The organism is Comamonas sp. FG99 (assembly GCF_057808605.1).
In genome coordinates, this window is sequence record NZ_JBMDII010000015.1 from 1 (window position 1) to 111646 (window position 111646).

Genomic DNA, 111646 nt, shown 5'->3' on the forward strand with positions numbered 1-111646 from the left:
AGCGCGGCCAGCTGCGACCAGGCGGCATCGGAGCGGTAGTTGAGCCAGATGCGCAGCCCCAGCCAGGCCAGCGCCAGCAGCAGCGCCAGCGCCGAGGCGATCACCCACAGCGGCAGCGCCGCGCGGCTGCGCGCCGCGCCGGTGCCCGCGCCGCGCCAGTGCAGCGCAAGCTGCGGATCGGGCGCCGGGCGATGCTTGCGGATCATCTCCGCGAGGCGCTCGCGCACGCTGTCGAGCTGCGCCCGGCCGTTGTCCACCACGCGGTAGCGCCCCTCGAAGCCCAGCGCCATCACCGCATAGATCAGCTCCAGCAGGTCGAGGTGGCGCGGCGCGTCCTGCGCCAGGCGGGCCAGCAGCTGGAACACGCGCTCGCCGCCCCAGGTCTCGTTGTGCAGCTGCACCAGCAGGCTTTGTTTGTTCCAGCCGGATTGCGCGCCCCAGGGCGTGTTGGCGACTGCCTCGTCGAGCGCGGTGCACAGCACATAGCGCGCGGCGAGCACGGTTTCGTTGCTGGCGCCGGCGGCGCGCGCATCGCTGTCGAAGCGCTGCAGCGCCGCCACCGCCGAGGCGCGCAGCGTGGCCACGTCCGGCTGCGTGGCCTGGCCGCGCACGCGGCCGATCAGCACCAGCAGGCGGCCCGCGGCCGAGACCAGCGGGTTGAGCAGGCCGAGCGCGGCCGCGTCCGGTGGCGCGGCATCGGCCATGGGCGGCGGCGCGAAGGGTGGCGGCCCGCCCGCAGGCGCGCGCGGCCGCGGCTTGATCACCGTGCGCTCGGACTCGAAAGCGGCGAAGGGATCGGGCGTGCTCATGAGCGTATCGCCCAGAAGGCCAGCTCCAGCCCGGGGAAGTCGCCGGCGATGTGCATGGCCATGCCGCCCGACTGCTCCAGCTGCCGCCACAGCTCGCTGCCGCGGGTCTTGAGCTCGAAGTAGTTGGCGCCGGCATGGAAGGGAATCTGGCGCGGCGCCACCGGCAGCGGCGCCAGCGCCACGCCGGGCAGCTGCAGGTGCACCAGGTCGCGGATGCGCTCCACCGGCCCGATCTTGACCTGCGTGGGAAAGCGCGCGCGCAGCGCCTCGGACTCCATCTGCGCCTGCACCGCCAGCACGAAGGTGGCGTTGCGCTGCAGCTCCACGTCGGGGATCAGCGCCACGCGCACGCCGTGCTTGCGGTCGTGCAGCTCGATGCGCAGCGCCGACTGCTCCAGCACCATCGACAGGCTGCGCCGCAACTCCTCCATCAGCGGCGTGAACGTGGCCTCCAGGTCGTCGTGCACATAGGGGGGAAAGCGCAGCGCGCGCCGGCTGTCGCTGAAGGTGCCCAGCTCGCCGGCGAGCTGCAGCGCCAGCTCGAACAGGCGCAGCGGGTGCAGCGGCCGGCAGCGCGCGAAATGCTCGAACACCGGCAGGTTGCGGTTGACCGCCTGCAGCAGCAGAAAGTCGGCGATCTCGGCCACGCCGCCCGAGCCGCCCTGCGTGAGGCGGCCGGACAGCGCCTCGGCACGGTGGCGCAGCAGCCCCTGCAGCTCGTCGATCCAGCCGTGGACCGAGGCCTGCGCCGCCACGTCGAGCAGCGGCGGGATATGGCCACGGCGCAGCAGCACCTGGTTGTCGGCGCGCCGCTCCAGCACGCGCGCCACGTCGAGCGTGGTCCAGGCGTCGGTCGCGTCGCGCCGGTGCATCAGGCGGCTGTGCAGCGCGCCGAGCTGCACGGTGACGCCGCGCTCGCCGGCGGTGTTCGAGTCCGGCACCTCGGCCTCGCTCACCCGGTGGCGCACCAGCTCGTCGAAAGCTTCCGCATCGGCCTCGCGCGCGCCTGCGCGGCGCAGCGGCAGCGCCAGCACCACCGGCTGGTCGCGCAGGTCGGCGGGCACTTCCAGCGGCGGCGGCAAGGGGTCGGTCGCCGGCATGTCGAAACAGGTGCCGTCGCCGAAGATGCCCACGGCCCGCACCAGCGCGATCCGGCCCAGCGCCAGCGCGGCGCTGTCCAGCTCCAGCTCGGCGAAGCCCCAGGCATAGGCGGTGGTCGCATGCGCCAGCAGATAGCGTGCATGGTCCGCATGGCGCTCGGCCTGCTGCAGGTGCTGGGGGGCGAGCAGCATGCCCTCGCTCCATACCACTTTGGATCGCCAGTTCATCAGCGGGTGCTCCGGGTCGATGTCAACATGGCTACCGCCGCCAGCGCGGGCAGCCATGAAGAAGTGTCCCGGCGCAGGCGCCGGGCGCAAATCCCACATATGGCCTAGCTCAATAGCGCGAAGGGCCTAGTACCTGCGGGCGCCGCGGCTGCGAGAATGGAGGCCTGGCCGGAGGAGAGCGCTTGACGACCACGCCCCCATCTTCCTCGGAGCATGCCGGCGATGCCCCGCCGCGCCGAGGTCTGCGCATCACGCTGAACCAGCGCATGATGCTGCTGGCCGTGCTGCCCGCGTTGCTGGCCGTGTTGCTGCTGCTGGCGGTGGCCGCCATCGCCTGGCGCCATGGGCAGGCGCGACTCGCCACGCTGGCCGCGGCCTCCGCGGCCGCCATGGCCGGCGTGCTGCTGGCGGGCCTGTGCGCGGCGCGGCGCATCATGCAGGCGGGCGTCAGCAAGGCCTCGCGGGCGCTGGCGCAGAGCCAGCGGCTGATGCAAAGCCGCATCGACCAGGCCACCGCGGAGCTGGCGCGCAAGAATCGCCAGCTGGAGCTGGCCAGCCAGGCCAAGACCCGGCTGCTGGCCGCGGCCAGCCACGACCTGCGCCAGCCGCTGCATGCGCTCACGCTGTTTTCCGACAGCCTGGCGGATGGCGAGAGCGATCCGTCGCGGCTCACGCGCATCAGCCATATCCGCGCCTGCGTGGAGTCGCTGGACCGGCTGTTCTCCGAGCTGCTGAACCTGTCGCAGCTCGACGCCGGCGTGCTGCGCCCGCAGTGGACCGACTTTCCGCTCGACCGGCTGTTCGACGACGTGAGCCGCAATTTCCGCCCGGTGGCCGAGCAAAAAGAGCTGCGCCTGGTGGTGCGCAAGGCCGATGCCTGGGTGCGCAGCGACTACATCATGCTCACGCGCATACTCGCCAACCTGATCTCCAACTCCATCCGCCACACGCGCAGCGGCGGCGTGCTGGTGGCCGTGCGGGGGCGCGGGCGCACGCTGCGCGTCGAGGTCTGGGACAGCGGCGAGGGCATTCCCCCCGAGCACCAGGCGCGGGTGTTCGAGGAGTTCTACCAGGTCGAGTCGCCGGGCAACCGGAGCACGCAGGGCATGGGGTTGGGGCTGTCGACGGTGCGCCGGCTGGCCGCGCTGCTGAACATGCACCTGGAGCTGCATTCGCGCCCCGGGCACGGAACCCTGGTGCGCGCCACGGTGCGCGCCGCCGCGCCCCGCGAGCATGCCGGCCCGCTGGCGCCGCCGCCCGACGACATGCGGCTGGACGGCCTGGCGGTGCTGATCGTGGACGACGAGCGCACCATCCTCGAAGGCATGCAGCTGGTGCTCTCGCGCTGGGGCGCGCGCGTGCTGACCGCGGACGGCCGCGACGAGCTGATGGCGCTGGCGGCCCAGTGGGGCTCGGCGCCCGACGTGGTCATCAGCGACCTGCTGCTGCAGGGCGCGGACAATGGCATCGACCTGCTGGCCGCGCTGCAGCGCCACCCGCGCGGCATCGGCCCCCAGACCGCGGTGCTGCTGGTCACCGGCGAGACCAATGTGCAGGAGCTGGGCAGCGCGCTGGCGCTGGGCATTCCGGTACTGCACAAACCGGTGCCGCCCGAGAAGCTGCGCCAGGCCATCCTGGCCCAGCTGCAGCATGTGCGGGGCCAGGGCTGGCATCTGCCCTGAATGCTTTACTATAAAAAAAGGAGCTGCCAGCGCCCGTCACTCCAGCATTTCAAATATCCATCGTTTTGAATCTTTTATGGATAAAGCGCTGGCAGCTCCTATCTTTGAAATCAGAAATCCCCGCAGCCATTGCGCCGCCCGGTGTCTATGCAGCTGGTGATGCTGGGGCGGCTGCGCACGCGCGGCCATTCGAGCGCCAGGAAATCGTCGCCCGGCGCGGCCTGCACGCCCGCGCTGAGCACGCTGGGCGCAAAGCAGACCGGCGGGTTGCCGAGATTGCTGGCGAAGGTGTAGGTGTCGGGCGTATCGCGCGCGAATTCGGGCAGCGGCAGCGCCGTCTGCCAGGGCAGGATCTGCACGCTCAGCGTGCCCGGCAGCAGGTTCACGCGGTAGCCGGATGCGGAGCTGAGGCTGCCGCCGATCGGGTAGCTGCCGGGCGGGCTCGACACGCTGGCCGAACTGGCGATGGGCCCGGAGAGCGCGGCCCCCGTGTCGCCATTGCCCAGCCCCGCGGTGACCGTGTAGCCGAACGGCGGATCGGGCTGGCCCACGCCGCGGCTGGCATCGTTGACCTGTACCGTGACGGTGGGCTGCCGGGTGTAGATGAAATGGCTGGCCTCGGGCGTCACCGCCACGCCGCAGCTGCCGCCGTAGCTGCAGCCATAGAGGTTGGGCATGCCGCCCGAGCCGCCAAGCCCGCCGCGCGCCTCGCCCTCCCAGGTGGCGGCCCAGACGCGCCACGGCGCGCCGCCGAGCGCATGGCCGTCCGGGTTCTGCAGGCGGGCCGCGGCCACCAGGTCGATGCCCGAGCGGCTGCTCAGATCGGTGGCCAGCGCGAGGTCCTGCGACAGCGTGCGCACGAACACGCTGTCCGCCCCCAGCGGCCCCGAGCGCACGGAGTACGGCGCGCCGCCGGCGGCATCCGCCAGGCCGCTGGCGGTGGCCGCGCCCAGCCGCAGCGCATCCACGTCCTGGTAGCGGAAGGCGCCGCCCGCGCCTCCGCCCACGGTGTCCACTGCATTGGCCGCGCGGTCGAGCAGCACGCTGCCGCCGGCCGATCCCGCCAGCAGGCTGGCGGCATGCAGCGCCGCGCCCGCGGTCTGCGAAATGTCGCCGGCGGCCAGCAGGCCCAGCTGCCGGGCATCGAGCGGCGCCGCCAGCACGATGGCGCCGCCCGCGCCCTCGGCCTGCAGGTTCAGGCTGCCCGGCGTGGCCAGAGCGCCGGCCACGGTGATGGGCGCGCCATGCCGGTTGCTGCCCACGGTGATCGCCGGCGCCGACAGCAGCGCCCATTCGTCGCCCGAGACCGCGAAGCCCGCGGCGGACGCGCCGCCCAGCGTGACCGGCATGGCCGTGGCATCGGCCACCGTGCCATCGGGCTGGAGCACGCCGGGCCTGAGGTTGAGCACGCCGCCCGCCTGCAGCGCGCGGCCGATCGCGATCGCATCGGTGCTGCCGTCGTTGGCGGCGCGCAGCAGCATATTGCCCTGGGTCGAAAGCGCCGGCCCGGCGGCGCCGGCACTGGTGCTGGTACCGGTGCTGGTACCGCTGTCCAGTGGCGCCTCGATGCGGATGCCCGCCTGCGGCCCGGCGTGGCTGCCGCTGAGCTCGACCGCGCCGCTGGCGCTGGCGATCTGCGCCAGCCCGTCCAGCCGCACGCCCGCATATCCACTGCCGTAGCTGTGGCCGCGCACGGTGATGTTGCCGCTGGTGGTGTGGATGCCCGAGGGCGCCCTGCCCTCGCCATAGGCCTGCAGCGCCACGCCGTCGGCCGGCGACTGGGTGCCGGCCAGGCTGGTGTCCGCGCTGGAGCTGTACAGCTGCGAAGCCTGCAGCAGCACCGCGTTGCCCGCCAGGCGCACTGCGCCGCCCGCGCCGCTGTCGCTGCGCCCGGCCCGGCTGTCGATGGTGGCATTGCGCAGCCACACGCCGCCCTCGACCTGGCTTGGCTGCGGCGCGCCCTGGGCCTGCATGGCCACGCTGCCGCCCTGCGTGTACACCAGGCCGGCGAAGTACACATTGCCCGAGCCGCCCTGCGCGCCGGCCTGCAGCGCCACGTCCATGGGGCCGGTGGCCGAGCCGATCGTGGCGCTGTCGGTGGTGAGAATATCGCCCTGCGCCGACAGCTGCAGCGCCAGCGGCGCGTTGCCCGTGCCGCGCTCCAGCGCCACGCCGCGCCCGAGCGTGAGCCGGCCCTTGTCGCCGCCGCCCACCGCCGCCACGCCGACGCTGGTGCCCCGGTCGAGCGCATAGCGGATATCGCTGTCCTGGATCGCGCTGGCGCTCGGCGCCGTGAACGGGTCGGTGCCCATGTCGGCCGGGCTGGCGCCATGCACGATGGTGGCGGCCGGCGCCTCGATGTTCCAGCTGCCCGCGCGGCCCGAGGCCGCGCCGGCGTCGACCCGCAGGCCGGCCAGGTCCATCGCCGCCGGCGCGGCGCTGCCGCTGGTGGCCGCGTCCTCGTACACCCGGGTCTCCACCAGCCCGCCATCGCCGCCATTGGCGCCGCCGCGGGCCGAAACCGTGCCGTAGGCGCGCAGGCTGCCGGGCGCGCCTATGCGCACCGCGCCGCCCGGGCCGGACGCCAGCGCATCCGCATGCAAGGCGCTGTTCTGGCTGATGGCCACGCCGCCCGCCAGCGTGGCGCCGGCGGCGGCGCTCGCCTCAACGCCTATGCTGCCGCCGCCGGCCTGGCCGCTGGCATCGAGCAGCGTGCCGGAGCCGTGGCCGACGCTCAGCGAGCTGTCGTAGTACAAGGCATCGCCCGGCGCCTGCGAGCCCAGCAGCACCCGGTGGCCGCGCACGTCGATGTTTCCGCCCCGCGCGCCCGCGGCATCGCCGCGCGCCTGCAGCGCGCTGTCGATGATGGCCACGCCGCTGGCGGATGCGCCGCTGTCGAGCACGATCTCGCCGTTGCGCTGGAACATGGTGTCGGCCACCAGGGTGGCGCCGCGCACGACGATGCCGTCGGCGGGATAGTCGCTGGTGCTGACCGACGAGCCCGAGACCGCCATCGCGATGCGTCCGCCGCTGGCGTTGATGTCGCCGCTATTGCCTATGAAGCTCGCCACCCGGCTGGAGCGGGCGCCGCCGACGATCAGGCGGGTGAGCCCGTCGCCGCCCACATCCAGCTCCACCCGCTCGCCGGCGCCCAGCGCCACGGTGCCGCCCGGCGCCTGGATGGTGCCGGTATTGACCACCTGCGGCGCCACCAGCGCCACCAGGCCGCCCTGGCGGGCGTTCAGCGTGCCCGCGTTGCTGACCAGCGCCGAGGCCGTGCCGGCGGTGCTGAAGACGAAGTTCTCCCCGCCGGCCATGAAGGCGGCATCGCTGCCGGCCAGCTCGAGCGCCGAGGCCACCAGCCCGCCCACGTTCACCTGCGAGCCGGCGCCGAACAGCACGCCCGACGGATTGATGATGAACACCCGGCCCGGCGCGTTGATGATGCCGTCGATGTTCGAGGCCGACGAGCCCCCGACCCGGTTGAGCGTGATGCTGGCCGCGCCGGGCTGCTGGAAGCTCAAGGTATTGCCCGAGCCCAGCGAGAACGAGCCCCAGTGGATGATGGCCCGGTCCGAGCCCTGGGAAACCGTCATCGTGCCGCCGGTGGGCGTGCCGATGGTCACGTTCGTGCCCTGGACCGCCACGCCCCCGCTCGGAAAAGGCTGCGCATGCGCGGCCCCGATGCCCGCGCACAGCAGCGTCCACGCCAGCGGTGTCAGCTGCAGGGCCCGGCGTGCGGCAGTAGGACGGTATCTCATGTTCTGTCTCCTGACCGGATCGCTCAGAAAGTCTTCTGGGCCAACACAAAGAGGCGCACGCCGCGCTTGCCGCCATCGGCAGTGGGCTCGGCCGAGCCGGCGCGCCACGCCAGCGTCGCGTTGATCGCGAAGTTGCCCGGGCGCGACCAGCTCAGGCCCACGCCGGCGCCGCGCAGGCTGCGCGAGGAGGCACCCATGTCCAGCACCGAGGGGCTCTTCACCGGGCGGCCACGCGCCGCGTCGTAGAACAGGAAGGGCGTGAGCTCGGTGGTCGCCGACCAGCGCCATTCGATGGTGCCTATCACGCCCTGGTCCACCAGCAGCTCGCTCGATGCATAGGCCCGCACCGCCCGGGCGCCGCCCAGCGCCAGCTTTTCCGAGGCGTCGAGGTTGCGGCTGGCCCATTGGCCGCCGAGCGACAGGTACAGCGAGTGCTGCGGCAGCAGCGCCTGCAGGCGCGAGAGCTGGAACGACAGCTTGCTGAAGCCGCCGGCGGTGTGGCGCCCGTAGCTGGCCTGGTCGGCCTCGCGCAGGTCGTCGCTGCCGATGGACAGGTGGCCGAAATACAGCGTGCCGGCGCTGGCCCAGTAGCCGCCGCCGAGCCAGTCGTCGCGCCGCTCCCAGGCCCAGCCCAGGCCCAGGCCGTTCACGCGCTTGTGCCCGCGCCAGTCCAGCGCGCGGTATTCGTCGGTCAGCCGCTTGCTGTCGGCCGACAGGCGCAGGAACAGGTTCTGCCGGCGCTGGCGGATCAGCGGGTAGCTCAGCGAGGCATCGATCACATCGGCCCGGCCCTGGGCGCCCAGGGCCGCGAAATCGCCGCCCAGCTCGTAGCGCACGCGCGCCAGCCCGATGCCGGCGCGCAGGCCGCTGCTGCCCAGCGGCGCCTCGTAGGCGGCGCGGCCGAACTGCATGCCGCCGCCATTGGAGAGCATGGCGCGCAAATCGAGGTTGTCGCCGATGCCCAGCGGGCTGGCCCAGCGCGCGGTGCCGCCGAAGCGATAGCGCCCGGATTCCTTGGTGCCGTGGTTGTCGGCCTCGGCCACGAAGGTCCAGCGCCGCGCGGCATTGACATCGACGCCGAGGTCGGTGGTGCCGACCTGCGCGCCCTCCTGCAGCGACGAGCCCACCTGGATGCCGGGCTGGTCGGACAGCAGCAGCATCGCGCGCTCATAGTCCGGGCCGCTGACCACCTGGCCCGCGCGCATGCCCGAGAGAAAGCCCAGCACGCGCGCCTCGCTGATCGGCGCCTGCGGGTCGAGGTTGAGCGTCACCTGGCCCACGCGGCCCTCGATCACGCTGATCTCCACCACGCCGCTCTGCACCGTCTGCACCGGCACGATCGCCTGCGCCAGCATGAAGCCGCGCTCCTGGTAGGCGGCGGTCACCGCCCGCGCGATGGCCTGCAGCTCGGCCAGCGTCACCTCGCGGCCGATGTAGGGCTGGGCAATGGCCTGCAGCTCGGCATCGGGCAGCGCCTGCGCGCCGGCGAAGCGCACCCCCGCCAGCACGAAGCTCGGCGCCGCGGCCGCGCTGGCGGCACTATCAGCGCCATCGGGGGCGGCCTGCTGAGGCGGCGCATCTGGCGCGCCGCAGGCGGCGCAGCCGCCGGGTGCGGGCAGCAGTGGCAGCTGCTGCGAGGGCGCCTGGGCCTGCGCCGCGGCGGCCAGGGCCAGCGCCAGCGCACCGAAGGGAATGGTGATTGCCTTGGACATGCTCATGCTCCCGCCGCGCCGAGCTTCAGCCGCCAGTCGCCGATCAGGTTGAACGGCGCCCAGAAGAAAGGATGCGCGAAGCGCGGCTGGCGCAGCACCGCGAGCTGCGCCGCCTGCATGGCCTGCTGCAGGTCGCGGCCGCGCGTGAGCTCGCCGTACAGCGTGGCCATCAGCAGCTCGGTGGCATCGTCGGACACCGGCCACAGCGACACGATCAGGCTGGAGCTGCCCGCCGCCAGAAACACCCGCGTGAAGCCCAGTACCTCGTCGCCGTCGGCGATGCGGCCCAGGCCCGACTCGCAGGCCGACAGCGTGACCAGCGCGGTATTGCCCAGCGGCATGTCCAGGATCTCGTGGGCCTCCAGAAAGCGCTGCTCGCCGCCCTCGTTGGCCAGCAGGATGCGCGAGTACAGCGGGTCCACCTGGTCGGCCTCGGCATGGGCGGCCACATGCACGATGGGCGCGCGCGCCGCCGCCTCGCGGAACTGGGTCTTGGTGGCCTGCGTGCCGAGGAACAGCCGGTTGCGCGGAAACAGCCGCGCCAGCTGCCTGACCTCGGCCTCCGAGCCCGGCAGGTCGTAGCGGTCTTCGATGCGCGGATTGCCGAACGCCGCCAGATCCGCCGGCACGCCCGGCGAGCGCTGCGCCAGCTGCACCGCGACGCTGGCCGACGGCACCACGGCCAGCGGATGGGCCTCGATCACATAGCGGCCATGGAGCCGCAGCGCCTGGAACGGAAGGTAGTGCAGCGCGCCGTGCGGCACGAAGGTCAGGCGCTGGCCATCCTGCAGGCCCAGCGGAGCGAGCAGCGCGGCGCCGAGCTTGTCCGCATTGGCGACGGCCGAGCGCTGGCCGCGCACCACCGAGTTGCGGAAGGTGTCGACCAGGTCGTTCAGCGCGTCGCGCGACACCGCGATGCTGCGGCTGTCGATGCTCTGCGGCCCGACCACCCAGACCTGCAGGCGCGAAGGCAGCGAGTGGAACTCCACCAGCCGCTCGTCGGGCGCCAGCGCCCGCTGCACCGCGGGCAGGTCCAGCGTGGTGCTCAGCGTGGTATTCAGCGCCATGCCGCCCTTGCCGCGGCCGCGAATCGCGTCTAGCAGCGAGCGCGAGCGGCTGTGCTCGCTGATGTCGAAGGCGCGGGCGGCATCGCCCGCATCCGCCGCCATCTCCACGCCGCGCTCGAACACCGCCTGCAGGTCGGAGAACAAGCCCATCTTGATTTCTTCGCTGCGAAAGCGCGCGCGCACCTGGTCGATGCCCTGGATCGCCCGGTCTATCGCCTGCGCCGCCGCCTGCCGGTGGCCGAGCGCGGCTTCGCTGCGCGCCACGCCCTCCCAGGCCCAGACCTGGTAGTAGGCGGCGTCGCTGCCCATGGGCCGCGCGGCGAGCGCGGCGAAGGCGTCGCGGGCCTGCCCGGGCCGGTTTTGGGCGAGCAGCAGATTCGCGCGCGTGCGCTCCAGCTGCGCCGCCAGCGCCGGCTGGCGCCGCAGGTCGGCCCGGCCCAGTTGCTCCAGCAGCTCGCCCGAGCGGGCCAGGTCTTCGGGCTGGCCACGGGCCAGCAGCGCATTCGCCATCGACGCCCGCACCAGCGGCGCATAGCGCTCGGAGCTGGTCTGCAGTGCATCCTCGTAGTTGCGCAGCGCGCCGGCAAAGTCCTGCCGCCGCATCGATACATCGCCCAGCACCTTGTTGGCCGGCCCCGCGACCAGCTGGGGCTCGCGCAGCTGGCCCTGGTAGCGCAGCGCCTCGCGGGCGAACTGCTCGGCCTTTTCCAGCTGCCCCGAATAGCTGTAGACGATGGCCAGGTCGCGGTAGGCCACCGCGCGCAGGTTCGGGTCCTGGGTGGCGCCGGCCAAGTGCAGCGCCTTGCTGGCGGCGCGCACGCTCTGGCGGAACTCGCCCGCCTCGGCCAGCGCCACCGCCTGGCTGCAGTACTGGTAGCCGCCGAGCTTGACCGGGTCACGCGCATAGAGCACGGCGCCGTCGTTGCTCAGCGCCAGCAGCGTGTCCATGTCCGCCAGCCGCGCCTGCTCCTGCCGCGCGGCCTCCGCTTCCACGTTCGCCTGGGCCGGGGCGGGACGGGGGGACAGGCACAGCGCCGCCGCCAGGATCACCACGGAGCCGAGCCCGTGGTGCATGCGTGTGTGAAAGCCATGGGTCATTGCGACATCCGCCTACCCCCGGCACCACGCCGGGCAGGATGGCCACAGTCTAGGGACCGGCGCCGCCGCCACCAATTCGCTCAATGGCCTACCACGAACGGGCTATGGCTGGCTTTTGAAAAAGGGCCCCCACGCTTGCTCACTGCGTGTAGCCGCTGCCCCCCGAGGGGGCCGCTTTTTGCCTTGGGGCGGCCCGGCAGAAAAAAAGGAGCTGCCTGCGTAGGCCAGGCAACAGTTTCCAATATAAAAATATTGGAAACCTGCATGAATCAAACGCAGGCAGCTCTCTTTTTTACAGGGCTTATTCGAATTCCAGGATCACATCGTCCACCGCCAGCGAATCGCCCTTGCCGGCGCTGATCTTGCTGACCACGCCGTCCTGCGCGGCAAAGAGGATGTTCTCCATCTTCATGGCCTCGATCACCGCCAGCTTCTCGCCGGCCTGCACCTTCTGGCCTTGCTCCACCGCCACCTGCACCAGCAGGCCGGGCATCGGCGACAGCAGGAACTTGGACAGGTCCGGCGGCGCCTTGAAGGGCATCAGCTCGTGCAGGCGCGCGCCCAGCGGCGACAGCACCAGCGCATCGATCTGCGTGCCGTTGTGGATCACGCGCAGCGCCAGCGGGTTCTTGGCCGTGCCGCGCTCGACCTGCGCGGTGAAGGGCTTGCCGTTGACCGTGCCCTGCACCCGCAGCTCGCGCAGCACGGTGCTGCTCTGGAAGTCATATGGCTTGCCGCCGACCTCGACCTTGGCGGAGCGGGTGTCGCGCTCGAAATCGGTCACATGCGCCAGCACATGGCGGTTGCGGCCCTCGGCGCCCAGCATCACCACGGTGTAGTCGACGCCGACCTTGACCTCGTGGCCCTGCACCTGGCCGCTGATGGAGGCGGCGCGGCTGCGGTAGCGGCGGTTCATGAAGGCGGCCAGCGCGACGAGGAAGTCGGGATCGTCGTGCGGCACATCCTCGGCATGGAAGCCCTGGCCGTAGTGCTCGGCGATGAAGCCGGTGTTGAACTGGCCCGACACGAACTTGGGATGCGCCAGCAGCGCGGCCTGAAAGGGGATGTTGCTGCTGATGCCGCGAATCACGAAGCCGTTGAGCGCCTCGCGCATCTTGGCGATGGCGTCGTTGCGGTCCTTGCCGTGCACGATGAGCTTGGCGATCATCGAGTCGTAGTACATCGGGATCTCACCGCCCTCGTACACGCCGGTATCCACGCGCACGCCCTGCAGGTGCTCGGTATCGGCCTGCCACATGCTCTGCTCGGGCGGAGCAAAGCGCACCAGCCGGCCGGTGGAGGGCAGGAAGTTGCGGAACGGGTCCTCGGCGTTGATGCGGCACTCGATGGCCCAGCCGTTGCGCTGCACCTCGGCCTGCGCGAACGACAGCTTCTCGCCGGCGGCCACGCGGATCATCTGCTCCACCAGGTCCAGGCCGGTGATGCACTCGGTCACCGGGTGCTCCACCTGCAGGCGGGTGTTCATCTCCAGGAAGTAGAAGTCCTGGTCCTTGCCGACCACGAACTCCACCGTGCCCGCGCTCTGGTAGCCCACCGCCTTGGCCAGGGCCACCGCCTGCTCGCCCATGGCCTTGCGGGTGGCGGCGCTGATGAAGGGCGAAGGCGCCTCTTCGATCACCTTCTGGTGGCGGCGCTGGATGGAGCATTCGCGCTCGTTGAGGTAGACCACGTTGCCGTGCGCATCGCCCAGCACCTGGATCTCGATATGGCGCGGCTCCTGCACGAACTTCTCGATGAACACGCGGTCGTCGCCGAAGCTGTTGCGCGCCTCGTTCTGGCAGCTGGCAAAGCCCTCGAAGGCTTCCTTGTCGTTGTAGGCCACGCGCAGGCCCTTGCCGCCGCCGCCGGCACTGGCCTTGATCATCACCGGATAGCCTATGCCCTGGGCGATCTCCACCGCCTGCTCGGGGCCGGAGATCGGGTCGTTGTAGCCGGGGATGGTGTTGACCTGGGCCGCATTGGCCAGCTTCTTCGATGCGATCTTGTCGCCCATGGCCGCGATCGCCTCGTGCTTGGGGCCGATGAAGGCGATGCCCTCTTCTTCCACCCGCTTGGCGAAGGCCTCGTTCTCGCTCAGAAAGCCGTAGCCCGGATGCACCGCCTGCGCGCCGGTCTGCTTGCAGGCGGCGATGATGCGGTCGGCCTGCAGGTAGGACTCGCGCGAAGGCGCGGCACCGATGTGCACCGCCTCGTCGGCCAGCTTGACATGGCGCGCATCCTTGTCGGCGTCGGAGTACACGGCCACGGTCTGGATGCCCATCTTGCGGGCGGTGGCGATCACCCGGCAGGCGATTTCTCCGCGGTTGGCAACGAGGATCTTTTTAAACATGGGTTAGCTCCTGTTTTCGGTATCTATCAATCAAATGGTTGTGGTTGGCGCCTCAGCGCAGCTCGCGCTGGGTGATCCACTGCCCGCCGGGCATGAGTAAAAAATCTTCGCAATCGCGGAAGCGGCAGGCCTGGCTGCCCAGCAGGGTCAGCACCCAGCGGTCCGGCGTGCGCACGTCGGTGGAGCGCGCCTTCACGCGCACGGCCACCATGCGGCTGTCGTCGTTCCACTTGGCGACCTCGGCACCCTCCACCACGGCCGAGCTGGCATCCCAGCCCTCGTGCCGCGCGCCATGCACCACGCGCTTGTTGCGCCCGACCAGCGCGCCGGGCTGCACCGCCATCAGCAGCACCTTCTCCACCGGCCGCGAGCGCAGCCGGTCCAGGCCCTGCACCTCCATCAGTCGGCCGGCCTGGTAGCGCTGCGCCAGCTGGTGCAGGCGCTGGGCATTGGCCTGGTACTCGCGCTCCTGCCCGGCTGCTTCGCCCGCCGATGCCATCGCCTGGGTGGCGCCGTTCTGGTACTGCTGGAACGACAGGTTGCCGCCCTGAAAGGCGGCCAGCGCATTCACCAGGCCGCGCGGCATGTGGCCCGAGGCGTCCGGCGCGAGCTCGAAACCCTGGTGGATCTGGATGCGCACCATCATCGGCGCGGCGGAGTGCCGGTCGGCGGCGCAGGCCTTGACCCAGCGCTGGTGCACCAGCTGCATCCACTCGCGGGCCACGCCCTCGCGCGCCAGCGGCATGTGCACATCGACGAGTACATGCAGCGTGCGCGGCCTGCAGGGGCCGGCATCCGGCCCGGCCGACTCGACCCACCAGCGCGCGCCTCGGCCGCTGGCATCGGCGATCGTGCCCATCTCGAACAGCTGGGCGCCATCGTCCAGCGGCTGCGGCAGGCGCTCCTGCGCCAGCGCGCCGCTGGCGAGCAGCAGCGCGCAGGCGCCCGCCTGCGCCAGGCGCGCAGCGGCTTGCAGCATTGGTGCGATGGCGATCAGCATGGGGGCTTGGGCACTCTTACAGCGGGATATTGCCGTGCTTGCGCCAGGGGTTGTCCAGCTTCTTGTTCTGCAGCATGACCAGGCTGCGGCAGATGCGCTTGCGCGTCTCGTGCGGCAGGATCACGTCGTCGATGAAGCCGCGCGCGCCGGCCACGAAGGGGTTGGCGAAGCGGGCCTTGTACTCGGCCTCTTTCGCGGCGAGCTTGGCGGGGTCGTTCTTGTCCTCGCGGAAGATGATCTCCACCGCGCCCTTGGCGCCCATCACCGCGATCTCGGCATGCGGCCAGGCCAGGTTCACGTCGCCGCGCAGGTGCTTGGAGGCCATCACGTCGTAGGCGCCGCCATAGGCCTTGCGCGTAATGACGGTGATCTTGGGCACGGTGGCCTCGGCGTAGGCATAGAGCAGCTTGGCGCCGTGCTTGATGATGCCGCCGTACTCCTGGCTGGTGCCGGGCATGAAGCCGGGCACGTCGACGAAGGTGACCACCGGGATGTTGAACGCATCGCAAAAGCGCACGAAGCGCGCCGCCTTGATGGAGCTCTTGATGTCCAGGCAGCCGGCCAGCACCAGCGGCTGGTTGGCGACGATGCCCACGGTCTGGCCCGCCATGCGGGCAAAGCCGATGATGATGTTCCTGGCGTAGTCCGGCTGCAGCTCGAAGAAGTCGCCATCGTCCACCGTCTTGACGATCAGCTCCTTCATGTCGTAGGGCTTGTTCGCGTTGTCGGGCACCAGGGTGTCGAGCGACAGGTCGGCGCGCTCGCTCGGGTCGGTGGTGCGGCGCAGCGGCGCCTTTTCCTTGTTGGACAGCGGCAGGTAGTTGTACAGGCGGCGCAGCATCATCAGCGCCTCGACGTCGTTCTCGAAGGCCAGGTCGGCCACGCCGCTCTTGGTGGTATGGGTGATGGCGCCGCCCAGCTCCTCGGCGCTGACCTCCTCGTGCGTCACGGTCTTCACCACCTCGGGGCCGGTGACGAACATGTAGCTGCTGTCCTTGACCATGAAGATGAAGTCGGTCATCGCGGGCGAGTACACCGCGCCGCCGGCCGAGGGACCCATGATCATGCTGATCTGCGGGATCACGCCCGAGGCCATCACGTTGCGCTGGAACACGTCGGCATAGCCGCCGAGCGAGGCCACGCCCTCCTGGATGCGCGCGCCGCCCGAGTCGTTGAGGCCGATCACCGGCGCGCCGACCTTCATCGCCTGGTCCATGATCTTGCAGATTTTCTCGGCATGTGTCTCGGACAGCGCGCCGCCGAAGACGGTGAAGTCCTGGCTGAAGACGAACACCAGGCGCCCGTTGATCATGCCGTAGCCGGTGACCACGCCGTCGCCGGGGACCTTCTGATCCTGCATGCCGAAGTCGGTGCAGCGGTGCTCGACGAACATGTCCCATTCCTCGAAGGTGCCGTCGTCCAGCAACAGCTCGATGCGCTCGCGCGCGGTGAGCTTGCCCTTCTTGTGCTGCGCGGCTATGCGCTTTTCGCCGCCGCCCAGGCGGGCCTGCTCGCGCTTGTTCTCCAATTGCTTGAGGATGTCTTGCATGATCGCTCTTTCGTAGAAACTGCTATTTACTCGGTCGCCTGCCGCGCGGTCATGGATTGCGCGGCAAGCAGGTTGCGTGCTGCGGTCGAGGCCGCGATGCGCCCGGCCGCCACATCGGCCTGCAGCTGCGGCAACAGGGCCCGCACCTGCGGGTGCGCCCGGAAGGCCTGCTTGAGCCCGTGGTCGATGCGCTCCCACATCCAGGCCAGCGCCTGCCTTTCGCGCCGCGCCGCCTGCCGCCCGTTGGCGGCCTGCAGCTCGCGAAAGCTGGCCACCGCCTGCCAGAAGCCTTCGACGCCCTGCCCCAGCAAGGCGCTGAGCTGCAGCACGCGCGGCTGCCACAGTGCGCCGCTGCTGGCGTGATCGGGATTGCCATGCATGCCCAGCAGGCGCAGGCTGGAGGTGATCTGCGCCTGCGCGCGGGTGGCGGCGTTGGGATCGATGTCGGCCTTGTTGATGACCACCAGGTCGGCGATCTCCATCACGCCCTTCTTGATGGCCTGCAGGTCGTCGCCGGCATTGGGCAGCTGCAGCAGCACGAACATGTCGGTCATGCCGTGCACCGCGATCTCGCTCTGGCCCACGCCCACGGTTTCGACGATCACCACGTCGTAGCCCGCGGCCTCGCACACCAGCATGGCCTCGCGCGTCTTCTCGGCCACGCCGCCCAGCGTGCCGCTGCTGGGGCTGGGGCGGATATAGGCGCTCTCGTGGACCGACAGCTGCTCCATGCGCGTCTTATCGCCAAGAATGGAGCCGCCCGACACGGTGGACGACGGATCAATGGCCAGCACCGCCACCTTCAGCCCCTGGGCGATCAGGTACAGGCCCAGCGCTTCGATGAAGGTGCTCTTGCCCACGCCGGGCACGCCGCTGATGCCCAGGCGAAACGCCCGGCCGGTGTGCGGCAGCAACGCGGTCAGCATCGCATCGGCCTGGGCGCGGTGGTCGGCGCGGGTGGATTCCAGCAAGGTGATGGCCTTGGCCATGGCGCGCCGCCGCTGGGCCGCGCCGCCGTGCAGGATGCCCTCCAGCCATGGCAGGCCTGCCGCTTGGTCTTCAGTGATGGTGCTCATCGTCATGGGCTGGTAAAAATCAGGTCGATGGGGGCGGCGGGCGTCACCGCGCCGGCTCCATCCAGTCCTCGATGCGCAGGCCTTCGATGCGTTCGAACTCCCGCACGTTGTGCGTGACCAGGATGCCCTCGGGGTCGGCCAAGGCCTGGCAGCCGATCATCAGGTCGATTGCGCCTATGGGCGTGCCCGCCTTGCGCAGCCGCGCAGAGTGCTCACCGTACAGCCAGACCGCCTCGCCACCCCAGGGCATGACGGCATGCAGCGACAGCGCCTCCCGCATCAGGGCACGGTTGCGCTCCACCTGGGCGCTGCGCATGACACCACTGGCCAGCTCCGCCGCGACCGGCGCGGGAATGAGCAGGCTGCCGTGCTCAACGGCGCGCATGCGCGCCAGCACGGCCGGATGCCTGCGGTGCCAAGCGTAGATGCAGATGTTGGTGTCGAGGTAGTAACGCGGCATGGATCAATCGAAGTCGACATCGCGCGGCGGGGTCTTGTCGCGCTCGATCTCGTCGGGCATGCCCTCGAATTGGCCCAGGATCTTTTCCATCCTGGCCCACCACTGCGCATGCGTATGGCTGAGCGGCCGCAGCACCACGGCGCCGTCCGCCTGCCGCTCCACCGTCACCTCATCGGTGTCGAAGCGGAATTCCTTGGGCAGGCGCACCGCCTGGCTGCGGCCGTTCATGAACACTTTGGCAATCGCGAGATCGGACATGGCTGGCTCCTGGTAATGGTATATATCAATGATATATACCAACCATCAGGCCGTCAAATGGCTGGCCTTGATCTGCTCCAGCACATCCTTGGCGCTGGCCGGGATCGGCGTGCCCGGGCCGTAGACGCCCTTGACGCCGGCGCCGTAGAGGAAGTCGTAGTCCTGCGCCGGGATCACGCCGCCCACGAAGACGATGATGTCATCCGCGCCCTGCTGCTTCAGCGCCTCGATGATGGCGGGCACCAGCGTCTTGTGGCCGGCGGCCAGCGTGGACACGCCCACCGCATGCACGTCGTTCTCGATGGCCTGGCGCGCGCATTCCTCGGGGGTCTGGAACAGCGGACCCATGTCCACGTCGAAGCCCAGGTCGGCAAAGGCCGTGGCCACCACCTTGGCGCCGCGATCGTGCCCGTCCTGGCCGAGCTTGGCGATCATCACGCGCGGGCGGCGGCCCAGCTCCTCGGCCGTGGCGGCGATCTCGCCCTTGAGCTTTTCCCAGCCCTCGGCCGAGTCGTAGGCGGCCGCGTACACGCCGGTCACCTTCTGCGTATCGGCGCGGTGGCGGCCGAAGGCCTTTTCCAGCGCGTCGGAGACTTCGCCCACCGTGGCGCGCAGGCGCACCGCGTTGATGGCGAGATGCAGCAGGTTGCCCTCGCCGGATTCCGCCGCCTGGCCGAGCGCGGCCAGGGCCTGCTCCACCTGGGCCGGATCGCGCTTGGCCTTGATCGCGTTGAGGCGGGCGATCTGGCTGTCGCGCACCTTGACGTTGTCCACCTCGAGAATGTCGACCGGGTCTTCCTTGGCCAGCCGGTACTTGTTGACGCCGACGATGACTTCCTTGCCCGAATCGATGCGCGCCTGTTTCTCGGCGGCGGCGGCCTCGATCTTGAGCTTGGCCCAGCCGCTGTCCACCGCCTGGGTCATGCCGCCCATGGCATCCACTTCCTCGATGATCTTCCAGGCGGCGTCGGCCATGTCCTGCGTCAATTTTTCCATCAGGTAGCTGCCGGCCCAGGGGTCGATCACATTGGTGATGTGGGTCTCTTCCTGGATGATGAGCTGGGTGTTGCGCGCGATGCGGGCCGAGAACTCGGTGGGCAGCGCGATCGCTTCGTCGAGCGCATTGGTGTGCAGGCTCTGGGTGCCGCCGAACACGGCCGCCATGGCCTCGATGGTGGTGCGCACCACGTTGTTGTACGGGTCCTGCTCGGTCAGGCTCCAACCGCTGGTCTGGCTGTGGGTGCGCAGCATCAGGCTCTTGGGGTTCTTGGCGTTGAAGCCCTTCATGATGCGGCACCACAGCAGGCGGGCAGCGCGCATCTTGGCGATTTCGAGGTAGAAGTTCATGCCCACCGCCCAGAAGAACGAGAGGCGGCCGGCGAACGCGTCCACGTCCATGCCCTTGGCGATCGCGGTCTTGACATACTCCTTGCCGTCGGCCAGCGTGAAGGCCAGCTCCAGCGCCTGGTTCGCGCCCGCCTCCTGCATGTGGTAGCCCGAGATCGAGATCGAGTTGAACTTGGGCATGTTCTGGCTCGTGTACTCGATGATGTCGCCGATGATCCTCATCGACGGCTTGGGCGGGTAGATATAGGTGTTGCGGACCATGAACTCCTTGAGGATGTCGTTCTGGATGGTGCCGCTGAGCTGGTTCTGCGCCACGCCCTGCTCCTCGGCCGCAACCACGTAGCCGGCCAGCACCGGCAGCACCGCGCCGTTCATCGTCATCGAGACCGACACCTTGTCGAGCGGAATGCCGTCGAACAGGATCTTCATGTCTTCCACGCTGTCGATCGCCACGCCGGCCTTGCCCACGTCGCCGGTCACGCGCGGATGGTCGCTGTCGTAGCCGCGGTGCGTGGCCAGGTCGAACGCCACCGACACGCCCTGCCCGCCCGCGGCCAGCGCCTTGCGGTAGAAGGCGTTCGACTCCTCGGCGGTGGAAAAGCCCGCGTACTGGCGGATCGTCCAGGGGCGCACCGCATACATGGTGGCCTGCGGGCCCCGGATGTAGGGCTCGAACCCGGGCAGGGTATCGGTGTACTGCAGACCTTGCAAATCGGCTGCGGTGTACAGCGGTTTGACGGTGATGCCGTCCGGCGTGGTCCAGTTCAAGGCGTCCAGCTTGCCCTCGGGGGCGGACTTGCCGGCCGCGAGGCTCCAGCGCCGCAGATCTCCAAAATCGTAAGCCATGGTGGTTATCCAGTCATATCCATGTTTACAATCTTCGCAAAAATAGCGAGTATTCGCAACGTCAAGAAGTGAATTTTTTGCGAATTGACCATGTAAATTTGCGAGGTTTGCAAACATGAGCAAGGCATTCATGGGCACCCACCTCAAGACCCTGCGCGAGCAGCGCGGCCTCACGCAGGCGGCGCTGGCGCAGGCGCTGAAGGTGTCGTCCAGCTATCTCAACCAGATCGAGAACAACCAGCGCCCGCTCACGGTGAATGTGCTGCTGCGCTTGCAGGCGGCGTTTGGCATCGATCTGCAGCAATTCTCCGAGGACACCCAGGCACGGCAATTGGGGCAATTGCGCAGTGTGCTGGCCGAGATGCCCGAAGGCGACCAGGTGCCGCTGTCGGAAACCAAGATCCTCGCCCAGCAGTTGCCGGCCGCCACCCGCGCCATCGTCGGCATGCACAAGCGCCTGCGCGCGGCCGAAGAGCGCCTGGCGCTGATTGCCGAAAACACCTACGGCGACGGGCTTGCGCATGCCGCGGCGGCGCCGGTGCAGCCCTACGAGGAAGTGCGCGAGTTCTTCTACGCCGGCCACCAGCACCTGGCCTTGCTGGACGAGCATGCCGAGCAGCTGTACCAGCAGCTGCAGCCGCGCCAATCCGACCCCCACGCGCAGCATGCGGCGCAGCTGGTGGCGGCGCTGGAGTCGCGCCTGCAGTCGCGCCACGGCATAGCCGTCAGGCGCGAGCCGGGCTCGGCGGCCAGCGAGCAGCCGCTGCGCTGGCTTGAGCCCAAGACCCACCAGCTGCGCCTGGCCACCGGCCTGAGCGCCGGGCAGCAGGCATTCCAGCTGGGCATCCAGCTGGCGCTGCTGGAGGCGGGGCCCACGATAGACGGCTTCATCGACGCGGCCCGCTTCGGCAGCGGCGAGGCGCGCGCGCTCGCGCGCATCGGCTTCGCCAACCACTTTGCCGGGGCGCTGCTTTTGCCCAACCGGCTGTTCCAGAGCACCGCCGACGAGCTGCGCTACGACATCGACCTGCTTGGCGAACGCTTCGGGGTGGGGTTCGAGACGGTGGGGCACCGATTGTCGACCATGCGGCATGCGCACCCGCACAGCATTCCGTTCTTCTTCGTGCGCGTGGACTGCGCCGGCAACATGTCCAAGCGCCAGTCCTCGGTGGACTTTCACTTCTCGCGCACCGGCGGCACCTGCCCGCTGTGGAATGTGTACGACGCATTCTCGCAGCCCGGCAAGATCCTGACGCAGCTGGCCCGCATGCCCGACGAGCGCAGCTACCTGTGGATTGCCCGCACGGTGGAGCACCGGCGCGGCGGCTACGGCACCCCGCGCCGGGTCTTTTCGGTGGCCCTGGGCTGCGACGCGCGCCATGCCCACCGGCTGGTCTATGCCGATGGCCTGGGGCTGGAGATTGCGGAGCGGGCGGTGCCCATTGGCGCGGGCTGCAAGGTCTGCGACCGGGAAAACTGCGTGCAGCGGGCCTTTCCCGCGCTCGGCCGCCCGCTCAGCATCGATCCGAACGCGCGCCGCTTCGCGCCCTACGCGCCAGCTTGAAGCCAACTCCGGGGCGCCCGCCCCTATCTGCGCAGCTTCATCGCCAGCGGCAAGGCAAAGGCCGCGAAGCGGATCAGCTTGCGCGGCCCCAGCACCAGCGACAGGCCAAGGGCCGCGGCGCAGGCCACCGGATGCTGGCGGCCAAAGGCAATGGCTCTTTCCACCAGCGGGCCATAGCCGGTGTCGCGCGCCGCCGAATGGGCATGCTGCAGGGCCGCGGCCTGGCGCTGCGCCGACGCGCGGGCGCGCAGACGCTCGCGCTGGCTCCGGATGCGCGCCAGCACCTCCTGGGTCTCGGGGCTTACCGGCCCGGCAGCGGTATCGTGGCGCGGCTCGTCGTAGGAACGCTGTTCGGTCATGCGGATATCTCTCCTCCCGGCGGGACTACAGCCGGCCCTTGAAGCTGCGCCAGTCCTGGCGCAGCTCGCGGCGGGTAAGCGCGAATGCCTGCGATGCCTTGCGCACCGTACCGATCAGCGACAGCAGCACCGCCACCCAGGCCACCACCCACACCAGCGCAACGCACCAAGCGGCGAGCACGCGGTTGGGCGTATCCCAGAAATGCACCACGATGGCGGTCGACAGCGCCACCAGCGCCACCACCGTCAGGCCCGCGGCCACCAGCCCGATGACCAGCAGGTATTGCAGATGCTGCTTTTGCTGGCGCCATTCCAGCGCCGCGAGGTCCATGCGGTCTTCGACCGCGATCGCCCCTTCTTGCAGGCTCGTGCGCCAGCGCTCGACCCACGCGTCCAGCCCCAGCAAAGACAACCAATTCATGAATCTCCCCAAGATGCGGCCTGCGCATACCCGTTCTCCACGGTGTTGCGCAGGCGCCGGTTATGCACGGCTGGCGGGGGCCTAGCGGCGCGAGAACAGGAAGCCGACCAGGGCGCCCACGGCCAGCGCGGCACCGGCCACGCGCCAGGGCTCATCGTGTGCATAGCGGTCGGCGGCCAGCGCGGCCTCCTTGGCCTGGCGGGCTGCATCCTGCGCGGCGCGCACCGCGCCGTCGCGGGCGTTGCCGACGGTGTCGTCCAGGCGCTGGCGCAACTGGCGGATCTCGGGCAGGTTGTCCAGGTCGCGGCTGGAGAGCACGCCGCGCAGGTCGCTGACCAGCTTCTCCAGATCGGCCTGGGCGCTGGAGACGGTGTCGCTCAGATTCGAGGAAATACGCATATGCATCCTTTTCTTTGATTCCAATGGTGAAAGTTCCGCCGCATCACCGATCGATAATGCGGCGCCCTGGTCCGATAGTAACGGAATATGCAGCCCCGCCAGCGCATGGTAAGTACGCACGGGGCTGTGGGAGCAGGCCTACTTGGCCTGGTGCGCCAGCCTGCCGGCAACTTCCTCGGCAATCGCCAGACAGCTGGTCAGCCCCGGCGACTCGATGCCGAACAGGTTCACCAGCCCGGGCACGCGGTGCACGCCGGCATCCTGGATGCAGAAATCGGCCGAAGGCTCGCCCGGGCCGCTGATCTTGGGGCGGATGCCGGCATAGCCCGCCTGCAGCTGCCCCTCCTGCAGGGCCGGCCAGTAGCGCCGCACCGCGGCATAGAAGGCGGCGCCGCGGGCCGGGTCCACCAGCAGGTCCTGCGGGCCATCCACCCACTGCACATCGGGCCCGAACTTGGCCTGGCCGCCCAGGTCCAGCGTCAGGTGCACGCCCAGGCCCGCCGCCTCGGGCACCGGGTAGATCAGGCGCGCAAACGGCGCCCTGCCCGCGAGTACGAAATAGTTGCCCTTGGCGTAGTAGGCCCTGGGCAGGTGCCGATGCTCCAGCCCCTCGAAGCTGCGCGCCAGGCCGGGCGCCCACAGGCCCGCGGCATTGACCACGCTGCGCGCCAGCAGCCCGGTGCCGTCGGCGGTGCGCAGCAAGATGCCGCCGCCGTCAACCCCGCACCGGGCATGCTCCAGCGCCGCGTTACAGACCACCATGCCGCCGGCATGCTCCAGATCGCCCTGCAGCGCCAGCATCAGCCCGTGGCTGTCGACAATGCCGGTGCTGGGCGAATGCAGCGCCGCCACGCACTCCAGCGCGGGCTCCATGGCCAGCGCCTGCGCCCGATCGAGCAGCGCCAGGTCGTCCACGCCGTTCGCGGCTGCGTGCCGGGCGATGCGCTGCAGCTCGCCGCGCTGGGCTTCGGCGGTGGCCACGATCAGCTTGCCGCAGCGGCGGTGCTCGATGCCGCGCTCGGCGCAATAGGCATAGAGCAGTTCCTTGCCCTGCACGCACAGGCGCGCCTTCAGCGATCCCCGGGGATAGTAGATGCCGGCGTGGATCACTTCGCTGTTGCGCGAGCTGGTGCCGGTGCCTATCGCATCCTGGGCTTCGAGCACCATTACCTCGCGCCCGGCCAGGGCCAGCCGCCGGGCCACCGCCAGTCCCACCACGCCGCCGCCGATCACCACGCAGTCCACCCTATCCACCATTGCAAACTCCTTCGGCCCGGCGGCAAAAAAGGCCCCCGCGCTTGCTCACTGCGTGTAGCCGCTGCCCCCCAAGGGGGTGCTTTTTTTGCCTTGGGGCGGCCCGGCGGCAAAAGGGCCCCCACGCTTGCTCACTGCGTGTAGCCGCTGCCCCCGTGGGGGCGCTTTTTGCCTTGGGGCGGCCCGGCGGCAAAAAAACCGGGACGCGGCCCGGTTTCGGTCGGCACGCCGGCGCGCGGCCGGCGCATGCCTTACTTCTTGTAGTTGGCGATGCCGTCGAGCACTTCCTTCTTGGCCGCATCCACGCCCTGCCAGCCGGTCACCTTGACCCACTTGCCCGGCTCCAGGTCCTTGTAGTGCTCGAAGAAATGCGCGATCTGCTTGAGCGTGATCTCGGGGATGTCGTCGATCGATTCGATCTTGGCGTACTGGGGCAGGATCTTCTGCGTGGGCACGGCCAGCACCTTGCCGTCGACACCGGCCTCGTCTTCCATCATCAGGATGCCGAGCGCGCGGCAAGGCACCACCACGCCGGTCGGCAGCGGGAAGGGGGTCATCACCAGCACGTCCACCGGGTCGCCGTCGCCCGACAGGGTCTGGGGCACATAGCCGTAGTTGGTGGGATAGTGCATCGCGGTGGTCATGAAGCGGTCGACGAAGACGGCATCCGCCTCCTTGTCCACTTCGTACTTGATCGGCGCGGCATTGGCCGGGATCTCGATCACCACGTTGAACACTTCCGGGGCTTTGCTGCCCGCAGGCACTTTTTCGAACGACATAGGCTTCCTAGGTAGAGAAAGAGAAAACTTCCCGGCTCGCACCCGCCTGGGTGACAGCCAAACCGCGTGATTTTAGGCGTTTCGCATGCCGTATGGCGTAGACTTGCCCGGCGCAATCACTCGCCCATCGCTTGCGGGCCGCTGCCGGCCCCGGTATACCGCTTTGCCATCAGGGGAAAACCATGCAGTTCCACCATATCGCCAATGCAGCCGTGCCCTCGCTATCGGGCAAGACGATCCCGGTGATCGACCCTTCCGACGGCCAGCCCTACGACGAGATCCAGCGCGGCAACGCCGAAGACCTGGACCATGCGGTGCAGGCGGCGCGCCTGTGCTATGACAACGTCTGGAGCAAGCTGGCGCCGCTGGAGCGCTCGCGCCTGCTGATGAAGCTCTCGCAGGCCGTGCTGGCCCATGCCGACGAGCTGGCCGCGATCGAGCAGCGCGACTGCGGCAAGCCCACCAAGCAGGCCCGCGCCGACGCGCAGGCGCTGGCGCGCTATTTCGAGTTCTATGCCGGCGCCTGCGACAAGCTGCACGGCGACACCATTCCCTACAGCCCGGGCTTCAGCGTGCTCACCTGGCGCGAGCCGCACGGCGTGACCGGCCATATCGTGCCCTGGAACTATCCGATGCAGATCTTCGGCCGCTGCGTGGGCGGCGCGCTGGCGGCGGGCAATGTCTGCGTGGTCAAGCCCTCGGAGGATGCCTGCCTGAGCATTCTGCGCGTGGCGCAGCTGGCCGCGGACGCGGGCTTTCCGGCCGGCGCGATCAATGTGGTGACCGGCTACGGCCATGAAGTCGGCGAGGCGCTGGCGCGCAACCCCGGCATCCAGCACATCAGCTTCACCGGCAGCCCCCGGGTGGGCACGCTGATCCAGCAGGCCGCGGCCGAGCGCCACTGCCCCTGCACGCTGGAGCTGGGCGGCAAGAGCCCGCAGATCGTGTTCGCCGACGCCGACCTGGACGCGGCGATCCCGGTCATCATCAACGCGATCACGCAGAACTCGGGCCAGACCTGCTCGGCCGGCTCGCGCCTGCTGGTGGAGCGCTCCATCTACGAAACCCTGCTCGCCCGCCTGGCCTCGGCCTTCGAGGCGCTGCGCGTGGGCCCCGCCAGCCTGGATCTGGACCTGGGCCCGCTGATCCGCCAGAGCCAGCAGCAGCGGGTCTGGGATTTCCTGTCGGATGCACACAACGACGGCATCGCCATCGTGGCGCAGGGCAGCATCGTCGACGAGGCGCCCGACACCGGCTACTACCAGGCCCCCACCCTGCTGCGCGACGTGCCGGTGGACCACCGCCTGGCGCAGGAGGAAGTCTTCGGCCCGGTGCTCAGCAGCATGGCCTTCGACTCCGAGGAGGAAGCCATCGCCATGGCCAACGCCACGGATTTCGGCTTGGTCGCGGGCATCTGGACGCGCGACGGCGGCCGCCAGTTCCGCCTGGCCAAGGCGGTGCACAGCGGCCAGGTCTTCATCAACAACTACGGCGCGGGCGGCGGCGTGGAGCTGCCGTTCGGCGGCGTCAAGTCCAGCGGCTACGGCCGCGAAAAGGGCTTCGAGGCGCTGCACGGCTTCACCGTGCTCAAGACCGTGGCCATCCGCCACGGCTGAGCCGGCGCTGTCACCTGCTGCACTGACAGGCGGCTCGATTTCAGCGATAGTTGCCGGCATCCGTTAGCCTGTTCGCCGATCATGCCGCTGTCCCCGCCCGCTCCACGCACCCCTGGCCACCTGCGCGAGGTGCGCTACCGCGGCTTCAAGCGCGAGGACGGGCTGTGGGACATCGAGGGCGAGCTGATCGACACCAAGGCCTACGACGCCATCTTGTCCGGCCCCCGCGTCATCAAGGCCGGCCAGGCCATCCACCACATGCTGATCCGCACCACGGTGGACGGGCAGCTGGTGGTGCAGGCCATCGAGGCCGCCATGGATAGCCACCCGCACGAAACCTGCCCGCCGGCGCTCGCGGCGATGCAGCGCATGGTCGGCTGCAGCATGGCCCGCGGCTGGCGCAAGGCGATAGCGCAGCACCTGGGCAATGTGCAGGGCTGCACCCATATGCGGGAGCTGCTCTTCAACATGGCCACCGCGGCCTTCCAGTCGGTACAGGGCTCGTTCGCCCCCAGCGACCCCAGCCAGCCGCCGCGCCACCTGGGCCAGTGCAGCGGCTGGGATTTCAACGGCGTCGCGGTTGCCCGCATCTATCCGCAATTTGCCGGCTGGAAGCGCCAGTGAGCCAGCAAAAGCGATAGCAACTCTGCCCACGCAAGCATGCCGGCTCGGGTACCATTGCTGCCATGCCCCACCCTGTGATTCCGCTTGTCGACCTGCGCGCGCCAGACGCAGGCGCGGCGCCTCTGTTTCCGGCGCCGCCGGTCGGCCCAGGCGACGCCTGGCCGGCCGAGCTCGTGGCCGACCAGCGCCAGCGCCTGCTGCACGATCTGCGCATCAGCGTCACCGACCGCTGCAATTTCCGCTGCAGCTACTGCATGCCCAAGGACGTGTTCAACAAGGACTATGCCTACCTGCCGCATGCGGCGCTGCTGAGCTTCGAGGAGATCACGCGGCTGTCGCGCATCTTCCTGCGCCTGGGCGTGGGCAAGCTGCGCATCACCGGCGGCGAGCCGCTGCTGCGCAAGAACCTCGAAGTGCTGATCGCCCAGCTGGCCGAGCTGCGCACCCTGGAGGGCACTGCGCCCGATCTGACGCTCACCACCAATGGCTCGCTGCTGGCGCGCAAGGCGCGGGCCCTGAAGGACGCCGGGCTGCAGCGCCTGACCGTGAGCCTGGACAGCCTGGACGATGCGCTGTTTCGCCGCATGAACGACATGGATTTCCCGGTGTCCGCGGTGTTGCACGGTATCGAGGCCGCGCAGGCGGTGGGGTTCGCCAACATCAAGGTCAACATGGTGGTGCAGCGCGGTGTGAACGACCACGAGGTGCTCGCCATGGCGCGGCATTTCCGCGGCAGCGGCGTCACGCTGCGCTTCATCGAATATATGGACGTGGGCGCCAGCAACGGCTGGCGCATGCAGGACGTGCTGCCCTCCGACGAACTGCTCGCCCGCCTGCGCCAGCACTATGCGCTGGTGCCGCTGGCCGCCACCGCCAGCGGCGAGACCGCCACCCGCTGGGGCTATGCCGGCGCCGACGGCCGGCACGACCGCAGCCTGGGCGAGATCGGCCTGATCAGCAGCGTATCGCACGCCTTCTGCGGCGACTGCAACCGGGCGCGCCTGTCCACTGAGGGGCGGCTGTTCCTGTGCCTGTTCGCCAGCAAGGGCTGGGACCTGCGCAGCCTGCTGCGCGGCGACTACAGCGATGCCCAGATCGCCCAGGCCCTGGCCGGCGTCTGGCGCCAGCGCGACGACAACTACTCCGAGCGCCGCAGCCAGCAAGGCGAAGGCGAGATCGCCAGCCGCCAGCGCATAGAGATGAGCTACATCGGCGGCTGACCCATGCACTCCTATGACATCACCGGCCTGGTGCTGGCGGGCGGCGAAGGCTCGCGCATGGGCCATGTGGACAAGGGCTTGCTGCCACTGCGGGGCCGGCCGCTCGCCGCCTGGGCCGCCGGGCGCCTCGCGCCCCAGGTCGGGCCGCTGCTGCTCAATGCCAATCGGCATCTGGCGCAATACCAGGCCCTGGGCTGGCCGGTGGTCAGCGATGCCGGGTTTGAGCACCCGGCCACTGCCCGCCACGGCGGGCCGCTGGCCGGCTTTCTGGCCGGGCTCGAGCACTGCAGCACACCCTGGCTGGCCACCGTGCCCTGCGACACGCCCTGCTTTCCCGGCGATCTGGTGGCGCGCCTGGCCGCGGCTGCGCAGGCCGCGCAAGCCGACATCGCGATGGTGTGCACGCCGGCAGACGATGGCAAGCCCGTGCTGCAGCCGGTGTTCTGCCTGATGAAAACCTCGCTGCAAGGCAGCCTGCGCGGCTTTCTCGCGCAAGGCGGCCAGCGCGTGCGGCAGTGGCTGCAGCAGCACGCCTGCGTGCAGGTACTGTTCGAGCCCGGCGACGCCGCCAGCTTCTTCAATGCCAATACCCCCGGGGACCTGCTCTGGCTGGAGCAAACGCTTGCGCCCCCGGGGCAACCACACCCATCCGCGCCATGAGCTACCTCGCCCAACACCTTGCCCAGGAACCCGCCCGCGAAGCCGTCGACCGGCTTGCCGGCCTCACCGTGCTGGAGTTCGGCACGCCCTGGTGCCCGCACTGCGTGGGCGCACAGCCGCTGATCGAGCAGGCCCTGGCGCCGCGCGCCGACATCGCCTACCTCAAGGTCGAAGACGGGCCCGGCAGGCCGCTGGGGCGCAGCTACCGCGTCAAGCTCTGGCCCACGCTGATCGCATTGCGCGACGGCCAGGAAGTGGCCCGCGTGGTGCGCCCCACCGGCCCGGCGGCCATGGGCGAGCTGCTGGCGGCGCTGGCGCCCTAGCCGCGGGCCAGTGCTTCAGGCGTGGCCCCAGTAGATCAGCGCATCGCGGCCTTCCACGCTCAGCGACACCTTGGCCCCCACCGGCAGCAGCACCTTGGTGGGCACATGGCCGAAGGGCAGATTGGTGAATACCGGCACCTGCGCCTGCTCGCGCACCCACTGCACCACGCTCGCCAGCTTGAAGCCCTTGTCGTGCGGCGTGAGCTTGTACTGCGAGAACTGCCCCAGCACGATGGCCTTTTGCCGCTGCAGCACGCCGGCATGCAGCAGCGAAGTCAGCATGCGCTCGGTGCGGTAGGGCGGCTCGGCCACGTCTTCGAGGAAGAGGATGCCGCCGTCGACCGCCGGCAGGTACGGCGTGCCCAGCAGCGCAGCCAGCATCGCCAGGTTGCCGCCCCACAGCCGGGCCTCGGGGATATAGATCTCGCCCGACGCCGGCTCGTCGCCCTTGGCAAGCCGCCAGCCCACGCCCTCGCCGCTGCCGGCGAGCAGGTCCTGGAAGCAATCGAGCATGATGTCGTCCGGCTCGTCCTCGCCGCCGAAATCCTCCACCAGCGCCGGGCCGCTCCAGCTGAGCGCGCCGGTTTTGGCCAGCAGCGCCTGCTGCAGCGCGGTGAAATCGCTGTAGCCTACCCAGCGCATGCCGCCGGCAACCGTCCGGGCAATCGCCTCGTAGTCGATGCGGTGCAGCAGCCGGGTCAGGCCGTAGCCGCCGCGCGAGATCAGCGCCACATCGGCGCCGCTGGCGCCGGCCCGGGCGATGGCGGCCAGCCGGGTGGCGTCGTCGCCCGCGAAGCGCTGGTGCGAGGCCAGCGCGTCGGGGTCGACCTCGACCTCGTGTCCCAGCGCCTTCAGGCGTGACACCGCGCGGCGAAAGGCCTTCTTGTCGCGCACCGCGCCCGCGGGGGAATAGATGTAGATGCGCCTCGCGCCGTGGTCGTGATGGTGATCGCAGTGCTCGTGGCCGCAATCGTGATGGTGGTGCTTGGACATGGCTGCGATTATCCATCCGCGGGCGCTCCCGGCCCGGCGCAATGCAGCGACAATCCAGCCCATGAAACTTGGCCTTCCTCCACCTTCTTCCGTGCTGCAGGCCCTGCGCCTGGCGATGCAGCGGCTGTTCGGCGTAGAGCATTGGCAGTCGATGCTGCTGTGGTCCATCGTGGCCGGCATGCTGGGCATGCTGGCGACCGAGCTGTTCCGCCTGGCGCTGCAGGGTTTCAGCCAGCTGGTGCTGGGAAAGAGCGGCAGCCTGGTGGCGATTGCCCGCAGCCTGCCGTGGTGGGCGCGCATCGCGGTGCCGACGCTGGGCGGGCTGCTCGCCGGGCTGCTGCTGGTGTGGGCGCGCCGCATGGCCGTGCAAAAGGCAACCTCCGACTACATGGAGGCCATCGTGCTCGGCGACGGCCGCATCCCGGTAGGCCAGACGCTGGTGCGCAGCGCCTCGTCGCTGCTGAGCATCGCCAGCGGCGGCTCGATCGGCCGCGAGGGCTCGATGGTGCAGCTGGCGGCGCTCAGCAGCTCGCTGCTGGGCCGGGCGCTGCGTTTTCCGGCCGAGCGACTGCGCATGCTGGTGGCCTGCGGCGCCGCCGCGGGCCTGACCGCGGCCTACAACGCGCCGATTGCCGGCGCCTTTTTCGTTGCCGAGATCGTGCTCGGCTCGATCGCGATGGAAAGCCTGGGCCCCATCCTGGTCGCCTCGGTGGTCGCGAACATCGCGATGCGCCGGCTGCCGGGCTACCAGCCGGTGTACGAGATGCCGGAATTCCCCGCGATCGACGGCCCCGAGGTGCTGCTGTTCGCGCTGCTCGGGGTGCTGCTGGGCTTTGCTGCGGCGGGCTTCTTGCGCGGGCTGGCCGGCAGCCGTGCCCTCTTCGCCCGGCTGCCGGTGGCGCTGCCCTGGCGGCTGGCGCTCGGCGGCCTGATCGTGGGCTTGATCTCGGTCTTCATGCCCCAGGTCTGGGGCAATGGCTTCAGCGTGGTCAACAGCGTGCTGCACCAGCCCTGGCCATGGACGCTGCTGGCGCTGGTGCTGGTGGCCAAGGCGGTGGCCACGCTGGCGACCGCTGGCTCGGGCGCGGTGGGCGGGGTGTTCACCCCGGCGCTGTTCTTCGGCTGCATGATCGGCGCGCTGTTCGGCGAAGCCGCCCGGCTGCTCTGGCCCGAGGCGGTGTCGGCGCCCTTCGCCTACGGCATCGTCGGCATGGGGGCTTTTCTGGCCGGCGCGGCGCAGGCGCCGCTGATGGCGATTCTGATGATCTTCGAGATGACGCTGAGCTACCAGGTGATGCTGCCGCTGATGGTGGCCAGCGTGATCTCGTACTTCGTGGTGCGCTCGGCCAATGCCGGCTCCATGTACGAGATCACGGTGCGCCGGCGCGAGCAGCACAGCGAGCAGGAGCGCCTGCGCTCGCTTCGGCTGCGCACGCTGATCCAGGCCACCGACACCATCGTCGGCCCCGATGCCGGCCGCGAGGAGATGAGCCGGCTGTTCCTGCAGCATCCGGTGAAATACCTGTACGTGGTAGATGCCGATGGCCGCTACCTGGGCGTGGCACCGCTGGTGGCGCTCAGCGGCAGCGATCCGGCGCAGCCGGTGCGGGCGATCGAGCTGCTGTCGCAGGAGATCCGCCCGGTCACCGCCAACATGAGCCTGGGCGAGGCGCTGCAGCGCTTTCTGGAGCATCGCGGCGAGCGCCTGCCGGTGATCGAGAGCCTGCAGCAGCCCACGCTGCTGGGCATGGTGTCCAAGACCGATCTGCTGGCCACCTACGTGCGCCTGGCGAATGGCTGAAGCAGCTAAAACAGGAGCACCTCGCGCTCATGAGGCCTTGATTTCGAAAACAAAACCATTGAAATGCAAGATATATTGAACGTTTCCTGCTATAAATTTGTTCAGCTACCCGATGCCGAGGCCTGGCGCGAGCGGCTGCAGGCGCGGGCGCTGGAGCGCGGACTCAAGGGCACCATCGTGCTGGCCGAGGAAGGCATCAACTTCTTTCTTGCCGGGCCGGCCGCCGAGGTGCGCGGCCTGGTGGGCGAGATGCGCACCGATCCACGCCTGGCTGATCTGGCGCCCAAGGAGAGCTGGTCGCGCACGGTGCCGTTTCGCAAGCTGCGGGTGCGCGTCAAGCGCGAGATCATCCGCATGGACTGCCCGGCCATCCGCCCCGCCGAGGGGCGTGCCGCGGCCGTCGCGCCGCAGACGCTACGCCGCTGGCTGGCCCAGGGGCATGACGACGCGGGCCGGCCAGTGGTGATGCTCGACACCCGCAACGGCTACGAGCTGGCCGCCGGCGCCTTCGAGGGCGCCATCGACTGGGGGCTGGAGAAGTTCACCGAGTTTCCCGCCCGGCTGCGCGCCCACCGGCAGTCGCTGGCCGGCCGCACCGTGGTGAGCTACTGCACCGGCGGCATCCGCTGCGAGAAGGCCGCCATCCTGATGCAGGCCGAGGGCGTGGAATCGGTGTACCAGCTGGACGGCGGCATCCTCAAATACTTCGAGCAGACCGACGGGCTGGGCTTTCGCGGCGGCTGCTTCGTGTTCGACGAGCGGCAGGCGCTGGACAGCGCCCTGCGCGCTGCACCGGCTTAAGCCTTCTTCCCGTCCAGGCTCCAGCCACCGGCGCCGAAGGCCGCGAATGCCAGCAGGCCGGCGGCCATGCCCATGTTCTTCATGAACAGCAGCTGCGTCACCATCACCTGCTCGGCGGGAACGGCCCAGTACTTGTGGAAGATGAAGCTGGCGACCAAGGTGAACACCGCCAGCGCCAGGGCCGCATAGCGGGTCTTGAAGCCCAGCAGCAGCGCCAGGCCGCCAAGCAGCTCGATCACCAGGCCCACCGCCACGCCCGCCTCGGGCAGCGGCATGCCGGCCGAGGCGGCATAGCCCACCGTGCCCTGAAAGCCGGTCAGCTTGCCCCAACCGGCCGGGATGAACACCAGTGCCAGCAAGATGCGGCCGAGCAGGGACAAAGGGTCTTGCAATCTATTCAACATATAAACTCCTTCTTCTTCAGTTATTACAGCATCCACTTGAACCCGGGTCGCGGTCAAGCGGCCAGATCGAATACCAACACTTCGGCGTCGCGGGCCTGGTCGAGGCGCAGGCTGGTTTCGCCATCCATGTAGGCGGCGTCGCCACCGGCCAGCGGCGTGCCGTTGACCGACACCGCGCCGCGCACCACATGCACATACGACTTGCGCCCGGGCGCCAGCGCCAGCTCCGCGGTTTCGCTGCCGCTCAGCAAGCCTGCATAGAGCCGCGCATCGGCATGGATGCTCAGCGCGCCGTCGGCGCCGTCGGGCGCGGCCACCAGGCGCAGCCGGCCACGCTTGTCGGCATCGGCAAAGGTCTTTTGCTCGTAGCCGGGCGCTATGCCGCGCACATTGGGCTCGATCCAGATCTGCAGGAAATGCGTCTCTTCGCCCTGGGCATGGTTGAACTCGCTGTGCATCACGCCGCTGCCGGCGCTCATGCGCTGCACGTCGCCGGGCGGCAGCCCTTCGACATGGCCCATGCTGTCCTTGTGCGCCAGGTTGCCTTCCAGCACGTAGCTGATGATCTCCATGTCCTTGTGGCCATGGGTGCCAAAGCCGGTGCCGGGGGCGATGCGGTCTTCGTTGATCACCCGCAGGTTGCCCCAGCCCATGAAGCGCGGGTCATAGTAGCCGGCGAACGAAAAGCTGTGCATGGACTTGAGCCAGCCGTGATCGGCGTGGCCACGATCTGCGGATTTGCGAACCATCAACATAGTGAACTCCTTTGCTTGTGAGGCCTGCGCTCAAAACACTTGATTGCCTGCCATGGGTGTAACTGTAGGCGCCAGGCCCCTCGCTGTGGCACGGCCGGTTTGATGGCATCATTCAAAAAAATTGCATACCCGAACCCACCCCATGCTGCGTGAACGCGATGTACTGACCCCCGACACCCTGGCCCTGCTGCAGGCCATTGCCGACACCGGCAGCTTTGCCGCCGCCGCCCGCAAGCTGGGCATGGTGCCCAGCGCCCTCACCTACCGCGTGCGCCAGGTCGAGGATGCGCTCGATGTGCTGCTGTTCGACCGCAGCGCCCGCCAGGCGCGCGCCACCGAAGCGGGCCTGGAGCTGCTGCGCGAAGGCGCGCGGCTGCTGCAGGAGGTGGATGCGGTGGCCAACCGCGTGCGGCGCGTGGCCACCGGCTGGGAGCCCGAGCTCACCATCGCGGTGGACGGGGCGCTGTCGCGCACCACGCTGCTGGAGCTGGTCGAGGCCTTCTACACGGTGGCGCCGCCCACCCGGCTCAAGCTCAAGGACAGCATCCTCGCCGGCACGCTGGAGATACTTACCTCGGGCCGCGCCGACCTCGCGCTCGGCATCGCGGTCGATGCGTCGAACATGGGCGGCATCCAGGTGCGCACGCTGGGCGAGATGGCCTTCGCCTGCGTGGTGGCGCCGCACCACCCGCTGGCGCGCGAGACGCAGCCCATCGGCGACGAGGAGCTGCGCCGCCACCGCATCATCGCGGTGGCGGATTCGTCGCGCGCCGGCCAGGGCGTGACCACCGGCGTGCTCGGCGGCCAGGAGGTGCTCACCGTCGACACCATGCAGGCCAAGCTGCAGGCCCAGTTGCGCGGCATGGGCGTGGGCAGCCTGCCCGAGAACATGGTGCGCCCCTACTTGCAGTCGGGCCAGCTGGTGCGGCTGGCGCTGCAGCGCGAAAGCCGCAGCGTGCGCATGCACTACGCCTGGAACAGCGCGGCCCCGGGCCGCGGCCTGCAGTGGTGGCTGGACCAGCTCGCGGTGGCCAACACCCGCCACGCGCTGCTGAACAACCACTACGTGGCGTAATCCTGATCACTTTTGTGCCCGCCGGCGGCCCGGCGTCGTTTAACATGGCCGCCACCTGTCCTAGAAAACGCCCTCCATGCCCAGCCGCACCGCATCCTCCCCGCGCAAGAAATCCTCCCCCGCCCCCCAGGCTGCCCGCCACTACGCCGTCATCGGCGCCGGCATGGCAGGCATTGCCTGCGCCCGCACGCTGCTGCAGGCAGGCCACCGCGTCAGCCTGCTCGACGTACAGCCCGAAGTGGGCGGGCGCATGGCCAGCGTGGACACGCCGCACGGCAGCTTCGATGCCGGCGCCCAGTTCTTCACCGTGCGCGATGCGCGCTTCCAGCAGGCGCTGGACACCACGCCGCAGCTCACCCGCCAGTGGAGCGTGAACGCGATCCGCACGCTGGACCCGAGCGGCAAGCAGGTCATGGCCACCCAGGCCGCGCTGGAGGCCCACCTGGTCGCCCAGCCCACCATGGGCAGCCTGCTGCAGGCCTGGTCCGCCCCGATTGCCGACCTGCGGCTGAACACCCAGGTGCTGGCCATCGAGCGCGACGCGCTGAACCAGCAGCTGTGGCAGTTGCGCACCGAAGACGCCGACGGCGGCCAGCAGGTGCTGGCCGGGCTCGACGGCGTGCTCTGCGCCATGCCCGCCGCGCAGATCGAGCACCTGCTGGCCTCCAGCGGCGTCGACCAGCCCGATGGCTGGCAGCTGGGCAACGTCTACATGGCCCCGAGCTGGACGCTGCTGCTGGCCTATGCGCATGCGGTCGACCCATCGATCACCCGCATGGGCCCGCAATGGAACGCCGCCCGCACCGAGCACCCGCGCATCACCTGGGTAGCGCGCGAATCGAGCAAGCCCGGCCGCAGCAAGCTCGAACGCTGGACGGTGCAGGCCAGCCCCGACTGGGCGCGCAAGCACGAGAAGGACGAACCCGAGCGCGTGGCCGCCAAGATGCTGCAGGCCTTTGCCGACGTGACCCGCATCCGCGCCACGCCCACCGAGATCCACATCCTGCAGTGGCAGTTCGCCAAGACCATCAGTCCGCTGCCCGCCGGCGGCGACGGCAAGCCGCGCAGCCACCTGTGGGATGCCGCAAGCCAGCTCGGCGCCTGCGGCGACTGGTGCCTGGGCTACCGCGTGGAAGACGCCTTCGTCTCCGGGCTCGAGCTGGCTCTCGACGTATTAGGGCACCACGACTGATCCTGCGGCATGGGCTACGCCGGCCGCTTCGCCCCCTCTCCCACCGGCCCGCTGCATGCGGGCTCGCTCGTCGCCGCGCTGGCCTCGTGGCTGGACGCACGCGCCCATGGCGGGCGCTGGCTGGTGCGCATCGAAGACATCGACCCGCCGCGCTGCCCGCCCGGCGCCGACCGGCAGATCCTGCGCCAGCTGGAACAATGCCAACTGCATGCCGACGAGCCGCCGCTGTGGCAATCGCAGCGTGGCAGCGCCTATGCCACCGCGCTGGCGCAATTGCAAACCGCCGGCTGGGCCTACCCCTGTGGCTGCACGCGCCGCGACATCGAGGCCGCCCAGGCGGCCCTGGGCCTGGCGCCCGAGCGCCATATCGAGCGCCCCTACCCCGGCACCTGCCGCGACGGCCTGCATGGCAAGCCGGCCCGCGCCTGGCGCTTCCATACCCAGCGATTTCAGTCATTCTGCTCTGAAAGCCAGCTATTGCAGGCGCAAAAAGCTCCATTTTCAATAGCAGGCAGCCTGCTGCACTGGCAAGACCGCTGGCTGGGCGCCCAGGCGCAGGACGTGGCCGCCACGGCGGGCGACTTCGTGGTGCGCCGCGCCGACGGCCTCTGGGCCTACCAGCTGGCCGTGGTGGTGGACGATGCGGCCCAGGGCATCAGCGATGTGGTGCGCGGCGCCGACCTGGCCGACAACACCCCGCGCCAGCTGCTGCTGCAGGCCGCGCTGGGCCTGCCCGCGCCGCGCTACCTGCACACGCCGCTGGTGCTGCAGGCCGATGGCGAAAAGCTCTCCAAGCAGCACGGCGCGCCGCCCGCCGCCACCGACACCCCGGCGCAGGCGCTGGCGGCGCTGCGCCAGGCAGCCGCCTTCCTGGGGCTGCACGGCGAGGCCGGCAGCATCGATGCCGCGCTGCAGGACTGGACTGTGCAATGGGCGAATGGGCGCGGTCAATGCGCGCGGCGCCACGGCGTCCGGCAAAAACTACAATAGCGCCTGATTTTTGCTCCGGCGCCTGCCTTTTTCATGCAACACGAACCGAACGCCCCCGCTCCCGCCGCCCCGCTCGTCACCAATGCCGCCGACGCCTCGGCCGCGCCCGGCCATGCGCCGCAGGGCGTGGCCCATCCCAAGACCATCCGCTCCTTCGTGCGCCGCGCCGGCCGCACCACCACCGGCCAGGCCAAGGCGTTTGCCGATTTCGGCGGCAAGTTCGTGCTGCCCTATGCCGAAGAGGCGCTGGACGCGGGCCAGGCCTTCGGCCGCAGCGCACCGCTGATCCTGGAGATCGGCTTCGGCATGGGCGAGGCCACCGCCCACATCGCCCGCGTGCGCCCGCAAGACAACTTCCTGTGCTGCGAAGTGCACGAGCCCGGCGTTGGCGCGCTGCTCAAGCGCATCGGCGAGCAGGACATCGGCAACATCCGCATCCTGCAGCACGACGCGGTGGAGGTGCTGGAGCACATGCTGCCGCCCGCCAGCCTCGACGGCGTGCACATCTTCTTTCCCGACCCCTGGCACAAGAAAAAGCACAACAAGCGCCGCCTGGTGCAGCCGCCCTTCATCGCCCGGATCGTGGAGCGCCTCAAGCCCGGCGGCTACATCCACTGCGCCACCGACTGGCAGCCCTACGCCGAGCAGATGCTCGCAGTGCTGGGCGCCGACCCGCAGCTGGCCAACACCGCCACCGGCGCCGACGGCTACGCCGAGCAGCCGGCCTACCGCCCGCTCACCAAGTTCGAGAACCGCGGCCTGCGCCTGGGCCACGGCGTGTGGGATCTGGTGTTCGTGCGCCAAGCCTGAGGATTAGCCTTAAGGCCGCCCGCAGGCCGGCATGTCCCGCGCATGCCCATCGGGTACCATGCCAGCCATGGCTTCTCCTGCTTTTGAACTGCGCCCGACACCGGCGGCCAGCGCCGCCGCCGCATCGCCCTTCCCGATCCGCTGGCACGGCTGGGCGGCGACCGCGCCCGGCCCGGCGCTGGTCGTCATGGGCGCGGTGCACGGCAACGAGCAAAGCGGCACCCATGCCATCCGCCGCTGGGTGCAGCGCTTCGAGTCGGGCGAGGCCCGGCTCTTGCGCGGCCGCCTCACCATGGTGCCCGTTGCCAATCCCAAGGCCTTTGGGCAGAACACCCGCGAGGGCGACCGCAACCTGAACCGGCGCTTTCTGCCGCAGCCCGAGCCGCGGGATTACGAGGACCACGCGGTCAGCGTGCTGGCACCGCTGCTGGCCAGCCACGATGCGCTGCTCGACCTGCACTCCTACGAAGGCGACGGCGTGCCCTTCGCCATGACCGGCCCGCAAGACAACGGCGGCCCGCTGGAGCCTTTTGCCCGCGCCGCCGAAGAGCTGGCCCTGGCCCGCGCGGCCGGCCTGCCGCGCATCGTGCAGGGCTGGCTCGAGGTCTACGACAAGGCGGTGCAGGCCAGCCACGGCCGCATGCGCAGCGACGAAGGCCTGGGCACCAACGAATTCATGCGCAGCCAGGGCGGCTATGCGATCACGGTGGAGTCGGGCTCGCACGACGAGCCGGCCGCCATCGAGGTGGCCGACCGCGCGATTGCCGGCGCGCTGCAGCTGCTCGGCCTGGTGGATGTGCAGCTCGGCGAGCAGCCTGCGCAGCAGATCGTGCGCCTGCACGACGTATTCATCAAGCGCGACCATGGCGACCGCATGAGCCGCGGCTGGAAGAATTTCGACCCATTCCGCCTGGGCGAGCTGCTCGCCACCCGGGCCGACGGCACGCCCATCCATGCGCCGTTCGACGGCTGCATGCTCTTTCCGCACGCAGACGCGCCGCTGGAGCGCGAGTGGTTCTACCTGGCACGGCGCTGATAACTCCCATGAACGATTCCGGCAACGACTCCCTCTATTTCTCTTTCGACGAACTGCTGCAGCTGGCCGAGCGCGTGGCGCGGCATGTGGGGCTGGGCGAAGACCACGCTCGCGCGATCGCCAAGGTGGTGGTCAGCGGCCAGCGCGATGCCTGCGGCTCGCATGGCATCTACCGTATCCTGAGCTGCGCCAGCGCGGCGCGCACCGGCCTGGTCAACCTGCAGGCCCAACCGGTGCTGCAGCCCACCCAGGGCGCGGTGGTGCGGGTGGATGCGCAGCGGGGCTTTTCGCCGCTGGCCTTCGAGCTTGGGCTGCCCGCGCTGGTGGATGCCACCAGGCGCCTGGGCATGGGCGCGCTGGTCGTCAACCAGTGCGTGCATTTCACCGCGCTCTGGCCCGAGGTAGAGGCCATCGCCGCGCACGGTCTGGCCGCGCTGGCGATGACGCCCAGCCACGCCTGGGTGGCGCCGGCCGGCGGCAGCAAGCCGGTGTTCGGCACCAACCCCATCGCCTTCGGCTGGCCGCGCCCGGGCATGGATGCGGGCGCAGTGCCCTATGTGTTCGACTTTGCCACCAGCGCGATCCCGCGTGGCGACCTGGAGTTGCACCGGCGCGCCGGCACGCCATTGCCCGAGGGCGCCGGCGTTGACGAAACCGGTGCGCCCAGCACCGATCCGCTGGCGGTGGCGCGCGGCGCCATGCTGACCTTTGGTGGCCACAAGGGCTCGGCGCTGTCGACCATGGTGGAGCTGATGGCCGGGGTGCTGATCGGCGACTGGACCAGCCAGGACTCGATCGCCTTCGATGCCGGCCGCGGCAGCCAACCCTGCCACGGCGAGCTGATCCTGGCCTTTGATCCGCAGCGCTTCGCGGGCGAAGACTGGCCGCGCCACCAGGCCCGCGCCGAGCAGCTGTTCGCCTCGATCACCGGCCAGGGCGCGCGCCTGCCGTCCGAGCGCCGCTACGCCGCCCGCCGCGAGAGCGCGCGCCGCGGCATCGCGGTGCCGCGCGGGCTGCACCAGGAGATCCTGGCACTGCTGCAAGACTGATCCGTCAAGCCCCCAGCGCCCGCGCCCTGGCCCCCACCGCCAGCGCCGCGCAGGCCAGCATCGCCGCCACCGCAAAGCTGCCCTCGAAGCCCAGCATGGCGGCCAGCGAGATCAGCGACGACGAGGTGGCGATCTCGCCCAGGTCGCGCGTCGATTGCACCGCGGTCATGTCGGTGCCGGCCTGCTGGCGGCGGCTGGCAAAGCGCATCGCCGCGGTCATCAGCGCCACCGACAGCGCGCCCGCGCCAGCGCTGCCAAGCGCCGAGGCCGCGAAGGCCAGCGGCGGCGACAGCCGCAGCAGCCGCGCCGCCATCAGCGCCCACAGCAACGCGCCGCAGCCCGCCAGCGCCACGCCCAGCAGGAAGACACGGCGGGTGCCGAAGCTGCGCACCAGCCAGGCGCCCGCGCCGCAGCCCAGCACGATGGTGACCGTGCCGCTGGCCAGGCCGAGCGCGCCCACCTGCTGCATGCTCCATTGCGCATCGACCAGGAACAGCTTGGCCAGCCCGAAGCCGGACACCGCGGCCATGGCCGACAGCAGCGCCAGCGCCAGCAGCGGCCCGGAGCCCTCGCGGCGGGCGAATGCGCGCAGGCTGGCACGGGCCACCGCGCTGGGCGCGAATGCCGCGCCCGGCTCGCGCCAGCTGCTCGCCAGCGCCAGGCTGGCCGCCACCGGCAGGCACAGCGCCAGGATGGCCGCGCGCTGGCCCAGCCAGCCGGCCAGCACCAGGCAGCCCGCGCCACCGAGAAAGAAGCCGAGCATGGTGCCGCCCACCTGCAGCGCATTCGCGCGCGGCAGCGCCGCGCCCTGGAACTGCTCGGCCACCAGCGCGTCGGTGGCGATGTCCTGCGTGGCGCTGGCCAGCGAGCCGAGTGCGGCGAGCACCACGATCCACGGCGCTGTCTGCGGCGCCATGCCCAGCGCCGCCATCGCCAGCATGCAGGCCAGCACCAGCGACTGCATGGGAACGATCCAGCTGCGCCGCCGGCCCATCGCGGAGCTCCAGCGGTTGTCGACCTGGCTGGCCCAGAGGAACTTCAGCACCCAGGGCAGGCCCACCAGCGGCAGCCAGGCCAGCGCCGCCAGCGGCAGGCCCGCGCCGCGCAGCACCGCGGGCATGGCATCCATGGCCAGCCCCAGCGGCAGGCCCTGCGTCACGTACAGGCCCACCACCATGCACCAGGCATGCAGGCCGGGGCCCTGCGCCTGCGTGGCGCCCGGGCCGTCAGTCAGCGGTGCCGAGCACATCGCCGCACCTCTCGTGTTCGCTGCCACGCGCGGGCGTGATGAAAAGCAGCCGGCCCGGCGCCAGCGCCTCCAGCCGGTGCCAGCTGCCGCGCGGCACGACCAGCATCTGCCCGGGCTCCAGGGGCGTGGCGCAGCCTTCATCGCCCTCATCACCTTCGCCGGCCCCGGCCGCGCGCAGGATCACCCGCACCCGGCCCTCCAGCAAGCACAGCACCTCGTCGCCCTGCGGATGGCGCTCCCAGTGCCCGCTGTGCAGCGCTGCACCGTCGCTGAAGGCCTTGAAGCCGATGATCCAGTCGCTGTGCGCATCGAGTTTCTCGCTGGGCGCGAGCACGCGCACCTGCGAAGGCGGGCGCAGCCCCAGCAGGTGCTCGCCTTGCATCAGCGCGGCAAGCGCCCGGGCGGGCATGCTTGGGTGTGGTTTCATGGTTTCCTTTCTATGGGGCGACAATGCCCGCTCAGTACTCGGCGCGCAGGCTCAGCATGAAGCTGCGCGGCTCGCCGTAGCGGTTGTTCCAGCTGGTGCCGGACAGGCTCTGGTAGTAGCGCCTGTCGGCGAGGTTGTTCACATGCAGCGCCGCCGACACCTTGGGCGTGATCCGGTAGCCCAGCTGCAGGTTGGCCAGCGCGTAGCCGCCCTGGCTCAGCCGCACGCCCTGCGCCTGGTTGTAGAAGCCGCTTTGCACCTGCAGGCCGCCGCCCAGGCTCCAGCGGCCAGCGTCGAACGGCATGCGGTAGTTGAGCCAGGTGCGCAGGATCTGGCGTGGCGCAAAGCTGGCCAGCGGCAGCCCCTGGTTCTGTGCGTCGCGCAGATAGCGGGTGGTGTTCCAGGTGTAGGAGGCGCTCAGGCTCAGGTTGGGGCCCAGGTGCCCGCCGGCCTCGGCCTCGAAGCCCCGGCTGCGTACCTCGCCGCTGGCGACATACCAGCAGTTGTTGCCCACGCAGGGATGGGCGGGGTCGGCGATGGCGCGGTTGCGCTGGCGAATCTCGAACAGCGCGAAGTTCAGGTTCAGCCGCTTGTCCAGCAGCTCGCCCTTGAGGCCTGCCTCGAGGTTGTTGCCCTGCACCGGCTCCAGCGCACGCCCGCTCCAGTCGTACTTGGTCTGCGGATCGAGGATGCGCGAATAGCTGGCATAGGCGCTCCAGTTCGGATCAACGCTGTAGACCAGCCCGCCGTAGGGCGTGAGCTGCGACGGCATGCGCGAGCGCACGCCCGCCGCGCTCTGCTGCCAGCGTGTCCAGCGCGCGCCCAGCACCAGCTTGAGCGGATCGGTGATGCTGAAGCGGCCCATCGCATAGGCGCCGGTCTGCTCCACCTCGGTCGCTCCCCGGGTGGCGTAGCCGCCCAGGGCCGGCGCCGGCAGCGCATGCGGGTCCCAGTTCCACACGTCCACCGGCCGGCCCAGCGGCGAGGAGCCGGCCAGCAGCGGCGCCGCCCATTGGGTGCTGCTGGTCTTCTGGTGGTTCAGGCCGAGCACCAGCTCATGCGTTCTGCCCCACAGCTGCAGCGGCCCGGTGGCGAAGGCATCGAGGCTGGTCTGCGAGTTGTCGAAGCGGTAGGCGCCGCCGGCCAGCACGGGGCCGGTGCCGGTGGCCGGGTTGAGCGCGCCATTGGCGCCGGCATAGAGCATGCTGGAGTCACTGCTCAGATGATTCAGGTTGAGCTTGGCCTTCCAGCCGCTGTCCCACAGTTGCTCCAGCCCGGCGAAGCTGCGCGTGGTGTCCCAGTCGAAATGGCTCCAGTCGGTGTTCAGGAAGCTGGAGCGCGGCAGGCCGATGTCGTGCCCGTCGCTGTAGACGGGCACGCCCGCCATGTTGGTAATGGAGCGGATGCGCTGCTTTTGCAAGCCGGCGCTGAGCACCGTCGATGGCGTGAGATCGAGCTCGACGATGCCGTAGAGCTGGCCCGAGCGCTGGTTCGCCACATCGTAGAAGAAATCGCGGTTTTCCTGCGTCAGCACCAGGCGCGCACGCAGGCTGCGCTGCTGGTTGAGCGGCCCGCCGATGTCGAGCTGGCCGCGCCTGCGGCCCCAGTTGCCCAGCCCCGCATCCACGCTGGCCGCGAAGCTGCGCTGCGGCCGCTTGGGCACCAGGTTGACGGTTGCCGACGGATTGCCCGTGCCGTGCATCAGCCCGGCCGCGCCGCGCAGGATCTCGACGCGCTCGTACATGCCCATGTCCAGCGGCGGGCTGGCGGTGCCGCCCATCAGGATGGGCACGCCGTCCTGCTCGAACGAGTTGATGAGAAAGCCGCGCTGGTAGTACTGCGTGGTGAGCTGCTGGTAGGGCTGCACCGTTACGCCGGGGGCGGCCTGCATCACCTCGTCGAGGCTGCGCAGGTTCTGCTCGCGCATGCGCTGCTCGTCGATGACGGTGATGGACTGCGGCGTCTCGCGCAGCGGCGCCGAGCCGCGGGTGACGCTGGTGCCGGGGGCTTCGCGGGCCTCCTTCACGGTCACCGCCTCCAGCGCTGGCTCCGCCTGCTGCGCCGCGCACACCGCAGGCGCCACCAGCCCAGCCAGGCTCAGCGCCAACGCATATTGGCTTGCCTGCCGCACCGCCCTGCCCCGGCTTTCCTCTATCGCTCGCATACCGCCCCCGCCTACAAACAAAAATTCAAATGAGAATTAATTCCATTTGATTCTAGGAAGCGGCCAAGCCTGCCATTCGCGTTGCCGGCACGGCGATGCGCGATCGCGTCACGAATCTGGCTACGGATGAAGATGCGGGGTGCTATTGGCGCAGCCGCAGCTCGCGCGGCAGCACGCCAAAGCGTTGCCGGAACAGCTTGCTGAAATGCGACAGGCTGTAGCCGCACAGCGCGGCGGCCTCGCCCACGTCCATGCGGCCCGACGCCAGCAGCTGTTGCGCGCGCTGCATGCGCTGCTCGCGCAGCCATTCGAAGACGGTGCGGCCGTGCAGCCGCTGAAAGCCCTGGTTGAGCTTGTTCACGTTGAGGCCGACTTCCCGGGCCAGCTCGCGCAGGCCGGGCGGCTGTTCAAGCGCCTCGAGCAAGATCGCCTGCGCGCGCCGCAGCTGGCGCAGCAGGCGGGGCTCGAGTGCGCCAAGCTCCGAGCCGTAGGATACGGCGCAAGATGCGCCGGGCGGCAAGGCCATGGCCAGCAGCTCCAGCCCCTTGCCGCTCAAGAAGAACTGGCGCGCCAGACCTTCCCACGGGCAGTGCAGGATCTGCCGGGCCACGGCCTGCTGCGCCGCGCTGGCCGCTGCGTTGAACTGGAAGGATTCGCCCTGGCGCAGATGCCTGAAATGATCCATCAGCCGGCCCGCATCTATGCCCAGGCTGTGGCGTAGCGCCGGCAATGGCACCCGCGCCGTCACATACTGCAGCTGCTCGCCTTTGGCCATGCCGTGGCCCACCGAGCAGGGCTCCTGCTGCAGGCTCAGGTGCAGGAAGGGGCCGCGCAGCATTTCGGGCGCCTGCGCATCCTGCTGGTAGGTGATGCTGCCCGCGAGCACCAGTACTAGCTTGAGCCGTGGCGGCTCCAGCTCGCTGAACCAATGGTCATGCTCGAACGCCAGGCTTCCGCCCCCCACCTGCAGCGCCGCGGGGTGTATTTCGTCGCAGCTCATGGATGGGGATTATAGGTTTGCAAATGATAATCACTTGCAATTCCATGCCTCCATGGCGCCCACCCGTCAGGGCGCCGGCGGATCGCTCAGCGGGCGCGGCTCCTTGCCTTCGGCCTTGCGCTTTTGCATACGCTCCTCGTATTGGCGCCTGCGCTCAGCCGCGGCCGCCTGCTTGGCATCGTATTTCTCGCGGGCTTCGCCGATCTGGCCGGGCGCACTGGCCTCGCGCTGCTGTTGCTCGCGCGCCTTGGAGGCGCGCTTGTCGTTCTGCTGGGCCGCGCGCTGGGCGGCATCGCGCTGCTGCTGCGCGTGCTGCGCGGCGCGCTCGGCTTCGCTCGGGCCGGAGCGGGCGCGCTGCTGTGCCTGCTCGCGGTGCTCGGCGCTGCGCTGCTCCAGCGTCTGCTCGGCGGGCGGCGCATCGAGCATGGTGGCCGCCTTGTCGGCATGCTCCTTTTGCTTCTGGGCGCGGCTGCCTTCCTGCTGCTGCACCTTCTCGGCGCGCTCGGCCGCGTTGATGACCAGCTCGCGCTTGTGCAGCTCCTGCTCCTGCAGGCGGGCCTCGCGGCGCACCTTGCGCACGCAGTCGGTCACCGCGAAGTGCTGGTAGCAGATCTTCTCGTTGGCCAGTTGCCGCGCCTGGTTGGCCTCGCGTTCGTGCTGGATGGCGGCGCGCTCGCGGCTGCGCTGCGCGGCCGCATCGGATTCAGGGGCCGCCAGCGCCGCCGCCGACGCCAGCGCGGCAGCCGCGGCCCAGGGGAAAAAGCTCAGATTTGGCATCAGGTCAACGAGGTATCGACCACCCGCCGCTCCAGCGACAGGTATTCCTGCGATTGCATTTCATTGAGGCGCGAGACGGTGCGCGGAAACTCGTGCACCAGCGGGCCCTCCACATACAGCTGCTCCGGCGGCACCGCGGCCGACATGATCAGCTTGACCCGCCGATCGTACAGCACATCGATCAGCCAGGTGAAACGCCGCGCGGGCGAGGCCAGGCTGACCGGCATGAACGGCACGTCCGACAGCAGCACGGTGTGGAACTGGCTGGCGATCTCCAGGTAGTCGTTCTGCGAGCGCGGGCCGCCGCACAGGGTCTGGAAGTCGAACCACACCACGCCGCCGGCGCGTCGGCGCGCCCGGATCTCGCGCGCCTCGATCTTCAGCACCGGGTTTTCGTCCTTGGTCTCCGCCAGGTGGTTGAAGGCCTCCTCCATCGCCTGGTCGGCCTGCGGCCCGAGCGGGCAATGGTAGAGCTGCACCTTCTCCAGCGTGCGGCGGCGGTAGTCGGTGCCGTTGTCCACGTTCACCACTTCCATGCGCTCGTTGAGCAGCGCGATCGCAGGCAGGATGCGGTCGCGGTGCAAGCCGTCCGGGTACAGGCCGTCGGGCATGAAGTTCGAGGTGGTGACAAAGCCCACGCCGTTGTCGAACAGCGCCAGCAGCAGGCGGTAGAGGATCATCGCGTCGGTGATGTCCGCGACGTGGAACTCGTCGAAGCAGATGAGCTTGTAGCGCTTGGCGATCTGCGCGCCCAACACATCGAGCGGGTTCTGCGTGCCGCTGAGCGCCGACAGCTCGCGTTGCACCTCGCGCATGAATTCATGGAAATGCAGCCGCGTCTTGCGGCGGATGGGCACCGCGTTGAAGAAGCAGTCCATCAAAAAGCTCTTGCCCCGGCCCACGCCGCCATACATGTACACGCCCTTGGGCAGGTCGGGATGGTTGATCAGCTTCTTGAGGGCGTTGGAGCGCTTGGTCTTGTAGGCCGCCCATTCGTCGGCGCAGCGCTGCAGCGCATCGACCGCGCGCAATTGCGCCGGATCGCTCTGATAGCCCTTGGCCTGGAGTTCGGCCTCGTACAGTTCACGAACGGAGGTCCCCATGGATTTTTCCACCATTGCTATAAAGACAATAGCCTCCGGCGCTTTTTTCTTAAGCGCCGGAGGCTGGCTTCAGATCACCGCGATCAGAAGTTCAGGGTGCGCTTGTCCACCGCCAGCGCCGCTTCCTTGGTCGCCTCGGACAGCGAGGGGTGGGCATGACAGATGCGGGCGATGTCTTCGCTCGATGCCTTGAACTCCATCGCCACCACGGCTTCGGAGATCAGCTCGGAGACCATCGGGCCCACCATGTGCACGCCCAGGATCTCGTCGGTCGCGGCATCGGCCAGGAACTTGACCATGCCGGTGGTGTCGCCCAGCGCGCGCGCCCGGCCGTTGGCCAGGAACGGGAAGGTGCCGGCCTTGTACTGCACGCCCTGCTCCTTGAGCTGTTGCTCGGTGCGGCCCACCCAGGCCACCTCGGGGCTGGTGTAGATCACGAAGGGGATGGTGTCGAAGTTGACATGGCCGTGCTGGCCGGCGATGCGCTCGGCAACCGCCACGCCCTCTTCCTCGGCCTTGTGCGCGAGCATCGGGCCGCGCACCACGTCGCCCACCGCCCACACACCGGGCAGATTGGTCTTGCAGTCGGCATCCACCACGATGGCGCCGCGCTCGTCCAGCTGCAGGCCCACGGCCTCGGCGTTGAGGCCGTTGGTGTTGGCAGTGCGGCCGATGGAGACGATCAGCTTCTCCACTTCCAGCGTCTGGGCTTCGCCCTTGGCATTGGTGTAGGAGATGCTGACGCCCTTCTTGCCGGTCTTGACTTCACCGACCTTCACGCCCAGCTCGATCTTCAGGCCCTGCTTGTCGAAGGCCTTCTTGGCTTCCTTGGCGATCTGCTCGTCCACCGCGGGCAGGAACTTGTCCATGCCTTCGAGCACGGTCACTTCGGCGCCCAGGCGGCGCCAGACCGAGCCCATCTCCAGGCCGATCACGCCCGAGCCGATCAGGCCCAGGGTCTTGGGCGTCTTGCCCAGGCGCAGCGCGCCGTCGTTGGAGAGGATGTTCTCTTCGTCAAAGGCCACGCCGGGCAGCGGGCGGGCATTGGAGCCGGTGGCCACGATGACCTGCTTGGCCGAGAGGGTTTCCTCCTCCTTGCCGGCGACCTTGATCTCGTAGCCGCCGTCGGCGGCGCGCACGAAGGAGCCGCGGCCATGGAAGAAGCTGACCTTGTTCTTCTTGAACAGGTACTGGATGCCGTCGTTGTTCTGCTTGACCACCGCATCCTTGCGGCCGACCATCTTGGCCACGTCGATCTCGACCTTGCCGGTGGAGATGCCGTGCTCGGCAAAGTGCAGCCGGGCATGCTCGAAATGCTCGGACGACTGCAGCAGCGCCTTCGACGGAATGCAGCCCACGTTGGTGCAAGTGCCGCCCAGCGCGGGGCCGCCCTTGTCGTTCTTCCACTCGTCGATGCAGGCGACATTGAAGCCCAGCTGCGCGGCGCGGATGGCGGCCACATAGCCGCCGGGGCCGCCGCCGATGACGATGACGTCGAATTGTTTGCTCATGCGTGTATCTCTTTACGTATCTATGGGAAAAACCCACCACGGGGCCGGGTGGGTTTTCCAGGCGTCAAATGGCCTGCCGATTACAGGTCGAACAGCAGGCGCGACGGATCTTCCAGCGCGTCCTTCATCGCCACCAGGCCCAGCACGGCTTCGCGGCCGTCGATGATGCGGTGGTCATAGGACATGGCGAGGTAGTTCATCGGGCGCACGACCACCTGGCCGTTCTCGACCACGGCGCGGTCCTTGGTGGCGTGCACGCCCAGGATGGCCGACTGCGGCGGGTTGATGATGGGGGTGGACATCATCGAGCCGAAGGTGCCGCCGTTGGAGATCGAGAAGGTGCCGCCGGTCATGTCTTCGATGCCCAGCTTGCCGTCGGCGGCCTTCTTGCCGAATTCGGCGATCTTCTTCTCGATGTCGGCGAAGCTCATCTGGTCGGCGTTGCGCAGGATGGGCACCACCAGGCCGCGGGGCGAGCCCACCGCGATGCCGATATCGAAGTAGCCGTGGTAGACGATGTCGTTGCCGTCCACCGAGGCGTTGAGCACCGGGTACTTCTTGAGTGCGTGCACGGCGGCCTTGACGAAGAAGGACATGAAGCCCAGCTTGACGCCGTGCTCCTTGGTGAAGGCGTCCTGGAACTTCTTGCGCAGCTCCATCACCGGCGCCATGTTCACCTCGTTGAAGGTGGTCAGGATGGCGTTGGTGGACTGCGACTGCAGCAGGCGCTCGGCCACGCGGGCGCGCAGGCGGCTCATGGGCACGCGCTGCTCGGGGCGCTCGCCCAGGTCGGGCTGGGCCACGGGGGCAGCCACCTGGGGCAGCGCCTTGGTGGGCACGCCGGTGGGGATGGTGGCGGCGGTGGACTTGACGCCACCGGCCACGGCGGCCAGCACGTCGCCCTTGGTCACGCGGCCATCCTTGCCGGAGCCGGCCACGGCGCCGACCGACAGGTTGTTGTCGGCCAGCAGCTTGGCGGCGGCGGGCATGGCCACGTCGCCCTTGTTGCCGCCGGTGGCAGCAGGCGCGGCGGCCGGTGCGGCTGCCGCGGGCGCGGCTGCGGGGGCCGCTGCCGCGGCGGGAGCGGCGGCGCCGGCAACGGCGGCAGTGTCGATCTTGGCGATCAGCTGCTCGGCGGTGACGGTGGCGCCGTCGCCCTGCACGATCTCGGTCAGCACGCCGGCCGACGGCGCGGGCACTTCGAGCACGACCTTGTCGGTCTCGATCTCGATCAGGATTTCATCGACGGCGACTGCCTCGCCCGCCTTCTTCTTCCAGTTCAGCAGCGTGGCCTCGGCCACGGATTCGGACAGCTGGGGGACTTTGACTTCTACGATTGCCATGGGGAATTCTTTCTACTCTGTATGCGTTGGAACTTGCCTGGGACTGCGCAGGCCGGCGGCTTGGCCGGCGCTGCGCGAGTCGTTGCGCTCGGCCTGCGTTTACTTGGTCAGCACAAAGCCCTTGAGCTTGCCGAACGCGCCTTCGACCAGCGCCTTCTGCTGCTCGACGTGCAGGTGCGAGTAGCCGGCCGCGGGCGATGCCGAGGCGGCGCGGCCGGAGTAGCCGAGCTTCTGGCCTTCGAGCATGTTCTCGTGGATGTAGTGCTGCACGAAGAACCAGGCGCCCTGGTTCTGGGGCTCGTCCTGGCACCAGACCACGTCCTTGGCGTTCGGGTACTTCTTGAGCTCGGCCGCGAACACCTTGTGCGGGAACGGATACAGCTGCTCCACGCGCAGGATGGCGACGTCGCTGACGCCGTCCTCGGCGCGCTTCTTGACCAGGTCGTAGTACACCTTGCCCGAGCAGGCGATCACGCGCTTGACCTTGTCGGCCTTGGCCAGCACCGCTTCGTCGCGCTCGCCGATCACCGTGTGGAAACCGCCCGAGGTGAACTCGGACAGCGGCGAGGTGGCGTCCTTGTTGCGCAGCAGCGACTTGGGCGTCATGATGATCAGCGGCTTGCGCAGCGGGCGCACCATCTGGCGGCGCAGCAGGTGGAAGATCTGGCTGGCCGTGGTCGGCTGCGTGATCTGCATGTTCTGGTCGGCGGCCAGCTGCATGAAGCGCTCCAGGCGCGCCGAGCTGTGTTCGGGGCCCTGGCCTTCGTAGCCGTGCGGCAGCATCAGCGTGATGCCGTTGACGCGGCCCCACTTCACTTCGCCCGAGGCGATGAACTGGTCGATCACCACCTGGGCGCCGTTGGCGAAGTCGCCGAACTGGGCTTCCCAGACCACCAGCGTGTTCGGGTCGTTCGACGCATAGCCGTATTCGAAGCCCAGCACCGCCTCTTCGGACAGGATGGAGTCGATCACCGCGAACGGCGCCTGCTTGTCGGCCACGTTCTGCAGCGGGATGTAGGTGCCTTCGTCCCACTTCTCGCGCTTTTGGTCGTGCACCACGGAGTGGCGGTGCGTGAAGGTGCCGCGGCCCGAGTCTTCGCCCGACAGGCGCACCGGGTAGCCCGAGGCCACCAGCGAGGCGTAGGCCATGGTCTCGCCCATGCCCCAGTCCACGTTGACGTCGCCGCGGCCCATGGCGGCGCGGTCGTCGTACACCTTCTTGACCAGCTGGTGCGGCGTCACCGACTCGGGCAGCGTGGTCACGCGCTCGGCCAGGCGCTTCCACTCGGCCTGCGGGATCGCGGTTTCGGCGGCGTCGGTCCACTTCTTGTGCAGGAAGGGGCTCCAGTCCACCGCGTACATGCTCTTGAAGTTGGTGAGCACCGGGTCCACCGTGTGCTTGCCCTCGTCCATCGCGGCGCGGTAGGCCCGGACCATGTCGTCGCCCAGCTCGCCCAGGCCTTGCGTGGCCAGCTTGTCGGCATACAGCTTGCGGGTGCCGGGGTGCTGGCCGATCTTCTTGTACATCAGCGGCTGGGTCAGTGCGGGCGTGTCCTGCTCGTTGTGGCCGAGCTTGCGAAAGCAGATGATGTCCACCACCACGTCCTTGGAGAACTCCATGCGGAACTCCAGCGCCAGCTGCATGGCCAGGCACACCGCTTCTGGGTCGTCGCCGTTGACGTGCAGCACCGGCGACTCGATCATCTTCACGATGTCGGTGCAGTACAGCGTGGAGCGCAGGTCGCGCGGATCGGAGGTGGTGAAGCCGATCTGGTTGTTGATGATGATGTGCACCGTGCCGCCCGTGGTGTAGCCGCGGGTTTCGGACAGCGCCAGGGTTTCCTGGTTCACGCCCTGGCCGGCAAAGGCGGCGTCGCCGTGCACCAGCACCGCCAGCACCTGCCTGCCCTGCGGGTCGTTGCGGCGGTCCATGCGCGAGCGCACCGAGCCTTCGACCACCGGGTTCACGATTTCCAGGTGCGAGGGGTTGAAGGCCAGCGACAGGTGCACCGGGCCGCCCTTGGTGGACACGTCGGAGCTGAAGCCCTGGTGGTACTTCACGTCACCGGCGGGCAGGTCTTCGGGCGCGGTGTGGTCGAACTCGGCGAACAGGTCCTTGGGCATCTTGCCCAGCGTGTTCACCAGCACGTTCAGGCGGCCGCGGTGGGCCATGCCGATCACCACTTCCTGCACGCCGCGCTGGCCTGCGTCATTGACCAGCTCGTCCATCGCCGCGATGAAGCTCTCGCCGCCTTCCAGCGAGAAGCGCTTTTGGCCGACGTACTTGGTGTGCAGGTAGCGCTCCAGGCCCTCGGCGGCGGTGAGGCGGTCGAGGATGCGCTTCTTCTGCTCGGCGTTGAAGGCCGGCTTGCTGCGGATGGACTCCAGCTTTTGCTGCCACCAGCGTTTCTGGTTCTGGTCGGTGGCATACATGTACTCGGCGCCGATGGTGCCGCAGTAGGTCTCGCGCAGCGCGTTCAGCAGCTCGCGCAGCGACATGGATTCCTTGCCGAAGAAGGTGTTGCTGGTGTTGAACACCGTTTCCTGGTCGGCGTCGGTGAAGCCGTAGAACGAAGGCTCCAGCTCGGGGATCTCGGGGCGTTCGGCGCGCTTGAGCGGATCGAGGTCGGCCCAGCGCGCGCCCACGTTGCGGTAGGCGGCGATCAGCTGCTGCACCGCGGTGCGCTTGCGGCCCAGCTCCGAATCGGCGCCACTGGCCACCACCACGCGGGTGCCGCCCTGCTTGGCGCGCTCGGCGAATGCGTTGATGACGGGAAGGTGCGGAACATCCTTGGCGGCGCTGCCGTCCGTTGCGGGGACATTTTGCAGTGCATCAAAGTAGGTACGCCAGGTGTCGGGTACGCTACCTGGGTTTTCCAGATAGTTCTCGTACATCTCCTCGACATACGGCGCGTTGCCGCCAAACAGATAGGTGTTGCCTTGGTAGGCCTGATACACAGAGTTCGTATCGCTCATATTTTCCGCTGACCTCCGCCCCCCTTCAGGGAGCATTAGCTGGTAAGTAAAACCTTCCGCGACACGGCTGAACCGGTTGGCGGATGCGACTGTGGCTGGGAAGGGCCGAACGGCGGCTATTGTGCCACTTCTGGCGGGCGCTGTCGCGCCATGCCATGGTTGCGCCACACGCCATCCATAGATTTTTCGAGGCAAGCGCGGCCGTCCGATACAGTGACGAAATCGCACGCTCTTTGCACACCTTCATGCTCAAAACCCAAACCTTGCAAGACAGGGCCTTGATTCTTTTACTCATTCTGGTCACGCTGGCATTTCTGGCCGTGCTCTGGCCATTCCAGGGCGCGGTGCTGTGGAGCGTGATATTCGCGGTGGTATTCATGCCGCTGCACAAGAGAATTGCCCGGCGCATGCCGCGCTATCCCACCGTGGCCAGCCTGATCACGCTGGCGCTGTGCCTGGTGCTGGTGATCCTGCCGCTGACGCTGATTTTCATCTCGCTCACCAAGGAGGCCTCGATCATTTACGAGCGGGTTTCCTCCGGGCAGTTGAATTTCGGCCAGTATTTCCAGCAGATCTATGCCAGCCTGCCCCGGTGGGTACTTGATCTGCTCGACAGATTCCAGCTGGGCGATGCCAAGCTCATCCAGGAAAAGATTTCCGGCGTGGCGGTGCAGGTCAGCCAGTTCGTCGCCACCAAGGCGCTGGCCATTGGGCAGAACACGCTGGGTTTTCTGGTCAGCTTCTGCATTTCGCTGTACCTGCTGTTTTTCTTCCTGCGCGACGGCGCGATTCTGACGCAGAAAATCGTCAAGGCCACGCCGCTCGATACCGACCACAAGCGCAAGCTGGGCAAGAAGTTCGTGACCGTGGTGCGCGCCACCGTCAAGGGCAACCTGGCGGTGGCCGCCACGCAGGGCGCGCTGGGCGGCATCATCTTCTGGATACTGGGCATCCAGGGCGCGCTGCTGTGGGGCGTGGTGATGGCCTTCCTGTCGCTGCTGCCGGCGGTGGGTGCGGCCATCATCTGGGCGCCGGTGGCGATCTACTTCCTGGCTACCGGCTCGACCGTGCAGGGCCTGGTGCTGGCGGCCTACGGCGCCGGCATCATGGGCATGGTGGACAACGTGCTGCGCCCGCTGCTCGTGGGCAAGGACACCAAGCTGCCCGACTATGTGATCCTGATCTCCACGCTGGGAGGGCTTTCGCTGTTCGGGCTGACCGGTTTCGTGATCGGCCCGCTGATCGCGGCGCTGTTCGTGGCCACCTGGGATATTTTCGCGCCCGACGCGCATATCGAAAACCATCCCAACCCCTGATTCCGGTGCTTCCATGCCCTACCCTGATTTCGAGATTCACCGCCGTGAATTCCTCGCCTATTACGACGACCGCCTCGGCAGCCTGAATACCGCCGCCGAGGCCTATGGGAATCTGCTGGCCGCCATTTTGGACAAGCTGCCCGCGGTCAATATCGCCAAGATCGAATGGCGGGTCAAAAACTCCGATGAATGCATACGCAAATTCAAGCGCAAATACCGCCGGGCGCTGGAAGAAGAGCAGCAAAGCTACGCGATCAAGGATTACATCAGCGACCTGGTGGGCGTGCGCGTGGTCTGCCTCTACGAGGATGAGCCAGCGGTCATCATGCAGGCGGTGCGCGAATATTTCGATGTGATCGAGATCACCGACAAAACCGCGCCCATGGAAGATACCGAATCGGAATTCGGCTACAAGGGCATCCATATGGATTTGCGGCTGAACTCCGCCCAGGTGCAGGCGCCGGAGCACCGCTCTTATGCCTCGCAGGCGTTCGAGCTGCAGATCCGCACCATCATCCAGGATTCGTGGAGCGAGCTCGATCACCAGATCAAATACAAGAAATCCATTCCCACCAACCTCAAGCGGCGCATCAACATCTTGTCGGCATTGTTTGAGTTGGCTGATCGGGAATTCCTGCAGATCCGCAATGCCACCAACCTTGCCCTGTCGCTGGGCCAGACGGATGCCGACGAGGACGCGGCCCCCGAAGAAGTGGACCGGCTCACCGCCTTCCGCGTGGTGGGTTTCGGGCAGAAGCACTTTCCGGGCTATGAGTTCCAGCCGCAGAAGGTGGAGTTCTTCGTGGACGAGATGACGCAGGATTTCGCCATCGAGCGCGCCTCGGTGCTGTTCGCGGTGGTGCAAAAGCACCTGTCCACCGCGCGCCACTACAAGGCCCACTTCCAGCACCTGTACCCCAGCAGCAGCTTCAACCCGTTCACCGTGATGCGGCACTGCCTGTACCTTGAGGACCGGCAGCGCTTTCGCAAGGCGCTGCGCAATTCGGCCCGCGAAGCCTTCGACGAGTGGCTGCGCCACAGCGGCCGCACTGGTGAAAGTACTTAACTGGCTTTCCCTAGGATGGCGCCACCGCCGCCGGCCCATCGCCCCGGCGCCGCGCAATCGCGGTGGATGGCAAAAAAGCCACAGGTCATATTGCTGCAACGCTATCAAATTTATAATACAGGCCGCAATCCGGCCGCCCCCGCGGCGCCGGATCCCCTAGTATTTCCACCAGCGGATTGTTTACACAGCCCCGCAGGTGTTGGTGCTACATTGCACCGCAACATACTGGAGTTTCAACAATGCTGTACCAAATTTACGAAACCCAACGCGCCCTGATGGAGCCCTTTGCGGAATATGCCCACGCAACCGCCAAATTGCTCAGCAACCCGCTGTGGCCCGCCAGCCAGAACACCATGACGCAGCGCGTCTCTGCTGGCTTCGACCTGGTGTACCGCCTGGGCAAGGACTACGAGAAGCCCCGCTTCAACATCCACACCGTCACCTCCAACGGCCACGAGATCGCGATCCACGAGCGGGTCGAGGCCGCCAAGCCCTTTTGCGAGCTGCGCCGCTTCAAGCGCTATTCCGACGACCCGCAGACGCTGGCCGGCCTCAAGAGCCAGCCCGCGGTGCTGATCGTGGCGCCGCTGTCGGGCCACTATGCGACGCTGCTGCGCGAGACGGTGCGCACCATGCTGACCGACCACAAGGTCTACATCACCGACTGGGTCAATGCCCGCCTGGTGCCGCAGTCCGAGGGGAGCTTTCACCTCGACGACTACGTCAACTATGTGCAGGAATTCATCCGCTACGTGCAGTCCCGGTACGGCAACTGCCATGTGGTGAGCGTGTGCCAGCCCACGGTGCCGGTGCTCGCGGCGGTATCGCTGATGGCCAGCCGCGGCGAGAAGACGCCGCTGTCGATGACCATGATGGGTGGCCCCATCGATGCCAGCAAGTCGCCCACCACGGTGAACAACCTCGCGACCACCCACGACATCAAGTGGTTCGAGAGCAATGTGATCTACCCGGTACCCGCCAATTTCCCGGGTGCGGGCCGCCGCGTGTACCCCGGCTTCCTGCAGCACTCGGGTTTCGTGGCCATGAACCCCGACCGCCACGCCACCAGCCACTACGACTACTTCAAGAGCCTGCTCAAGGGCGACGACGAGAGCGCCGAGCACCACCGCCGCTTCTACGACGAGTACAACGCGGTGCTCGACATGGATGCCGACTACTACCTGGAGACCATCAAGACCGTGTTCCAGGACTTCTCGCTGGTCAACGGCACCTGGCAGATCCGCTCGCCCGAGGGGCAGCTCGAACTGGTCAAGCCGCAGGACATCCGGGGCACCGCGCTGCTGACGGTGGAAGGCGAGCTCGACGACATCTCCGGCTCCGGCCAGACCAAGGCCGCGCACGAGCTGTGCACCGGCCTCAAGGGCGGCGACACGCGCCACTTCGAGGTCAAGGGCGCGGGCCACTACGGCATCTTCAGCGGCAGCCGCTGGCGCAAGATGGTGTACCCGCTGCTCAAGGAGTTCATCCTGGCCAACAACCATGTGGATCCTCAGGCCGCGCCGGTGAAACCGCTAGAATCGGGGCAGCCTGAACTGAAAAACCTGCATGCAGCGTGAGCCTGACGACTCCCCCAGCACCACAACAGCCAGCCCAGCCGCTGGCTGTTTTCATTGGCGCCGACGCGATTGACGCGGCGCTGCCCCAGACGCAGTGCACCCGCTGCGGCTACCCCGACTGCCGCAGCTATGCCCAAGCCATTGCCGCCGGCCAGGCCGCGATCAACCAGTGCCCGCCCGGCGGAGAAGAAGGCGTGCGCCGCCTGGCCCGGCTCACTGGCCTGCCGCAGGCCCCCCTCAGCCCCGCCCATGGCGCGGAAGGCCCGCGGCTGCTGGCCCGCATCGACGAGAACTGGTGCATAGGCTGCACGCTGTGCTTCAAGGCCTGCCCCACCGATGCCATCCTGGGCGCCAACAAGCTCATGCACACCGTGATCGACGCCGCCTGCACCGGCTGCGAGCTGTGCGTTCCGGTCTGCCCGGTGGACTGCATCGCCCTGGAGAGCGCCAGCGGCACGGCCACCGGCTGGGATGCCTGGTCGCCCGAGCAGGCGGCGCAGGCCCGCGGCCGCTACGAGCGCCACCAGGCCCGGCAGCAGAGCCGGTCGCAGGCGCCGCCTTCGCCCCCCGCGCCCGCCCCGGCGGCTGCGGCCGCCGCGGGCCAAGCCAAGCAGGCCGCGCTGGCGGCGATCCTGGCCAAGGCGCGACAGCGGCGCTAGCGAACTGCGGGATAATCCCCCGGCTATGAACCCCTTGCTCAACCAACTGCAGCCCTACCCCTTCGAGCGGCTGCGCCAGCTGTTCGCGGGCGTCACCCCGCCTGCCGCGCTTCGCCCGATCAGCCTGGGTATCGGCGAGCCGCGCCACCCCACGCCGCCGTTCATCCAGCAGGCCTTGGCGGACAGCCTGTCCACCGGCCTGGCGGGCTATCCGGCCACCGCCGGCACGCCGGCGCTGCGTGAGGCCTTCGGGCAGTGGCTGGCCAGACGCTACGGCGTGCAGCTCGACGCCCAGCAGCAGACGCTGCCGGTCAACGGCTCGCGCGAGGCGCTGTTCGCCTTCACGCAGACGGTGCTCGACCCCACGCGCGCGCAGCCCACCGTGATCTGCCCCAACCCGTTCTACCAGATCTACGAGGGCGCGGCCCTGCTAGCCGGCGCCACGCCCTACTATGCGCCCAGCGTGCCCGAAAAGAACTTCGCGATCGACTGGGACAGCGTGCCCGAGGCGGTGTGGCAGCGCACCCAGCTGATCTTCGTGTGCTCGCCCGGCAACCCCACCGGCGCGGTGATGCCGCTGGCCGAATGGAAGAAGCTGTTCGATCTGTCGGACCGCCATGGCTTCGTGATCGCCTCGGACGAGTGCTACAGCGAGATCTATTTCCGTGATGAGCCGCCGCTCGGCGGCCTGGAGGCGGCGCACCAGCTGGGCCGTGGCGACTTCCGCAGGCTGCTGGCCTTCACCAGCCTCAGCAAGCGCAGCAACGTGCCGGGCCTGCGCAGCGGCTTCGTGGCCGGCGACGCCAGCCTGATCAAGGCCTTTCTGCTGTACCGCACCTACCACGGCAGCGCCATGAGCCCCTCGGTGCAGGCGGCCAGCATCGCCGCCTGGGGCGACGAAGCGCATGTGCAGGCCAACCGCGAGCTATACCGGCAGAAGTTCGCCGAGGTCACGCCGCTGCTGGCGAGCGTGATGGACGTGCGCCTGCCCGATGCCAGCTTCTACCTGTGGGCCGGCATTCCCGCGCACCTGGGCCTGTCCGACACCGAGTTCGCCCGCGCGCTGTACGCCCAATACAATGTCACCGTGCTGCCGGGCAGCTACCTGGCGCGCGACGCCCAAGGCGCCAACCCCGGCGCGGGCCGTGTCCGCATGGCCCTGGTGGCGGAGACGGCTGAATGCCTGGAAGCCGCGCAGCGCATCGTGCAATTCATTCAATCCTTCAAGAAGTCGTAGACACATGAGCCAACAACTGCAAACCATCATCGAAGCCGCCTGGGACAACCGCGCTTCGCTGTCGCCCTCTTCCGCGCCCAAGGAGATCGTCGATGCGGTCGACCATGTGATCGATGGCCTGAACACCGGCGCGCTGCGCGTGGCCACCCAGCAGGGCGTGGGCCAGTGGACGGTGCACCAGTGGATCAAGAAGGCGGTGCTGCTGTCCTTCCGCCTCAAGGACAACGCCCTGGTGCAATCGGGCGAGCTGAGCTTCTTCGACAAGGTGCCCACCAAGTTCTCCGGCATGAGCGAGGCCGACATCGCCGCCACCGGCGTGCGCGTGGTGCCGCCCGCGGTGGCGCGCCGCGGCAGCTTCATCGCCAAGGGCGCGATCCTGATGCCCTCGTACGTGAACATCGGCGCCTACGTGGGCGAAGGCACCATGGTCGACACCTGGGCCACCGTGGGCTCCTGCGCGCAGGTCGGCAAGAACGTGCACCTCTCGGGCGGCGTGGGCCTGGGCGGCGTGCTCGAGCCGCTGCAGGCCAACCCGACCATCATCGAGGACAACTGCTTCATCGGCGCGCGCTCCGAAGTGGTCGAGGGCGTGATCGTCGAGGAGAACTCGGTGATCTCGATGGGCGTGTACATCAGCCAGAGCACCAAGATCTACAACCGCATGACCGGCGAGGTCAGCTACGGCCGCATCCCGGCCGGCTCGGTGGTGGTCAGCGGCTCCATGCCCGCCAAGGACGGCAGCCACAGCCTGTACTGCGCGGTGATCGTCAAGCAGGTCACGCCGGAAACCCGCGCCAAGACCAGCATCAACGACCTGCTGCGCGACTGAGTCGCTACCAAAAACAATAGCTGCTAGCGCAAGTCTGGTAAGGTTTTCCAATATAAAATATATGGAAATCCTTGTGTAGACTACGCAAGCAGCTATATTTATTTTCGCAAGCCGCTGCGTGCCCCGTGGCCGCAGTAAGATTGCCGTCTTTGCCTTCCCCTGCCGCGCACGCCATGTCCCGCACCCTGCAGCTGACCGAGCAACTCATCTCCCGCCCCTCCATCACCCCCAGCGACGAAGGCTGCCTCGAACTGATCGCCGAATTGCTCGCGCCCTGCGGCTTTGTCTGCGAGCGCCTGGACAGCGGGCCGGAGGATTTTCGCGTCAGCAACCTCTGGGCCAGGCGCGGCGCCAGCGGCGACCATGGTGGTAATGGCGCGGCCAAGACCCTGGTCTTCGTCGGCCACACCGACGTGGTGCCCACCGGCCCGCAGGAGCAATGGAGCAGCCCGCCCTTCGTGCCCACGCACCGCGATGGCAAGCTCTACGGCCGCGGCACCAGCGACATGAAGACCTCGATCGCCGCCTTCGTGGTCGCGGTCGAGGAATTCCTCGCCGCGCAGCCGCAGGCGCCGCTGAACATCGCGCTGCTGCTCACCAGCGACGAGGAAGGCCCCGCCGTCGACGGCACCACCGTGGTCGTGCAGGCGCTGCAGCAGCGCGGCGAAAAACTGGACTACTGCATCGTCGGCGAACCCACCTCGGTGCAACGCACCGGCGACATGATCAAGAACGGCCGCCGCGGCACCTTGAGCGGCAGGCTCACCGTGCACGGCGTGCAAGGCCACATTGCCTACCCGCAGCTGGCGCGCAACCCCATCCACCAGGCCCTGCCCGCGCTGGCCGAGCTGGCGGCCACCGAATGGGACCGCGGCAACCCCTTCTTCCCGCCCACCAGCTGGCAGATCAGCAACATGCACGGCGGCACCGGCGCCACCAACGTCATCCCCGGCCAGGTGCAGGTGCTGTTCAACTTCCGCTTCAGCACCGAATCGACTGCCGAGGGCCTGCAGGCGCGGGTGCACGAGGTGCTCGACCGCCATGGCCTCGAATACGAGCTGCAATGGACGCTGGGCGGCCAGCCCTTCCTCACCACGCCCGGCACGCTGGTCAGCGCGGTGCAGCAGGCGATCCACGACGAAGTGGGCATCGCCACCGAGCTGTCCACCACCGGCGGCACCAGCGACGGCCGCTTCATGGCCCGCATCTGCCCCCAGGTCATCGAGCTCGGCCCGCCCAACGCCACCATCCACAAGATCGACGAACATGTGGCCGTGGCCGACATCGAGCCGCTGAAGAACATCTACCGCCGGGTGCTGGAAAACCTGGCCCGAGCCGGCGGCGACCTGGCTGCCAAAGCCTGATGCGCGCGCCCCGCCAGCCCTCCATGCCCACCCTGCACCAACTGATTGCCGACGGCGCCGCCACCCTGGACGCCGCCGGCGCGCACTTCGGCCACGGCACCACCAACGCCCACGACGAAGCCGCCTGGCTGGTACTGTGGGCCCTGCAGCTGCCGCTGGACACCGACACCAGCGCGCAAGGCGCTGGCGGCCGGCCGGTGGCCGCCGCCGATGCCGAGCGCGTGCACGCGCTGCTGCAGCAGCGCATCGCCAGCCGCAAGCCCGCCGCCTACCTCACCCGCGAAGCCTGGCTGCAGGGCGTGCCCTTCTACATCGACGAACGCGCCATCGTGCCGCGCAGCCTGATCGCCGAGCTGCTGGCCGACGGCAGCATCGACGAATGGCTCAGCGACCAGACCCACCGGGTGCTGGACCTGTGCACCGGCAACGGCAGCCTGGCCTGCCTGGCGGCCATGGCCTGGCCCGAGGTGCAGGTCACCGGCGCCGACCTCTCGGCCGACGCGCTGGCCGTGGCCCGCATCAATGTCGAGCGGCACGGCCTGGCCGAGCGCGTCGCGCTGCTGCACTCCGACGGCATGGCCGCGCTGCCCGGCCCCTGGGACCTGATCCTGTGCAACCCGCCCTACGTCAACGCCGCCAGCATGGCCGCGCTGCCGCCCGAATACCGCGCCGAGCCCGAACTGGCGCTGGCCGGCGGCGCCGACGGCATGGACTTCATCCGCCAGCTGCTGCGCGATGCGCCCGCGCGCCTCGCCCCCCATGGCGTACTGGTGCTGGAGATCGGCAACGAAAAGCCCTATTTCGACGCCGCCTTCCCCAGCCTGCCCGTGTTCTGGCTGGACACCAGCGCTGGCGACGAGCAGGTGCTGCTGGTCACCGCACAGGCCCTGCAGGGCTGGCGCAGCGGCGCAAGGCCTTGAGTAAAAAGCGGAATATTTGTTTACATCTGCACACGACCCTCCTAAAAGTCAACTATGTTAAAGTCGCGCGCTATGTCTTCGAAATGGCTCTGCACCATCATCCTGGCTGGCGCCGCCTGTGCGCATGCTGCTCCTAATAATGCACCGGCTGCGGCAGCGGATGAGCCCACCGCCAAACATCGGGACCTCGTTTCGCGGCTCGACGACATGCGCCACAGCGTGCAGGACAACACCGCCAGCGTGATCGCCAACGCCATGCACTTCATCGGCGTGCCCTACCGCCGCGGCGGCGAAAGCGCCGAAACCGGCTTCGACTGCAGCGGCCTGGTGCGGGCACTGTATGCCCAGGCCTGGGGCACCATCTTGCCGCGCCGCGCCAACGAGCAGGCCGCGGCCACCGAGAAAATCGACAAGAGCGAGCTCAAGCCCGGCGACCTGGTGTTCTTCAACACCATGCGCCGCGCCTTCAGCCATGTGGGCATCTACCTGGGCGATGGCAAGTTCATCCATGCGCCGCGCACCGGCGCCCGCGTGCGCGTCGAAGACATGACCATCTCGTACTGGCAGCGCCGCTTCGACGGCGCCCGCCGCGTCGAAGGAGCGCCCGGGCTGGCCTTGCAACTGACCCAGGCCGCCGCCGCCAGCGACGACAAGCAGGCCGAAGACCTGCTCTCGCTGCTGCTGAGCACCAGCGGCACACTGCGCTGAGCCCACCCCGCCCTGCGCCGCCCTTCACCCTTGGCGCACCGGAGACAGGGGCCAGCCGGGGCCATTCCTAGAATGGCCTTTTTGCCCAGCTGCAATCCCATGATCCACGTCATCGCCATCATCACCGCCCAGCCCGGCCAGCGCGCCGCGGTGCTCGAAGCCTTTGCCGCCAACCGCGCCGCGGTGCTGGCCGAGCCCGGCTGCATCGAATACGGCGCCGCCATCGACGCCGAAGGCCTGCCGCCATCCAAGGGCAGCTTCGGCCCGGACAGCTTCGCCGTGATCGAGAAATGGGAAAGCCTGGCCGCGCTGCAGGCCCATGCCGCCTCGCCGCACATGCTGGCCTATGGCGCCAAGACCAAGCCCCTGGTCGCCTCGCGCATGATCCACATCCTGCAGCCGGCAGGCTGAAGGTAGCGCGGCCCTTTCACCGCCGGGCCGCCCGAAGGTGAAAAGCGCGCCTCTCGCCACGGCTAGATGGGGGGGTGGACAGCCTTTCGGGCCATCGCTTTGCTCGGCCCACAAAGCCAGGCCGAGTCCCGGCCTCTGCCTTCAAAAGCAGCAGCTTCGGGTTGCTAAGTGAACGGCATTAGGAGCGTGGGGCGTCATTTTCTTCATGGCTTGAGCAGCGCACGCAGCGCCATCAGGCCGCCCAGCAGCACCAGCTGGTGCAGCATGTAGTAAGCCAGACTGTGCCGCCCCAGCGCGGCCAGCAGGCGCAAAATCACATTGTTTCCGTCGCGCCCGCTGCCATCTCCGGCAGCGGCCTGCGGCCAGCTTCGGCCCGCCAGCTGGCGCCCAGCCCACAGCCCCAGCATCGCCACGCCCAGCCAGGGCAGCAGCGGCACATAGTCTTCGGTGCGGGGTAGCCGGGTGATCAGCCCAAGCACGCTGCCGGCCCGGCCGTCGAGCGCCTGCACCAGCGCCGGCGGCAGCCCCGAGGCCAGCGCGCCATAGGCCTGCGGCGCGGCCAGCGCCAACGCCGCCAGCGCCAGTAGCAGCGGGCCGCGCCAGCGCCGCATCCACCACAGCGCGAGCGACACCGCCGCAATGCAGTGCAGCACGCCGAAATAGATATAGCCCTGCGCAAAGGCCAGGCGCGAGGCCACGCTCACCAAGGCGGCACAAGCCGCCACGCGCCACCAGCGCGCGCCCCGCCACGGCGCCACCACCGACGCAGGCCCGGGCCGGGCCTGCACCAGGGCCTGCGACATGCCCACGCACAGCAGGAAGAGCGTGACGATGCCCACGCGCTGCCAGGTCCAGAACGGGTCGTGGTAGAAGTCCTGCCGCCACAGCCCCAGATAGCTCAGGTCAAAGCAGAAATGGAATACCGTCATCCACACCAGCGCCAGGCCGCGCAGCGCGTCCAGCAGCAGCCAGCGCGAGGCGCTGCGGGTGGCCGCAGGGCGGGTGGAACTATCGTCGGTCATGGGCGGCAAGCGGCTTGATCATGGTGGAGACGCCGCCAGTGTAGTGGCTGCGGCAGGCTTGCCGAGCCGCAGGCCATGGCACAAAAAGTGAATTGATTGGCTTTTTGCCTATAGATGCCTATATATCAATAGCTTGCGGACAAGCATGGCAATCTGGAGATGGCGGACAAAGGCAACTCTTCAATCAGATACAACCAATAAAAATCATCAATACATATAAAAATTAGTCAAAATCTCAGAAAATCAATCATCTTCAAATCTCATATCAAGCCATTGGTAGCAAAAAAAGCCAAATCCTTGCGATGCCGCACTGGCTCTGGTTCGTGCCACAATACGCCGGTTTTTCACCAGCCCCGCATCGCTGCCGATGCGCCTTCCGCGGTCTTATCTTGGCTTCCCCATCGCCCGCCAGCGGCATCGCGCTGCAATCCGTCCATCTGCAGCGAGGCACCACCGAGGTGTTTCGCGGCCTGAGCCTGCGCCTGCAGGAGCCGCGCATCGGCTTGATCGGCAACAACGGCGCGGGCAAGACCAGCCTGTTCCGGCTGCTGTGCGGGCTGGAGCGCCCCTCGCAGGGCACGGTGCACGTGGCCGGCCACGACGTGCACGCGGCCCGCGTGCCGCTGCCCGGCGTGGTGGGCATGATGTTCCAGAACCCCGACGACCAGATCATCTTCCCCACGGTGGAAGAAGAGCTGGGCCTGAGCCTGCAGTACCAGGGCGTGCCGCGCAAGGAGGGCATCCGCCGGGGCCAGGAGTTCCTGGCCCGGCGCGGCCTGGCCGACTGGGCGCAGCGCGCCGTCGGCAGCCTGAGCCACGGCCAGCGCCAGCATGTGTGCTGGCTGGCGCTGCTGCTGGCGGCGCCCGGGGTGATGCTGCTCGACGAGCCCTTCGCCAGCCTGGATCTGCCTGGCCAGGCGCGGCTGGCGGCCGACATCCGCCGCGCCAGCCAGCAGGTGATCGCCTCCACCCATGTGCTCGAGCATGTGCGCGGCTGGGAGCGCGTGCTGTGGCTCGATCGCGGCGAGATCCGCGGCGACGGGCCGGGCCGCGAGGTCTGCGCCGCCTATGAGGCGCATGTCCAGTCGCTGGCGGCGCAGCTGGAGCCGGCCTGATGGGCAGCCTGTACAGCGACATTCCGAGCTGGCTGCACCGCGTGCCCGCCGGCGCCAAGCTGGCCGTGCTGGCGCTGGCCGGCATGCTGCTGCTGTGGCTGCCGCCCGCGCCTTATGCCGCCTGGCAGGCCGGGGCATTTGCACTGGTGCTGGCGCTGTACCTGAGCCTGGGCGCGGCCAGCCGCCCCACCCGCCGCCTGGTGCGCATGGCGGCGATCGCCGCCGCGCTGGTGGCCGGCTTTCATGCGCTGACCGGCCGGCCCGTGCTCGGGCTGGAGAGCGCGCTGCGCCTGCAAAGCTGCACCATGCTGGGCGCGATGCTCACCGCCACCACCCGCTTCGGCGAGCTGCTGGCGGTGGCCGAGCGCTGCCTTGCACCCTTGCAGCGCTTTGGCGTGCGCACCGAGCGGCTGGCGCTGCAGCTGGGGCTGATGCTGCGCTTTACCGAGCATTTCTTCGTGCAGTGGGCGCGGCTCGACGATGCCCACCGCATCCGCACCGGCAAGGCCGGCGGGCTGCGCCTGCTGGCGCCGCTGACCATACGCATGCTGATGGCGGCGCGCAAGGTGGCGGATGCGCTGGTGCTCAGGCTGGGCGCCTGAGGTTCACCATGGCCGCCCCGCCCGTTTGACCATCCAAGCCCGAACACCCCATCACCCCCATCCTGCTGGAATCGACATGAACACCTCCACCTCGCACCGCATCGCCCTGACGGCCTTGTTCGCCGCCCTGCTCGCCGTCTTCGGCCTGATCCCCAAGATCGACCTGCCGCTGGGCGTGCCCATCACCGTGCAGACCCTGGGCGTGATGCTCGCCGGCTGCCTGCTTGGCGCGCGGCTGGGCTTTCAGGCCATGCTGCTGTTCCTGGCGGCGGTGGCGCTGGGCCTGCCGCTGCTGTCCGGCGGGCGCGGCGGCGTGGGCGTGTTCTTTCTGCCATCGGTCGGCTACCTGGTGTGCTGGCCGGTGGCGGCGCTGGTCAGCGGCCTTTTGATGCGCGTGCTGCCGGGCGCGACGCCGGGCCGCCTGGCGTTCAATGCCTTCATCGCCTCGCTGGTGGGCGGCATCCTGGTGATCCATGCCTTCGGCGTGCTGGGCCTGGTGCTGGTGGCCAAGCTCAGCCCGGTGCAGGCGCTGACGGGCACCCTGGTCTTCGTGCCTGGCGATCTGATCAAGTGCGTGGTGGCCGCGGTGGTGGTGCACACCGTGGCGCGCGGCATTCCCGACTGGCGCTTTGGCGGCCGCGCCAATCCGCAATGACGGCGCCCTTGCTGGTCCACAGCCCGCTGGCGCGCTGGGCCGCCGAGCGCGGCGCTGCGCCGGCCTTTGACGACGGCGCGCAGCAGCTGGGCTTTGCCGCGCTGCATGCGCTGGTGGAGCAGCGCGCCCGGCGGCTCGACGCCCGGCAGGCGAGCGCCACCGTGCTGGTCGACGATGCCAACGGCCCGCTGGACATGCTGGCGGATTTTCTCGCCGCCATCACCAGCGGCCGCTGCGCCGCGGTGGCCGACAGCGACTGGCCGGCGCCGGTGCAAGCCCATGTGCGGGCGCTGATGGGGGACTTCGTCGCCGGGCAGGCCGCGCAGCCCGCCCCGGCGGGCGAGCTGTCGCCCTTCTACATCGGTTTCACCTCGGGCAGCACCGGCACGCCCAAGGGCTTTCGCCGCCACCACCGCTCGTGGACCGAGAGCTTTCGCGTCTGCATCGAAGAGTTCGGCGCCGCCGCGGCCACGCGCGTGCTGGCGCCGGGGCGCATGTCGCATTCGCTGTTTCTGTTTGGCGCGCTGCTGGGCATCTGGAGCGGCGCGGGCGCGGTGCTGCAGCGCCGGTTCTCGGCCGCGCGCTGCCTGGCCACGCTGGCCTCGGGCGCCACGCCCTGCCTGGTGGCGGTGCCCAGCCAGTTGCTGCTGATGCTGCAGCTGGCCGAGCGGCGACGGCTTGCGCCCATGCCGGCGGTGCGGCTCATCACCATCAGCGGCGCGCGCTGGATGCGCCAGCACACGCCGGCGCTGCAGGCGCTGTTTCCACAGGCGCGCATCGTGGAGTTCTATGGTGCGTCCGAGGCCAGCTTCATCGCCTGGATGGATGCGCAGGCCGACGCGCCGGCGCAGCAGGTGGGCCGGCCGTTCTCCAACGTGCGACTGCAGATCCGCGACGGCGTGGCGCCCGGCGCGCGCTCTCTCGCGCCGGGCGAGGTGGGCAGCATCTTCATCCAGAGCCCGATGCTGTTCATGGACTACGTGGGCGGCAGCCACGATGCCACGGCCGCGGTGCGCCACCGCGATGGCCAGGGTGGCGCCAGCGGCGAATGGCTGTCGGTGCGCGACATGGGCAGCCTGCAGGCGGACGGCATGCTCACCCTGGTGGGCCGCGAAAAGCGCATGCTCGTCACCCAGGGCCGCAACCTGTTTCCCGAAGAGGTCGAGGCGGTGCTGTGCGAGCACCCGCGCATCGCCGCCGCCTCGGTGCAGGGCGTGGAAGACGCGCTGCGCGGCAAGCTGGTCGTGGCGGCGCTGCAGCTGGCGCCCGGCGCCGCGCCGCCCTCTGCGGCCGAGCTGCAGCACTGGTGCCGCGAGCGGCTCGAAGCCTACAAGGCGCCACGGCGCTTTTTCCTCGCCCAGCCGATGCCGCAGACCGCCAGCGGCAAGAGCGACCATGCGGCGGTCGCGCAATGGCTGCACAATCCCGATCCATGTCCTCCGTCTCTGCTGCCCTGGCCACATTGATCGCCGGCTTTGCCCGCAGCGCCGTCGCGCCGCACGGCGGGGCTTTTCGCCAGCTGGCGCCGCACCAGCTGGCGGCACCGGTGCTCAGCGAGATGCTGGCGCGCGCCGGCGCGCGGCCGCAGGACGTGGATGCCATCGTGCTCGGCAATGCGCTGGGCGCGGGTGGCAACCCGGCGCGCATGGTGGCGCTGGCCGCCGGCCTGCCCGAGGCCTGCGCCGCCTACAGCCTGGACACCCAGTGCTGCGCCGGCCTGGACGCGGTGGCCATGGGCGCGGCGCTGATCGCCAGCGGCCAGGCCCGCCTGGTGGTGGCCGGCGGCGTCGAGGCCTGGAGCCGCGCGCCCCTGCGCCAGACCCGGCCGCTGCATGCCCACGAGACGCCGCAGCCCTATGAGCGCCCGCCGTTCGCGCCGCTGGCGCAAGACGATCCCGACCTGCTGCTGGCCGCGGCCCGCTATGCGGCCGAGCGCGGCTACACCCGCGAGCAACAGGACGACTATGCGCGCCGCAGCCACGAACGCGCGCGGCAATCGCAAGGCCTGGTGGCCAATGAAATCATCGCCGTCGAAGGCCTGCGGCACGATGCCTATCCGCGTCCACTGGGGCCCGCGCAGCTGGCGCGCATGCCGGTGGTGGCGCAGTCCGACCAGCACGCTAGCGCTGCGGCCCAGGCCTGCGCCGTCAGCGCGCTGGCGGTCTCCACCCGCGCCGATGGCGCCGGCCTGGTGCTGCTGGCCAGCGAATCCGCCTGCGCCGAGCTGGGCCTGCACTCCGTCGCCCGCTGGCAGGGCTACCGCGCGCTGGGCGGCGCCAGCCGCATGCCGCTGACCCAGGCGCTGGCCGCCGCCAGCAGCCTGCTGGAGCGCAGCGCCCTGCCCTGGCAGGCGCTGCATGCCATCGAGCTGCACGACGCCTTCGCGGTGCAGGGCCTGCAGTGGGAGCGGCATTTGCAAGCACAAGGCATGGAGCCGGCGCTGCTGAACCGCCACGGTGGCGGCCTGGCGCGCGGCCACCCGATAGGGGCCTCGGCAGCCATTGCGCTGGTGCGGCTGCTGGCCGACCTGCAGCGCGCGCCCGCAGGCGGCGCCTGGGGCCTGGCGGCGGTGGCCGGCGCCGGCGGCCTGGGCAGCGCGGCGCTGCTGCAAGCTAGCTGATTTTCTGGAAATACTCACCCAGCGCGGCGCGCTCGGTGCGGGTGCGGTTGATGGGCGCTGCCGCGTCGGCATGGCCCAGCGCCATGCCGCAGACCACGGTGTGGCGAGCATCCAGCCCCAGCGCCTCGCGGATCAGCCCGGGATAGGAGGCCATGGCGCCGATCGCGCAGCTGGCCAGGCCCCGGGCCTCGGCCGCCAGCATCAGGCCGTAGATGGCCATGCCCAGATCCATGTAGCCGCCGCTGCCAAAGCCGCTGTCGATGGTGATGATCAGCGCCACCGGCGCGTCGAAGAAGCGGAAGTTGCGCTCGAACTGCTCGGCCCGCCCGGCCGCATCGCCGCGCGCCACGCCCAGCGCGCCGTACAGCGCCTGCGCCGCCCCCACCTGGCGCTTGCGCAGCGACATGGGCAGCGGGCGCGGAAAGTAGTCGTAGTCTTCGCGCTCCTGCGCACCGCCGCGAAACGCCTGCAGCAGGCCGGCGCTGAGCCGCGCCCGGGCCTCGCCGGCCACCTGCCAGAACGAGCCCGGCTGCAGGTTGGCGCCGCTGGGCGCCCAGCGCGCCTCCTGCACCAGCGCCTCGACCAGCGCATCGGCCACCGGCCGGTCGAGAAAGGCGCGGGTGGAATGGCGCTGCAGCGCGAGGCGGCAGTCATCCGTTATCGCTGGCATGGCAAGTGGGTGCATGGTGCTTTCATGGTGTCAACTCAGGCTCCGCCCCAGGCCTGGCGCTGCTCGCGCAGGAAGGGCCGGTCGATCTGCTCGGCCAGCGAGGCAATGTCGCCCGGGCGCACGCCGGCGCCGGCAAAATGCGCCTGCCAGCGGCCCGCCACCCGGGCAACTTCGCGCACGGCCGCTTGCGCCTCGGCGCGCTGGAGGCCGAACTGCGCTGCCTCGGACAGCGCGTTGTCCAGCGTGGCGTCCGACTGCTGCAGCCCTACCCGCAGCTGCTGGTAGCCCAGCGCCTGGCCCGAGGGCAGCACGTCGAAGGCCGGCGATAGCTCGTAGGCGCCGCTGTCCGTGGCCAGTAGCACGTGGTTCTTCTCGTGATCGTCGGTGTTGTCGAGCAGGATGTTGAAGACCATGCGGCGGAACAGCTCGCGCATCTGCGCAAGATGGCGCCCGCCCTGCGCCACGCCCTTGCGCCGCAGCAGCTGCGCCAGCTCGGGGTAGCCCATGGGCTCGCCCGCTGCCTGCAGCGCCACGCGGGCGGACAGCGCATGCCGGCGCCGGCCGCCCTCGCGGTCGAAGCGCTTCACTGCCACCGCATGCCCTTGCTGCAGCGGCACCGCCAGGGTCTCGGCCACGGTGATGCCCGCCGCGCGCGCCAGCGTCATCGTGGCGTGTTCGACCAACGGCATGTCCACCGCCTCGCCAAGCTCGGAAAACTTGAGCACCCACTGCGCGCCGCCGATCTCGACCAGGGCCTTGGGCCGTGCGCCGCCCATGCTCACGCCGGGGGCGATCAGGCGCCGCTGCTCGCGCGGCACTGGCGAGCCTTCAAGCACCTGGCGCACCAGGGCCTGGATGGCCTGGGCATCGGCAAAGCCGGGCAGCGGGCCCAGCCGGCGCGGCACATAGGCCTGCGGCGACAGCGACACGCCCAGCGCGCCGAAACGCTCGTCGCCGGCATAAAAAAGGTATTCCATCAACGACAGGCGCGGCGGCTTGTCCAGCACGCGGATTACCCGCTCGCCCCAGCGGTCGGGGCGGGCGTCGTCCACGGCACCGGCCGCGCTGTCCTTCTGCGCGGGCAGGAATTCCTGGTCCAGCAGCGGCAGGTCCTCGCTCAGCGCAAAGCCATGCTGCAGCCACTGCGGCGCATAGCGCAGCGACACGCCCCTGAGCGCCCGCACCGTGTGCAGCGTACCTATCCACACGGGCGCCGCGCTCTGGCCCAGCCACCACAGGTACAGCGTGTCCTGCGGCTGGTAGAGTGCTGCGGGGGCATCCCAGGCCGCCATCACTCAAGCTCCTTTTCAGGGGGGCGCAGCGCCCGCAGCCGCGCCTCCACCGAGGCGGGCTTGCGCACCGAACGCGCCTGCGCGGCGCGTACCGACGCTTCCAGCGCGCCCAGATCATGCTCGGGCGCGGCCAACCCGGCCAGGGCGGGGCTGCGCCCGATCAGCCACAGCGCGGTTGCATAGGCGCCGCAGGAGACGCTGGGATCACCGCGCTCCATGCGGATCAGCGTGGGCTCGGACACGCCTATACGCTGCGCCCAGGCCTTGAGCGGCTCGCGCCGGCGCTTACGGGCAATCGCCAGGTGCTCACCCAGCTGGCGCAGGCTCGCCAGCACGGCGGGCGGCATGGATTGCAGCGCCTGGGATTTCTTGGACATGCATATATGTTAGCAAATCCGCCAAAACACTTAAATATATTTAAGTTGAAAGGATTTTGCCAGCCCATTGAACATGCGCTTACTGCCCGGGCAGCACATAGTCCTTGAGCTGTTCGCGCAGCCGGGTCTTGAGCATCTTGCCGGTGGCGCCCAGCGGGATGCTGTCGACGAACACCACGTCGTCGGGTATCTGCCATTTGGCGGCCTTGCCCGCATAGAAGGCCAGCAGCTCTTCGCGCGACAGGCTTTCGCCGGGCTTGAGCACCACGACGACGATGGGCCGCTCGTCCCACTTGGGGTGCGCCATGCCCACGCAGGCGGCCATGGCCACCTTGGGGTGGGCCATGGCGATGTTCTCGATGTCGATGGAGCTGATCCATTCGCCGCCGGACTTGACCACGTCCTTGCTGCGGTCGGTGATGTGCATGAAGCCGTCGGGGTGGATGGTGGCCACGTCGCCGGTGGGGAACCACGGCACACCCTGCTCGTCCGCGACCAGCGGCGAGGCGCCGCCGTTGCGGTAGTAGTCGGCCACCACCCAGGGGCCGCGCACCAGCAGGTCGCCGAAGGTCTTGCCGTCCCAGGGCTGCTCGCGGCCGTCGTCGCCGACGATCTTCATCTCGACGCCGAAGATCGCCCGGCCCTGGGTGGCGAGCAGCGCGTCCTGCTCTTGCCGGGGCAGCGCCAGGTGCTTGTTCTTGAGCGTGCACACGGTGCCCAGCGGGCTCATCTCGGTCATGCCCCAGGCGTGCAGCACCGTCACGCCGTATTGCTCCTGGAAGGTCTGGATCATGGCCGGCGGGCAGGCCGAGCCGCCGATCACCGTGCGCTTGAGCGACGAGAAGCGCAGCCCGTTTTGCTGCATGTACGACAGCAGCATCTGCCACACGGTGGGCACGCCGGCGGCAAAAGTGACCTGCTCTGCCTCCAGCAGCTCGTAGACCGACTTGCCGTCGAGCCCCGGCCCGGGAAAGACCAGCTTGGCGCCGTTGAGCAGCGCCGAGTACGGCGTGCCCCAGGCATTGACGTGGAACATCGGCACCACCGGCAGGATCACATCGCGCGAGGACAGGCACATCACATCCGGCAGCGAGGCACCGTAGGCGTGCAAGATGGTGCTGCGGTGCGAATACAGCGCGGCCTTGGGATTGCCGGTGGTGCCACTGGTGTAGCACATGCCGCAGGCGGTGTTTTCATCGAGCTCGGGCCAGCGGTAGCTCGCGGGCGCGTCGGCGATCCAGCTTTCATAGTCGAGCAGGCCGGGAATGCCGCTGTCCGCCGGCAGATGCCCGGGGCCGCACAGCGCGATCCACTGCCGCACCGTGGGGCATTTGCCATGGATGGCCTGGATGATGGGCAGGAAGCTCAGGTCGAAGCACAGCACCTGGTCTTCGGCATGGTTGGCGATCCAGGCGATCTGCTCGGGGTGCAGGCGCGGATTGATGGTGTGCACCACCCGGCCCGAGCCGCCCACGCCGTAGTACAGCTCCAGGTGGCGGTAGCCGTTCCAGGCCAGCGTGGCCACGCGGCTGCCGGGCGCCAGCTGCAGCGCATCGAGCGTGTTGGCGAGCTGGCGCGCGCGGCCGGCCATGTCGGTGTAGGTGTAGCGGTGGATGTCGCCTTCCACGCGGCGCGAGACGATCTCGGTATCGCGGTGGTGGCGCGCCGCGAATTCCAGCAGCGAAGAAATCAGCAATGGCTGGTTCTGCATCAGGCCTAGCATGGGGTCTCCTGGTGGTGGTCTTGTGGCGAAAGCCTGCCCAGCTTTTTACCATGCTTCGGCGCCCTACAATCGCGGCCTTGCCCCACCCGCCATCGCCGTGTCCACGCCCGAGCTGCATCCCATCCATATCGACCCGCACCTGCTGGTGCTGAACAAGCCCAGCGGCCTGCTCTGCGTGCCCGGGCGCGGGCCGGACAAGCAGGACTGCCTGAGCCGCCGGGCCCAGGCGCAATGGCCGGATGCGCTGGTGGTGCACCGGCTGGACCAGGCCACCTCGGGGCTGGTGGCCATGGCGCGCAACCCGGCGGTGCAGCGCCAGCTGGGCGACGCGTTCGCGGCGCGCCAGGTCGAGAAACGCTATCTCGCCGTGGTCTGGGGCCAGCCGAAGCCATCGCCATCGGTCGATGCCGCTGGCATGCCGCAGGATGGCGAGCACTGGAGCCTGATCGAGCTGCCCATCGCCGCCGACTGGGAGCGGCGCCCGCTGCGCGTGATCGCGCCGGATGGCCAGCCCAGCCAGACCTGGTGGCGCCCGGTGAGCGACGCCGAGGCCGCCGCCCTGCCCGCCACCGCGGCCATCGCCCCGGGCTGCAGCCGGCTGTGGCTGGCGCCAGTCACCGGCCGTACGCACCAACTGCGCGTGCACCTGCAGGCCGTGGGCCATCCGATGCTGGGCGACGGCCTGTATGCGCCGCCCGAGGCGCAGGCCATGGCGCCGCGCCTGCTGCTGCAGGCCCAGCAGCTGGCCCTGCGGCACCCGGTGAGCGGCGACTGGCTGGAGTTTTCGCTGCCGCCCGACTTCTAGCGCTAGACGTGGCGCATCAGGCCGCCATCGACCTTGATGTTCTGCCCGCTGATATAGGCCGCGCCCTGCGAGGCCAGGAAGGCCACGGTGGCGCCGATCTCCTCGGCCGTGCCATAGCGCTGCAGCGGCACCGCGGCCTGGCGCTCCTCTTTCTTGGGCAGGCTGTCGATCCAGCCGGGCAGTACGTTGTTCATGCGGATGTTGTACTTGCCGTACTCGTCGCAGAAGATCTTGGTGAAGGCGGCCAGGCCCGAGCGCGCCATCGCCGACGTGGGGAACAGCGCCGCGGGCTCGAACGCCCAGGCCGAGGAGATGTTGATGATGCTGCCGCCGCCCTGCTTTTGCATGATCGGCGCCACCAGGCGCGTGGCGCGCACCACGTTCAGGAAGTACACCTCCAGCCCCTTGATCCAGTCTTCGTCGCTGAGGGCCAGCAGCTCGCCCTTGGGGCCGTGGCCCGCGCCGTTCACCAGCACGTCGATGCGGCCATGGCGCTGCATGACCGCATCCACCATGCGCTGCAGGTCGGCCACGCTCTGGTTCGAGCCGGTCACGCCCACGCCGCCCAGCTCCTTGGCCAGCGCTTCGCCCTTGCCGGACGACGACAGGATGCCCAGCGCAAAACCGTCTTCATGCAGCTTGCGGGCCGCCGCCGCGCCCATGCCGCTGCCACCGGCAATCACTACTGCTACGCGTTGTTGTTCGTTCATGGCTGCTTTCGTCTCTATTGCAAAACCGCCATCGTAGCCGCTCGTATGATGTGTGGATGCACCAACACCTCTACATCCTCACCGGCGGCTCGCGCGGCATGGGCCTGGCCATGGGCCAGCAGTTGCTGGGCCACGGCCACCGCCTGCTGAGCATCGCCCGGCACCGCTCGCCAGAGCTTGCGGCCAGCGCCCACGGCGATGGCCAGCTCACCCAGTGGGAGCAGGACCTGGCCGACAGCGGCGCGGCGGCGCAGCGCCTGTCCGCCTGGCTGCAAGGCCTGCAGGCAACCGATTGGTCCAGCATCACCCTGATCAACAACGCCGGCGTGATTCCGCGGATCGCGCCGCTGTCGGCGCTTGCCACCGCCGACCTGCAAAACGCCCTGCGCGTGGGGCTGGAGGCGCCCATGGCGCTGACCGGCGCCTTCCTGGCCGCCACCGAATCCTGGACCGTGCCGCGCAAGGTGCTGAACATATCCTCGGGCCTGGGCCGCCGGCCCATGGCCTCGCAGGCCGCGTACTGCACCGCCAAGGCCGGCATGGACGCCTACGCCCGCTGCGTGGCGCTGGAGGAAGCCCTCAAACCCCACGGCGCGCGCATCGTCTCGCTGGCCCCCGGCGTGATCGACACCGACATGCAGCTGCAGCTGCGCAGCGCCGAAGCCGCCGACTTTCCCGACCTCGCCAACTTCAGCGGCATGCATGCCGGCGGCAGGCTCAGCACGCCGCGGGATGCCGCCGCCCGGGTGCTGGCCTGGCTGCAGCGCGCCGACTTCGGCCAGAACGTGGTCGCCGACGTGCGCGAAGCCTGACGGATGGGTATATATCTTTGATAGCCATCAGCGCTTTACACACAATGTTTTCAGATATAAAAGTATCTAAAAACGTTGACTGTCAAACGCTAGCAGCTATCAAAAATGCATGGATAGACAGCTCCACTGTCGCCCAGGAGCCCCCCGTGAAGCTACCGACTTGCACAAAACCGCGGGCCGGCAATAATGTTGCGGTGCATCATCCGCGCGCATGACGGCCCTGGGCCCTGCGCGCCTTCATTCCAACCAGGAGATAACCATGTCCCGTGAAGTCGTCGTCGTCAGCGCAGTGCGCACCGCCATTGGCACCTTTGGTGGCAGCCTCAAGGACGTGCCCCCCACCGAGCTGGGCGCGCTGGTCGTCAAGGAATCGCTGGCCCGCGCCGGCGTGGAAGGCAAGGACGTGGGCCACGTAGTGTTCGGCCACGTCGTCAACACCGAGCCCAAGGACATGTACCTGTCGCGCGTGGCGGCCGTCAACGGCGGCTGCGCCAAGGAAACGCCGGCCATGAACGTCAACCGCCTGTGCGGCTCGGGCCTGCAGGCCATCGTCAGCGCCAGCCAGGGCATCTTGCTGGGCGACTACGACCTGGCCATCGGCGGCGGCGCCGAGAACATGAGCCGCGCGCCCTACGCCAGCCTGGCCACGCGCTTTGGCGCGCGCATGGGCGACACCAAGATGGTGGACATGATGGTCGGCGCGCTGCACGACCCCTTCCACACCATCCACATGGGCGTGACGGCCGAGAACGTGGCCAAGGAATTCGGCGTCAGCCGCGAAGACCAGGACGCGCTGGCACTCGAGAGCCACCAGCGCGCCGAGAAGGCCTGGGCCGAGGGCCGCTTCAAGGACCAGATCGTGCCCGTGATGCTCAAGAGCAGGAAGGGCGAGGTCGCCTTCGAGCAGGACGAGCACTTCCGCGCCGGCGCAAGAATAGAGGACTTCCAGAAGATGAAGCCGGTGTTCGTGAAGGAAGACGGCACCGTCACCGCCGCCAACGCCTCGGGCATCAACGACGCCGCCGCCGCCGTGCTGCTGATGGAAGCCTCGGCCGCCGGCGCCCGCGGCGCCAAGCCGCTGGCCCGCCTGGTGGGCTATGCGCACGCCGGCGTCGAGCCCAAGATCATGGGCATCGGCCCGGTGCCGGCCTCGAAGGCCGTGCTGGCCAAGACCGGCCTCAAGCTCGACCAGATGGACGTGATCGAGGCCAACGAGGCCTTCGCCGCCCAGGCCTGCGCCGTCACCAAGGGCCTGGGCGCCGACCCGGCCAAGGTCAACCCCAACGGCTCGGGCATCTCGCTGGGCCACCCCATCGGCGCCACCGGCGCCGTCATCACCGTCAAGGCCATCCACGAGCTGCACCGCAGCGGCGGCCGCTACGCGCTGGTGACCATGTGCATCGGCGGCGGCCAGGGCATCGCGGCGATCTTCGAGCGCATGTAAGACGGCCTGCGGCCAGGAGATAGCAAGGGGCATCGGCGATGCCCCTTGTTCGTTTGGGTGCTGGTTTGGGTGCTGGCCAGCGGCCATGGCCGCTACTGCTGCTCGCGCGTGCCCGCCAGCACCGGCACCACGAACTCATAACCCTTGAGGCCCGACTCGTCGAGCGTGGACACCTCGGGCGGCAGCGCCGAGCGCCTGAAGCTGCCGACCGCCAGCCCCCGAACCTTGCCGGCCTTGAGCAGCGGCAATCCAGCAATTTACATGCATATGCAAATAATTTGACAAACGCTCCAGACCTTCAATAAAATGCATGCACATGCAAATAAATACCTGCATGGTACATCCATCCCAACCAAGGAAATCAGCATGCATTGGCTCTATCTCGGCATTGCGGTCATCTTCGAAATCGCGGTCGCCATCTCCGCCGGCAAGGCCATGGGGTTCACCCGCCCCGGCTGGACCGCGGCCACGCTGGCCAGCGGCGCCATCGCCACCTATTTTCTCAGCCATGCGCTGCTGGTCTTCGATGTGGGCGTGGGCTATGCGCTGTGGACCTCGGTGTCCGGCGTGGGCATCGTCATCCTCGGCGCCCTGTTCTTCGGCCAGCGCCTGAGCCCGGGCAAGTTCATCGGCATGGCGCTGGTGATCGGCGGCGTCATCGGCCTGCGGCTGAGCGGCGCGGCCTGATGCCTGCCATCTCTTTCCGAACCAAGGACATATCCATGAACAACACCATCACCCCAAGCACCGCAGGCAAGGGCCGCGCCTGGGCCGCCCTGCTGCTGGCCGGCGCCTTCGAGATCGGCTATGCGCTCAGCGTGGCCGGCAGCCAGGCCTTCACCGTGCCGGCCTGGTCGGCGGCCGCCCTGGCCTTCTTTCTGCTCACGCTGTATGCACTCAGCCTGGCCCTCAAGAGCATCGACGTGGGCATGGGCTACGCGGTATGGGCCGGTATTGGCGCGGTAGGCGCAGCCGTTTTCGGCAGCCTCCTGCTCGACCAGCCCATCAGCCCGGCTCAGGCCTTCTGGCTGGCACTCATCATCGGCGGCGTGGTCTGGCTCAAGCTGGCCGACAGCATCCGGCCCCGGCGCAAAGCGCCGGCCTGAGCTGCGGGCAGCAAGCGCCCGGGGTCACCTTTCACCGCTCACTGCTTGCATGGGCATGCATATGTAAAAATGGCATGCCCACGGCACCACAGGAGTAGACCCATCCATGTCCAAGAAAAGCGCTGCATGGCTTGAGCTGATCCAGGCGACTGCCCAGGTCGAGACCGAGCTGGGCAAGCTGCTCCAGGCCCGGCATGGCCTGGGCCTGTCGGAGTACCGCGCGCTGGAAGTGCTGGCCCGCTCGCCCGACTCCGAGCTGCGCATGCAGGAGCTGGCCTCGCACCTGGGGCTGAACCAGAGCTCGGTCTCGCGCATGGTCGAGCGGCTGGAGCGCGGCGAGCTCACCGTGCGCGACCTGTGCCCCGACGACAAGCGCGGCGTCTACACCGTGCTGACCGCCAAGGGGCGCGCCCGCCTCGAAGAGGCCCAGCCCGACTACGAGCAAGCACTGGACTCGGCAATCCAGCAGCACGGCTGCGGCAAATGGCTGGCGGCGCGGGCCTTGAAGCCTTGAAGGGGCGGTATGCGCCAGCGCAGGAGAGGGCTTGGCCGCCATGCCGGCGCAAATCAGGCAACCCTCACCTGCGCCCGAACAGCTTTCTGAACAGGCTTGCGATGCGCTCGCGCAGCACCGAAAACACCAGGGCGCCAGCGTTGAGCTCCGCGGCCGGCGCCGCTGGGGCTTCGGCGCCATTCGCCTGGCCCAGGCGCGCACGCAGGTTCTGTGCGAAGGCATCGGTCATGCGCTGTGCGATGTCCCTGACGATGCTGGAGCGGCTGAACTGGGCCAGGGGGCCCGTCAGCGCAAAGCCCACCTGCACGTCGACGCGCGTGGCCGCCCCACCCTTCTCCTCGGACAGCACATAGCGGATTTCGCCGCGCGTGGCCGAGGCCGACTTGGTGTCGCGCGCGCTGCCATGGATGGTGCCCGTATGGCTGGCCGCGTCACGCTGCACGTCGGCGGCACCCTCGAATTCAGCCACGATGGGGCCGACCTTGATGCGCAGCTTGGGCTCGACATGGGTCTCGGTGGCGGGCGCCAGCAGCGACGCGCCGGGCAGGCAGGTCGTGACCTCGCCCAGGCGGCCGAAGAAGGCCCAGACTTCGTCGCGCGGGAAGTCCACGCTGAAACCCTGGTTCAAGGTGGTCAGCGGCTTGCTTGCATCCACGGCAGCGGGTGCCGCCGCGCGCGGCACGCTGGGTGCAGCCAGCGCTGCCGCCTCGCGCCTGCCGGCCTGCTGCGTTGCGGCATCCCTATCCGTATTCGCTCGTGCCATCGGCGGGGCGTGGCCGGAGCCCACGGGCCCCAGTTCCTGGCGCAGGCGCACCGGTACTCCCAGCCCGGCGGCACGGCGCTGCTCGATCACGCTTTGCACCGCGCGCACGATGCCCACGTAGCCCGTGCAGCGGCACAGGTTGCCGCTCATGGCGTAGCGGATGTCGCGCTCGGTGGCCTCGGGCATGCGCAGCACCACGTCGTGGGCCGAAGCCAGCATGCCGGGCGTGCAATAGCCGCACTGCAGCGCATGCTCGCGCGTGAAGGCGGCGCGCAGCGCGCGCATGACCTCGTCGTCGTCCATGCCTTCGATGGTGGTGACCTGGGCGCCGTCGCAAGCTACGGCCAGCGTGATGCAGGAGCGCGTGGGCACGCCGTCGACCATCAGCGTGCAGGCGCCGCACACGCCGTGCTCGCAGCCCAGGTGGGTGCCGGTGAGGTTCAGGGAGTCGCGCAGGAAATCGGCTAGGTGGGTGCGCGGCTCGACGCGCGCGCTGCGCACGTCCTGGCCATTCACGGTGAGATTGATGACTTTCATGGCTGCTGTGCCTTGAGCGCGGCACGCTTGAGGGCGGCCAGGTGGGTCTGATTGTGGAGGGCATCGACATGGCCGACCTCAAGCAGCAAGGCGCGCGCGGCCTCGGTGCGCAGCATGCGACTGGTGTCGAACAGCGCCGTGGCCTCGGCCATGACGATGGGGCGCGATTCAGTGGCGCCCAGCACCACCCGGCACACGCCGCGCCCGGGATCGTGCAGCACCGCGCCGATGGCGTGGGCGAACTCGCCGGTCTTGCGGCACAGCTTGTGGTAGCCCCAGCGCGCCTGCGGCGACAGGCGTGGAATGCGCACCGCTTCCAGTATTTCGTCGGCCGCCAGGTCGACCTCGAACACACCGGTCATGAACTCCGCCAGCGGCATGGCGCGTTGGCCTGGCGGGCCCGCGATCAGCACCTCGGCACCCAGCGCGCAAAGGCTGGAGATCCAGTCGGCCGACGGGTCGGCATGCACGATGCTGCCGCCCAGCGTACCCCTGTTGCGCACGGCGCGGTAGGCTATGCCGCGCGCCACCAGCGCGAGCACGGCGCCCGTCGCATCGGCCGGATCGAGCGCGCGGCCGTCCTCGATGTCGGCGTGCGTGACGCAGGCACCGATGACGATGTGCGTGTCGCCCACCTCCACACGCTTGAGCTCGGGCAGGCCGGTGATGTCTACCAGCAGGTCGGGCTGCACGAGGCGCAGGTTCAGCATCGGCCCCAGTGACTGGCTGCCGGCCACGATCTTCACGGCCGCGCCGTCTTGGCGCAGCAGGCGCAAGGCGCCTGCCAGGTTTGCCGGGCGCTCATAGTCAAAGCGGGCGGGCTTCATGCGAGCTCCTTGAGCGCGATATCGGTGCCGAACATGACATCGGCCTCTGCCTTGGCCCGGGCCTGCGCGATGGCCTCCAGGATGCGGCGCGGCGTGGCCGGCGACACGTGCAGCTGCGCGCCCAGCGGGCGCAGCGCGTCGTTGATCGCGTTGCCTATGGCCGCCGGCGGCGGGATGGCGCCGCTTTCGCCGATGCCCTTGACGCCGAACTCGGTGTAGGGCGACAGCGTCTCCATGTGGATCAGCCGCGGCTCGGGCACTTCGGTGGGCCCGGGCAGCAGGTAGTCGGCAAAGGTCGAGGCCAGCGGCTGGCCCGAGGCGTCGAAAGCCATTTCCTCGTACAGCGCCGTACCTATGCCCTGCGCCGTACCGCCGTAGATCTGGCCATCGACCACCATGGGATTGACCAGCTTGCCACCATCCTCGACGATCACGTAGTCGAGGATCTGGACGTCGCCGGTCTCGGGGTCCACGGCCAGCAGCGCCGCATGCACGCCATAGCCGAAGGTGCCCGAGTCGCGCTGCGGCTTGTAGCCCTCGGTGACTTCGAGGCCGCCCGCATCGACGCCGGCCGGCAGATCCTGCGGCCGGCGGTACCACAGCCGCGCCACTTCGGCGATGGCCACGCCGCCCTGCGGGCCGATGACCTGGCCGTCGCGCACCTGGACTTGTTCGGGCGCGGCCTGCAGCATGGACGCGCCGATATGGGCCACACGCTGCGCCAGCGTGCGGCAGGCGCGCGCCACGGCACCGCCCGACATGACCATGCAGCGCGATCCCCAGGTGCCCGTGGAATAAGGTGTGTAGGCCGTGTCGCCGTGGACCAGCTTGATGCGCGCGATGTCGATGCCCAGGATCTCGTGGGCCACCTGGGGCAGCGTGGTCTCCAGGCTCTGGCCGTGCGAATGCGCGCCTATGCGCAGCTCCAGCCCGCCATCGGGCGTGAGCCGCGCCGTGGCCTGCTCATGGCCGGGCACCATGGGTATGCCCCAGCCCGCATAGACCGAGGTGCCATGCGCGGCCTGCTCACAGTAGATTGCCAGGCCCACGCCGATGAGCCGCCCGTCGGGCTCGCCACGGCGCTGGCGCCGGCGCACGGCCGGGATGTCGATCGCCGCCACGGCCTGGCGCAGGGCCTCGGGGTAGTCGCCGCTGTCGAAATGCTTGTTGGTGATGTTGTCGAACGGCATCTGCTCGGGGCGCACCAGGCTCTTGAGCCGCAGCTCGTAGGGCTCGATGCCGGCCTCGCGCGCCAGGTCGTCGAGCAGCAGCTCCAGCGCGAAGCACACGCCCGTGCGCGCCACACCGCGATAGGGCAGGATGGGACATTTGTTGGTCGCCACCGACCAGGTCCTGCAGCTGTAGGCCGGGAAGTCGTAGGTACCGGGCAGGATGCTGGCGACCTGCGCGGCCTCCAGGCAGGCGGAGAAGGGATAGGACGAATAGGCGCCCGAGTCCACCGTGGCCTCGCAGCGCAGCCCCAGCAGCCGGCCCTGGGCATCGGCGTAGCCAGTGATGTGGTAGTGGTGCTCGCGGCAGTTGGCGCCGGCCGTCAAATGCTCGCGCCGGTCCTCGATCCAACGCACGGGGTGGCCGCGCCGCATGGCCAGCCAGCCCAGCGCGACCTCCTCGGTCAGCAAGATGCCCTTGTAGCCAAAGCCGCCGCCCACATCGGGCGTGATCACGCGCACCTGGCCTTCTTCCAGCCCCAGGCACTCGGCCAGGCCGCTGCGCACGATGTGCGGCATCTGCGTGGAGGTATAGAGCACCAGTTGCTCCAGGCGCGAATCCCAGTGGGCCACCGCGCCGCGGCCTTCCATGGGCGCCATGCATTGGCGCGAGGTACGCATTTCGCGCGTGACCTGGAAGGCCGCGCCGCGCACCGCCTCCATGTTGACGTCGACACGGGTTTCAAGGAAGACGTTGTCGCCCCAGTGCTCGTGCAGCAAGGCGCTTGCGCCCGCGCGTGCGGCCAGCATGTCGTGCACGGCGGGCAGTTCCTCAAGGTCCAGCCGCACCAGGGCGGCGATATCCTCGGCCTCGGCGCGCGTGGGCGCCACGCACATGGCCACGTTTTCGCCCACATGGCGCACCTTGCCTGTGGCCAGCACCGCCTGCTCGGAGGCCTTGAAGCCCGGCAGGCCCGATACCGCGCGCACCGGCCTGACCCCATCCAGGTCCTGCGCGCAGTAGACGCGGTCCGCATGCTCGGGCGGCACCCGCACCCCGGTGACGCGCGCATGCGCCAGCGGGCTGCGCACGAATGCGACGTCCTGCAGGCCAGCGAGGCGGATGTCCGCCACGAACTGGCCCCGCCCGCGCATCAGGCGATCATCCTCCTTGCGCAGCGCTCTCGCCCCCACACCTTGATCCGACATGGCTTTGTCTCCTTTTGTGACTAACTTCTTGTCGGCGCGAGCGGCACCCGGCATGAACCGGGACGCGTCCGCGTCATCATGTCGCGATCAATATAACATACTATTTATAGTACGTTAGTATATTTATCATTTGCGTGCGGCCTTCCTGGGACGTTGCGGACTGAAGAAATCAGTGGACATCTTCACGCAGTCGCTGCGGTAGATGATGTCGGCCACGTAGATGGCCGTGTCGGTGTCGTCGCGCAGCACCCAGCGCACCTCGGCAGTCGGCGCGCTCAGCGACACCTCAAGCAGTTCGGCGATCTCGGGCGCGGCCGTGCCGATGACCAGGATCTGGTGCGCATGCTCGATGTTCAGGTCCATCTCGGCCACGATGGGCAGGGCCGTGTGCTTGAGAAAGCGCGCCTTCTCGCGCTCGAAGATGGGCTTGGACAGGTGCAGGTTGACCACGCCGTAGGGCTTGCCGTCTTTGAGCTGGATACTGCGCAGGAACACGTATTCTTCGGCCAGCCGGCCTTCGCCTTCACGCAGCATCGGAAACGCTGGCGGGTTGGCGACCTTGATGAACTTGGGCACGTTGTGGCGGATCGACTCCAGCACCATCTCCCAGGAGGTTTCCAGCTCGAGCCAGCGCTTGTCTTTGACAGTCTCGTTGACGAAGGTACCGCGCCCCTGCTGGCGCCGCACCAGGCCTTCGCGTTCCAGCAGCTCGACGGCCTGGCGCACGGTGACGCGGGCCACGCCGAACTCGGTCTCCAATTGCTCCAGCGTCGAGATCTGTTCGCCGGGCTTCCATTCGCCGGTCTCGACACGGCGCCGCAGTGCGGCGGCCACTTGAATATAGGCCGGGATCTTGCCCCGGCGGTCGGTACTGTGCAGGTTTTGCATACTGGTCATTCAGCCATTCCAACAATAGGATGACAGAATACTCCTTGCAGGCCCGTCCAAGGCGAACCTTTAAGCGGATTCGTACCGGCCGCTGGCAACGCCGCTGATGAGGTTGGCCGTATGCAGGGCGGACAGGTCCAGCACGGCCGCTGCCGCGGCATCGAGCAACCCGGCGGCCTGGCGTTCAATCCTTGCCTGCTGGTCGCGGCGCAAGGCCTGCGCTTGGTCCACATCCACTGCGGCGAACCGCACCAGACTGCCGGGCTTGCGCCGCCCGAGCACCGGGACATCGGCCGAGATGACCGTGGCGATCTTGGGATAGCCGCCTGTGGTCTGGGCGTCGGCCAGCAGAACGATGGGCTGGCCCGAGCCCGGCACCTGGATGGCGCCGGCCACGATGCCGTCGGAGACGATATCGCTGCCCCGGGCATGCCGCAATGCCGGTCCGTCCAGCCGCAACCCCATGCGGTCGGCCTGGGCCGATACCCGGTACTCGCCCGACAAGAAGGCGGCGATGGCCGGTGCGTCGAAGCAATCCGCCTGCGGACCGAGCACCACGCGGATGGCCTGCTCCAGCCCGAGGTCCAGCGCCTGCGCCAGGCGCTTTTCGCCGTGCGCGGGCACCGAGGCCTGTGCCAGTGGCAGGCGGTCACCAGCGCGCAGCGCCCGGCCCTCAACACCGCCCAGACCGCCGCGCACATAGGTGGAGGCGCTGCCCAGGCACAGCGGCACCTGGATGCCGCCCTCCACGGCAAGGTAGGCGCAGGCCGAAGCGCCCAGCCGCGCGACCGCGAGGGTCTCGCCGCGCAGCAGCCGCGCACTGCTGCCGGGCGGCACCTTGCGCGCATTCGGGCCTCCGACCTCCAGCGCCACATCGCTGCCGACCAACGCCACGCGCACCGCATCGCAGGCCACATCGAGCGTCGGCCCCTGCAGCAGCATCTCCAGCGCCGGCGCGCCGGCCGCATTGCCGACCAGCGCATTCGCCAAGGCGAGGCTCACAACATCCAGCGGGCCCGAGACCGGAACGCCCACGTCCTGGAATCCGATGCGGCCGCGATCCTGCACCGTGGTGTGGATGCCGGGATGGCGTACGAGGAGGCAGGCGGTCATGGGTGAATCCTTTCGCTGTCGGGCAAGTAGTCGCCGGCGGCACTGGCGCGGCGCAGTTCGTCGAAGCGCGCCAGGCCCACCGGCTCGAAGCAGACCTTGTCGCCAGGGGCGAGCAAGGCCGGGCGCTCGCGCCCGGGATCGAACAGGCGCACGGGAGTGGCGCCTATCAGGTGCCAGCCGCCCGGGCTCTCGATGGGATAGATGGCCGTCATCGTGGAAGCGATGGCAATGGAGCCCGGCGGCACGCGCACGCGCGGATCGGCCCGGCGCGGCAGCACCAGGGCACCGGGCAGATCGCCCATATACGGATAGCCCGGCACGAAGCCCAGCATGTAGACATGGAACTCGGTGCCGGCGTGCAGGCGCACCACGCCAGCGGCCGGCATCGCGGTGCGCTCGGCCACTTCGGCGAGATCGGGCGCATGCGGCGCCTCATAGCAGGCGGGAAGCCGCCAGCGGCGCCCTGGCGGGGCGGCAACGCCGCCGCCATCCAGCAGATCCCCCAAGGCATCCGCCAGCGCCTGGCGGCCGGTGCGCAAGGGATCGTAGTGGACCATCAGCGAACGGTAGCTGGGCACCGTCTCCACCACGCCCGCCACGGCGGCTGCACGGATACGGCTGGCCAGGCGCAGCACGGCCTCGCTCAGGCCGCGCTCGATGCGATCGCCGAACTCCACCACCAAAGCGGTGTCTCCGGCACTCAGAAAACGTACATCCATGCCATCTCCTCATGGGCGGCGCCTGCGCCGCCAAAACCAACGCTTGAATTATTTGTATTGTCTTACTATTGTTAGTATCTTATACTAAGTTTCAAGCACACCCAACCCCCTGGCAGGGCCGTGATTTCAACAGCGCTCGACGAGCGCGCAAGGAGACGACAGTGACAATTTCGGTGAACCTCAATGCAGACATGGGCGAAGGATTCGGCGCCTATGACATCGGCAACGACGACGGCATCCTCAAGATCATCCGTTCGGCCAACATCGCCTGCGGCTTCCACGCCGGCGATCCGCTGACCATGCGCCGCGTGGTCGAGAACGCCAAGGCCCAGGGCGTGAGCATCGGCGCGCACCCGGGCTTCAACGACCTGTGGGGTTTCGGGCGGCGGCGCATCGACATGCGCGCCGACGACCTGGAGAACCTGATCGCCTACCAGATCGGCGCGCTGCAGGCCATGGCCTCGTTCTGCGGCGAGAAGGTCACGCACGTCAAGCCGCATGGCGCGCTCAACAACATGGCGGCCGAGAACGCCGACTACGCACTGGCCATCGGCCGCGCCATCAAGGCCGTGGACCGCGACCTGATCTATGTCGCGCTGTCGGGCTCGGAGATGGAGAAGGCCGCGCAGCAGCTCGGCCTGCCGCTGGCGCGCGAGGGCTTCTGCGACCGCCTGTACGAGGACGACGGCAACCTGACCTCGCGCAAGGTGCCGGGCTCCGTCATCAAGGACGCGCAGCAGGCCACGCGCCAGGTGGTGCACATGGTGACCGAGGGCGAAATCATTTCGCGCAACGGCAAGCGCATCAAGCGCCGGGTCGACTCGCTGTGCGTGCACGGCGACGAGCCCACGGCCCTGGCCCTGTCGGCCGCCGTGCGCGCCGGGCTCGAAGCCGCGGGCGTGCAGATCGTTCCCCTGACCGAAATGGCGCTGGACTGACAGCCGCCCACCTCAAGGAGCCATCCATGCAGCAAATGCTTCCCATCATCGCCATCCTCGGCGGCACCGGGGCCCTGGGCTCCGGCATGGCCATGCGCTGGGCCGCGGCCGGCTACCCCGTCATCCTCGGCTCGCGCTCCCCCGAAAAGGCCCAGGCGGCGGCGGCCCTGATCGCTACCGGCCATGGCGCACCGCCCGTGCGCGCCGACAGCAATGCCGGCGCGGCGGCGGCCGCCGAGGTCGTGGTGCTGGCCGTGCCCTTCTCGCACCACGAACCCACGCTGGCCGAGATCAAGGATGTGGTGGCCGGCAAGATCGTGGTCGACGCCGTGGTGCCGCTGGTGCCGCCCAAGGTCGCCGTGGTGCAGCTGCCGCCCGAGGGCTCGGCCGGGCAGATCGCCCAGCAGCGCCTGGGCGAAGGCGTGCGCGTGGTCTCGGCCTTCCAGAACGTGGGCGCCGCCAAGCTGCAGGCCGGGGGCCCCATCGCCTGCGACGTGCTGGTCTGCGGCAACGACCCCGAGGCACGCGCCACCGTGCTCGCGCTGGCCGCGGCGGCGGGCACGCGCGGTATCGACGCCGGCCCCATCGCCAACGCGGCCGCGGCCGAGGCCATGACCTCGCTGCTGATCGGCATCAACAAGCGCTACAAGGTCGATTGCGCCGGCATCCAGATCACCGGCATCACGCCATGACGGCCGCCACTGCGTGCCCCAGCCACGGCAAAGGCATGCTGCGCGGCGCAGCGCTGGCCTTGACCGCACTGCCGGGCCTGCCGCTGGTGCGGCCCGGCGACGATCTGGCCGAATTGCTGATCGTCGCGCTGCGGCGCGCCGGCATCGCGCCGGCCAGCCAGGACATCGTGGTGGTGGCGCAGAAGATCGTCTCCAAGGCCGAAGGCCGCCTCGTGCGCCTGAGCGAGGTGCGGCCCTCGCTGCGCGCGGCGGCGCTGGCGGCGGATACCGGCAAGGACCCGCGCATGGTCGAGCTCATCCTGTCCGAGAGCCGCGAGGTGGTGCGCCACGCGCCCGGCCTGCTGGTCACCGAACACCGGCTGGGCTTCGTGATGGCCAACGCGGGCATCGACCAATCCAACGTCGAGCAACCCGAAGGCGAAGAGCTTGCGCTGCTGCTGCCGCTGGACCCCGACGCGAGCTGCGCGCGCCTGAAGCAGCGGCTGGACGCGGCTTTCGGTGCCGACATTGCGGTACTCGTCAACGACAGCTTTGGCCGGCCCTGGCGCCAGGGCGTGACCGGCGTGGCATTGGGCGCCGCGGGCCTGCCCGCGCTGCTCGACATGGTGGGCCAGGCCGACCTGTTCGGCCGCGCCATGCGCATCACCGAAATCGCCGCGGCCGACGAGATCGCCGCCGCCGCGTCGCTGCTCATGGGCCAGACCGCCGCGGGCCAGCCCGCGGTCCACCTGCGCGGCCTGCGCTGGGATGCCGCCGCCCGGCCCGCCGCCGACCTGCTGCGCCCACGGCGACAGGACCTGTTTCGATAAAGCAAGAGCAGACCATGCGTGCAAAAACCTCTCCCTCATCCGGCACCCCCCATGTGCTTGCCCTGTGCGGCGGCGTCGGCGGCGCAAAGCTGGCCTGGGGCTTCGAGCAGCTCTTGCGCGCCGGGGCCATAGGCAAGCTGCACGTCACCGTCAACACGGGAGACGACTTCGAGCACCTGGGCCTGCACATCGCGCCCGATCTCGACAGCGTGCTCTACGCACTGGCAGACCTGAACGATCCCGTGCGCGGCTGGGGCCGACAGGGCGAAACCTGGAACTTCATGGCCGCGCTGTCCTCCTGGGGCGGCGAGGATTGGTTCGCGCTCGGCGACCACGATCTTGCCCTGCACGTGGAGCGCACGCGCCGCCTGCGTGCCGGCGAAACCCTGGCGCGGGTGACGGCGGACCTGGCGCGGCGCGCCGGCGTACAGGCCACGCTGCTGCCCATGAGCGAGCAGCCGGTGCGCACCGTGGTGCATACGGTCCTGGGCGAGTTGCCCTTTCAGCACTACTTCGTGCGCCATGGTTGCAAGCCGGCCATCACGGGCGTGTCCTTCGCGGGCGCGGACAAAGCCCTGCCGCATGTTGAGCTGCTCGCAGCACTGGCAGACCCGGCACTGGCCCTGGTGGTGATCTGCCCCTCCAACCCCCTGCTGAGCATTGATCCCATGCTGGCCCTGCCCGGCCTGCGCACTGCGCTGCGCAACAGCCACGCACCCGTGGTGGCGGTGTCGCCGCTGATTGGCGGGCAGGCGGTCAAGGGCCCCACTGTCAAGATGCTGCAGGAACTAGGGCGCAGCGTGGACAACCGGACCGTGGCTGCGCACTATGCCGGCCTCATTGACGGCCTGGTGGTGGACCATGCCGATGTGGACCAAGCCCACGACCTGGGCGTGTCCGTGCGAGTTGCCGCCACGCTGATGGACAGTCCCGAGTCCAAGATCACGCTAGCGCAGACCGTCATCGGCTTCGCTCGGTCACTGGCACTCAGGAGATGCCATGCATGAAGCCGGACTGTGGGCGGTCGTACCCGTCAAGCCGCTGGCGCTGGCCAAGCAAAGGCTGGCGCCGCTGCTCGGCGCCGGCGAGCGCTCGGCCCTCGCCGAAGCCATGCTGCGCGACGTGCTGGCTGCACTGGCCGGCCATCCGCAACTGGGCGGAATGCTGGTCGTCAGCAGCGACCCCTGCGCCCAGGCGCTGGCACGCGCCGCGGGCGCCGTGGTTCTCGACGACAGCCCCGCAGCCGGCCTGCTGCCTGCGCTGCGCCGAGCCGCACGCACTCTCTGCGACGCCGGCCGGCAAAGCATGCTGGTGCTGCCTGCGGACCTGCCGGGCCTCACGGGCAACGACCTCGCACAGCTGGTGCAAGTCCACCGCCGGCACCGCGGCACACGCGGCGCCACCCTGGTGGCAGCCAGCCACGACGGCGGCACCAATGCGCTGGCCTGCTCGCCCCCCGACGCGCTGCCCCTGTGCTACGGGCCCGACAGCTTCCGCCGGCATGTGCTGGCCGCCCGCGCCCTCGGACTCGGACCGCGACTGCTGAACCTGCCGCGCCTGGCCCGCGACATCGACCGCCCGGCCGACCTGCAGGCCTTCATGGCGCTGCCTGGCGCGGCTTGCACCCACACCTATGCCTGGCTGCAGGCCAGCGGCGTGGCGCGGCGGCTGCAAGCGCCGGCCGCAAGCCTTCCCCATTCTTCACGAGCGAGTGCCACACCATGATCCCATCCCAGTCTCTGCTCCCCGCCCTGCCCCAGCCGCACGAGCGCATGGACGATGCCGATGCCTACCGCCTCGCCGAGCACGGCGCCTCGGCGCTGATGGCCGCAGCCGCCGCGCGGCGCGACAGCGCGCATGGCCATGTGGTCAGCTACTCGCGCAAGGTCTTCATCCCGCTGACCCAGCTGTGCCGCGACGTATGCCACTACTGCACCTTCGCCCAGGCGCCGCGCCGCATCCCGGCCCCCTATCTGCCGTTGGAAGAGGTGCTGCGCATCGCGCGCGCCGGCGCGGCGGCCGGCTGCAAGGAGGCGCTGTTCACGCTGGGCGACAAGCCAGAGGCACGCTACCAGGTGGCACGCGAGGCGCTGCAGCGCATGGGCCATGCCACCACCCTCGACTACCTGGCCGAGGCCGCGCGCGCCGTCCACGTGGAAACCGGCCTGCTGCCGCACCTGAACCCCGGCCTGATGGACGCAAACAGCCTCGCCGCCCTGCGCCCTGTATCGGTCTCCCAGGGCATCATGCTGGAGAGCAGCGCCGAGCGGCTGTGCGCGCGCGGCGGCCCGCATTTCGGCTCGCCCGACAAGCTGCCGGCCGCGCGCCTCGAGACCATCCGCCTGGCGGGCGCGGCCCAGGTGCCCTTCACCTCGGGCATCCTGATCGGCATTGGCGAGTCGCGCGCCGAGCGCATCCACGCACTGTTGGCGCTGCGCGCGCTGCACGAGCAGCACGGCCACCTGCAGGAAATCATCGTCCAGAATTTCCGCCCCAAGGCCGGCACCCTGATGGCCGAAGCGCAGGCGCCATCGCTGGAGGAGCACCTGTGGACCATCGCGGCGGCACGGCTGCTCTTCGGTGCCGAGATGAACATCCAGGCGCCGCCCAACCTGCGGCCCGGCGCGCTGGCGCCGCTGGTGGACGCAGGCATCAACGACTGGGGCGGCGTCTCCCCCGTCACGCCCGACCACGTGAACCCCGAGGCGCCCTGGCCGCACCTGGACGCGCTGGCCCGCGCCACGCGCGCGGCCGGCAAGGAACTGACCGAGCGCCTGGCCCTGTACCCGGCCTATGCGCGCGACGGCCAGCGCTGGCTCGACGCCGGCCTGCGCACGGCCGTGCTGCGCGCGATGGACAGCGACGGCTTCGCGCGCACCGACGGCTGGACGCCCGGCGCACAGGAGCCGCCGCCGGCCCACGACCTGCAACTGGCCGCAGCGGCCCCGGCCACCCCGACCGTGAGCGGCAGCGCCATCGATGGCATTCTGCGCCGCGCCCAGGCAGGCCAGACGCTCACCGAGGCCGACATCGTGCGGCTGTTTCGCGCGCGTGGCGCCGAATTCAGCGCGGTCTGCGCCGCGGCCGACGCGCTGCGCGCCCAGGTCAACGGCGACGTGGTCAGCTTCGTCGTCAACCGCAACATCAACTACACCAACATCTGCGGCTACCGCTGCCAGTTCTGCGCCTTCGCCAAGGGCAAGGGCAGCGAGGACCTGCGCGGCAAGCCCTATGACCTGCCGCTGGCCGAGATCCGCCAGCGCGTGCGCGAGGCCTGGGACCGCGGCGCCACCGAGGTCTGCATGCAGGGCGGCATCCACCCGGCCTACACCGGCGCCACCTACCTGGAGATCTGCGCGGCCGTGAAGGCCGAGGCGCCTGGCATGCATGTGCATGCCTTCTCGCCGCTGGAGGTCTGGCAGGGCGCGGCCACGCTGGGCCTGCCGCTGGCCGAGTACCTGGCACGGCTCAAGGACGCCGGCCTGTCCACCCTGCCCGGCACGGCGGCCGAGATCCTGGACGACGAGGTGCGCCAGGTGATCTGCCACGACAAGCTCGACACTGCCCAGTGGCTGCAGGTCATGCGCACGGCGCACGGCCTGGGCCTGCGCAGCACGGCGACCATCATGTTCGGCCATGTCGAGCGGCTGGAGCACTGGGCCCGGCACTTGCTGCGGCTGCGCGCGCTGCAGGCCGAGACCGGCGGCTTCACCGAGTTCGTGCCATTGCCCTTCGTGCACATGGAGTCGCCCATCTACCGCAAGGGGCACGCGCGCCGTGGCCCCAGCTTCCGCGAGTCCGTGCTCATGCACGCGGTCGCGCGCCTGGCGCTGCACCCGCTGATTCCCAACATCCAGGCATCGTGGGTCAAGCTCGGGGCCGAAGGCGTCAAGGCCTGCCTGAACGCGGGCGTGAACGACATGGGCGGCACGCTGATGAACGAGACGATCTCCCGCTCCGCGGGCGCCGCCCATGGGCAGGAAATGACGGCCCAGGACATGGAGGCCCTGCTGCACGCCATGGGCCGCACCCCGCGCCAGCGCACCACCGCCTATGGCGCGCCCGATGCCGAGGCCATGGCGCGCGCGCGCCAGCCGCGCGCCCCGCTGCCGCCCGTGCGCATCGACTTCCCCGCCGGCCAGGGCCTGGCGCGCGCCACCCGCGTGGCTGCGTGCACGCCATGAGCGCCGCAGCGAACGGCGCCCCTCAGGGTTCCGGCCTGCCGGGTGCCTCCGCCTGGCTGGGCCGGCGCTCGGTGCGCCGCTACCTGCCGCGCCCCATCTCGCCCGAGGTGATAGACACCCTGCTGCGAGCAGCGGGCAGCGCACCCTCGGCCCATAACCGCCAGCCCTGGCGCTTCGCCGTGCTGCACCAGTGCGCGCCGCAGGCGGCCCTGGCCGAGGCCATGGGCCAGCGCCTGCGACGCGACCGCCAGAGCGACCGCGACAGCGAAGCCGATATCGAGGCCGACGTACGCCGCTCGCGCGAGCGCATCACCGGAGCGGCGGCCGTGATCGTCGTGTGCCTGACCATGAAGGACATGGACTGCTACCCGGATCCCATGCGCGCCCGCAACGAACACCAGATGGCGGTGCAAAGCACGGCCATGGCCGGGCAGAACCTGCTGCTGGCGGCGCACGCCGCGGGCCTGGGCGCCTGCTGGCTCTGCGCGCCGCTGTTCTGCCCCGATGTGGTCCGCGGCGCACTCGGGCTGCCCGCGCACTGGGAGCCGCAGGGCCTGGTCACGCTCGGCTATCCGGCCAATGCCGGCAAGCCCTTCGTGCGCCGCCCGCTGCACGACATCGCCCAATTCATCACTACTGCAGGAGACAGAGCATGCTGATCGAGAACCCGCGCGCCATGCGCCTTGCCTATGGCGCAGACTTGCACGCCATCATGAACATCGCCAGTGCCCTGGAAAGCCGGCGCTGGCTGGCCTGCTGGCCACAGCTTTCGCCCACGGCCACACCGCTGCGCCCGCTGCCGGCGCTGGCCCGCGCCTTGGGGCTGGCCCAGGTCGACATCAAGGATGAATCCTCGCGCGCGATCCTGGGCAGCTTCAAGGCCCTGGGCGCGCCCATCGCCCTGATCCGCCTGATCCAGCGCCACTTTCCAGCCGCGGGCTTCAGCGCCGCCGAGCTGTTCACGGGGCGCCATGCCGCGCGGCTGGCGGACTTCAGCGTGATCTCGGCCACCGATGGCAACCATGGCCGCGCGCTGGCGGCAGCCGCGCACGACATCGGCTGCCGCTGCGTCATCGTGCTGCACAAGAACGTCAGCCTGGAGCGCGAGCAGGCCATCGCCGCGCACGGCGCGCACATCGTGCGCATCGAGGGCAACTACGATGCCTCGGTCGAGGAGGCCGCGCGCCTGGCTGGCGCCAATGGCTGGCACGTGGTCTCCGACACCTCCTACGAGGGCTACGAGGAGATCCCGCGCGACGTGATGCAGGGCTACGGCACCATCGTGGCCGAGATCCTGGAGCAGCGCGGCGCGGCCGCGGACGGCAGCGGCGCGCCCAGCCCCCCCTGCCCCTATACCCATGTGTTCCTGCAGGGTGGCGTGGGCGGCCTCGCAGCCGGCATCGCCAGCTACCTGTGGGAGCAGCATGGCAGCCAGCGCCCCACCCTCGTCGTGGTCGAGCCGCGGCAGGCCGACTGCCTCTACCAGAGCGCGCTCGCGGGCCAGGCCGCACGGGCGACCGGATCGGTCGATTCGGTCATGGCGGGACTGGCCTGCGGCGAGACCTCGCCGCTGGCATGGCGCTTCCTGCAAGCCTGCGTGGACTTCTTCCTGACCGTCGAAGACCGGGAGGCCGTATCGGCCATGCGCCGGCTGGCGCAGGTGGAAGGCGCCAATGGCGACATCCCCGTGGTCAGCGGCGAATCCGGCGCCGCGGGGCTGGCCGGCCTGATCCACCTGGCAGGAGATTCCGCCTTGCGCGCCCAGACCGGGCTGGGCGCGCAGGCGCGCGTGCTGCTCATCAGCACCGAGGGTGCGACCGCCCCTTCCGTCTATCGCGAGCTGGTGGGCAAGAGCGCCCAGGACATCCTGGCTGCGCAGAAGTCCTGGAAGGGGGAAGGCGCCGCCTGAGGGGCTTCACTGCTGCCCATGCCGCAGCGCCCTCAGTGGCTGGCAACGCCACTGAGGGACGACTCCGTTGATTAGAAATTTCCCCAAAAATCTAATACAAATCTTATAATTCAAGCCAATGAACACGATCGCCTGGCAAACCAAGGCTCTGCGGCAGATGCGCAAGATTCCCGCACAAGCGGGCCAGGCCATCCGCCAGGCCGTCACCGCCGAGTTGTCGGATCTGAACCATGCCCGCAATGTGAAGAAGCTGTCGGGCCATGACTAGGGCGTGTCATCAATCAAATTCCCCCGGCGCTGGCTCGGCCATGCGGATGGATGCGCGAAGCGCGGCGCAGCCCATAGCCATCTATGGGCCAGCCGTGCGACAAAGCAGACGCCGCATGGCCGAGCAGCCCGAAGGGAAAGCCGTGCGGGCGGCGCATTGCGGCGTTGCCCCTCGCTCATGTAGCTGGCTACACCGCGCTCAGGGCGCCTTGCACTGCACCGCCCGCACGGCTTTCGCCGGGGGGATTTGATTGATGACACGCCCTACAGTTACCGCCTGCGCGTTGGCGCTTACCGCGTGTTTTTTGAGTTTGACGGAGCGATCCGCATCGTCACCATTGAAGAAGTGAAGAAGCGCGATGAACAAACCTATTGATTTCCAAACCATCCTCGCGGCGGATGGTCGTCCCGCCTTCGTCGTCATGCCTTACGACGTGTTCATCAAACACTTCGAGCAGGCGAACGACCTCGTGCCTGATGCCGTCGTCAAGCTGGTGTTCGACGAGGGGATGGCGCCCGCGAAAGCCTGGCGTACCCATCTGAAACTGACCCAGGCCGATGTAGCGCAGCGCATCGGCATCAGCCAAAGCGCCTATGCCCAACTCGAAGCCAGCACCAAACCGCGCAAGTCCTCGCGCGAAAAGATCGCGGCTGCGCTGCGCATCCATCCGGAACAGCTCGACTTCTGAGCCTGCCCGCCCCTGTTCCTTGGGGAAGCGGCAGTGGTGAATGCCGCAGAAACGGAAATACAGGCATCCGATCTGGCCCGCTCGAGAACGAAAAAGGGAGCGCATTTCGCGCTCCTTTTTCATCGCCGGGCCGCCCCAAGATGAAAAGCGCCCCCTCGGGGGGCAGCGGCTACACGCAGTGAGCAAGCGTGGGGGTCATTTTTCATCGCCGGGCCGCCCCAAGATGAAAAGCGCCCCCTCGGGGGCCGCGGCTACACGCAGTGAGCAAGCTTGGGGGCCATTTTTCATGGTTTCGGGTCATGCCCCTTCGAGGCAGGACCTCACCCACCCAGATAAGCCTTGCGCACGTGCGGATCGCTGATCAGCTCGGCCCCCGTGCCCTGCAAAGTCATGGTGCCCGACTCGTAGAGGTAGGCGCGGTCGCACATGTCCAGTGCGGCATAGGCGTTCTGTTCCACCATGAGCACGGTGGCGCCGTCGGCGCGCACGCGCTGTATGACCTCGAAGGTCTTTTCCACGATGTTGGGCGCCAGGCCCAGCGAAGGCTCGTCGAACAGAACCAGCCTGGGCCGCGACATCAGTGCGCGGCCGATGGCCAGCATCTGCTGCTCGCCGCCCGACAGCGTGCCGGCCATCTGCTGGCGCCGCTCGTGCAGCTTGGGGAAGCTGTCGAAGATGCGCTGCATGTCCTGGGCGGTGCCGGCCTTGTCGCGGCGGCGGAAAGCGCCAAGCTCAAGATTCTCCTGGATGGTCATCTGCGGAAACACGCGCCGCCCCTCGGGGCAGTGCGCTATTCCCAGCGACAGGATGCGCTGCGGCGTGGCGCGCGTGATGTCCACGCCCTCGAACACAATCGAGCCCGAAGACGGCGGCAGCAACCCCGAGATGGCCTTGAGCGTGGACGATTTGCCCGCGCCGTTGGCGCCGATGATGGTCACGAACTCGCCCCGGTCCACGCGCAGCGACACCTTCTTGACCGCCTCCACCTTGCCGTAGCGGCACACAATTCCGCTGATTTCAAGCATGCTTGATCCCCTGCCCAAGGTAGGCTCGGATCACCTCGGGGTTGGCCTGGATCTGCGCAGGCGTGCCATCGGCGATGATTTTTCCATAGTTGAGCACCACGATGCGGTCGGACACACCCATGACCAGCGGCATGTCGTGCTCGACCAGCAGCAGGCTGATGCCCCCCCGGCGGATCTTGGCCAGCAGGTCCATGAACTCCGCCGTCTCGGAAGGGTTCATGCCCGCAGCCGGCTCGTCCAGCAGCAGCAGCCGGGGCCGCGCCGCCAGCGCCACAGCCACGCCCAGCAGCCGCTGCGCGCCGTAGGGCAGCGCACCGCCCAGTTCGTTGGCATGGTGCGCAATACCCACAAAGTCCAGTACTTCCCAGACCGCCTCGCGCAGCCGGGCTTCCTCGCGGCGCATGGCCGGCAGCGCCAGCAGCGTGGACCAGGCGGAGGCCCGCCCCGAAAGGTGCAGGCCCGTGAGCACGTTCTCGAACACGGTGTTCGTGGTGAACAGGCTGGTACGCTGGAAAGTGCGCACCAGGCCCTCGCCGGCCACCTCGTGCGGCTTGAGTCGGTGCAGCGCGGTGCCGCCGAAGTGCACCTGCCCCTTGGTCGGGCGCATGAAGCCCGTGATGACGTTGAAGGCCGTGGTCTTGCCGGCCCCGTTGGGGCCGATCAGGCTGACGAGCTCACCCTCCTTCACGTCGAAGCTCATGTCCGAAATGGCCACGAGGCCGCCGAAATGCACGGCCACGCGGTCGACGGACAGCAGTGCCGGCGTCTTGGCGGCGCTCATGTCGGGCTCCCGGCACGCCGCGTCGCAACCGCGGCGGCGCAAGCTTGGCCGCCCACCGGCTGCGGACGCACATGGCACGGCGTACTGCGCATCCTGCGGTGCCACCAGCCGGAGACGGCGGGCACGATGCCGCGCGGCAGGAAGAACACGACCAGCACCATCGCAACCCCATAGACGATCCACTGGGCCTCTGGAGCAGCCACGGCACGCAGCCCCACGGGCAATGCACCGAAGATCACGCCGCCGACGATGGGCCCGGCCAGCGTGCCCTTGCCGCCAGTCACCACCATGATCACCATGGTCACCGTGTAGATGAAGAGGAAGATGTCTGGGTCGATGATGCGGATGTAGTGGGCGTACAGTGCGCCCGCGGCACCGGCGAGCGCTGCCGAAGCCACGGCGGCGAACACCAGGTAGCGCGTCACATCGATGCCCACCGAAGTGGCCAGCGACTCGTTCTCGCGCAGCGCGACCATGGCTCGGCCCATGCGTGAATGCACGATGCGGCGAATCAGCAGGTAGGACAGCACTCCCAGGCCCAGCACCAGGTAGTAGTTGGGCACCTTGGACCAGAACTCGGCCTCACCGAAGATGGGCAGGCGGTAGCCCAGCGGCGGAATATTGCTCAGCGCCAGCGGGCCCTGCGTGAGGTCCACCCAGTTGAGCGCCACCAGGCGGGTGACCTCCGCGAAGCTGATGGTCACGATCACGAAATAGGCGCCGCGGATCTTGAACGACAGCCGCCCCACGACCCAGCCGCAGACGCCGGCCAGCACAGTCCCCACCAGCACCCCGGCCACGGGAGGCCAGGGTGTGTGGACGATGCGACCGTCGCCCCAGAATACGGGAATGTCGAAGCCCAGCGAACTCAGCGCACTCGCATAGGCGCCGATGCCGAAGAATGCGATATGGCCCAGGCTCAGCTGGCCTGTATAACCCAGCAGCAGGTTCAGGCTCATGGCACCCACGATGAAGATGCCGGTGGTGATGATGATGTGCAGGTAATACTGATCCGTCATCCACCAGGGCACGGACAGGAGCGCCGCGAGCAGCGCAAGCGTGGCGATGGTTTTCATCCGATTCTCTCCCCGCGTACGCGGAACAGGCCCGTAGGTTTGAACATCAGCACCAGGATGATGAGGATGAACCCCATCGCATCACGGTAGCCGGACGAGATGTAGCCGGAACCAAGCTCCTCGGCGAAAGCCAGGATGAAGCCGCCGATGGTGGCGCCCTGGATACTGCCCAAGCCACCCAGGATCACGATGGCGAAGGCCTTTTGCGCGGCCACGTTGCCCATGGTCGTGGTGACCACGAACACCGGCCCCATCAACGCGCCGGCAGCCGCCGCCAGGCCCGAGCCAAGCGCAAAGGTCGCGGTGTAGATGGCGTTGACGTTGATGCCCATCAGCGAAGCCGTCTCACGGTCCTGGAAGGTGGCGCGCATGGCCTTGCCCAGCGGCGTTCGGTGGATCAGCAGATAGACGGCGAGGATCAGGCCCAGCGCCGCGGCCAGCACGAAGACGCGCAGCCATGACAGCGACACGGGCCCGATATTCAGCGGCTCGGCCGGGAACGGCGTGGGCACGGATTTCGCCACGCCTCCCCATACCAGCAGCGCAAGGTTCTGCAATGCGATCCAGCAGCCGATCATGACCACCATGGTGGAGTCGATGTCGGCGCCGCGCATCCGCCGCAGCACCAGGCGCTCGAGCACGGCGCCCAGCAAAATCCCCAGCGTGACGGAGATGACCAGGGCCGCGAAGAAATTCAGGCCCAGGCTGGAGGTGAAGAAGTAGGCCATGAAGCCACCGAACGCATAGAGCTCACCATGCGTGAAGTTGACGATCTTCATGATCCCGAGGATCAAGGTGAGGCCGATCCCCAAGAGAGCATAAGTGCCCCCGAGGATCAGCGCATTGGCAATGTGCTGGCTGAGTTGGTCCACTGGAGTTCCTGGCAGGCTGTAAGGTGATGGGAAAGCGCCAGGCGGCTGCGCCGTGCAGCGGCGCTGCCGCCGGCAGGCCCTACTTGAGCATCGTGATCTTCCCGTCGTCGATCTTCACGAGGTGAACCTGCGGCGTGCTCTGGCCGCTCTCCTTTGCGGCCTGCCCGGTCTTGGCGAAGACGATCTTGCCGGTCAGGCCGGTGAGCTGCACCTGCCACAGCGCGGCGCGGATCTTCTCCGGGTCGGCGGCGCCCGCCTTCTCGATGGCTGCGGCGATCGCCATGATGCCATCGTAGCCGCGCGCACCCTCGGTCATGCCAGTCGGATCGTAGCCACGCTTGCCCCATTCGGCGACAAAGCTGCGCATCACGGCCTCGTTGGCCGCCATCTCCGGGAACCATGGCAGGAAGATGACGCTGTGGATGGTCCCGTTGGCCGCCGCCCCTGCCTGCGCGATGAGCTGGTCGGGATTCTGCGATCCGCCCGTGGTGACGATCAGGCGCTTGAGACCCAGAGCCTGGGCCTGCTTGAGCACCAGCGTCAGCTGCTCGACCGCGGTGGTGACGAACAACGTATCGGCATCCGAGGACTTGATGCGCGAGAGCTGCGCCGACATATCCTGCGCGGCTGCATCCATCAGCTCGACGCGGCCAACACTGGCGCCTCGGGATTTGAGCATGCTGCCGAAGGCCTCGGCCGCGCCACGCCCCCAGTCGTTGTTGACGACCAGGAAATCGGCCTTGCGGATCTTCAGCGGCTCCACATGGCGCGCGAAGCTCGCCGCTTCCATGCCGCTGGTCGGGCTGATGCGGAACACAAAGGGATTGCCGAGCTGGGTGATCTTGTCGGCACTGGCCGTCTCCACCAGCATTGGCACCTTGTATTCCATCAGCTTTGGCATCACGGCCAGCGTGTAGGTGGAGCTCCAGGCCCCCATGATGACGGGCACCTTGTCCCGCACGATGAGCTTTTCGGCCGCATTCGCAGCCTCGGTGGGGTTGCTCTTGTTGTCTTCTATCACCAAGTTGAGGCGGTGCCCGCCAACACCGCCGCGCGCGTTGATTTCGTCGGCCGCGATCCGCGCGCCATTGGTGACGAAGTTGCCCGATGCCGCAACCGCACCGGTCAACGGCTGATTCACGCCGACGTTGATGGCGCTGTTTTGCGCAAGCGCCGACATGCCCCACGCCATGGCGATGCCGACGGCAGCACCTCTTGCCCATTTCTGCTTCATACGCTGGTCTCCTTGGTTGTCGAATGTCGCGGCGACCGTCATGCTGCGGTCTTGCCTTGCCTATTCTTTCTAATATTGGTACAACTATAAGACCATCTCATAGAATTAATTATCGGGTTTTCCTGTAGCCGATTATTTTTCTTGAAATGCTAAGATACTAACAATAGAACAACCATCAAACAATCAAATCAAGTAATCAGACCATGTGCGTGCAGCCCAGGCGGCATGGGCGCATTGGTGCAATAGGCATGCCGCTGGCCCAGCGGCGAACAAGGAGGCCCTATGGAGGTAAAACCGTATCTGGAGCTGCGCGCCGATCTCGCCCGGCGTGACCGCAGCCTGCGTGAAAAAGTGATGACGCTGGAGCAGGCGGCCGCGCTGGTCAACGATGGCGACAAGGTCGGCATTGGCGGCAGCACGCTGTCGCGCACACCGATGGCCATGATCTGGCAGCTCATCCGCGCGGGCAAGAAACACCTGGACGTCTCGCGCAGCATCGTCTCCAGCGAGGGCGACCTGCTGTTCGCCTCGGGTATCTGCGACCGCATCCAGACCAGCTGGTTCAGCCAGGGCATCGTCTGGGGCATCTCCAAGGTGATGCGCCACTATGTGGAGAGCGGGCAGACGCGCTACGACGAATGGAGCCACCTGGCCATGGGCCTGCGCTTTCGCGCCGGCGCCATGGGCGTGCCCTACCTGCCGATGCGGCCCATGCTGGGCTCCGACGTGCTGCGCATGCGCCCCGAGGCCCTGGCCACCAAGTGCCCGTTCACGGACGAGGACCTGCTGCTGGTGCCGGCACTGAACCCCGACGTCGCACTGATCCATGTGCAGCGCTGCGATGCCTATGGCAATGCGCAGCTCGACGGCCTGAGCTTCATGGACATCGACCTGGCGCTGGCCGCCAATCGCGTGATCCTGACGACCGAGCGCATCGTCTCCAACGACCAGATCCGCCGCAACCCGGACCAGACCAAGATCCCTTTCATCGCCGTCGATGCCGTGGTCGAGGTGCCCTATGGCTGCGCGCCGCACGAATGCACCAACGTCTACGAGCCGCTGTTCTCGCACCTGGACGCCTACACGGCCCAGGTCAACGCGGACCCCGTGGCCGGCATGCAGGCCTATCTGCAGCGCTATGTGCGCGAGCCAGCCTCGTGGACCGACTACCTGGCCCTGCTGGGTCTGGAGGAACTATTGGACGCCGCGCGCCGCGGCAGGAGCATGCTCAATGACTGACACCGCAACCTCCAACGCTGGCGACTGCAGCGCCAGCGAACTGCTCGCCGTGATGGCCTCGCGCCTGCTCCAGGAAGGACAGGTCGTGTTCGCCGGCGTCGGCGTGCCCCTGCTGGCCGCCACCCTGGCCCAGGGCCTGCACTGCCCCGGCCTGACCATATTGTTCGAGGGCGGCGTGCTCGGCCCCATCATCAGGCCCGGCCAGCTGCCGCCCTCGACCAACGAGCAGCGCTGCACCAAGCGCGCCAACATGGTGATGAGCAGCACCGAGGTCCTGCTGCTGCTGCAGCGCGGCCATGTGGACGTGGGCTTCATGGGCGGGGCGCAGATCGACAAGTACGGCAACCTCAACTCTTCGTACATCGGCGACCCCGCCAACCCCAAGACCCGCCTGCCGGGCACCGGCGGCGGCAACGACATCTCCAGCCTGACCCACATGATCGTGGCCATGAAGCATGAGCGCCGCCGCTTCGTGGACAAGGTGGACTTCATCACCAGCCCGGGCTTTCTGGACGGCGGCAACACGCGGCGCGAACGCGGCCTGCCCGCGGGCGGCATGTTCCGCGTGGTGACCGACCTGGGCATCTTCGGCTTCGACGAGACCACGCGGCACATGAAGATCGTCGCCCTGCACCAGGGCGTGACGCTGGAGCGCGTGCAGGACAACACGGGTTTCACGCTGCTGCACGACGAGCGCATCCCCATCACCGTCCCGCCCGGCGAGCGCGAGCTGAATGCTCTGCGCACGCTGGATCCCGACCGCCTGTACATCGCTTGACGAGCCGCAGGCCCCCTCTTCCCCCCTATACCGAATGGAGAGCACATGAGCACACTGCACGGAACCTTTGGCATCGCAGCCCGCAACTTCACGGCCTTCCCCCAGATGCCCGACGCCGGGGCGCTGGTGGAATATGGCGTCCGCATGGAGGAGCTGGGCTTCGACTCGATCTGGGTCTGGGACCACATCTTCCTCGGCGTGGACCCGCACTTTCCCATCATCGACTCGCTGACCCTGCTGACCGCCATCGCGGCGCGCACCAAGAAGATCAAGCTGTCCACCGGCATCCTGGTGCTGCCGCTGCGCAACCCGGTCATTCTGGCCAAGCAGATCTCCAGCATGGACCAGCTCTCCAACGGCCGCATGCTGATGGCCATGGCCGCCGGCTGGTACAAGCGCGAGTTCGACGCGGTGGGCGTGCCCTATGAGCAGCGCGGCAAGATCATGGGCGACAACATCGAGATCATGAAGCGCCTGTGGACCGAGGACATGGTCAACGGCGAATGGGGCAACCACAAGATCCCGGCCGGCGTGATGTTCCCCAAGCCCGTGCAAAAGCCCTGCCCGCTGCTGATCGGCGGCTATGCCGACCGCGTGCTCAAGCGCGCTGCGGTCGAAGGCGACGGCTGGCTGACCTATTTCTACAAGCCCGACGCCTTCGTCGAATCCTGGGCCAAGGTCTGCGCCTACGCGGCCGAGGCCGGCAGGGATCCCGCGACGCTGATGAACGGCAACCAGCTGCCCATCATGGTCGGCGCCTCGTGCGCCGCGGTCGAGGAAACCATGATGCAGTGGCTCAACGTGGACTTCGACATTGCCCAGGGCAGCAAATCCACCATGGACAGCGCCATCATGGGCAATGTGGACGAATGCGTGGCCCAGCTCAAGGAACATATCGACGCGGGTGTGCAAAAGCTCGTCTTCGTGCCCTACAAGTACGAGATGGAGCAGATCGAGATCATCGCCCGGGAAATCGTTCCCCGCCTGCGCGCCTACGCGGCCGAAAAGCAGCGCTGACGCACCGGCCGTGCCCCGCCCGGGGGGGGCCGGGCGCACCGCTCCCATGTTTCCGACCAGTTGGAGTTGCCCCCCATGTCCACCCCTGTTCCCGGCCCGGCGCAGCACCAGGCCGACGCCCGGCACGCACGCGGCCGCCTTAGCGCGCGCGAACGCCTGGCGCTGCTGCTCGACCCCGGGTCCATGACCGAACTGGCCGCAGGCGCTGTGCCAGACGCCCTGGGCGATGGCGTCATCACCGCCCAGGGGCGCATCGCGGGGCGTAGCGTCTGCGTCTTCGCCAAGGACTTCACCACCGCCCGGGGCACGCTGGGCGAAGTGCATGCACGCAAGATCCTGCGGCTGCAGGAGCAGGCACTGCGCATCCGCGCGCCGCTGATCGGCCTGTATGACACGGCCGGCCTGCGGCTGGAAGCAGGCCTGGGTGCCCTCACAGGCTTTGGCGCGATCGCCCGCTGCACTGCGCGGGCCCAGGGCGAGATTCCCCAGCTGGCCGTGGTGATGGGCGAATGTCCTGGCGCCGATGCCGTGCTGGCCGCGCTTGCCGACTTCGTGCTGATGGCCGGCGACGACAGCGCGCTCTACCTGAGCGGCCCACAGCCCCTGCTGGCGGCCACGCGCGCAGAAGCCACGACGGCCGCGCTCGGCGGCCCCGGCATGCATGCCGGCGAATCCGGCCTGGCCGATGCCGTCTGCGGCGATGACGTACAGGTGCTGCTCAAAGTGCGGCGCATGTTTTCCTTCCTGCCGGAATGCCGGCGCGGCGCCTGGCGCAGCGATGCCGCGCCCTGGCCCTGCCTGGACGATGCCACGCGCGAGGCTCCCGCCCTGGAGACACTGATCCCCGAACAGCCCGAGGCGGGCTATGACGTTCGGGAAGTGATCCGCGAAATCGCCGACGGCGGCGATTTCATGGAACTGCAATCCGCGTACGCGGCCAACCTCGTGATCGGCTTCGTGCGCCTGGACGGACGCAGTGTCGGCGTGGTGGCCAATCAATCCCTGGCGCTCGCGGGCGTATTCGATGCTGCGGCCGCACGCAAGGCCGCGCGCTTCGTGCGCTGGTGCAATGCCTTTGCGGTGCCGCTGCTCAACCTGGTGGACACTCCGGGCTTTCTACCCGGCGTCCAGCAGGAGCGCGCGGGGATTGCCCGCGACGCCGCCGAGCTGCTGGCGGCGCAGGCACGCGCGGGCGTGCCCGTGGTCACGGTGGTGCTGCGGCGTGCCTTCGGCGCAGCCGGAATGCTCATGGGCGCGCGCGCCCTGGGTGCCGACCTCGTCTATGCCTGGCCCCAGGCCCGGATCGGCCTCATCGGCACGCCGGGCGCCGTGGCCCTGGGCGCTTCCGAGGCCGAGGCAGCGCGGTCGCTGGAGCCCGCCGCCGTCGCCGCCATGGGGGAGGTGGACGCCGTCATCGCGCCACGCAGCACACGCCCGTGCGTCATCCGTGCGCTGTCCCAGCTGGCCGAGAGGAACTATCTGCAAGGGGAGTGGGCATGTTCACCAAGATATTGATCGCGAATCGCGGAGAAAACGGCCGCGCAGCGGGTGTTTCAACAAATTGCATGGCACGCGCAGCGTGTGCAGGCGGTTTCTCCGCGAGGGCACAGCATGTTTGAGAAGATCCTGATTGCGAATCGCGGAGAAATCGCCTGCCGCATCATCAAAACGGCGCGGCGCATGGGCATACGCACCGTGGCCGTCCATTCCGACGCCGATGCACGCGCGCTGCACGTACGCATGGCCGACGAAGCCGTGCGCGTGGGGCCCGCGCCAGCCGCTGAGTCTTACCTGGCCATCGAGCGCATTGTCGAGGCCTGCCGGCAGACCGGCGCCCAGGCCGTGCACCCGGGTTATGGCTTCCTGTCCGAGCGCGCAGCCTTCGCGCGCGCGCTGCAGGAAGCGGGCATCGCCTTCATCGGCCCCAATCCCGAGGCCATGGAGGCCATGGGCGACAAGATCGAATCCAAGAAATGCGCGCGCGCGGCCCAGGTATCCACCGTGCCGGGCCACCTGGGCGTGATCCGCGACACGGAGCATGCCGTTCAGATCGCCGACGAGATCGGCTATCCGGTCATGATCAAGGCCTCGGCCGGCGGCGGCGGCAAAGGCATGCGCATCGCACATTCGGCCGCTGAAGTCGCTGACGGCTTCGCGCGCTCGCGCTCGGAAGCCGCATCTTCCTTTGGCGACGACCGTGTGTTCATCGAGAAGTTCATCGTCCAGCCGCGCCACATCGAGATCCAGGTCCTGGGCGACAAGCACGGCAATATCGTCTACCTGGGCGAGCGCGAATGCTCGATCCAGCGGCGCAACCAGAAAGTGATCGAAGAGGCGCCCTCGCCACTGCTGGATGCGGATACCCGCCAGCGCATGGGCGAGCAGGCCGTGGCGCTGGCGCGCGCCGTGCACTACGACTCGGCCGGCACCGTCGAATTCGTCTGCGGCCAGGACAAGTCTTTCTACTTCCTGGAGATGAACACGCGGCTGCAGGTCGAGCACCCGGTCACGGAGCTCGTCACCGGCATCGATCTCGTAGAACAAATGATCCGCATCGCGGCCGGCGAGCCGCTGCCGATGCGCCAGGAAGATGTCCACCTGTCGGGCTGGGCCGTCGAGTCACGTGTCTACGCCGAAGACCCGGCGCGCGGCTTCCTGCCCTCCACAGGCCGGCTCACCACCTACCGGCCACCGGCCGAGCGCGTGCACGACGGCGTGACCGTGCGCAACGACACCGGCGTGTTCGAGGGCGGGGAAATCCCCATCCACTACGACCCCATGATCGCCAAGCTGGTCACGCACGCGCCCACGCGCGAGCAAGCCATCGCGGCCCAGGCACAGGCGCTGGATGCCTTTGCCATCGAAGGCATCGCACACAACCTGCCCTTCCTCTCGGCGCTGATGCGCCACCCGCGCTGGCGCGAAGGACGCCTGTCCACCGCCTTCATCGCCGAGGAATTCCAGGGCAACTTCGCACCGCGCGCGCCCGAGGCGCAGGACGCCTTACGGCTGGCGGCCGTGGCCGCCGCCATGGATGCACTGACCTGGCCGCGCGGGGGTGATGCATGCCTCGCAGCGCGTGAACGCAAAGTGCTGCTGGGTGGGCAGGTCCACGCCCTGACCGTCGAGCGCGTTCCGGGCGCCTGGCGCGTGCGCGACCATGCCACGAGGCAAACTGCCTGCGTGCGCTCCGACTGGACGCCAGGCCGACCCACCTGGCAGGGCAGTGTTGATGGCGAAGCGATGGCCGTGCAGGTGCGCCGCATTCCGCCCGAAGGCGAGGCTGGCTGGCTGCTCACGCATGCCGGCCTGCAGGCCAGCGCCCGCGTGCTGAGCCCGCTGGAGGCCAAGATGCTGGCCCTGATGCCGGTGCGCCAAAGCGCGCCAACCGGCATGCAGCTGCGCAGCCCCATGCCGGCCAAGGTGCTCGCCGTAATGGCCGAGGAAGGCCGCAGCGTTGCCGCGGGCGAAGTGCTGTGCATCGTCGAAGCCATGAAGATGGAAGTCAGCCTGTGCGCCGAGACGCCGGCCACCGTGGTCCGCGTCGTGGCCCAGGCCGGCGATGTGCTGGCGCTGGACGCCGTCATCCTCGAATTCGCCTGACCCAAGGAGACCTTATATGTTGATAGGTGTGCCTGCCGAGACCATGGCAGGAGAAACCCGGGTGGCCGCGACCCCCGAGACCGTCAAGAAGCTGCGCGCGCAAGGCCATGTGCTGCGCGTGCAGGCGGGGGCGGGAGTGGCGGCCAGCGTGCCCGATGCCTTGTACGAGGCAGCGGGCGCGGAGATCGTCGAGGCGGCCGGCGCCCTGGGCGCCGACCTGGTGCTCAAGGTCCGCATCCCTTCGGAGGACGAGTTGGCCGGCATCCGCAAGGGCGCGACCCTGGTCGGCATGCTGGACCCGTTCCAGCCCGCAGGCCTGCAGCGCCTGGCCGATGCGGGCGTGACGGCCTATGCGCTGGAGGCGGCGCCGCGCACCACGCGTGCGCAGAGCATGGACGTGCTGTCCAGCCAGGCCAATATCGCCGGCTACAAGGCCATGATGATTGCGGCCAACCAGTACCAGCGCTTCTTTCCCATGTTGATGACGGCGGCCGGCACGGTAAAGGCCGCGCGCGTCGTGGTGCTGGGCGTGGGCGTGGCGGGCCTGCAGGCCATTGCCACGGCCAAGCGCCTGGGCGCCGTGATCGAGGCCAGCGATGTGCGGCCCAGCGTGCGCGAGCAGGTCGAATCCCTGGGCGGCAAGTTCATCGACGTGCCCTACGAGACGGCCGAGGAAAAGGAAGCCGCCGAAGGCGTGGGCGGCTACGCACGCCCCATGCCGCAAAGCTGGCTGGACCGCCAGAAGGCCGAGGTGGCCAAGCGCGTGGCCCAGGCCGACGTGGTCATCACCACGGCGCTGATCCCCGGCCGGCCCGCGCCCGTGCTGGTCACGGCCGAGATGGTGCAGGCCATGAAGCCCGGCGCCGTCATCGTGGACCTGGCGGCAGGACGCGGGGCCCAGGGCGGCGGCAACTGCCCGCTGACCCAGGCCGGCATGACCGTGGTCACGCATGGCGTGACCATCGTGGGCCTGACCAACCTGGCGGCGCTGGTGGCGGCCGATGCCTCGGCCCTGTATGCACGCAACGTGCTCGATTTTCTGAAGCTCATCATCAACAAGGATGGCGCCCTGCATGTGGACATGGAGGATGACATCGTGGCCGCGTGCCTGATGGTCCATGAAGGCCAACTGACCGTAACGCGGAGGAAATGACATGGAAGCCGTATCCCCCACCATCATCCATCTCATCATCTTCGTGCTGGCCATCTACGTGGGCTACCACGTGGTCTGGACCGTCACGCCCGCGCTGCACACGCCGCTGATGGCGGTGACCAATGCCATCTCGGCCATCGTCATCGTCGGCGCCATGCTGGCGGCGGCGCTCACGGAAACGGGCCTGGGCAAGACCATGGGCGTGCTGGCCGTGGCGCTGGCCGCGGTCAACGTGTTCGGCGGCTTCCTGGTCACGCGGCGCATGCTGGAGATGTTCCGCAAGAAGGAGCGCAAGAGCGCTCCGGCCAAGGAGGGCAAGGACGCCAAGGCGGGGGGCCAGCCATGAGCATGAATCTCGTCACATTGCTCTACCTGGTGGCCAGCGTCTGCTTCATCCAGGCGCTCAAGGGGCTGTCGCATCCCACCACGTCCATCCGCGGCAACCTGTTCGGCATGGCCGGCATGGTGATCGCCGTGCTGACCACGGCGGCGCTCATCGTGCAGTTGGCGGGCGGGATCGCGGGCGGTGGTGCCCTGGGCCTGGGCTGGGTGCTGCTGGGCCTGCTGGTCGGCGGCACGGCCGGCGCCGTCATGGCCCAGCGCGTGGAAATGACCAAGATGCCTGAATTGGTCGCCTTCATGCACAGCATGATCGGCCTGGCGGCCGTGTTCATCGCCGTCGCCGCCGTGGCCGAGCCCTGGGCCTTTGCCATCACGGCCAAGGGCGGCACCATCCCGGGCGGCAACCGCGTGGAACTGGCGCTGGGCGCCTTCATCGGCGCCGTCACCTTCACCGGCTCGGTGATCGCCTTCGGCAAGCTCAGCGGCAAATACAGGTTCCGCCTGTTCCAGGGCGCGCCCGTGCAGTTCAAGGGCCAGCATGCGCTCAACGCCGTGCTGGGCCTGGCCGCGGCCTTCTTCGTCTTCGGCTTCTGGCACAGCCAAAGCTGGATGGACATCGTGCTGGTCATCGCCCTGGGACTGCTGCTGGGCGTGCTGCTCATCATCCCCATCGGCGGCGCGGACATGCCGGTGGTCGTGTCCATGCTCAACAGCTACTCGGGCTGGGCGGCGGCGGGCATCGGCTTCTCGCTGAACAACAGCATGCTGATCATCGCGGGCTCGCTGGTGGGCAGCTCGGGCGCCATCCTGAGCTACATCATGTGCAAGGCCATGAACCGCTCGTTCTTCAGCGTGATCCTGGGCGGCTTCGGCGGCGAGGCCGCCAGCGCGGCGGCGGGCTCCCAGCAGCAGCGCAACGTGAAAAGCGGCAGCCCCGACGATGCGGCCTTCGTCCTGGGCAATGCCGAGACCGTGGTCATCGTGCCCGGCTACGGCCTGGCCGTGGCGCGTGCGCAGCATGCGGTCAAGGAACTGGCCGACAAGCTCACCGAGCGGGGAGTGACCGTGAAATACGCCATCCACCCGGTGGCGGGCCGCATGCCGGGGCACATGAACGTGCTGCTGGCCGAGGCCGAAGTGCCCTACGACCAGGTCTTCGAGATGGAGGACATCAACAGCGAGTTCGGCCAGGCCGACGTGGCCATCATCCTGGGCGCCAACGACGTGGTGAACCCGGCCGCGCACGTCAAGGGCAGCCCCATCTACGGCATGCCCATCCTGGAGGCCTACAAGGCCAAGACCGTGATCGTCAACAAGCGCTCCATGGCCGCCGGCTATGCGGGCCTGGACAACGAGCTGTTCTACATGGACAAGACCATGATGGTCTTCGGCGACGCCAAGAAGGTGGTGGAGGACATGGGCAAGGCGCTGGAGTGAAATGTAGCTCCCCACGCTCCCCAGTGCGTTGGGTCGCTGCCCCTCCAAGAGGGGCGCTTTTCACCTTGGGGCGGCCCGGCGGTGAAAAAACGCAGCCCAAGGCTGCGTTCCTGCTGCGGGGCAAAACCGGGCTCAGCGCACCAGCGTCGCGCCCGTCTTGGATTGCACTTCGTCGAAGCTCACGCCGTCGGCCAGTTCGATCACCTTCAGGCCCTGCTCGGTCACGTCGAACACGCCCAGGTCGGTGATGATGCGGTCGACCACGCCCACGCCGGTCAGCGGCAGCGTGCAGCTGGGCAGGATCTTCAGGTCGGTGGTGCCGTCCTTCTTCTTGGCCACATGCTCCATCAGCACGATCACGCGCTTGACGCCGGCCACCAGGTCCATCGCGCCGCCCATGCCCTTGACCATCTTGCCCGGAATCATCCAGTTGGCCAGGTCGCCCTTTTCGGACACCTGCATGGCGCCCAGGATGGACAGGTTGATCTTGCCGCCGCGGATCATCGCGAACGACTGGTCCGAGCCGAAGATGGACGAGCCCGGCAGCGTGGTCACGGTCTGCTTGCCGGCATTGATCAGGTCGGCGTCGATTTCGTCCTCGGTCGGGAACGGGCCGATGCCCAGCATGCCGTTCTCGGACTGCAGCCACACCTGCTTGTCGCCAGTATGGTTGGCCACCAGCGTGGGGATGCCGATGCCGAGATTGACGTAGAAACCGTCTTCGAGTTCTTGCGCCGCGCGCGCGGCCATCTGGTCTTGGGTCCAAGGCATGTCGGGCTCCTTATTTCTTCTCAGTGATCGTGCGCTTCTCGATGCGCTTTTCCGGGGCCTTGTTCAGCACCAGGCGGTGCACATAGATGCCAGGCAGGTGGATCTCGTCGGGCTTGAGCTGGCCCAGCTCCACGATTTCCTCCACCTCGACGATGCACAGCTTGCCGCAGGTGGCCGCCGCCGGGTTGAAGTTGCGCGCCGTCAGGCGAAACTGCAGGTTGCCCGAGGTGTCGGCGCGCCAGGCCTTGACCAGCGACACATCGGCCACGATGGAGCGCTCCATCACATAGGTCTCGCCGTCGAATTCGCGCGTTTCCTTGCCCTCGGCCACCAACGTGCCGACACCGGTCTTGGTGAAGAAGGCGGGGATGCCCGCGCCGCCGGCGCGCATCTTCTCGGCCAGCGTGCCCTGGGGCGTGAACTCCAGCTCCAGCTCGCCCGCCAGGTACTGGCGCTCGAATTCCTTGTTCTCGCCCACGTACGAGGCAATCATCTTCTTGATCTGGCGGGTGTCGAGCAGCTTGCCGAGGCCGAAACCGTCGACGCCGGCGTTGTTCGAGGCCACCGTCAGGTTCTTGGCGCCGCTGGCCACCAGCGCGTCGATCAGCGCTTCGGGAATGCCGCACAGGCCAAAGCCGCCGACGGCCAGCAATTGGTTGTCGGCCACGACGCCCTTCAAGGCTTCTGCCGCGCTCGGATAAATCTTGCTCACATTTGTCTCCTGAAAGAGATTGCCGCTTCGAAGTCCGATAGGATACTACGTATTAACATACGTAGTATTTCGTAAAGACAAGCACTATATGAACACAGCGGACCTGGACTATGCCCAAGCCTTCCACATGGCGCCGGTGGGCCTGGTCGTCTCGCGGCGGCGGGTGATGGTCGATTGCAACGAGCAGGTCTGCGCCATGTTCGGCACTTCGCGCGAGCTGATGGTGGGCCAGTCCTTCATGATGCTCTACCCCAGCGCCGACGAGTACGAGCGCCTGGGCCGGCGCATCGCGCCCATCTTGAATGCACACGGTCTGTATTC

General features: G+C 68.7%; 105 protein-coding genes (1 of these 105 cut by a window edge). 56 read left to right on the forward strand and 49 right to left on the reverse strand.

Features of this window, described 5'->3' with window-relative positions:
* The coding region (icmH, locus tag ACODRX_RS11840) for a type IVB secretion system protein IcmH/DotU (protein ID WP_488871701.1) at positions 1 to 809 on the reverse strand (809 nt) is incomplete at its 3' end.
* Positions 806 to 2137 carry a type VI secretion system baseplate subunit TssK gene (gene tssK, locus ACODRX_RS11845; RefSeq protein ID WP_488871702.1) on the reverse strand — a complete coding sequence of 444 codons (1332 nt, stop codon included), beginning with the start codon at positions 2135 to 2137 and terminating at the stop codon, positions 806 to 808. The genes tssK and icmH, both read right to left, overlap by 4 nt.
* A 182-nt stretch (positions 2138 to 2319) precedes the next feature.
* Between tssK and ACODRX_RS11850 the strand changes: the two genes are divergently transcribed.
* On the forward strand, positions 2320 to 3819 hold the full coding sequence (locus ACODRX_RS11850; RefSeq protein WP_488871703.1) for an ATP-binding response regulator: 1500 nt from the start codon (positions 2320 to 2322) through the stop codon (positions 3817 to 3819).
* A 110-nt stretch (positions 3820 to 3929) separates the two neighbouring features.
* On the opposite strand, the gene ACODRX_RS11855 is transcribed toward ACODRX_RS11850, so the two are convergent.
* The 10 genes from ACODRX_RS11855 to scpA all read right to left on the reverse strand — a co-directional run bounded on the left by ACODRX_RS11855 (position 3930) and on the right by scpA (position 20343).
* Positions 3930 to 7580 (reverse strand): two-partner secretion domain-containing protein, encoded by a 3651-nt coding sequence (locus ACODRX_RS11855; RefSeq protein WP_488871704.1) that lies wholly within the window; start codon positions 7578 to 7580, stop codon positions 3930 to 3932.
* A 23-nt stretch (positions 7581 to 7603) separates the two neighbouring features.
* Positions 7604 to 9292 (reverse strand): ShlB/FhaC/HecB family hemolysin secretion/activation protein, encoded by a 1689-nt coding sequence (locus ACODRX_RS11860; RefSeq protein WP_488871705.1) that lies wholly within the window; start codon positions 9290 to 9292, stop codon positions 7604 to 7606.
* A 2-nt stretch (positions 9293 to 9294) separates the two neighbouring features.
* Positions 9295 to 11433, reverse strand: a complete 2139-nt coding sequence (locus ACODRX_RS11865; RefSeq protein ID WP_488871706.1) for a CHAT domain-containing protein — start codon at positions 11431 to 11433, stop codon at positions 9295 to 9297.
* A 325-nt stretch (positions 11434 to 11758) separates the two neighbouring features.
* Positions 11759 to 13807, reverse strand: coding sequence for an acetyl-CoA carboxylase biotin carboxylase subunit (locus ACODRX_RS11870; protein WP_488871707.1), 2049 nt, complete (start codon positions 13805 to 13807; stop codon positions 11759 to 11761).
* Between the two features lie 52 nt (positions 13808 to 13859).
* The gene (locus ACODRX_RS11875) at positions 13860 to 14807 is read right to left on the reverse strand and encodes a hypothetical protein (protein ID WP_488871708.1); all 948 of its coding nucleotides are present in this window, start codon (positions 14805 to 14807) and stop codon (positions 13860 to 13862) included.
* A 16-nt stretch (positions 14808 to 14823) separates the two neighbouring features.
* Positions 14824 to 16356: an acyl-CoA carboxylase subunit beta gene (locus ACODRX_RS11880; protein WP_488871709.1), complete on the reverse strand. Its 1533-nt coding sequence runs from the start codon at positions 16354 to 16356 to the stop codon at positions 14824 to 14826.
* A 26-nt stretch (positions 16357 to 16382) separates the two neighbouring features.
* Positions 16383 to 17432 carry a methylmalonyl Co-A mutase-associated GTPase MeaB gene (gene meaB, locus ACODRX_RS11885; RefSeq protein WP_488871710.1) on the reverse strand — a complete coding sequence of 350 codons (1050 nt, stop codon included), beginning with the start codon at positions 17430 to 17432 and terminating at the stop codon, positions 16383 to 16385.
* 43 nt (positions 17433 to 17475) lie between these two features.
* Complete coding sequence (locus ACODRX_RS11890) at positions 17476 to 17892, reverse strand: PIN domain-containing protein (RefSeq protein WP_488871711.1); 417 nt, start codon at positions 17890 to 17892, stop codon at positions 17476 to 17478.
* A gap of 3 nt (positions 17893 to 17895) precedes the next feature.
* Positions 17896 to 18150, reverse strand: coding sequence for an antitoxin (locus ACODRX_RS11895; RefSeq protein WP_488871712.1), 255 nt, complete (start codon positions 18148 to 18150; stop codon positions 17896 to 17898).
* A gap of 45 nt (positions 18151 to 18195) precedes the next feature.
* Positions 18196 to 20343 (reverse strand): methylmalonyl-CoA mutase, encoded by a 2148-nt coding sequence (scpA, locus tag ACODRX_RS11900; RefSeq protein WP_488871713.1) that lies wholly within the window; start codon positions 20341 to 20343, stop codon positions 18196 to 18198.
* A gap of 115 nt (positions 20344 to 20458) precedes the next feature.
* On the opposite strand from scpA, the gene ACODRX_RS11905 reads away from it, so the two are divergent.
* On the forward strand, positions 20459 to 21907 hold the full coding sequence (locus ACODRX_RS11905; RefSeq protein WP_488871714.1) for a short-chain fatty acyl-CoA regulator family protein: 1449 nt from the start codon (positions 20459 to 20461) through the stop codon (positions 21905 to 21907).
* A gap of 23 nt (positions 21908 to 21930) precedes the next feature.
* Here the strand turns inward: ACODRX_RS11905 and ACODRX_RS11910 are convergent, their stop codons facing one another.
* The 5 genes from ACODRX_RS11910 to ppa all read right to left on the reverse strand — a co-directional run bounded on the left by ACODRX_RS11910 (position 21931) and on the right by ppa (position 25119).
* The gene (locus ACODRX_RS11910; protein WP_488871715.1) at positions 21931 to 22266 is read right to left on the reverse strand and encodes a hypothetical protein; all 336 of its coding nucleotides are present in this window, start codon (positions 22264 to 22266) and stop codon (positions 21931 to 21933) included.
* A gap of 25 nt (positions 22267 to 22291) precedes the next feature.
* The gene (locus tag ACODRX_RS11915) at positions 22292 to 22687 is read right to left on the reverse strand and encodes a phage holin family protein (RefSeq protein ID WP_488871716.1); all 396 of its coding nucleotides are present in this window, start codon (positions 22685 to 22687) and stop codon (positions 22292 to 22294) included.
* An 81-nt stretch (positions 22688 to 22768) separates the two neighbouring features.
* Entirely contained in the window at positions 22769 to 23086 is a 318-nt protein-coding gene (locus ACODRX_RS11920) for a glycine zipper domain-containing protein (RefSeq protein ID WP_488871717.1), read from the reverse strand.
* A 138-nt stretch (positions 23087 to 23224) separates the two neighbouring features.
* Entirely contained in the window at positions 23225 to 24343 is a 1119-nt protein-coding gene (locus ACODRX_RS11925; RefSeq protein WP_488871718.1) for an NAD(P)/FAD-dependent oxidoreductase, read from the reverse strand.
* Positions 24344 to 24591: 248 nt separating this feature from the next.
* Entirely contained in the window at positions 24592 to 25119 is a 528-nt protein-coding gene (ppa, locus tag ACODRX_RS11930; protein WP_488871719.1) for an inorganic diphosphatase, read from the reverse strand.
* Positions 25120 to 25301: 182 nt separating this feature from the next.
* Between ppa and ACODRX_RS11935 the strand changes: the two genes are divergently transcribed.
* From ACODRX_RS11935 to ACODRX_RS11955, 5 genes are all read left to right on the forward strand, one after another.
* On the forward strand, positions 25302 to 26735 hold the full coding sequence (locus tag ACODRX_RS11935) for an aldehyde dehydrogenase family protein (RefSeq protein WP_488871720.1): 1434 nt from the start codon (positions 25302 to 25304) through the stop codon (positions 26733 to 26735).
* Positions 26736 to 26816: 81 nt separating this feature from the next.
* Positions 26817 to 27359 (forward strand): DUF2889 domain-containing protein, encoded by a 543-nt coding sequence (locus tag ACODRX_RS11940; protein ID WP_488871721.1) that lies wholly within the window; start codon positions 26817 to 26819, stop codon positions 27357 to 27359.
* Between the two features lie 62 nt (positions 27360 to 27421).
* On the forward strand, positions 27422 to 28579 hold the full coding sequence (moaA, locus tag ACODRX_RS11945) for a GTP 3',8-cyclase MoaA (RefSeq protein WP_488871722.1): 1158 nt from the start codon (positions 27422 to 27424) through the stop codon (positions 28577 to 28579).
* A 3-nt stretch (positions 28580 to 28582) separates the two neighbouring features.
* Entirely contained in the window at positions 28583 to 29239 is a 657-nt protein-coding gene (gene mobA / locus ACODRX_RS11950) for a molybdenum cofactor guanylyltransferase MobA (RefSeq protein ID WP_488871723.1), read from the forward strand.
* Positions 29236 to 29562, forward strand: coding sequence for a thioredoxin family protein (locus ACODRX_RS11955; protein WP_488871724.1), 327 nt, complete (start codon positions 29236 to 29238; stop codon positions 29560 to 29562). The genes mobA and ACODRX_RS11955 overlap by 4 nt, the downstream gene beginning before the upstream one ends.
* Before the next feature lie 15 nt (positions 29563 to 29577).
* Here ACODRX_RS11955 and ACODRX_RS11960 read toward each other — a convergent pair whose 3' ends face one another.
* Positions 29578 to 30555, reverse strand: a complete 978-nt coding sequence (locus ACODRX_RS11960) for an LD-carboxypeptidase (RefSeq protein ID WP_488871725.1) — start codon at positions 30553 to 30555, stop codon at positions 29578 to 29580.
* A 61-nt stretch (positions 30556 to 30616) separates the two neighbouring features.
* Here ACODRX_RS11960 and ACODRX_RS11965 point away from each other — a divergent pair, with 61 nt between their 5' ends.
* Both ACODRX_RS11965 and ACODRX_RS11970 read left to right on the forward strand, forming a co-directional pair.
* Positions 30617 to 32356 (forward strand): ClcB-like voltage-gated chloride channel protein, encoded by a 1740-nt coding sequence (locus tag ACODRX_RS11965; RefSeq protein ID WP_488871726.1) that lies wholly within the window; start codon positions 30617 to 30619, stop codon positions 32354 to 32356.
* A gap of 63 nt (positions 32357 to 32419) precedes the next feature.
* On the forward strand, positions 32420 to 33157 hold the full coding sequence (locus tag ACODRX_RS11970; protein ID WP_488871727.1) for a sulfurtransferase: 738 nt from the start codon (positions 32420 to 32422) through the stop codon (positions 33155 to 33157).
* Here ACODRX_RS11970 and ACODRX_RS11975 read toward each other — a convergent pair.
* Both ACODRX_RS11975 and ACODRX_RS11980 read right to left on the reverse strand, forming a co-directional pair.
* Positions 33154 to 33561 (reverse strand): DoxX family protein, encoded by a 408-nt coding sequence (locus ACODRX_RS11975; protein ID WP_488871728.1) that lies wholly within the window; start codon positions 33559 to 33561, stop codon positions 33154 to 33156. The genes ACODRX_RS11970 and ACODRX_RS11975 overlap by 4 nt on opposite strands.
* A gap of 53 nt (positions 33562 to 33614) precedes the next feature.
* Entirely contained in the window at positions 33615 to 34316 is a 702-nt protein-coding gene (locus ACODRX_RS11980; protein ID WP_488871729.1) for a pirin family protein, read from the reverse strand.
* Between the two features lie 142 nt (positions 34317 to 34458).
* On the opposite strand from ACODRX_RS11980, the gene ACODRX_RS11985 reads away from it, so the two are divergent.
* From ACODRX_RS11985 to ACODRX_RS12010, 6 genes are all read left to right on the forward strand, one after another.
* Positions 34459 to 35391: a LysR family transcriptional regulator gene (locus tag ACODRX_RS11985; RefSeq protein WP_488871730.1), complete on the forward strand. Its 933-nt coding sequence runs from the start codon at positions 34459 to 34461 to the stop codon at positions 35389 to 35391.
* Between the two features lie 76 nt (positions 35392 to 35467).
* A complete protein-coding gene (locus ACODRX_RS11990) occupies positions 35468 to 36583 on the forward strand; it encodes an NAD(P)/FAD-dependent oxidoreductase (RefSeq protein ID WP_488871731.1) in 1116 nt (371 codons plus the stop codon).
* 9 nt (positions 36584 to 36592) lie between these two features.
* On the forward strand, positions 36593 to 37573 hold the full coding sequence (gluQRS, locus tag ACODRX_RS11995; protein WP_488871732.1) for a tRNA glutamyl-Q(34) synthetase GluQRS: 981 nt from the start codon (positions 36593 to 36595) through the stop codon (positions 37571 to 37573).
* Positions 37574 to 37606: 33 nt separating this feature from the next.
* Positions 37607 to 38383, forward strand: coding sequence for a tRNA (guanosine(46)-N7)-methyltransferase TrmB (gene trmB, locus ACODRX_RS12000; RefSeq protein WP_488871733.1), 777 nt, complete (start codon positions 37607 to 37609; stop codon positions 38381 to 38383).
* A 67-nt stretch (positions 38384 to 38450) separates the two neighbouring features.
* On the forward strand, positions 38451 to 39419 hold the full coding sequence (locus tag ACODRX_RS12005; protein ID WP_488871734.1) for a M14 family metallopeptidase: 969 nt from the start codon (positions 38451 to 38453) through the stop codon (positions 39417 to 39419).
* Positions 39420 to 39427: 8 nt separating this feature from the next.
* On the forward strand, positions 39428 to 40468 hold the full coding sequence (locus ACODRX_RS12010; RefSeq protein ID WP_488871735.1) for an Ldh family oxidoreductase: 1041 nt from the start codon (positions 39428 to 39430) through the stop codon (positions 40466 to 40468).
* 4 nt (positions 40469 to 40472) lie between these two features.
* On the opposite strand, the gene ACODRX_RS12015 is transcribed toward ACODRX_RS12010, so the two are convergent.
* From ACODRX_RS12015 to ACODRX_RS12055, 9 genes are all read right to left on the reverse strand, one after another.
* The gene (locus ACODRX_RS12015) at positions 40473 to 41717 is read right to left on the reverse strand and encodes a RhtX/FptX family siderophore transporter (RefSeq protein WP_488871736.1); all 1245 of its coding nucleotides are present in this window, start codon (positions 41715 to 41717) and stop codon (positions 40473 to 40475) included.
* On the reverse strand, positions 41695 to 42144 hold the full coding sequence (locus ACODRX_RS12020; protein ID WP_488871737.1) for a cupin domain-containing protein: 450 nt from the start codon (positions 42142 to 42144) through the stop codon (positions 41695 to 41697). Before ACODRX_RS12020 ends, ACODRX_RS12015 begins: the two co-directional genes overlap by 23 nt.
* Positions 42145 to 42175: 31 nt before the next feature.
* Positions 42176 to 44308 carry a TonB-dependent siderophore receptor gene (locus tag ACODRX_RS12025; protein WP_488871738.1) on the reverse strand — a complete coding sequence of 711 codons (2133 nt, stop codon included), beginning with the start codon at positions 44306 to 44308 and terminating at the stop codon, positions 42176 to 42178.
* A gap of 142 nt (positions 44309 to 44450) precedes the next feature.
* Positions 44451 to 45308: a helix-turn-helix transcriptional regulator gene (locus tag ACODRX_RS12030; protein WP_488871739.1), complete on the reverse strand. Its 858-nt coding sequence runs from the start codon at positions 45306 to 45308 to the stop codon at positions 44451 to 44453.
* 66 nt (positions 45309 to 45374) lie between these two features.
* On the reverse strand, positions 45375 to 46085 hold the full coding sequence (locus tag ACODRX_RS12035) for a hypothetical protein (protein ID WP_488871740.1): 711 nt from the start codon (positions 46083 to 46085) through the stop codon (positions 45375 to 45377).
* Positions 46085 to 47188, reverse strand: a complete 1104-nt coding sequence (zapE, locus tag ACODRX_RS12040) for a cell division protein ZapE (protein WP_488871741.1) — start codon at positions 47186 to 47188, stop codon at positions 46085 to 46087. Before zapE ends, ACODRX_RS12035 begins: the two co-directional genes overlap by 1 nt.
* A gap of 83 nt (positions 47189 to 47271) precedes the next feature.
* Positions 47272 to 48699: a dihydrolipoyl dehydrogenase gene (lpdA, locus tag ACODRX_RS12045; protein WP_488871742.1), complete on the reverse strand. Its 1428-nt coding sequence runs from the start codon at positions 48697 to 48699 to the stop codon at positions 47272 to 47274.
* An 80-nt stretch (positions 48700 to 48779) separates the two neighbouring features.
* The gene (odhB, locus tag ACODRX_RS12050; protein WP_488871743.1) at positions 48780 to 50042 is read right to left on the reverse strand and encodes a 2-oxoglutarate dehydrogenase complex dihydrolipoyllysine-residue succinyltransferase; all 1263 of its coding nucleotides are present in this window, start codon (positions 50040 to 50042) and stop codon (positions 48780 to 48782) included.
* A gap of 99 nt (positions 50043 to 50141) precedes the next feature.
* A complete protein-coding gene (locus tag ACODRX_RS12055; RefSeq protein ID WP_488871744.1) occupies positions 50142 to 53018 on the reverse strand; it encodes a 2-oxoglutarate dehydrogenase E1 component in 2877 nt (958 codons plus the stop codon).
* A gap of 245 nt (positions 53019 to 53263) precedes the next feature.
* Between ACODRX_RS12055 and ACODRX_RS12060 the strand changes: the two genes are divergently transcribed.
* The 10 genes from ACODRX_RS12060 (at position 53264) to ACODRX_RS12105 (ending at position 63105) form a co-directional block, all read left to right on the forward strand.
* Positions 53264 to 54334, forward strand: coding sequence for an AI-2E family transporter (locus tag ACODRX_RS12060; RefSeq protein ID WP_488871745.1), 1071 nt, complete (start codon positions 53264 to 53266; stop codon positions 54332 to 54334).
* A 13-nt stretch (positions 54335 to 54347) separates the two neighbouring features.
* On the forward strand, positions 54348 to 55400 hold the full coding sequence (locus ACODRX_RS12065) for a GTP pyrophosphokinase (RefSeq protein WP_488871746.1): 1053 nt from the start codon (positions 54348 to 54350) through the stop codon (positions 55398 to 55400).
* Between the two features lie 239 nt (positions 55401 to 55639).
* Positions 55640 to 56977, forward strand: coding sequence for a polyhydroxyalkanoate depolymerase (locus ACODRX_RS12070; protein WP_488871747.1), 1338 nt, complete (start codon positions 55640 to 55642; stop codon positions 56975 to 56977).
* A gap of 2 nt (positions 56978 to 56979) precedes the next feature.
* Positions 56980 to 57636: an RnfABCDGE type electron transport complex subunit B gene (locus ACODRX_RS12075; RefSeq protein WP_488871819.1), complete on the forward strand. Its 657-nt coding sequence runs from the start codon at positions 56980 to 56982 to the stop codon at positions 57634 to 57636.
* A 25-nt stretch (positions 57637 to 57661) separates the two neighbouring features.
* Positions 57662 to 58873, forward strand: coding sequence for a succinyldiaminopimelate transaminase (gene dapC, locus ACODRX_RS12080; RefSeq protein WP_488871748.1), 1212 nt, complete (start codon positions 57662 to 57664; stop codon positions 58871 to 58873).
* Positions 58874 to 58877: 4 nt separating this feature from the next.
* On the forward strand, positions 58878 to 59702 hold the full coding sequence (gene dapD / locus ACODRX_RS12085; RefSeq protein WP_488871749.1) for a 2,3,4,5-tetrahydropyridine-2,6-dicarboxylate N-succinyltransferase: 825 nt from the start codon (positions 58878 to 58880) through the stop codon (positions 59700 to 59702).
* Positions 59703 to 59875: 173 nt separating this feature from the next.
* Positions 59876 to 61066, forward strand: coding sequence for a succinyl-diaminopimelate desuccinylase (gene dapE, locus ACODRX_RS12090; RefSeq protein ID WP_488871750.1), 1191 nt, complete (start codon positions 59876 to 59878; stop codon positions 61064 to 61066).
* Between the two features lie 23 nt (positions 61067 to 61089).
* Complete coding sequence (prmB, locus tag ACODRX_RS12095) at positions 61090 to 61986, forward strand: 50S ribosomal protein L3 N(5)-glutamine methyltransferase (RefSeq protein ID WP_488871751.1); 897 nt, start codon at positions 61090 to 61092, stop codon at positions 61984 to 61986.
* 54 nt (positions 61987 to 62040) lie between these two features.
* Complete coding sequence (locus ACODRX_RS12100) at positions 62041 to 62694, forward strand: C40 family peptidase (protein WP_488871752.1); 654 nt, start codon at positions 62041 to 62043, stop codon at positions 62692 to 62694.
* 99 nt (positions 62695 to 62793) lie between these two features.
* Positions 62794 to 63105 carry a putative quinol monooxygenase gene (locus tag ACODRX_RS12105; protein ID WP_488871753.1) on the forward strand — a complete coding sequence of 104 codons (312 nt, stop codon included), beginning with the start codon at positions 62794 to 62796 and terminating at the stop codon, positions 63103 to 63105.
* A 203-nt stretch (positions 63106 to 63308) separates the two neighbouring features.
* On the opposite strand, the gene ACODRX_RS12110 is transcribed toward ACODRX_RS12105, so the two are convergent.
* Positions 63309 to 64127, reverse strand: a complete 819-nt coding sequence (locus ACODRX_RS12110) for an acetyltransferase domain-containing protein (protein ID WP_488871754.1) — start codon at positions 64125 to 64127, stop codon at positions 63309 to 63311.
* Positions 64128 to 64516: 389 nt separating this feature from the next.
* On the opposite strand from ACODRX_RS12110, the gene ACODRX_RS12115 reads away from it, so the two are divergent.
* The 5 genes from ACODRX_RS12115 (at position 64517) to ACODRX_RS12135 (ending at position 69119) form a co-directional block, all read left to right on the forward strand.
* A complete protein-coding gene (locus ACODRX_RS12115) occupies positions 64517 to 65242 on the forward strand; it encodes an energy-coupling factor ABC transporter ATP-binding protein (RefSeq protein ID WP_488871755.1) in 726 nt (241 codons plus the stop codon).
* The gene (locus tag ACODRX_RS12120; RefSeq protein ID WP_488871756.1) at positions 65242 to 65844 is read left to right on the forward strand and encodes a CbiQ family ECF transporter T component; all 603 of its coding nucleotides are present in this window, start codon (positions 65242 to 65244) and stop codon (positions 65842 to 65844) included. Before ACODRX_RS12115 ends, ACODRX_RS12120 begins: the two co-directional genes overlap by 1 nt.
* A gap of 76 nt (positions 65845 to 65920) precedes the next feature.
* Entirely contained in the window at positions 65921 to 66499 is a 579-nt protein-coding gene (locus ACODRX_RS12125) for a biotin transporter BioY (RefSeq protein ID WP_488871757.1), read from the forward strand.
* Positions 66496 to 67965 (forward strand): AMP-binding protein, encoded by a 1470-nt coding sequence (locus ACODRX_RS12130; RefSeq protein ID WP_488871758.1) that lies wholly within the window; start codon positions 66496 to 66498, stop codon positions 67963 to 67965. Before ACODRX_RS12125 ends, ACODRX_RS12130 begins: the two co-directional genes overlap by 4 nt.
* Positions 67932 to 69119: an acetyl-CoA C-acyltransferase gene (locus ACODRX_RS12135; RefSeq protein ID WP_488871759.1), complete on the forward strand. Its 1188-nt coding sequence runs from the start codon at positions 67932 to 67934 to the stop codon at positions 69117 to 69119. Before ACODRX_RS12130 ends, ACODRX_RS12135 begins: the two co-directional genes overlap by 34 nt.
* Here ACODRX_RS12135 and ACODRX_RS12140 read toward each other — a convergent pair.
* From ACODRX_RS12140 to ACODRX_RS12155, 4 genes are all read right to left on the reverse strand, one after another.
* On the reverse strand, positions 69112 to 69804 hold the full coding sequence (locus ACODRX_RS12140) for a nitroreductase (RefSeq protein WP_488871760.1): 693 nt from the start codon (positions 69802 to 69804) through the stop codon (positions 69112 to 69114). The genes ACODRX_RS12135 and ACODRX_RS12140 overlap by 8 nt on opposite strands.
* 20 nt (positions 69805 to 69824) lie before the next feature.
* The gene (locus ACODRX_RS12145; protein WP_488871761.1) at positions 69825 to 71081 is read right to left on the reverse strand and encodes a type II toxin-antitoxin system HipA family toxin; all 1257 of its coding nucleotides are present in this window, start codon (positions 71079 to 71081) and stop codon (positions 69825 to 69827) included.
* The gene (locus tag ACODRX_RS12150; protein ID WP_488871762.1) at positions 71081 to 71458 is read right to left on the reverse strand and encodes an XRE family transcriptional regulator; all 378 of its coding nucleotides are present in this window, start codon (positions 71456 to 71458) and stop codon (positions 71081 to 71083) included. The genes ACODRX_RS12145 and ACODRX_RS12150 overlap by 1 nt, the downstream gene beginning before the upstream one ends.
* 79 nt (positions 71459 to 71537) lie before the next feature.
* Complete coding sequence (locus ACODRX_RS12155; protein ID WP_488871763.1) at positions 71538 to 73181, reverse strand: 3-(methylthio)propionyl-CoA ligase; 1644 nt, start codon at positions 73179 to 73181, stop codon at positions 71538 to 71540.
* Between the two features lie 97 nt (positions 73182 to 73278).
* On the opposite strand from ACODRX_RS12155, the gene ACODRX_RS12160 reads away from it, so the two are divergent.
* Entirely contained in the window at positions 73279 to 73986 is a 708-nt protein-coding gene (locus ACODRX_RS12160) for an RluA family pseudouridine synthase (RefSeq protein WP_488871764.1), read from the forward strand.
* 2 nt (positions 73987 to 73988) lie between these two features.
* Here the strand turns inward: ACODRX_RS12160 and ACODRX_RS12165 are convergent, their stop codons facing one another.
* Complete coding sequence (locus ACODRX_RS12165) at positions 73989 to 74696, reverse strand: SDR family oxidoreductase (protein WP_488871765.1); 708 nt, start codon at positions 74694 to 74696, stop codon at positions 73989 to 73991.
* A 56-nt stretch (positions 74697 to 74752) separates the two neighbouring features.
* Between ACODRX_RS12165 and ACODRX_RS12170 the strand changes: the two genes are divergently transcribed.
* Together ACODRX_RS12170 and bktB are read left to right on the forward strand one after the other, a co-directional pair.
* Positions 74753 to 75508, forward strand: a complete 756-nt coding sequence (locus tag ACODRX_RS12170; protein ID WP_488871766.1) for an SDR family NAD(P)-dependent oxidoreductase — start codon at positions 74753 to 74755, stop codon at positions 75506 to 75508.
* A gap of 259 nt (positions 75509 to 75767) precedes the next feature.
* Entirely contained in the window at positions 75768 to 76952 is a 1185-nt protein-coding gene (gene bktB, locus ACODRX_RS12175) for a beta-ketothiolase BktB (protein WP_488871767.1), read from the forward strand.
* Between the two features lie 92 nt (positions 76953 to 77044).
* Here bktB and ACODRX_RS12180 read toward each other — a convergent pair whose 3' ends face one another.
* Positions 77045 to 77200, reverse strand: coding sequence for a hypothetical protein (locus ACODRX_RS12180; protein ID WP_488871768.1), 156 nt, complete (start codon positions 77198 to 77200; stop codon positions 77045 to 77047).
* 118 nt (positions 77201 to 77318) lie between these two features.
* Between ACODRX_RS12180 and ACODRX_RS12185 the strand changes: the two genes are divergently transcribed.
* The 3 genes from ACODRX_RS12185 to ACODRX_RS12195 all read left to right on the forward strand — a co-directional run bounded on the left by ACODRX_RS12185 (position 77319) and on the right by ACODRX_RS12195 (position 78572).
* Positions 77319 to 77639, forward strand: coding sequence for a DMT family transporter (locus tag ACODRX_RS12185; protein ID WP_488871769.1), 321 nt, complete (start codon positions 77319 to 77321; stop codon positions 77637 to 77639).
* Positions 77640 to 77674: 35 nt separating this feature from the next.
* Positions 77675 to 78058: a DMT family transporter gene (locus ACODRX_RS12190; protein ID WP_488871770.1), complete on the forward strand. Its 384-nt coding sequence runs from the start codon at positions 77675 to 77677 to the stop codon at positions 78056 to 78058.
* A gap of 106 nt (positions 78059 to 78164) precedes the next feature.
* Positions 78165 to 78572 (forward strand): MarR family winged helix-turn-helix transcriptional regulator, encoded by a 408-nt coding sequence (locus tag ACODRX_RS12195; RefSeq protein WP_488871771.1) that lies wholly within the window; start codon positions 78165 to 78167, stop codon positions 78570 to 78572.
* A 64-nt stretch (positions 78573 to 78636) separates the two neighbouring features.
* On the opposite strand, the gene ACODRX_RS12200 is transcribed toward ACODRX_RS12195, so the two are convergent.
* From ACODRX_RS12200 to pxpB, 6 genes are all read right to left on the reverse strand, one after another.
* A complete protein-coding gene (locus tag ACODRX_RS12200) occupies positions 78637 to 79872 on the reverse strand; it encodes a xanthine dehydrogenase family Fe-S subunit (RefSeq protein ID WP_488871772.1) in 1236 nt (411 codons plus the stop codon).
* Complete coding sequence (locus tag ACODRX_RS12205) at positions 79869 to 80699, reverse strand: FAD binding domain-containing protein (protein ID WP_488871773.1); 831 nt, start codon at positions 80697 to 80699, stop codon at positions 79869 to 79871. The genes ACODRX_RS12200 and ACODRX_RS12205 overlap by 4 nt, the downstream gene beginning before the upstream one ends.
* Positions 80696 to 83077, reverse strand: coding sequence for a xanthine dehydrogenase family protein molybdopterin-binding subunit (locus tag ACODRX_RS12210; protein ID WP_488871774.1), 2382 nt, complete (start codon positions 83075 to 83077; stop codon positions 80696 to 80698). The genes ACODRX_RS12205 and ACODRX_RS12210 overlap by 4 nt, the downstream gene beginning before the upstream one ends.
* 126 nt (positions 83078 to 83203) lie before the next feature.
* A complete protein-coding gene (locus tag ACODRX_RS12215) occupies positions 83204 to 83974 on the reverse strand; it encodes a GntR family transcriptional regulator (RefSeq protein ID WP_488871775.1) in 771 nt (256 codons plus the stop codon).
* A gap of 60 nt (positions 83975 to 84034) precedes the next feature.
* A complete protein-coding gene (locus tag ACODRX_RS12220) occupies positions 84035 to 85078 on the reverse strand; it encodes a 5-oxoprolinase subunit C family protein (RefSeq protein WP_488871776.1) in 1044 nt (347 codons plus the stop codon).
* Positions 85075 to 85797, reverse strand: a complete 723-nt coding sequence (gene pxpB / locus ACODRX_RS12225) for a 5-oxoprolinase subunit PxpB (RefSeq protein ID WP_488871777.1) — start codon at positions 85795 to 85797, stop codon at positions 85075 to 85077. The genes ACODRX_RS12220 and pxpB overlap by 4 nt, the downstream gene beginning before the upstream one ends.
* Positions 85798 to 85958: 161 nt before the next feature.
* On the opposite strand from pxpB, the gene ACODRX_RS12230 reads away from it, so the two are divergent.
* From ACODRX_RS12230 to ACODRX_RS12280, 11 genes are all read left to right on the forward strand, one after another.
* A complete protein-coding gene (locus tag ACODRX_RS12230) occupies positions 85959 to 86735 on the forward strand; it encodes a LamB/YcsF family protein (RefSeq protein ID WP_488871778.1) in 777 nt (258 codons plus the stop codon).
* A gap of 26 nt (positions 86736 to 86761) precedes the next feature.
* A complete protein-coding gene (npdG, locus tag ACODRX_RS12235) occupies positions 86762 to 87427 on the forward strand; it encodes an NADPH-dependent F420 reductase (RefSeq protein WP_488871779.1) in 666 nt (221 codons plus the stop codon).
* Entirely contained in the window at positions 87424 to 88236 is an 813-nt protein-coding gene (cofE, locus tag ACODRX_RS12240) for a coenzyme F420-0:L-glutamate ligase (protein ID WP_488871780.1), read from the forward strand. The genes npdG and cofE overlap by 4 nt, the downstream gene beginning before the upstream one ends.
* A gap of 14 nt (positions 88237 to 88250) precedes the next feature.
* Positions 88251 to 89243, forward strand: coding sequence for a 2-phospho-L-lactate transferase (gene cofD, locus ACODRX_RS12245; RefSeq protein WP_488871781.1), 993 nt, complete (start codon positions 88251 to 88253; stop codon positions 89241 to 89243).
* A complete protein-coding gene (cofC, locus tag ACODRX_RS12250) occupies positions 89236 to 89961 on the forward strand; it encodes a 2-phospho-L-lactate guanylyltransferase (protein WP_488871782.1) in 726 nt (241 codons plus the stop codon). Before cofD ends, cofC begins: the two co-directional genes overlap by 8 nt.
* A complete protein-coding gene (gene cofH, locus ACODRX_RS12255) occupies positions 89958 to 92420 on the forward strand; it encodes a 5-amino-6-(D-ribitylamino)uracil--L-tyrosine 4-hydroxyphenyl transferase CofH (RefSeq protein WP_488871783.1) in 2463 nt (820 codons plus the stop codon). The genes cofC and cofH overlap by 4 nt, the downstream gene beginning before the upstream one ends.
* Positions 92417 to 93079 (forward strand): nitroreductase family protein, encoded by a 663-nt coding sequence (locus tag ACODRX_RS12260; RefSeq protein WP_488871784.1) that lies wholly within the window; start codon positions 92417 to 92419, stop codon positions 93077 to 93079. The genes cofH and ACODRX_RS12260 overlap by 4 nt, the downstream gene beginning before the upstream one ends.
* The gene (locus ACODRX_RS12265) at positions 93073 to 94329 is read left to right on the forward strand and encodes a diaminopropionate ammonia-lyase (RefSeq protein ID WP_488871785.1); all 1257 of its coding nucleotides are present in this window, start codon (positions 93073 to 93075) and stop codon (positions 94327 to 94329) included. The genes ACODRX_RS12260 and ACODRX_RS12265 overlap by 7 nt, the downstream gene beginning before the upstream one ends.
* 118 nt (positions 94330 to 94447) lie before the next feature.
* A complete protein-coding gene (locus ACODRX_RS12270; protein WP_488871786.1) occupies positions 94448 to 94597 on the forward strand; it encodes a hypothetical protein in 150 nt (49 codons plus the stop codon).
* A gap of 246 nt (positions 94598 to 94843) precedes the next feature.
* Positions 94844 to 94972 (forward strand): type II toxin-antitoxin system RelE family toxin, encoded by a 129-nt coding sequence (locus tag ACODRX_RS12275; RefSeq protein ID WP_488871787.1) that lies wholly within the window; start codon positions 94844 to 94846, stop codon positions 94970 to 94972.
* The gene (locus tag ACODRX_RS12280) at positions 94956 to 95285 is read left to right on the forward strand and encodes a helix-turn-helix domain-containing protein (protein ID WP_488871788.1); all 330 of its coding nucleotides are present in this window, start codon (positions 94956 to 94958) and stop codon (positions 95283 to 95285) included. Before ACODRX_RS12275 ends, ACODRX_RS12280 begins: the two co-directional genes overlap by 17 nt.
* A 320-nt stretch (positions 95286 to 95605) precedes the next feature.
* Here the strand turns inward: ACODRX_RS12280 and ACODRX_RS12285 are convergent, their stop codons facing one another.
* The 5 genes from ACODRX_RS12285 to ACODRX_RS12305 all read right to left on the reverse strand — a co-directional run bounded on the left by ACODRX_RS12285 (position 95606) and on the right by ACODRX_RS12305 (position 100315).
* Entirely contained in the window at positions 95606 to 96310 is a 705-nt protein-coding gene (locus ACODRX_RS12285) for an ABC transporter ATP-binding protein (protein ID WP_488871789.1), read from the reverse strand.
* The gene (locus ACODRX_RS12290) at positions 96303 to 97091 is read right to left on the reverse strand and encodes an ABC transporter ATP-binding protein (RefSeq protein ID WP_488871790.1); all 789 of its coding nucleotides are present in this window, start codon (positions 97089 to 97091) and stop codon (positions 96303 to 96305) included. The genes ACODRX_RS12285 and ACODRX_RS12290 overlap by 8 nt, the downstream gene beginning before the upstream one ends.
* Positions 97088 to 98167, reverse strand: coding sequence for a branched-chain amino acid ABC transporter permease (locus tag ACODRX_RS12295; RefSeq protein WP_488871791.1), 1080 nt, complete (start codon positions 98165 to 98167; stop codon positions 97088 to 97090). Before ACODRX_RS12295 ends, ACODRX_RS12290 begins: the two co-directional genes overlap by 4 nt.
* Positions 98164 to 99039: a branched-chain amino acid ABC transporter permease gene (locus tag ACODRX_RS12300; RefSeq protein WP_488871792.1), complete on the reverse strand. Its 876-nt coding sequence runs from the start codon at positions 99037 to 99039 to the stop codon at positions 98164 to 98166. Before ACODRX_RS12300 ends, ACODRX_RS12295 begins: the two co-directional genes overlap by 4 nt.
* 79 nt (positions 99040 to 99118) lie before the next feature.
* Complete coding sequence (locus ACODRX_RS12305; protein WP_488871793.1) at positions 99119 to 100315, reverse strand: ABC transporter substrate-binding protein; 1197 nt, start codon at positions 100313 to 100315, stop codon at positions 99119 to 99121.
* Positions 100316 to 100555: 240 nt separating this feature from the next.
* Here ACODRX_RS12305 and ACODRX_RS12310 point away from each other — a divergent pair, with 240 nt between their 5' ends.
* The 8 genes from ACODRX_RS12310 to ACODRX_RS12345 all read left to right on the forward strand — a co-directional run bounded on the left by ACODRX_RS12310 (position 100556) and on the right by ACODRX_RS12345 (position 109842).
* Positions 100556 to 101512: a CoA transferase subunit A gene (locus ACODRX_RS12310; protein WP_488871794.1), complete on the forward strand. Its 957-nt coding sequence runs from the start codon at positions 100556 to 100558 to the stop codon at positions 101510 to 101512.
* Positions 101505 to 102290, forward strand: coding sequence for a CoA-transferase subunit beta (locus ACODRX_RS12315; RefSeq protein ID WP_488871795.1), 786 nt, complete (start codon positions 101505 to 101507; stop codon positions 102288 to 102290). The genes ACODRX_RS12310 and ACODRX_RS12315 overlap by 8 nt, the downstream gene beginning before the upstream one ends.
* 45 nt (positions 102291 to 102335) lie before the next feature.
* Positions 102336 to 103307, forward strand: coding sequence for an LLM class flavin-dependent oxidoreductase (locus ACODRX_RS12320; protein WP_488871796.1), 972 nt, complete (start codon positions 102336 to 102338; stop codon positions 103305 to 103307).
* 75 nt (positions 103308 to 103382) lie between these two features.
* Positions 103383 to 104822: an acyl-CoA carboxylase subunit beta gene (locus ACODRX_RS12325; protein WP_488871797.1), complete on the forward strand. Its 1440-nt coding sequence runs from the start codon at positions 103383 to 103385 to the stop codon at positions 104820 to 104822.
* A gap of 96 nt (positions 104823 to 104918) precedes the next feature.
* Complete coding sequence (locus tag ACODRX_RS12330) at positions 104919 to 106910, forward strand: acetyl-CoA carboxylase biotin carboxylase subunit (protein WP_488871798.1); 1992 nt, start codon at positions 104919 to 104921, stop codon at positions 106908 to 106910.
* 16 nt (positions 106911 to 106926) lie between these two features.
* A complete protein-coding gene (locus ACODRX_RS12335; RefSeq protein WP_488871799.1) occupies positions 106927 to 108063 on the forward strand; it encodes a Re/Si-specific NAD(P)(+) transhydrogenase subunit alpha in 1137 nt (378 codons plus the stop codon).
* 1 nt (position 108064) lies between these two features.
* Positions 108065 to 108409 carry an NAD(P) transhydrogenase subunit alpha part 2 gene (locus ACODRX_RS12340; protein ID WP_488871800.1) on the forward strand — a complete coding sequence of 115 codons (345 nt, stop codon included), beginning with the start codon at positions 108065 to 108067 and terminating at the stop codon, positions 108407 to 108409.
* On the forward strand, positions 108406 to 109842 hold the full coding sequence (locus tag ACODRX_RS12345) for an NAD(P)(+) transhydrogenase (Re/Si-specific) subunit beta (protein WP_488871801.1): 1437 nt from the start codon (positions 108406 to 108408) through the stop codon (positions 109840 to 109842). The genes ACODRX_RS12340 and ACODRX_RS12345 overlap by 4 nt, the downstream gene beginning before the upstream one ends.
* Positions 109843 to 109974: 132 nt before the next feature.
* Here the strand turns inward: ACODRX_RS12345 and ACODRX_RS12350 are convergent, their stop codons facing one another.
* Together ACODRX_RS12350 and ACODRX_RS12355 are read right to left on the reverse strand one after the other, a co-directional pair.
* Positions 109975 to 110613 carry a 3-oxoacid CoA-transferase subunit B gene (locus tag ACODRX_RS12350; RefSeq protein WP_488871802.1) on the reverse strand — a complete coding sequence of 213 codons (639 nt, stop codon included), beginning with the start codon at positions 110611 to 110613 and terminating at the stop codon, positions 109975 to 109977.
* A gap of 10 nt (positions 110614 to 110623) precedes the next feature.
* Positions 110624 to 111325, reverse strand: coding sequence for a CoA transferase subunit A (locus ACODRX_RS12355; RefSeq protein ID WP_488871803.1), 702 nt, complete (start codon positions 111323 to 111325; stop codon positions 110624 to 110626).
* Positions 111326 to 111413: 88 nt separating this feature from the next.
* Between ACODRX_RS12355 and ACODRX_RS12360 the strand changes: the two genes are divergently transcribed.
* Positions 111414 to 111646: the beginning of a PAS domain-containing protein gene (locus tag ACODRX_RS12360; protein ID WP_488871804.1), read on the forward strand. The gene runs 337 nt beyond the window's last position; only the first 233 of its 570 coding nucleotides appear in the window; the start codon lies at positions 111414 to 111416; its stop codon lies off the right edge, out of view.

Coding starts and splice junctions, on each gene's coding strand:
- ACODRX_RS11985 (WP_488871730.1), top strand. CDS start 34,459: ATGCTGCGTGAACGCGATGTACTGACCCCCGACACCCTGGCCCTGCTG.
- cofE (WP_488871780.1), top strand. CDS start 87,424: ATGACGGCCGCCACTGCGTGCCCCAGCCACGGCAAAGGCATGCTGCGC.
- tssK (WP_488871702.1), bottom strand. CDS start 2,137: ATGAACTGGCGATCCAAAGTGGTATGGAGCGAGGGCATGCTGCTCGCC.
- cofD (WP_488871781.1), top strand. CDS start 88,251: ATGCGTGCAAAAACCTCTCCCTCATCCGGCACCCCCCATGTGCTTGCC.
- ACODRX_RS11980 (WP_488871729.1), bottom strand. CDS start 34,316: ATGTTGATGGTTCGCAAATCCGCAGATCGTGGCCACGCCGATCACGGC.
- trmB (WP_488871733.1), top strand. CDS start 37,607: ATGCAACACGAACCGAACGCCCCCGCTCCCGCCGCCCCGCTCGTCACC.
- dapE (WP_488871750.1), top strand. CDS start 59,876: ATGTCCCGCACCCTGCAGCTGACCGAGCAACTCATCTCCCGCCCCTCC.
- odhB (WP_488871743.1), bottom strand. CDS start 50,042: ATGGCAATCGTAGAAGTCAAAGTCCCCCAGCTGTCCGAATCCGTGGCC.
- ACODRX_RS11970 (WP_488871727.1), top strand. CDS start 32,420: ATGCAAGATATATTGAACGTTTCCTGCTATAAATTTGTTCAGCTACCC.
- ACODRX_RS12005 (WP_488871734.1), top strand. CDS start 38,451: ATGGCTTCTCCTGCTTTTGAACTGCGCCCGACACCGGCGGCCAGCGCC.
- ACODRX_RS12320 (WP_488871796.1), top strand. CDS start 102,336: ATGAGCACACTGCACGGAACCTTTGGCATCGCAGCCCGCAACTTCACG.
- ACODRX_RS11860 (WP_488871705.1), bottom strand. CDS start 9,292: ATGTCCAAGGCAATCACCATTCCCTTCGGTGCGCTGGCGCTGGCCCTG.
- moaA (WP_488871722.1), top strand. CDS start 27,422: ATGCCCCACCCTGTGATTCCGCTTGTCGACCTGCGCGCGCCAGACGCA.
- ACODRX_RS12330 (WP_488871798.1), top strand. CDS start 104,919: ATGTTTGAGAAGATCCTGATTGCGAATCGCGGAGAAATCGCCTGCCGC.
- ACODRX_RS12260 (WP_488871784.1), top strand. CDS start 92,417: ATGAGCGCCGCAGCGAACGGCGCCCCTCAGGGTTCCGGCCTGCCGGGT.
- ACODRX_RS11870 (WP_488871707.1), bottom strand. CDS start 13,807: ATGTTTAAAAAGATCCTCGTTGCCAACCGCGGAGAAATCGCCTGCCGG.
- cofC (WP_488871782.1), top strand. CDS start 89,236: ATGCATGAAGCCGGACTGTGGGCGGTCGTACCCGTCAAGCCGCTGGCG.
- ACODRX_RS12220 (WP_488871776.1), bottom strand. CDS start 85,078: ATGACCGCCTGCCTCCTCGTACGCCATCCCGGCATCCACACCACGGTG.
- ACODRX_RS12165 (WP_488871765.1), bottom strand. CDS start 74,696: ATGAACGAACAACAACGCGTAGCAGTAGTGATTGCCGGTGGCAGCGGC.
- ACODRX_RS12195 (WP_488871771.1), top strand. CDS start 78,165: ATGTCCAAGAAAAGCGCTGCATGGCTTGAGCTGATCCAGGCGACTGCC.
- ppa (WP_488871719.1), bottom strand. CDS start 25,119: ATGTCGTTCGAAAAAGTGCCTGCGGGCAGCAAAGCCCCGGAAGTGTTC.
- ACODRX_RS11975 (WP_488871728.1), bottom strand. CDS start 33,561: ATGTTGAATAGATTGCAAGACCCTTTGTCCCTGCTCGGCCGCATCTTG.
- ACODRX_RS12210 (WP_488871774.1), bottom strand. CDS start 83,077: ATGTCGGATCAAGGTGTGGGGGCGAGAGCGCTGCGCAAGGAGGATGAT.
- npdG (WP_488871779.1), top strand. CDS start 86,762: ATGCAGCAAATGCTTCCCATCATCGCCATCCTCGGCGGCACCGGGGCC.
- ACODRX_RS12215 (WP_488871775.1), bottom strand. CDS start 83,974: ATGACCAGTATGCAAAACCTGCACAGTACCGACCGCCGGGGCAAGATC.
- ACODRX_RS12285 (WP_488871789.1), bottom strand. CDS start 96,310: ATGCTTGAAATCAGCGGAATTGTGTGCCGCTACGGCAAGGTGGAGGCG.
- lpdA (WP_488871742.1), bottom strand. CDS start 48,699: ATGAGCAAACAATTCGACGTCATCGTCATCGGCGGCGGCCCCGGCGGC.
- ACODRX_RS12265 (WP_488871785.1), top strand. CDS start 93,073: ATGCTGATCGAGAACCCGCGCGCCATGCGCCTTGCCTATGGCGCAGAC.
- ACODRX_RS12145 (WP_488871761.1), bottom strand. CDS start 71,081: ATGGCGGCCTGGGATGCCCCCGCAGCACTCTACCAGCCGCAGGACACG.
- ACODRX_RS11955 (WP_488871724.1), top strand. CDS start 29,236: ATGAGCTACCTCGCCCAACACCTTGCCCAGGAACCCGCCCGCGAAGCC.
- cofH (WP_488871783.1), top strand. CDS start 89,958: ATGATCCCATCCCAGTCTCTGCTCCCCGCCCTGCCCCAGCCGCACGAG.
- ACODRX_RS11905 (WP_488871714.1), top strand. CDS start 20,459: ATGAGCAAGGCATTCATGGGCACCCACCTCAAGACCCTGCGCGAGCAG.
- gluQRS (WP_488871732.1), top strand. CDS start 36,593: ATGGGCTACGCCGGCCGCTTCGCCCCCTCTCCCACCGGCCCGCTGCAT.
- ACODRX_RS11920 (WP_488871717.1), bottom strand. CDS start 23,086: ATGCGTATTTCCTCGAATCTGAGCGACACCGTCTCCAGCGCCCAGGCC.
- ACODRX_RS12025 (WP_488871738.1), bottom strand. CDS start 44,308: ATGCGAGCGATAGAGGAAAGCCGGGGCAGGGCGGTGCGGCAGGCAAGC.
- ACODRX_RS12065 (WP_488871746.1), top strand. CDS start 54,348: ATGCCCTACCCTGATTTCGAGATTCACCGCCGTGAATTCCTCGCCTAT.
- ACODRX_RS12150 (WP_488871762.1), bottom strand. CDS start 71,458: ATGTCCAAGAAATCCCAGGCGCTGCAATCCATGCCGCCCGCCGTGCTG.
- ACODRX_RS12350 (WP_488871802.1), bottom strand. CDS start 110,613: ATGCCTTGGACCCAAGACCAGATGGCCGCGCGCGCGGCGCAAGAACTC.
- ACODRX_RS11880 (WP_488871709.1), bottom strand. CDS start 16,356: ATGCAAGACATCCTCAAGCAATTGGAGAACAAGCGCGAGCAGGCCCGC.
- ACODRX_RS12190 (WP_488871770.1), top strand. CDS start 77,675: ATGAACAACACCATCACCCCAAGCACCGCAGGCAAGGGCCGCGCCTGG.
- ACODRX_RS11910 (WP_488871715.1), bottom strand. CDS start 22,266: ATGACCGAACAGCGTTCCTACGACGAGCCGCGCCACGATACCGCTGCC.
- prmB (WP_488871751.1), top strand. CDS start 61,090: ATGCCCACCCTGCACCAACTGATTGCCGACGGCGCCGCCACCCTGGAC.
- ACODRX_RS12110 (WP_488871754.1), bottom strand. CDS start 64,127: ATGACCGACGATAGTTCCACCCGCCCTGCGGCCACCCGCAGCGCCTCG.
- ACODRX_RS12305 (WP_488871793.1), bottom strand. CDS start 100,315: ATGACGGTCGCCGCGACATTCGACAACCAAGGAGACCAGCGTATGAAG.
- scpA (WP_488871713.1), bottom strand. CDS start 20,343: ATGGCTTACGATTTTGGAGATCTGCGGCGCTGGAGCCTCGCGGCCGGC.
- ACODRX_RS11960 (WP_488871725.1), bottom strand. CDS start 30,555: ATGTCCAAGCACCACCATCACGATTGCGGCCACGAGCACTGCGATCAC.
- ACODRX_RS11935 (WP_488871720.1), top strand. CDS start 25,302: ATGCAGTTCCACCATATCGCCAATGCAGCCGTGCCCTCGCTATCGGGC.
- ACODRX_RS12280 (WP_488871788.1), top strand. CDS start 94,956: ATGAACAAACCTATTGATTTCCAAACCATCCTCGCGGCGGATGGTCGT.
- ACODRX_RS12315 (WP_488871795.1), top strand. CDS start 101,505: ATGACTGACACCGCAACCTCCAACGCTGGCGACTGCAGCGCCAGCGAA.
- ACODRX_RS12130 (WP_488871758.1), top strand. CDS start 66,496: ATGACGGCGCCCTTGCTGGTCCACAGCCCGCTGGCGCGCTGGGCCGCC.
- ACODRX_RS12290 (WP_488871790.1), bottom strand. CDS start 97,091: ATGAGCGCCGCCAAGACGCCGGCACTGCTGTCCGTCGACCGCGTGGCC.
- ACODRX_RS12010 (WP_488871735.1), top strand. CDS start 39,428: ATGAACGATTCCGGCAACGACTCCCTCTATTTCTCTTTCGACGAACTG.
- ACODRX_RS11990 (WP_488871731.1), top strand. CDS start 35,468: ATGCCCAGCCGCACCGCATCCTCCCCGCGCAAGAAATCCTCCCCCGCC.
- ACODRX_RS12295 (WP_488871791.1), bottom strand. CDS start 98,167: ATGAAAACCATCGCCACGCTTGCGCTGCTCGCGGCGCTCCTGTCCGTG.
- ACODRX_RS12035 (WP_488871740.1), bottom strand. CDS start 46,085: ATGCCAAATCTGAGCTTTTTCCCCTGGGCCGCGGCTGCCGCGCTGGCG.
- ACODRX_RS12335 (WP_488871799.1), top strand. CDS start 106,927: ATGTTGATAGGTGTGCCTGCCGAGACCATGGCAGGAGAAACCCGGGTG.
- pxpB (WP_488871777.1), bottom strand. CDS start 85,797: ATGGATGTACGTTTTCTGAGTGCCGGAGACACCGCTTTGGTGGTGGAG.
- zapE (WP_488871741.1), bottom strand. CDS start 47,188: ATGGGGACCTCCGTTCGTGAACTGTACGAGGCCGAACTCCAGGCCAAG.
- ACODRX_RS12325 (WP_488871797.1), top strand. CDS start 103,383: ATGTCCACCCCTGTTCCCGGCCCGGCGCAGCACCAGGCCGACGCCCGG.
- bktB (WP_488871767.1), top strand. CDS start 75,768: ATGTCCCGTGAAGTCGTCGTCGTCAGCGCAGTGCGCACCGCCATTGGC.
- ACODRX_RS12345 (WP_488871801.1), top strand. CDS start 108,406: ATGAGCATGAATCTCGTCACATTGCTCTACCTGGTGGCCAGCGTCTGC.
- ACODRX_RS12170 (WP_488871766.1), top strand. CDS start 74,753: ATGCACCAACACCTCTACATCCTCACCGGCGGCTCGCGCGGCATGGGC.
- ACODRX_RS12140 (WP_488871760.1), bottom strand. CDS start 69,804: ATGCACCCACTTGCCATGCCAGCGATAACGGATGACTGCCGCCTCGCG.
- meaB (WP_488871710.1), bottom strand. CDS start 17,432: ATGAGCACCATCACTGAAGACCAAGCGGCAGGCCTGCCATGGCTGGAG.
- ACODRX_RS12100 (WP_488871752.1), top strand. CDS start 62,041: ATGTTAAAGTCGCGCGCTATGTCTTCGAAATGGCTCTGCACCATCATC.
- ACODRX_RS12205 (WP_488871773.1), bottom strand. CDS start 80,699: ATGAAGCCCGCCCGCTTTGACTATGAGCGCCCGGCAAACCTGGCAGGC.
- ACODRX_RS11865 (WP_488871706.1), bottom strand. CDS start 11,433: ATGCACCACGGGCTCGGCTCCGTGGTGATCCTGGCGGCGGCGCTGTGC.
- ACODRX_RS12030 (WP_488871739.1), bottom strand. CDS start 45,308: ATGAGCTGCGACGAAATACACCCCGCGGCGCTGCAGGTGGGGGGCGGA.
- ACODRX_RS11890 (WP_488871711.1), bottom strand. CDS start 17,892: ATGCCGCGTTACTACCTCGACACCAACATCTGCATCTACGCTTGGCAC.
- ACODRX_RS11855 (WP_488871704.1), bottom strand. CDS start 7,580: ATGAGATACCGTCCTACTGCCGCACGCCGGGCCCTGCAGCTGACACCG.
- ACODRX_RS11925 (WP_488871718.1), bottom strand. CDS start 24,343: ATGGTGGATAGGGTGGACTGCGTGGTGATCGGCGGCGGCGTGGTGGGA.
- ACODRX_RS12020 (WP_488871737.1), bottom strand. CDS start 42,144: ATGAAACCACACCCAAGCATGCCCGCCCGGGCGCTTGCCGCGCTGATG.
- ACODRX_RS12340 (WP_488871800.1), top strand. CDS start 108,065: ATGGAAGCCGTATCCCCCACCATCATCCATCTCATCATCTTCGTGCTG.
- ACODRX_RS12125 (WP_488871757.1), top strand. CDS start 65,921: ATGAACACCTCCACCTCGCACCGCATCGCCCTGACGGCCTTGTTCGCC.
- ACODRX_RS11875 (WP_488871708.1), bottom strand. CDS start 14,807: ATGCTGATCGCCATCGCACCAATGCTGCAAGCCGCTGCGCGCCTGGCG.
- ACODRX_RS12060 (WP_488871745.1), top strand. CDS start 53,264: ATGCTCAAAACCCAAACCTTGCAAGACAGGGCCTTGATTCTTTTACTC.
- ACODRX_RS12200 (WP_488871772.1), bottom strand. CDS start 79,872: ATGAAAGTCATCAATCTCACCGTGAATGGCCAGGACGTGCGCAGCGCG.
- ACODRX_RS12120 (WP_488871756.1), top strand. CDS start 65,242: ATGGGCAGCCTGTACAGCGACATTCCGAGCTGGCTGCACCGCGTGCCC.
- ACODRX_RS12015 (WP_488871736.1), bottom strand. CDS start 41,717: ATGTGCTCGGCACCGCTGACTGACGGCCCGGGCGCCACGCAGGCGCAG.
- ACODRX_RS12270 (WP_488871786.1), top strand. CDS start 94,448: ATGAACACGATCGCCTGGCAAACCAAGGCTCTGCGGCAGATGCGCAAG.
- ACODRX_RS11915 (WP_488871716.1), bottom strand. CDS start 22,687: ATGAATTGGTTGTCTTTGCTGGGGCTGGACGCGTGGGTCGAGCGCTGG.
- ACODRX_RS12185 (WP_488871769.1), top strand. CDS start 77,319: ATGCATTGGCTCTATCTCGGCATTGCGGTCATCTTCGAAATCGCGGTC.
- ACODRX_RS12135 (WP_488871759.1), top strand. CDS start 67,932: ATGTCCTCCGTCTCTGCTGCCCTGGCCACATTGATCGCCGGCTTTGCC.
- ACODRX_RS12070 (WP_488871747.1), top strand. CDS start 55,640: ATGCTGTACCAAATTTACGAAACCCAACGCGCCCTGATGGAGCCCTTT.
- ACODRX_RS12310 (WP_488871794.1), top strand. CDS start 100,556: ATGGAGGTAAAACCGTATCTGGAGCTGCGCGCCGATCTCGCCCGGCGT.
- ACODRX_RS12105 (WP_488871753.1), top strand. CDS start 62,794: ATGATCCACGTCATCGCCATCATCACCGCCCAGCCCGGCCAGCGCGCC.
- ACODRX_RS12155 (WP_488871763.1), bottom strand. CDS start 73,181: ATGCTAGGCCTGATGCAGAACCAGCCATTGCTGATTTCTTCGCTGCTG.
- ACODRX_RS12055 (WP_488871744.1), bottom strand. CDS start 53,018: ATGAGCGATACGAACTCTGTGTATCAGGCCTACCAAGGCAACACCTAT.
- ACODRX_RS11965 (WP_488871726.1), top strand. CDS start 30,617: ATGAAACTTGGCCTTCCTCCACCTTCTTCCGTGCTGCAGGCCCTGCGC.
- dapD (WP_488871749.1), top strand. CDS start 58,878: ATGAGCCAACAACTGCAAACCATCATCGAAGCCGCCTGGGACAACCGC.
- ACODRX_RS11895 (WP_488871712.1), bottom strand. CDS start 18,150: ATGTCCGATCTCGCGATTGCCAAAGTGTTCATGAACGGCCGCAGCCAG.
- ACODRX_RS11940 (WP_488871721.1), top strand. CDS start 26,817: ATGCCGCTGTCCCCGCCCGCTCCACGCACCCCTGGCCACCTGCGCGAG.
- dapC (WP_488871748.1), top strand. CDS start 57,662: ATGAACCCCTTGCTCAACCAACTGCAGCCCTACCCCTTCGAGCGGCTG.
- mobA (WP_488871723.1), top strand. CDS start 28,583: ATGCACTCCTATGACATCACCGGCCTGGTGCTGGCGGGCGGCGAAGGC.